Here is a 115343-nt window from a genome sequence, read left to right as displayed (position 1 = left end):
ATGGCGATTGTCGTGGGGTGACCTATGTCAACAAGAGAAGAGAGGACCACCATGCGCAAGCGTGCCGCAGCGCTCTTTAGTACGGTGGCGCTCATCGGTGCGGCTTTACCCGCCCTGATTGCGCCCCCCGCCTCGGCCTCTGGGGCGGGTAAAGCTAGTGCTCCGATGGCTTCACCTGCCTCTACCTCCGGGGCGGTCAGGTGCGAGCCTGTACGCGCCCACTATAGGACCAAGCACCAGGCGGGTGTTTTTAACGCACCTTCGAGGAAGGCGAAAATCACTGGCAGCCTCGGCGCAAAACAGCTCGTGAATTCCTTCTACGAGTGTGACACCGACACAATTTGGGAGTGTATCGACCCTACGTGCAAGGTTGATGACGGCCGTGACACGTGGTACGGCCGCTGGGTGCCCCTCGAGACCCTGAACAAGCTGCCATAACAGGCGGTATTGCCGCTGGGTGAGCCGTGACTACCTGGACAGGCTCTGATGTTGTGGGGTGCCGGCCGCTTCGGCGTGGTCGGCACGCCCTGTCGGCTTATTCGTTTGCTGGCGTTCCGTGCAGCCGGACTGTGCGGAGAATCTTCAGGACAGTCGCCTTGGATACTTCGCCCTTTACACCCGTGGCCCCGAAGAAGTTGAACGACACATAGTCCTGGGCTGCATTCTTGAAGCCGAACGTGAGTGCCTTGCCGTCGGTCACGCACTTGCCCTTGCGCGGCGTGTGGGTCGATTGGGCCCATGCGTAACTGCCTTTGACGCCTGAAGCGGACGTAAAGGGAGTGGCCTTCTTGTCCCACGAGATGCTTTTCTTGTCTGGCATGGTGTAGCCGCCGTAGACCCACCAAGGTGGTGTGTTGAGTGCGATCTCGTCTGTATCTTTGGCACCGCTCGCGCCTTTGGTACCCACGACCGCCAGTGAGGTATCTTCGGTTCGGCCGTCCTTGTCGTCATCCGACGTGCACCACGTGGGCTTGTACTCGCCAAGGCCCGACATTGTGATGCCCGTGTCCTTTTCGCCTTTGGGGAACGTGAAATTGACCGCAAGCTCAGGGGACCGCACGGACCAGTCGGCGGGCACGTCGTAGGCGATGCCCCACTTGGGGTTGACCACGACCTTCCAGCCCGCGATGGTCGGCTTCTCGGTGCTGACGCCGCGCGGATCGTCGGTCACCGACGAGGAGGGCGAGGGCTGTGCCGACGGCGAATGGCTCTGCCCACCGCCCTTGCCGGCCGTGTCGTCCTTGCCGCCGTCCTTGCCGAGGACCAGATATCCGGTCACACCGGCGGCGACCACCACCGCCGCCGCCGCGATGATCGCGATCAGTCTGGTACGGCCGCCACCGCCCTGCGGAGGCGGGGACATGGGCACGGTGGGCGGCTGAGGCTGCCCCCACTGCGGCTGCTGACCGTACGGGCCGGCCTGCGGATACTGCTGGTACCCGGGCTGCTGGTACGGATTCGGCTGCTGGTAACCCGGTTGCTGGTACGGGTTCTGCTGCGGATCCTGCTGCGGGTTTGGCGCGCCCCCTGGCGGCTGCTGATCTGGCCACATGGCCTGTAACCCTAGTGCGGTCATGGACACGATTCGGTCACCGGGCCTCGTCAGGGTCGTAGCGAAGTGGGACCGGTACGAATCCGTGCTGGTCAGTTTCTTCTACCCGTGAGTAACATGACGTCCATGAGCGCAGACCAGATGTCGATCGGCGAGATGCTCGCCGCCACCGTGCCCATGGCCCGGACGCTGAACCTGGAGTTCCTGGAGACGAGCCGGGACCGGGCCGTGGTGTCCCTGCCGGACCAGGGCGACTACCACAACCACGTGGGCGGGCCGCACGCCGGCGCGATGTTCACGCTCGGGGAGTCGGCGAGCGGGGCCATCGTGCTCGCCGCCTTCGGGGACCAGCTCTCGCGTGCGGTGCCGCTCGCCGTCCGTGCCGAGATCGCCTACAAGAAGCTGGCCATGGGCGCCGTCACCGCGACCGCGACCCTGGGCCGCCCGGCCGCCGAGGTCGTCGCCGAACTGGACGCGGGCGAGCGCCCCGAGTTCCCTGTGGCCATCGAGATCCGCCGCGCCGACGGCGCCGTCACCGGCGAGATGACCGTCGTGTGGACGCTGCGCCCGGGCGGCCAGGGCTGACACGGGAATGCGGGAGAGGGGCCCGCACCGGGCCCCTCCTGGCGTCGGTCCGGCGACTCAGGCGGCCCGGCGCTCCTCGTGGTCGGCGCCCACCCCGTCCGCCAGGCCGGCCACGAACTCCTTGAGCCAGCGGGAGAATTCGGGCCCCAGGTCCGGACGGTCACAGGCCAGGCGGACCACCGTGCGCAGATAGTCGGCCTTGTCGCCGGTGTCGTAGCGCAGGCCGTCGAAGACGACCCCGTGCACGGTGCCGCCCGCCGCGAGGTCCTGCAGGGCGTCGGTCAGCTGGATCTCACCGCCGCGGCCCGGCGGGGTGCGCTCGAGCACGTCGAACACGGCCGGGTCCAGGACATAGCGGCCGATGACCGCGTACCGGCTCGGCGCGGTGCCGGGCGCCGGCTTCTCCACCAGCCCGGCCACCCGTACGAGGCCGTCCTCACCCGTCGGCTCCACGGCCGCGCAGCCGTAGAGGTGGCTCTGCTCCGGATCCACCTCCATCAGCGCGACCACACTGCCCTCGTGGCGCTCGCGGACCTCGAGCATGCGGCTGAGCAGGGTCTCGCGCGGATCGATCAGATCGTCGCCGAGCAGGACCGCGAAGGGCTGGTCGCCCACGTGGTGGCGGGCGCACAGCACGGCGTGGCCGAGGCCGAGCGGATCGCCCTGGCGGATGTGGTGGATGTCGGCGAGCCGCGCGGGATCGCGTACGGCGTCCAGGCGCACGGTGTCGCCCCTGGCGGCCAGCGCCTGTTCCAGCTCGAAGGCGTTGTCGAAATGGTCCTCGATGGCCCGCTTGTGCCGGCCGGTGACCATCAGGATGTCGTCGAGACCGGCGGCGGCCGCCTCCTCGACCACGTACTGGATGGCCGGCTTGTCGACGACCGGCAGCATCTCCTTGGGCGTGGCCTTGGTCGCGGGCAGGAACCGGGTGCCGAGTCCGGCGGCCGGTACGACGGCCTTGCGGACGGCGCGGGGCGAGTCGGGGCTCGCTGTGGAGTGGGGGGCGATCATGCGGCTCATGCTGGGGCACGCGGATGAGAGTGCGCCCGGAGAAACATGGGAACCGGCTGTGGACTCCCGGGGCGCGGCTGCCGGCGCCCGAGAACCGGCCGAGGACGCGATACCGGCGGTAACTCTTGTGCAATTCGCCGACTTTGAAGTCGAGTCAATCGAGCTGCTTGTTTCCTGTGATGCGCGTGTGCGAAGGTGAGCCTCCCCGCGGGAGGGCAAAGGCAGGCGTCGAACGCCGAGGCCGGCCCTGGAGGTACGCACCGATCAGGCACTGTTTTCACTGCTTTCCGTCAGAGCGGCATTTCGCATGCGGTTCTGCGGCTGGAAAGGAAATGGTTCCGTGCAGTCCCCTTACCCCCCACGCCCGCCGTACCCGCCCCCGCCCGGTCCGAGCGGGGAGTCCGACCGGAATCTCGTCGCCCGGCTGGCAGGCCCGGACGCCGCCCGCCGGCACGCCGTCGCCATGCTGCTCGCCCGGCACTGGCGGGCCTCCCGCGACTACGCCGTAGTCTGCCTGGCCTCCTTCGGGCCCACCGCACCGCTTGTCGCCACCGCCGCCTTCCACGAGGTCCTCGGACGGATGGCGGGCGGCGCCGTCGGCGGCGCCCTGCGCCCGCAGTTGCTGGTCGCCGTCCGTGACACCGTCCGAGCCTGGGCGGCGGACGACGGAACCTGCGCGACCCTGCCGGAATTGCGCAAACCCACCGGCGGTCGCGGACTGCGCGCCGCCAAGTACCGAACGCCGGAAAGACGGCAACTCGCCGAACGCGCATTCCGGGCCCTTCCCGGCGCCTCGCAATGCCTTCTGTGGCACACCGAGGTGGAAGCGGAGCCGATAACCATACCCGCTGGTCTGCTGGGGGTGGAGCCGACCGTCGCGGCCACCGCTCTGGAACAGGCGCGCGAGCAATTCCGCACGGGTTGCGTACGCGCCCACAGGGAACTCGCGCCGACGAAGGAATGCCGCTTCTACAACCGGCTCCTCGACGTCCCGATGCGAGGCGGCGGCGTTCTGCTGCCTGATGTGCGACAGCATCTGACGGTCTGTCCGTACTGCCTGCACGCCGCCGACACCATCGGGCGGTTCGAGGGTGGTCTGGATCTCATGCTCGCCGAGACCGTGCTCGGCTGGGGTGCCCGCCGCTATCTCGACTCGCGCCCCGGGCGCGGCGCCGCCGACGACTGGCCGCTCGCCCCCGCACCGGACCCGGCGCGGGCAGGGGCCGGCGGCCGGCACCGCACCCGCCCGGGGAGCCGCCACCGCACGGTTGTGCTGGTCGGTGCCGGGCTGGCCGCGCTCGCGCTGCTCGCCACCGTACTCGTGGCCAGGAGCTGGTCCGATGACAACGGTGTCCCCGTGCCCGGCGCCACCTGGGGTGCCCCTGTCGGCCACACCACCCGCCCGGGTGGCACCGGTACGGCGCCCGGGACGTCGCCTTCGACGGCCTCGGCCGACTCTGCCGCGCCGGCTGCTTCGGCGGGCTCGGGCGGCTCGGTGGTGGGGGGTGGTCCGGGCGCCGGGGACGGTCCGGGCAGTCCGGTCGGCTCGGTGGGTTCGGGTGGCCCGGGCGGCTCGCCCGGATCGCTGGGCGAGCCCGTCGAGGTCGCGCGCGGGAGCCTGTGGGGCTTCGTCTCCGGGCGCTGCCTGGAGGTGCGCGGGGGCAGGGTGGAGGCGGGTGCGGGGGTCGGGCTCGCGCCGTGCTCCTCGGCCGCCGCCGCTCAGCTGTGGTCGTACCAGGACGACGGGTTGCTGCGCAGCGCGGCCTACCCGTCCCTGTGTCCGGCCGCAGACCCCGGGACGAAGAGCGTCGTGCCGGCCGGTTGCGTCGTGCACGACGGAGAGGTGGCCTACGACATCACCGTGCACGGCGAGATCCTGCTCCGTCGGCACGAGGGCCTCGCGCTCGCTCCCGGTGCCGACGGGGCGGACGCCGGAGTGGGGGTGGCGCGGCGGGACGGCTCACCGGGGCAGGTCTGGATCCTGGAGCCGGGCGAGGGCCGGGCGGGGCGGGCCGATGTGCCACGGGGCGCGCCGGGCCGGCCGGGTGAGCCGGATCCGGGGGGCGATCCGGATGCGGTGGCGGTGCAGGGTGAGCGGGGCGAAGTCGGTGCGCCGGGAGCGCCCGACCTCTGCCCCGGGCAGGCCGGAGGTCCGCAGGGCGACGACGCAGGACACGGACCGGGAGACCTGGGGGCGCCCGGGGTGCCGGGCGGGCCCGGGCTGTCGGGGGAGCCGTGGGAGCCGGGACGGGCGGGGCGCTCCGGGCGTGCGGGGCGGTCCGGGGACGGGAACGGGATCCGGATCGCCCAGGTCCGCGCCGGTCATGACCGGGGCCGTACGGGGTCCGGTTCCGCGTCCGGCGACGGTGCCGCGGTGCACGCGGTGAGCGGCGCGCTCCCGCCGGTCACGGGGGAGGCCGCCGCCGTACCGGCGGCCGTGGGGTCGCTGCTTCGCTGACGCCGGCGCCGGTGCCCGGAGCGGTTCCTCCGGGCACCGGCGAGTCGTTGAATCGTGTTCGAGCCAGGGGCGTGACGTCATGCGGAATTTACAGACTTCGCGTGACTGTCCCGGCGTGTTGCGCGCGGGTGAGTGTGTGGTGAAGCGGGTGGACGCTTTGCCGGGGTTGGGGTGGTGTGGCGTGCGGGCCCGGGCGATACCGGGCCCGCGTCCGTGACGGAATTCGCCGCGTATCTGGGCCCTTGCGGGGAATTCGATCGACTGGCCGAATCGGCGTCACCGGCCACAAAAAGGGTGCGTCGTCATTGACCCGTGAGTAACACCTCGCTAGGTTCCGGTGCCCTCGCACCAGAGAGTTCCGCCGCACACCCCCCACCGTGCAGTCTCGCCGACCGTGCCGGAGCATCATGACCTCCCCTGTGCGCGCCCACGACCTGATCCTGTGCCTCACCCCGTTCGGAGAGCCCGACGCCCGTCTCGCCGCGGCGGCCTGCGTCGCCGGCGGGCTCGGCGTCCTCGACCTCGGCACCGGGGACCGACGGTCCCGAGAGGAGCTGTCCCGGCTGAGACGAGCCGCGCCGGGCCCCTTCGGCATACGGGTGACCCGTCACTGTGCCCTGACCCCGGCCGACGTCCGGGACGGCCCCGACACCGTCGTCCTCACCCCGGACGCGGCCTGGACCGTGCCCGAACTTGCGCCCGGACAGCGGGTGTTGATGGAGGTCACCGACCTCGGGCAGGCCAGGGCGGCCATCCGCACCGGTGCCCGGGGGCTGATCGCCCGGGGCGGCGAGAGCGGTGGTCGGGTGGGTGAACTGAGCACCTACGTCCTGCTGCAACAGCTTCTGTCCGACGGGGAGTTGAGCGGGCTGCCGGTCTGGGCCTGCGGCGGCATCGGACCGCGAACGGCGGCAGCCGCCGTGGCCGGCGGGGCGGCCGGTGTGGTCCTCGACAGTCAGCTCGCCCTGCTGGCCGAGTCGGGACTGCCCGAACCGGTCCGGGCGGCCCTGCGGTCACTCGACGGTTCGGAGACCGTGGTCCTGGGCGGCCACCGCGTCCTGCGCCGCCGCGGCCCCGAGTCCCCGCAACCGCCCTCCGACGACCCCGAGACGGTCGCCTCCCTGCTGGGCGTGGGTGATCCGCACACCCACCTGCTCCCGGTGGGCCAGGACGGCTTCCTCGCCGCCCGGTTCGCCGAACGGTGGGGGGACGTAGGGCGGGTGATACGGGAGGTGTCGGCGGCGATCCACGGGGTGACGCACGCCGGTCCGCCGTCACCGCACGGGCCGTCCGCCGCCGGGCCGTCCGCCGCCGGGGCGGAGGCCGGTGGTGCGGAGGCCGGTGGTGCGGAGGCCGGTGGTGCCGCGGTGGATGCGGGTCCGGTGGTGACCCCCGCGGAGGATCCAGGTGCGGCGGTCGGCCGTGCCGCCGAGGAAGGTGCACGTCGTGCCGCGCAAGTCGGACATGGCGCCACTGAGGTTGGGCATCGCACCGCGTCGGTGGGCCGTAGTGCCAGGAAAGTCGACCGGGACACCGGTGAAGCCGGTCCGGCGGACGCCCTTCGGCCCGGATCGGCCATGTGCCGGGCGCTCGGGACGCGGCTTCCGGTGGCGCAGGGGCCGATGACCCGGGTCAGCGACAAGGCCGGGTTCGCGGCCGCCGTCGCCGCGGGCGGGGCGCTGCCGTTTCTGGCGCTGGCCCTGGCGGACGGCGAGCGGACCCGGGCGATGCTGACCGAGGCGCGGGGCGTGCTGGACGGGCGGCCCTGGGGGGTGGGTGTCCTCGGCTTCGCGCCGGAGGAGATCAGAAACGCCCAGCTGGACGCCGTACGGGAGCTGCGGCCCACGCACGCGGTCATCGCCGGCGGCCGGCCCGCCCAGGCCGAGACGCTGGAGCGGGCCGGGATCCGGACCTTTCTGCATGTGCCCTCGCCGGGGCTGCTGCGGCAGTTCTTGGAGGCGGGGGCGCGCAGGTTCGTGTTCGAGGGGTCCGAGTGCGGCGGGCACGTGGGGCCCCGGGCGTCCTTTGCGCTGTGGGAGGCTCAACTTGCCGTGATCGAGGACCACTTCGCCTCGGCCGGGGACGATGCGGTCCGGCAGCTGGAGGTCCTCTTCGCGGGCGGGGTCCATGACGAGCGGTCGGCGGCGATGGTCGCCGCCCTGGCCGCGCCGCTCACCGCCCGCGGCGCCGCTGTCGGCCTCCTCATGGGCACCGCCTACCTGTTCACGCAGGAAGCCGTCGCACACGGTGCCATCCGGCCCCTCTTCCAGCGGCAGGTCCTCGACGCCACCGCGACCGCGCTGCTCGAGACGGCACCGGGCCACGCGACCCGCTGCGTGCCGAGCCCCTTCACCGGTGACTACCGGGACCGGGAGGCCACCCTGCGGGCGCGCGGGCTGGCCGACCGGGAGGTCTGGGAGGGGCTGGAACGGCTCAACGTCGGCCGGCTGCGCATCGCCAGCAAGGGCGTCGAACGCGGCGCCGACGGTGAGCTGACGGACGTCGGCGAGGAACGGCAGCTCGCCGACGGGATGTTCATGGCGGGCCAGGTCGCCGTCCTGCGCTCGACGACCACCACCGTGGCGGACCTGCACCGCGCGGTGACCGACGGCGCCGCCGACTTCCTGACCCGCCGGGCCCTGCGCCCGGCCCTGCGAGCCCCGGATGAGCCGCCGGCGCCCGCACCGCTCGACATCGCGATCGTCGGTATGTCCTGCATGTTCCCCGACGCCCCCGACCTCGCCGCCTTCTGGGCCAACGTCGTCGCCGGGCGCGACGCCGTCACCGAGGTCCCGCCGGACCGCTGGGACCCCGCGGTGCACCACGCGTCCGGCAGCACGGCGTCGAAGTGGGGCGGCTTCCTGCCCCGCATCCCCTTCGACCCGCTGCGCTACGGCATTCCGCCTGCCTCCCTCGGCAGCATCGAACCCGTCCAGCTCCTCTCCCTGGAGGCGGCCCGCCGGGCACTGGAGGACGCCGGATACGGCGAGCAGGGACGGACGTTCGACCGCGCGCGGGCCTCCGTCGTCTTCGGCGCCGAGGCCGGCAGCGACCTGTCCAACGCCGTCACCCTGCGCGCCGTCCTCCCCGCCTACTACGGCAAGGTCCCCGACGGGATCGAGGCACAGCTGCCCCGGCTGACCGAGGACTCCTTCCCCGGCATGCTCGCCAACGTCGTCTCCGGCCGGATCGCCAACCGACTGGACCTCGGCGGCGCCAACTTCACCGTCGACGCCGCCTGCGCCTCCTCGCTCGCCGCCCTCGACGTGGCCTGCAAGGAACTCGTCTCGGGCACCAGCGACCTGGTGCTGTGCGGCGGTGCCGACCTGCACAACGGCATCAACGACTACGTCCTGTTCTCCGCCGTCCACGCGCTCTCCCCGACCGGCCGCTCCCGCGCGTTCGACTCCCGCGCCGACGGCATCGCCCTCGGCGAGGGCGTGGCCTGCCTGGTCCTCAAACGGCTCACGGACGCCGAACGCGACGGCGACCGGATCTACGGCGTGGTCAAGGGCCTCGGCTCCGCCAGCGACGGCCGCTCCCTCGGCCTGACCGCACCCCGCCCCGAGGGGCAGCGGGCCGCGCTGGAGCGGGCGTACCGCAACGCCGCTGTCTCACCGGCGGACGTCGGCCTCGTCGAGGCGCACGGCACCGGTACCGTCGTGGGCGACCGCACCGAACTCGCCGTCCTGAGCGCGGTGTTCGCCGAAGCCGGTGCCAGCACGGGCGGATGCGCCCTCGGCTCGGTCAAGTCGCAGATCGGGCACACCAAATGTGCCGCCGGGCTCGCCGGGCTGATCAAGACCGCCCTCGCCCTGTACACCGGGGTCACCCCGCCCACCCTGCACCTGGAGCGGCCCAACCCGGCCTGGACCGAGGACGACAGCCCGTTCGCCTTCCACACCCGAGCCCGGCCCTGGACCGCACCGGCCGCCCAGCGCTTCGCCGGAGTCAGCGCGTTCGGCTTCGGCGGCACCAACTTCCATGCGGTGCTGGCCGCGCACGCCGGAGCCGTACCACCCGCGCAGGCCCTGGACGCCTGGCCGTGCGAGCTGTTCCTGTTCCGGGGCCGGGACACGGCCGCGGCCCACCGGACCGTCGAGGAGGTCCTACGGGCCGCCGAGGCCGAAGGGCGGCCCTGGCGGCTGCGGGACCTCGCCCTCGCCGCCGCCCGGCGCGCCGACACCACGCGCGAACCGGTGCAGGCCGCGATCGTCGCCCGTGACCTCGAGGAACTGACCGGACAGCTGCGGCGGATCCTCGCCGGGGAGCGCGATCCGGCCGCCGGGATCCACGGAGCCGACCCGGTGGCGGGCGGGACCGCCTTCCTCTTCCCCGGCCAGGGCAGCCAGCGCACCGGCATGCTCGCCGACCTCCTGGTCACCCTGCCCGAGCTGCGGCACTTCCTGCACCTCGGCCGCGCCCACGCCGACGTCGTCCATCCGCCGGCCGCCTTCGACGACACCGCCCGCGAAGCCCGCAGGGCCGCGCTCACCGACACCCGGGCCGCGCAGCCCGCCCTCGGAATCGCGGGCCTCGCCGCCCACGCCTTCCTCACCTCCGCGGGCGTCCGCCCCGACCAGGCCGCCGGCCACAGCTACGGCGAACTCGTCGCACTCGCCGCGGCGGGCGCCCTCGACCCCGAGACCCTGCTGGAGCTGAGCGGCGAACGCGCCGGAGCGATCCTGGCGGCGGCCGGCGACGACCCCGGCACCATGGCCGCCGTCGGTGCCCCCGCCGAGACCGTCACCGAGGTACTGCGCACGGCCGAAGCGCCGACGTCGGTCGTCCTCGCCAACCTCAACTCGCCCGAACAGACGGTGATCTCGGGACCGACGGCGGACGTCGAGACGGCCGTACGGCTGCTGCGCGCGACGGGACTCGGTGCGAAACGCATCCCCGTGGCCTGTGCCTTCCACAGTCCGCTCGTGGCCACGGCGGGCGAGCGGTTCGCCAAGGCCCTCGCGGACAGGACCGTGCGGGCGCCCGAGTTCCCCGTCTGGGCCAACCGCACCGCCGCGCCCTACCTCCCGGACCCCGACGCGGTGCGCACCGAACTCGCCGCCCAGATCGGCTCCCCGGTCGCCTTCGCCGCCCAGATCGAGGCCATGTACGAGGCAGGCGCGCGGCTCTTCGTCGAGGCGGGCCCGGGCACGGTGCTCACCCGGCTCGTGGGCCAGATCCTCGGTGACCGCCCGCACCGTACGGTCGCCTGCGAACCGGCGGCCGGCAGCGGCCTGCGCGGCTGGCTCGACGCACTCGCCCGGCTCGCCGTCGCCGGACGGCCGGTGCGCACCGCCTGGCTGCTGCGGGGCCGCGACGCCGTGGACGCGCTGCGCACCCCGGCGCCCAGGCGGCCCGGCTGGACGGTCGACGGACACCTCGTGCGCACTGCCGACGGAGAACTCCTGCCCGGTGCCCTCGCACCGGCCCGACGAGTCGTGGAGACGACCGTGACCACCGACCAGCCGAACGGCGTCCCCACCGACCGGGACGCGCTGATCTCCGAGTTCCTGCGCACCAGCCGGGAGATGATCGCCGCCCAGCGCGATGTGCTGCTCACCTACTTCGGGGCGGCTGCGACAGCCACCCCACCGGCGCCCGTACCACCGTCCGTGCAGCTCGCGGCCCCTGAACTCCCCGCTGTGGAACCTCGGTCGACGGTCACCGGCAGCACCGAACCGGCCGACGACGTGGACCGCGTCGTCCTGGAGATCATCAGCGAACGCACCGGGTACCCCGTCGACATGATCGAACCCGACCTCGATCTGGAGGCAGACCTGAGCATCGACTCCATCAAGCGGGCCGAGATAGCGGGCGAACTCGCCAAGCGCCTGGGCATCGCGGACGGCGCCGAGGTCCTGGACGACGCCGAACTGGAGGAGCTGGCCAAGGCGCGCACGGCGGCGGCGGTGACGCAATGGCTGACGGCGCGGATCGGGGCGGGAGTCCCGGGCGGGGGCGAGCCGGCCGAGGAGCAGACGGAGGCGTCGTACACCGGGACGCAGCCCCAGGAACACTCCTCGGTCCCCGGTGTGTCCCCCCGGCGCTGCGCGCTGCGTCCGGTGCCCCTGCCGGAGCCGGGCCCGGCCGACCTCGACCTGTCCGGCCGACGGTTCGCCCTCCTCGGTGGTGGCGAGGGCGTGGCGGCAGCGGTGGCGGCACGGCTCGCCGGGCACGGCGCCGACGCCGTGATCCTCGACCGGGGCCACCTGCTCACCGCGGCCGACGGCCCGGTCGACGCCGTGGTGTACCTGGGCGCGCTGCCCGGCCCCGACCTTCCGGTGCTGCCGGACGCCTTCCCGGTGCTCCGGGCGGCGCTGGCGTGCGGCCCCCGCACCCTGCTCGCGGTGCGGGCCGCCGACCGTGAGCCGGCGCTGCGGGCGGCCGGTCTGGACGGCCTGTTCCGCTCCGTCGGACACGAGTACCCCGGCCTCCTCGCCCGGGTCGCCGCCGTACCGGACACCGGCCCGGCAGCCGTGGCCGAGGCCGTGCTCGCCGAGCTGCGCGCCCCGGAACCGGCGGCGCCCGTCGTCCTGCGGACGGCCGCCGGTGCCCGCCAGGGTCTCGAGCTGGTGCCCGCGCCCCTCGGCCCGCTCGGCACCACCGGCGCCGGACCCGCCGCCGACGGCGCCGCCGAAGCCGCCGCACTCGGCCTCGACCGGGACTCCGTCGTGCTGCTGGCCGGCGGCGCCCGGGGCATCACCGCACGGTTCGCGGCCACGCTGGCCCGCGCCTGCCGGTGCCGCATCGAACTGCTGGGCCGCACCCCCGCGCCCGCCGCCCCCGAGGACCCGCGCACCACGGCCGCCCGCACCCCCACCGAACTACGGGCGGCGCTCGCCGCCGACCCGGAGACGCCCACGCCCGCCGAGATCAACCGGGCCGCCGAACGCATCCTCGCCCAGCGGGAGATCGCCACCACGCTCGCCGAACTCGGCGCGCTCGGCAGCGAAGCCCGCTACCGCGCGGTCGACTTCCGGGAGCGGGACGCCGTCCTGCAGGCGGTCAAGGAGATCCACGCCGAACACGGCAGGCTGGACGGCGTCGTCTTCGCCGCCGGTGTCATCGAGGACCGGCTGATCGCCGACAAGACCCCCGAGTCCTTCCAGCGGGTCTACGGCACGAAGACGGCCGGGGCCGCCGCGCTGTTCGCCGCCCTGGACGACCTGCCCGACGCGCCCGCGTTCACCGTGCTGTTCGGCAGCATCGCCGCGGTCCTCGGCAATCGCGGCCAGGCCGACTACGCCGCCGCCAACGACGCCCTGGAAGCGCTCGGCGCGGACTGGGCCGCCCGCACCGGACACCGCGCGCTGACCGTGCACTGGGGACCGTGGGCGCCGTCCGGCCCGCACTCCGGCATGGTCGGCGCCGAACTCGGCCGCGCGTACGCCCGGCGCGGGGTCGGGCTGATCGACCCGGACGAGGGCACCGCGGCCCTGCTCCGGGAACTAGCCTGGGGCGATCCGGCGGACCGTGCCGTGGTCCACACCGCGTCGGGCTGGTGAGATGACACAGCCTCAGACACCCGTCGCCATCGTCGGGATGGCGGTGCTGCTGCCGGGCGCCGCCGGCCTGGACACCTACTGGCACAATCTGCGCGACGGCGTCGACGCGATCCGTGAAGTCCCGGCCGACCGCTGGGACGCCGTCTACTACCGGCCCGGTACGGCCGCCGGGCCCGCCGTCGCCGACCAGGTGTACTGCCGGCGCGGCGGGTTCGTGGACGGCCTGGCCGAGGTGGAGGTCACGCGCTACGGCATCATGCCCGCCTCGGTGCCAGGCACCGAGCCCGACCAGCTGATCGCCCTCGAGGTGGCCGCCGCCGCGCTCGCCGACGCGGGCGGCCCGGACCGGCTGCCCGAACGGCACCGGATCGGCGTGACCCTGGGCCGCGGCGGCTATCTCACCCCCGGCCTGGTCCGGCTCGACCAGCGGGTGCGGACGGCCGGTCAACTCGTGCGCACTCTGCGTGAGTTGATGCCCGCTCTCGACTCGGCCCAACTCGACCGGATCCGGCAGGCGTTCACCGACCGGCTCGGCCCCGACAGCCCGGAGTCCGCGATCGGCCTGGTCCCCAACCTCGCCGCGTCCCGCATCGCCAACCGGCTCGACCTGCGCGGCCCCGCCTACACCGTGGACGCGGCCTGCGCCTCCTCCCTGGTCGCCGTGGACCAGGCCGTCGGCGAACTCGCCACCGGCCGGTGCGACATGATGCTGGCCGGGGGAGTGCACCACTGCCACGACATCACCCTCTGGAGCGTCTTCTCCCAGCTGCGCGCCCTGTCCCCGACCGAGCGCATCCGCCCCTTCCACCGTGACGCGGACGGCATCCTCATCGGCGAGGGCACGGGCGTGGTGGTGCTGAAACGGCTCGCGGACGCCGAGCGTGCAGGCGACCGTGTGTACGCGGTGATCCGGGGCACCGGCGTGGCCAGTGACGGCCGTACGGCGGGTCTCGTCACCCCCGACCCCGGCGGACAGGCCCGTGCCGTACGACAGGCCTGGCAGGCGGCCGGGCTCGACCCGACCGCCCCGGACGTCCTAGGACTGCTGGAGGCGCACGGCACCGCCACACCCGCCGGTGACGCGGCCGAACTCGCCACTCTGGCCGAGGTGTTCGGACCCGCACAGGGCAGCGGTGCTCGCCCGGTCCTCGGCTCGGTGAAGTCGATGATCGGCCACACCATGCCGGCCGCCGGAGTCGCCGGCCTGGTCAAGGCCGCCCTCGCGGTCCACCACCGCACCCTGCTGCCCACCCTCCACTGCGAGGACCCCCATCCCGCCCTCGCCGCCACCCGGTTCCACACCCTGGACCGGGCCCGGCCCTGGGAGACCGGCGCCCGGCAGCCGGTCCGCAGGGCCGCCGTGAACGCCTTCGGTTTCGGCGGGATCAACGCCCATGTGGTGCTGGAGGAGGCGCCCGGCGGCCGTCCGGCTCCCCGGGCGTACCCCGGGCCCGCCCCCGCCGCCCAGGTCGCCGAGCCCGAACCGGTCCTGCTCCTTGCCGCCGACAGCCCGGCGCGCCTCGCAGCACTCCTCGACGCCGACGACCCGGCCGTACGCGCCGCAGGACTCGACCCCGCCCGGCCGCAGCCCGACGCCGGTCCCGCCCGGCTCGGTGTCGTCGCGCCGAACCCCAAACGGCTCGCCCTGGCCCGCCGTGCGGTCGCCAAGGGGCGCGCCTGGCAGGGGCGCGGCGACGTGTGGTTCCGGCCGGGCCCGCTGCTCGGCCGCGCCGGCGGCAGGCTGGCGTTCGTCTTCCCCGGCCTGGAGGGTGACTTCGCGCCCCGCACCGACGACATAGCCGCCCACTTCGGCCTGCCCCCGCTGTCCGGCACCAAGGTCCGGGTCGGTGACGTCGCACGGCACGGCTTCGGGGTCGTCGGCGTGGGCCGCCTGCTGGACCGGGCGCTGCGCCGGATGGGCGTCGTACCGGACGCGGTCGCCGGGCACAGCGTGGGCGAGTGGACGGCCATGGCGGCGGCCGGACTCTACTCGGCGGCCCAAGTGGACGCGTTCATGGCCCGGTTCGACCCGGACGCGCTCACCGTCCCCGGCCTCGCCTTCGCAGCCCTCGGCACCTCGGCCGAGCACGTCCGCACCGCGCTCGCCGAGGACCGGCCGGACTCCGGGATCGTCCTCTCCCACGACAACGCCCCCCGCCAGTCCATGGTCTGCGGACCCGGCGCGGCGGTCGAGTCGTTCGTACGGTCCCTGCGCGCCCAGGGCGTGATCTGCCAGGTGCTGCCCTTCCGTTCCGGCTTCCACACCCCGATGCTCGAGCCGTACCTCGCCCCCATCAAGGAGGCCGCCGAGCGCTTCCGGCTCCATCCGCCGACCGTGCCCGTGTGGTCGGGGACGACCGCGGCACCCTTCCCGGCGGCCGAGGCGGAGGTGCGCGCCCTGTTCGTACGGCACCTGCTGGAGCCCGTCCGCTTCCGGGAGCTGACCGAGGCCCTGTACACCGCCGGGCACCGCGTCTTCGTCCAGACCGGGCCCGGCCGGCTCACCTCCCTGATCGACGACACCCTCGGCGACCGCGACCACCTGGCCGTCGCCGCCAACGCGCCCCAGCACGGCGGCATGGCGCAACTGCGGCGCGTGGCCACGGCGTTGTGGACGGCGGGGGCGCCCGTGGCACCGGCGCTCCCACCCCGCGCCGCCGCGGCCGTACCCGTGCGCCGGCCCGTCCGCCTCGACCTCTCCGGCGCCCTCGTCTCACTGGACGGGCCGGAACTCGGCGCCCTCCGCGCCGGCCTGAGCCCCGCCACCCGACCGGCTCCTGCCCGCTTGGCCGACCTGGACGACCTCGCCCCGGGCTTCCCGGCCGCCGCCGAGCTGACCGCCCTCCTGCGGGACACCGCGCACACGGCGGCCGAGGTGATCACCGCGGGCCGTCACCGCGCCCCGGCCGCCGCCCTGCCCACCCTCGCCAGGCCCGCCGCGGCCACCACGACCGTCCACGTCTCCCCGCACGCCATGCCCCACCTCCTGGACCACTGCTTCTTCCCGCAACGCGCCAACTGGCCTGCCGTGGAAGACCGTTGGCCGGTGGTGCCCGCCACCACGATCGTGCGGCACATGACGGACGCGGCCGAGGCCGCGGCCCCCGGGCTACGGGCGGTCGCCGTGCACGGGGCCCGCTTCGAGCGCTGGCTCACCGCCACACCCCCCGTCGACGTCCAGGTCACCGTCACCCCGGCCCCGGGGCACCCGGACCGCGTCACCGTGGCCTTCGGCCCCACGGCCCGCGCCGTCGTCGAACTCGCCCCGCGGTACCCCGCACCGCCGGGGCCCGGCCCCCTCCCGGACGCCCCGGAACGCCGCCCCGAGCACACCGCCGCCCAGCTCTACCGGGAGCGCTGGATGTTCCACGGACCCGGCTTCCAGGGCCTCACCGACCTCACCGCGATCGGCGAACGGCACATCCGCGGAGTGCTCAGCACGCCCGCCGCGCCCGGCGCCCTGCTGGACAACGTGGGCCAGCTCCTCGGCTACTGGATCATGGCGACCCGCACCGAGCGCACGGTCGTCTTCCCCGTCCACATGCGGGAGTTGAGATTCCACGGCCCGCACCCGGCCCCCGGTACCGAGGTCGCCTGTCTGCTGCGGATCACGACCCTCACGGACACGACCCTGGAGGCGGACGCGGAGCTGACGGCCGGCGGCCGGGTGTGGGCCAGGATCACCGGCTGGCAGGACCGCCGCTTCGACAACGACCCGACGACCCGGCCCGTCGAACGCTTCCCCGAGCGCCACACCCTGTCCATGGCCCAGGCCGGCGGCTGGGCGCTGGTGCACGAGCGCTGGCCGGACCTCGCCTCCCGCGAGCTGATCATGCGCAACTCGCTGGGCGGCGCCGAGCGTGCCACGTACGCCGACCGTCCGCCACGCGGCCGCCGCCAGTGGCTGCTCGGCCGGATCGCGGTCAAGGACGCCGTACGGCAGTGGCTCTGGCAGCACGGCGAAGGCCCCGTCTTCCCGGCCGAACTCCAAGTCGACAACGACGAGTTGGGCCGACCCTGCGTCACCGGAGTGCACGGCCGCACGCTGCCCCCGCTGGATGTCTCGCTCGCCCACCGGGCCGAGGCGGGCGTGGCGATCGTACGGCCGCACACCCCGCAGCCCGGCCCCGGCATCGACATCGAAGAGGTCGCCGAGCGCGATCCGGCGACCCTCGCCACCGCCCTCGGCCCGGCCGAACTGCGGCTGCTGCACGGCCTGTCGGCGGACGGCCCCGACCCGCAGGCACTGTGGTTCACCCGCTTCTGGGCCGCCAAGGAGGCGGTCGCCAAGGCCGAGGGCGTCGGATTCGACGGCCGGCCACGCGACTTCACCGTGCTGGAGACCGCCCCGGACGGCAGCCGGCTGCTGGTCTGCGGTCGCCTGGAGCGTGCCTACACCGTGCACTGCGCGCCGGTGACCAATCCACCCGCTCTGCCCGAGCGCTCCTACGTGGTGGCCTGGACGACCGGGCCCGGCGCCGACCACGACGCACCACCCGACGATCACGCTGCAGCCGAGGAGTGCCCCCGATGAATCCCCCCACCCAGCCGGCTCCGACGAACCCCGCCCAGCCGGCTCCGACGAACCCCGCCCGGACCGCCGCGGCGCAGTCCACCGCCGACTCCGTGCTCGCCGACGTCACCGGCATGCTCCGTACGGTGCTCGCCGAGTACGGCGACGACGACGTGGTGATCGGCATGTCCACCACCTTCAACCGCGACCTCGAGCTGGAGAGCATCGACCTCGTCACCCTGGCCGGCCTGCTCGAGGGGCGGTACGGGCAGCGGGTCAACCTCGCCGAGTTCCTGGCCGGCATGGAGTTCGACGAGATCATCGAGCTGACCGTGGGCCGCCTGGTGGAGTACGTGGTGTGGAGCCTGAAGACCACGCAGGCGGGCTGAGCCGTGGCCATGGTCGACGCCGGCGGGATCCGGCTGCACGTCCAGCGCACGGGGCCCGCCGACGGCCGGGTCCCGCACGCCACGGTCGTCCTCGTGCACGGTCTGCTCACCGACAGCCTGGCCAGCTACTACTTCACCGTCGCCCCCGCCTTCGCCGCGGCCGGACTGGACGTGGTCATGTACGACCTGCGCGGACACGGCCGCAGTGCCCGCCCGCCACGGGGCTACACCCTCGACCACAACATCGACGACCTGGAGGCCCTCCTCGACCGGCTGGCCGTCACCGGACCGCTCCACCTCGTCGGCAACTCCTACGGCGGCACCATCGCCTTCGGCTACGCGGCCCGGCACCCGGAGCGCGCCCTCAGCCTGACGCTGATCGAGTCCGAGCCCGCGACGCCGGCCTGGGCGGCGAAACTCGGCCGCATCCTCGACCGGGTCGTCACCGAACTCGCCCACAACGAGCCCGACGCGATCGCCTGGATCACCGCGAACCGCAGCCAGAACACCGCCCGCCTGGCCAAGGGCGCCGCCCGCCTCGCCCGCGAGACCACCCTCGGCCGGGACATCCCCGCCAGCCGCGTCCTCACCGAGACCGAGATCAGATCCGTGCGCTGCCCGATTCTCGGCGTGTACGGCGGCGATTCGGACCTCGCCGACCTGGTGCCGCTCAAGCGGGAGCTGCTGGCGGACTTCCGGTCGGTCGTGCTGCCGGGGCACGAGCACTCGGTGCTGGTCGAAGCGCCCGCGACCGTCGGCGGGCACATCCTGGACCTGATCCACGCCGGGTCGGGCGTCCGGTGAGCGCCTACCTGTTCGTGGTGCCGCCGCTGACGGGCCACATCAACCCGGCCGTCGGCGTTGCCACCCGACTGGCCGCGCGCGGGCACCGGGTCGCCTGGGCGTGCGCCGATCCGGCGCTGGTGCGCCGGCTCGCGGGCACGGACGCCGAGGTGCACGCATGCGCAGGCCCGGTGCCGGGTGCGCAGGGCGTCGCACGGCCGCCCGACCTGCGGGGCGCGGAGGCGCTGAAGTTCCTGTGGGAGTGGTACCTGCTACCGCTCGCCGACGCCATGGCCCCGGGGGTACGAGCGGCGGCCGACGCGTTTCGCCCGGACGTGGTCGTGGCCGACCAACAGGCCTTCGCCGGTGCCCTGGTGGCCGAGCGCCTGGGGCTGCCCTGGGCCACCTCCGCCACCACCTCGGCGGAGTTCACCGGCGCCTACGACGGCCTGCCCAAGATCGCCGAGTGGCTGGAGCGGAGCCTGGCCGGACTGCGGGACCGCATCGGTGCCCCGTCCGGCACCGCCGACCCGCGCTTCTCGCCCCACCTGCTGCTGATCTTCAGCACCCCCGAACTCATCGGCCCCCAGGCGCCGTTGGCCCCCCACATCCACTACGTCGGTCCCTCGCTCGCCGGGCGCCCGGCCGGGCCCGGCTTTCCCTGGGAGTGGCTCGACCAGGGTCGGGCGAAGGTCCTGGTGACCCTCGGCACGGCGAACGCGGACGCCGGAGCCCGGTTCCTCGCCGAGTGCCTCACCGCACTGCGCGACCGCGGCGACCGGGTGCAAGGGGTGATCGCCGACCCTGGCCGCGTCCTTCCGGTGCCGCCCGGCGACAAGGACGTCCTGGTCCTGCCGTCGGTGCCCCAACTCGCTCTGCTGGAGCGGATGGACGCCGTCGTCTGTCATGCGGGCCACAACACGGTGTGCGAGGCCCTGTGGCACGGCGCACCCCTCGTCGTCGCGCCCATCCGCGACGACCAGCCGGTGGTGGCCGGCCAGGTCGTGGACGCGGGCGCCGGCGTCCGCGTCCGCTTCGGCCGGGTCCGCGCGGCCCAGCTCGGCGCGGCCCTCGACACCGTCCTCACCGATCGCACCCATCGGGCCGCCGCCGCCCGGATCCGCACCGCGTTCCGTGCGGCGGGCGGCGCCAGGGCCGCGGCGACCCACCTCGAACACCTCGCACACCTCGCAGCGGAGAGCCGATGACCGAGCACGACGACAAGAGCCACGTGAGCGACAAGAAGGCGCGCATCGCCGCCCTGCGCCCCGCCTACCAGCGGGACCTGGCCGCGGGCACCGACCGCTTCTTCGCCCCCCGGCGCACCGACTGCCCCTGGTGCGGCTCCGGGCGTCTCGCCACCCGTCTGCGCACCACCGACCTGCTCCAGCACAAGCCCGGCCGCTTCACCCTCGACCGCTGCGCCGACTGCGGCCACACCTTCCAGAACCCCCAACTGACCGAACAGGGACTGGAGTTCTACTACCGCGACTTCTACGACGGCCTCGGTGAGCAGCGCATGAGCGGTACCTTCGGAGGCCGGACCGCCATGTACCGGGGCCGCGCCGAGGCGATGCTGCCGCACGACCCGGCCCCCAAGACCTGGCTGGACGTCGGCACCGGCCACGGCCACTTCTGCGGCGCCGCCCGTACCGTCCTGCCCGGCACCTCCTTCGACGGGCTCGACTTCACCGACGGGGTCGAACTCGCCGCCCGCGAGGGCCGCGTGGACCACGCCTACCGCGGCGCCTTCCCCGCGCTCGCCCCCGAACTCGCCGCCCGTTACGACGTGGTGAGCATGTTCCACTACCTGGAGCACAGCACCGACCCCGACCGCGAACTGCGCGCCGCCCACGAGGCCGTACGCCCCGGCGGTCATCTCCTCGTCGAGGTACCGGACCCGCAGAGCCGCTACGCCCGGCTGCTCGGCCGCTGGTGGCTGCCCTGGCTCCAGCCGCAGCACCTGCACTTCATGCCGGTGGCCAACCTCCGGCGGCGGCTGACCGACCTGGGCTTCACTGTGGTCGCGGAGCAGCACGCCGAGCCGCACGACCCGGTCGATCTGCTGGCGGCGGTCTGGCTGGCCCTCGACCACACCGCCCCGCGCGAGGACGCACCCTGGCTGCCCGGACCGCCCGGCGCCCTGAGCCGCGCCGCCCGCACCACGCTCCTGCTCACCGGTGTGCCCGTGCTCGTCACGGCGACGCTCCTGGACCGGTTCGCGGTACGGGCCGTGTCCCACCGCCTCGGTCTGGCCAACGCCTACCGTCTGGTGGCCCGCCGCGACTGACCCGTACGCACGGTAACCCGCCGTTCACAGGATCTTGGCGCGGATCAGCGCCGACAGCGTCACTGCGCCCGGTACCAGCGGCACCCAGTCGGTCAGCACCCGGTAGCCGATGACGGTCGCGGTGGCCACGGCGGGCGTGGCGCCGAAGGTGACGAGGGTCCACACCAGCGCCGCGTCGACCGCGAACCCGCCGGGCGCCGGAACCGCCCCGACGGCGGTGCCGGCCGCGAGGTAGGCGAGTACCACGTGCTCCCACGGCAGCTGAAGGCCGAGCGAGGCCCCGACACAGACGAGGGTGGCCCCCTGGAGCAGGGGCATCGCGACGGCCCCGCCCCACAGGGCGGCCACCCGGCACGGCCGTGTGTGCACCTCCCGGGCGTCGGCGAGGGCGCTGCGCAGCATTCCGGTCACCGGCCGCCGCAACGGCCGTACGACCGTCAGCAGCACCCCCACGACCGTGAGGGCACCGCCCGCGATCGCGGCGAGCGGGACCAGCAGCCGTCCGTCCGGGACCAGCTCGCCCAGCCGTCGCCAGGCCGGCGACGCGGCCAGGAACACGATCAGCACCGCGGTCTTGGCCGAGGACTTCGCCAGCGAGTACAGCCCGACCGACGCGGTCGCCCGGTCCAGCGGCACCCCGCGCGCCCGTAGAAAGCGCACGGTGATCGCGTGGGCGCCGAGCCCGCCGGGGAGCACGTGGTTGGCGGCGCCCGCCGCGAACTGCGAGGCCAGCAACTGCCCCGCCGGGACCCGGTCCGGCAGCGCGCCCTGCCGGACGCAGGAGGCCGCCACCCAGTTCAAGCAGGTGAAACCGCCGCCGGCCAGGAGCCACCAGGGATCGGCCGCGACGAGCCGGCGGACCCCTTCGTACACCGTGGGCCGGTTGGTCACCGCCCAGCCGCCGGCGAACAGCAGCGGAGCCAGGCACAGAACCAGTCGTACGGGCCGGCCCGCCATGAACGATGCGGGACGGCGGGAATCCGTTCCCGGCGGCGTTCCCCGGGCGAGCGAGGAGGCCGGGGACAGGGGCAGAGGGGAGAGCGAGGACGGAGACGGTGCGGACACGGGGACGTCGTCCTTCCGCGGCGGGCCCCGCGGACGGGACCTGGGGGAGGCGGGTCGGGCGATACCGCGGGGAGCCTTCCCCTCCCGCATGACACGGAGGTGTCCGAAAACGCAAGGACCGGGGGCGGGACGGTGCCACCGGGGAGCCGGCGGGGAGGCGCTGCCCTTAACCGCCGCTCACCCGCGACCGGGTAGCCTTCATTTGGGACGCTCTTTGCATGCGGCGTCCGGCAGGCATGACCGTGGCAGCAGGCAGTGACAGTGACAGGGGAGGCACCTGCAGTGCACGTCCAGGAATGGCTCGACTCGGTGCCCGCGGTCGCCGTCTACGCCGTGGTGGCCCTGGTCATCGGCGTGGAGAGCCTGGGCATTCCGCTTCCGGGTGAGATCGTCCTGGTCTCGGCGGCGCTGATGTCCTCCCAGCACTCGGGCATCAACCCGATCGTCCTCGGCGCGTGCGCCACCGCCGGTGCCGTGATCGGCGACTCCATCGGCTACGCGATCGGCCGCAAGGGCGGCCGCCCGCTGCTGGCCTGGCTGGGCGGGAAGTTCCCGAGACACTTCAGCGAGGGCCATGTGGCCACCGCCGAGCGGTCCTTCGAGAAGTGGGGCATGTGGGCCGTCTTCGTCGGCCGTTTCATCGCCCTCCTGCGCATCTTCGCCGGCCCCCTCGCGGGTGTCCTGCACATGCCGTACTGGAAGTTCCTGATCGCCAACGTCCTCGGCGGCATCTGCTGGGCGGGCGGCACGACGGCCGTCATCTACTACGTCGGTGTGGTCGCCGAGGGCTGGCTGAAGAAGTTCTCCTACGTCGGCCTCGCGGCAGCGGTCCTGGTCGGGCTCGCCTCCATGCTCCTCGTCCGGCGCAAGGCGAAGAAGGCCCAGCTGCAGCACGACCGGGAAGCGGAACCTGTAGGCGCCGGCGAGTGAGGCGCCCCGAACGGAGCGCTCGCGAACGCGCCTACTGATGCACATCCTTGTGCGTCTTCGCCAACTCCGCGTAGAGGGTGCCGTTGAGGGTGACCCCCTGCTGCTCCTCCTCGGAGAGGAGCCGCCGGACCTTCGCCGGCACCCCCGCCACGAGCGACCCCGGCGGCACCACCATCCCCTGCGGCACCAACGCCTGCGCGGCGACGAGCGACCCGGCCCCGATGACGGCCCCGTTCAGCACGGTCGCGCCCATGCCGATCAGGCAGTCGTCCTCGACGGTCGCCCCGTGCACCACCGCGTTGTGCCCGATGGAGACCCGCTCGCCCACGCTGACCGGAAATCCGGGATCCGCATGCAGCGTCACGTTGTCCTGCACGTTGGCGCTCGCCCCCACGGTGATCTTCTCGACATCACCACGTACGACCGCCCCGTACCAGATACTGGCCCCGGCGTGCAGCGTGACGTCCCCGATCACGGATGCCGTAGGAGCCACGAACGCCTCGGGATCGACCTGGGGCTCCTTGCCGCCGATGCCCACGATCAGCGCCTGCTGTGCCATCACCGTTCTCCTCGCGTCGTAGTACCCGGCGTACCCGGCACCGTACGACACGGGCTGGGGCAAAGATCACAGCAGGTGGCCCTCTCGCCGAAAGCGCCCGCTTAGTAACGTAACCCCGTGCCCCAGCGGAAGAACACGTTCTCATTCCGGCGACGCCGCGCAGCTCAACGCGTCGTCCACAAGGCCTGGGCCTGGATCCAGCGCACGGGCTCCGTCACGGCCGAGCACCCGGCAGGATTCAGGTTCGGCTCGATCGGCGAAGCCACCCGGCTCGCCTTCCCGCTCGGCACCGTCTTCGGCGAGCCCTGGATCCACCTCGGCTCCCACTGCATCATCGCCGAGCAGGTCACCCTGACCGCCGGCCTGATGCCGGACCTGGACCTCGGCCCCGACCCGATCCTGCGCGTCGGTGACGGAGTGGTCCTCGGCCGGGGCAGTCATGTCATAGCGGACACGACGGTCACCATCGGCCGCGACTGCTATTTCGGGCCGTACGTCTACGTCACCTCCACCAACCACTCCTACGACGACCCGCACGAGCCGATCGGCAGGCAGTGGCCGCGGATGGAGCCGGTGGAGATCGGTCCGGGCTGCTGGATCGGCACCGGGGCGGTGATCCTGCCGGGCGCGCGGATCGGCCGGAACGTGGTCGTCGCGGCCGGTGCCGTGGTGCGTGGCGTGGTGCCCGATCACGCCGTGGTGGCCGGTGCGCCGGCCCGGGTCGTACGGCGCTGGACGCCCGACGACGGCTGGCAGCCCCCGCTCAGGACCCCGGCTCCGGTCCCGATACCGCAGGGCACGACGCCGGAGCAGCTGCGGGCACTGGCGGAGCTGGACGCGGACGGCGTGGCGCGGCTTGCGGAGCTGGAGGCCGAGGGGTGAGTCAGCCGGTTGCGAGCAGCAGTGTGCCGAGCAGGGCCAGGCCTGCACCGGCCGCCTGGATGGCGCGTAGCCGCTCGCTGAGGAATCCGCGGGCGGCCAGTGCGGTCACCACCGGGTACAGCGAGGCGAGGACGGCCGCCACGGTGACCGGGCCGTGCTGGGCGGCCAGCGCGTAGCAGCCGTTGGCCGCGACGTCGGCGATCCCGACGAAGGCGAGCGCGGGCAGCGAGGCCCAGGGGAAGCCGTCGTCCGCTGCGGCGTGGCTGCCGCGCCGGACGGAGACGGCGAGTGCGCTCCCGCCGACCGCGACGTTCGTCACCCGCTGCACGAACAGGGCGAGGAACAGCCCGGTGACCGTGGTCGAGGCCTCGGTGATCAGGGCGAAGACCGCGCCGAAGCCGAGCGCCGCGATGAGCGTCAGCAGGACGGTGCGCCGCTGTACGGGCGCGCCGCGCAGCTGGGGGCCGCCCGCGAGGACGACGCCGGTGACGGCGACCGCGATGCCCGCGACCTGCAGCAGTCCCGGGCGCTCGCCGAGGACCAGGCCCACGCCGACCGGGACGGCCACGCTGAGGGTGGCGAGCGGCGATACGACTCCCATCGGGCCGAGCGCCAGGGCCTTGTAGAAGGAGAGCAGGGCGACCGGGCCGGCCAGCCCCGCGGCGACCGCGAACCACAGCCGGGGCCCGGCCTCGCTCCAGCCGCCGGTCGCGACGACGATCGTGCCCAGCACGGCCGCCGCGATGGCCTGCGAGACCACCACGACCGTCAGCGCGGGGCTGCGCCGGGTCAGCAGCCCGCCGCCGAAGTCCGCCAGCCCCCACAGGAGACTGGTGGTGAGGGCGAAGATGGCGGTCACTGTGCCTCGCAGTACAGTTTGTTGAACAACGTGTGCGCTTCACCGTAGTTCACTGAGTTGAACTACGTCATCCAAAATAGTGAATGATCTCGAATAATGGACGGAACGTGTCGGACCTCGAACTGCTGACCCAGTCCTTGGCGCGCAACGTCAGGCACTGGCGCTCGGTGCGCGGCTTCACCCTGGACGTGCTCGCCGCCCGGGCCGGTGTCAGCCGTGGCATGCTCATCCAGATCGAGCAGGCACGCACCAACCCGAGCATCGGCACCGTGGTCAAGATCGGCGACGCGCTCGGCGTCAGCATCACGACCCTCCTCGACTACGAGCAGGGCCCGAAGGTGCGCATCGTCCCCGCCGAGCGGGCCGTACGGCTGTGGTCCACCGAGGCCGGGAGCTACAACCGGCTGCTGGCGGGCACGGAGGCCCCCGGTCCGCTGGAGATGTGGGACTGGCGGCTGATGCCCGGCGAGCAGAGCCCGTCGGAGCCGCACCCGGCCGGCACTGTCGAGCTGGTCCATGTGACCGCGGGTGAACTGACCCTCACCGTCGACGGCGAGGACCATATGATCCCGGTCGGCGCGAGCGCCTCCTTCGAGGCGAACCTCCCGCATGTGTACGGCAATCGCGGTGACGTCCCGATGGAGATGACGATGGCCGTGTCCGTTCCGCCCGTGCAGTGAGACACCCCGGCGCGGGCGGTCGCGCCTTGTTAGCGTGCGGCCATGCGCGCACCCATCGGAGACTTCGACACCGCCACCCCGGTCCCGGACTGCCTGGACGAACTGACCGCCCCCGTCGCCGACGCCGTACGCGGGTGGCAGGGCACGGTCCCGGCCGACCGGATCCTCTACGTCGACACCGACCCGCGCTGGGCCGACACCGCCGTCTTCGTGGAGCACTACGGCCGCGACCTGCTGGAGCAGTCGGCGAACTGCGTGGTGGTCGCGGGCAGGCGCGGCGGCGGGACCACCCTCGCCGCGTGCCTGGTGCTGTCCACCACCCGGGCCGACGTCAACGGCGTCGTGCGCCGCCATCTCGGCGCCCGCAAGGCCTCGTTCGCCTCGATGGACACGGCGACCGGCGAGACCGGCATGGAGTACGGCGGCATCACCCCGGTCGGCCTGCCCGCCGGCTGGCCGGTGCTCGTGGACTCGGCCGTCGCCGACCTGCCCTACGTCCTCGTCGGCAGCGGACGCCGGCGCGGCAAGCTGCTGGTGCCCGGCAAGGCACTGGCCGAACTGCCCGGCGCCGTGGTGCTGGAGGGGCTCGGGGTCGCCTGAGCCCGAGGTCAGGCCGTGAGGTGGTGGGCCAGCGCCAGATGCGGGTCGCTCTCGCCCGGCGCCGGTGCCGGGTCGGCGTGCACCAGGGCGGCCGTCAGCCGCGGTACGGCGTGCAGCAGCGCGTGTTCGGCCTCGACGGCGATCGCATGCGCCTGCCGTACCGTCGCCTCGCCGTCCACCACCACCGCGAGTTCGGCCCGCAGCCGGTGCCCGATCCAGCGCAGCCGCAGCTCGCCCACCGCGCGCACGCCCGCTACCGCCGACACCGCCCGCTCGGCCCGGTCCACCAGTGCCGGGTCGACGGCGTCGAGCACCCGACGGAACACCTCGCGCGCCGCGTCCCGCAGCACCAGCGCGATCGCCGCGGTGATCGCCAACCCCACGACCGGATCGGCCAGTCGGAAGCCGAGCGCGGAGCCGCCGGCGCCCACCAGGACGGCCAGCGAGGCGAAGCCGTCGGTGCGGGCGTGCAGGCCGTCGGCGACGAGCGCCGCCGAACCGATCTCGCGGCCCACCCGGATCCGGTACCGGGCCACCCACTCGTTGCCGGCGAATCCGACGAGCGCGGCCACCGCGACGGCGGGGAGGTGGGTGACCGGGCGCGGATCGAGCAGCCGGCCGACGGCCGTCCATGCGGCGAAGGCTGCCGAGGCGGCGATGGTCAGCACGATCACCAGCCCCGCGAGGTCCTCGGCCCGGCCGTAGCCGTACGTGAACCGGCGGGTCGCCGCCCGCCGTCCCAGCACGAACGCGATGCCGAGGGGTACGGCGGTCAGGGCGTCGGCCGCGTTGTGCACGCTGTCGCCGAGCAGCGCCACCGAGCCGGAGACGGCCACCACGGCCGCCTGTGTCAGCGCCGTCGCCCCGAGCACGGTCAGCGACACCCACAGCGCCCGCATCCCGCGCGCCGAGGCCTCGAGAGCGGAGTCCAGCTTGTCCGCGGTCTCGTGGGAGTGCGGAGTGAGCAGGTGGCCGAGGCGGTGCCGCAGGCCGGCCGCGCGCGTGCGGGGCCGGGCGTGGTGGTCGTGTGCATGCCCGTGCCCGGACCCGTGCGCCTGCTCGTGCCCGGACGGGTGCTCCTGCTCGTGAACGTGCCCGGACCGGTGCGCGTGGTCGTAGCCATGCACATGCCCATGCCCGCGATCGTGGCTGTGCCCGTGCTGATGAGGGCGCCGGTCGCTCACGTCGGTCCCCTTTCGGTGTGTGGGAGTGGACGCCGGGCGCCCACGGCCCCATTATGTGCGTATGAGCGCACGCATGCACCTATCACCTGCGCACCATGCGCATCCGCGCAGCCCGGGCGAGGAGCAGTTCACGCTCGCCGCCGAGCTGTTGTCCCTGCTCGGTGACCGCACCCGCCTCGCCCTGTTGCACGCGCTGACGGCGGGAGAGGCCGACGTCACCACGCTCACCGAGTCGTGCGGCGCCGCCCGCCCGGCCGTCAGCCAGCATCTGGCCCGGCTGCGGCTTGCGGGTCTGGTGAGGACCCGCAAGGAGGGCCGCCGGGTGGTCTACTCGCTCGCGCACGGGCACCTGCGCCGACTGGTGGACGAGGCGCTCAAGACCGCCGACCACCACCTTGCCGAGCGGGCTCAGTAGGACGCGGCCGTGCCCAGGTACTGCTCGGCGAAGGCCGCCGCGGCGGCGGGTGAGGAGAACAGCCGGCGCAGCCGGGCCAGCGTGGTGCCGGCGCGGAACGGATCACCCGACGCGACGCCGTGGTAGATGTCCGACAGCCACTGCGAGAACTCCTGGTAGTCCCACACCCGGCGCAGACTCGCGGCCGAGTAGCCGTCCAGGCCGCCCGCGTCGCCCCCGGTGACGTACGCGGCGAGCGCGTCGCCGAGCAGGAAGGCGTCGTGCAGGGCGAGGTTCATGCCCTTCGCGGCGATCGGTGCGACCAGGTGACCGGCGTCACCGGCCAGGAACAGCCGCCCGTGGGCCAGGGGTTCGACGACGTAGTGGTGCATGTCCAGCACCCGCTTCTCGATCAGCCGTCCCTCGGTGAGCGCGGGTGCGCCGGCGGCGGCGAGCCGTGCGCGCAGCTCGGCCCAGACCCGCTCGTGCGGCCAGTTCTCGGGGTCGTCGCCCGGCGGGCACTGGAGGTAGAACCGGGTCACCTCGGGACTGCGGGGCATCTGCCCGGCGAACCCGCGCGGATGGACGCCGAACAGGACGCAGTCCGTCGACGGCGGGACCTCGGCGAGCAGCGCCAGCCAGGCGATGCCGTCGTCCTGCCGTGCGGTCCGCCGCTGCTCCTCGGGTATCGCGTCCCGGGTCACCCCGCGCGCCCCGTCGCAGCCCGCGACGAAGTCGCAGTGCAGCAGGCGCCGTTCGCCTGTCCGCGGGCAGCGGTACGACACCGTGGGCCGGTCCGTGTCCAGGTCGTGCAGCCTGACGTCGCGCACGCCGAAACGGATGTCGCCGCCGCGTACGTCGGCGTACTCCCGTACCAGGTCCGTCACCAGCAACGGCTGTGGATAGACGTAGTGATGACGGTCCGTCAGCTCGGCGTAGGGGAAGCGGTACCGCTCGCCGGCGAAGCGGAACTCGCAGGTGCTGTGCAGCTCGGCCCGCTCCGGGAGCCGCCCGGCCAGGCCGCGGCGGGCGAGTTCGCGCACCGCCCATTCCTCGATGACGCCGGCCCGGGCCCGTGTCTCGATGAACTGCCTGCTCTCGGTCTCCAGGACGACACAGTCGACCGAGGCGGCCCGCAGGATGTTGCCGACGGTGAGCCCGGCGGGCCCGGCGCCCACGACGACGACCGTACGACGTTCCTCCGTACGGGCTTGTCCGGACGCGGAGTCGGGGCGGGGGGAGGGGGAGGGGGAAGGGGAGATCACCCCGGCATTATGACGGTGTCCCGTCAGCCACGGCTCTGCTGACGGGACACCGGGAGGGGTGGCTCAGTGCGCGGGCGCGTCCGTGACCACGACCTCCTCGATGCTGCGCTCGATCGCCTCGGGCGTGGACGCCGTGGCCTTGGCCCAGTAGTAGATGCCGAGCGAGAACACCGCGACGACCAGCATGTCCCACCACAGCGGCAGGTCACCGGTACCGCCGAAGGTGCTCAGGTAGGAGATCACGCCGATGCCCACCAGGTAGGGCGGCAGCCACTGCGCGGCCTTGAAGTCCAGCCGGGGAGCGTCGGGCAGGCCCTTGCGGAGCGCGTAGGCGGCGTACGAGCCGAGCAGCACGTAGCCGATCAGGATCGCGAAGCCCAGCCGCCACAGGGTGTCCCAGCCGGACCAGAAGATGATCAGGTTGGCGACCACGAACGACAGCGGCGAGATGACGTTGCCGAAGGGCAGCTTGTACGGACGGTCGTGGTTCGGCAGCCGGTCCTTGAAGACGCCGTAGGCCAGCGGAGCGCCCGCGTACATCAGCACGCTCGCGGAGGTGATGAAGCCGACCAGCGTCTGCCAGCTCGGGAACGGCAGGAAGCAGATCACACCGGTCACGAACGACATCGCCAGGCCGAACCACGGCACACCGCGCGAGTCGGTCTTGGCGAAGATCTTCGGCGCGTAGCCGTTCTTGGCCAGGCCGTAGGAGATACGGGACGTGGCGGTGGTGTAGATCAGGCCGGTGCCGCCGGGGGAGATGATCGCGTCGGCGTACAGGACCCAGGCCAGCCAGCCCAGGCCGACCAGCGAGGCGAGACCCGCCCAGGGGCCGCTGATGCCGGCGTAGGCCAGGTTCGCCCAGCCCTTGGCGAAGGAGGCGTGCGGCAGGGCGCCGATGAACACGATCTGGAGGAGCAGGTAGATCACGGAGCCGATGGCCACCGAGCCGAGCGTCGCGCGCGGGAGGTCACGCTTGGGGTTGCGGCTCTCGCCGGCCAGCTGGATCGCCTGCTCGAAGCCGAGCAGCGCGAAGATGATGCCGCTGGAGCTGATCGCGGTGAGGACGCCCTTGGCGCCGAACGGGGCGAAGCCCTCGGAGGTGAAGTTGGACGTGTGGAAGTTGCCGACGGCGATGATGAAGATCGCCGCGAGCGGGACCGCGATCTTCCACCAGGTGGCGGCGCTGTTGGTGTGGGCCAGGATGCGGACGCCGAGGAAGTTGACCGCGACGAACACCGCCATGAGGAGCACCGCGACGACGATGCCGCTGGTCGTGAGCGTGCCGTTGGCGTTCTGCAGGCCGTCGGCGAAGTGCCAGTGCTTGGCATAGCCGATCATGGCCTCGACCTCGATCGGCGCCACCGTCGCGGCCTGGAGCCAGGAGAACCAGCCGAAGGACATGCCGGCCAGACCGCCGAAGGCGTAGTGCGGGTAGCGGGCGGTGCCGCCGGCGACCGGGAACATGCCGCCGAGTTCGGCGTGCACAAGCGCGAGCAGCACGATCGCCACCGCACCGATCACCCACGAGATGATCGCCGCGGGGCCCGCCGCCACGACCGCCTTCTCGGCGCCGAACAGCCAGCCGGACCCGATGATGGATCCCACCGATGCCCACATCAGACCGATGAGTCCGACGTCGCGGCGCAGACCACCGGTGTCGCTTGTGGCTACCGGTGCAGCCTGGTCGACATTCGCCATGTGTTGTGGCCTCTCAGATCTATACGCAGCGTTAACGGGGAAGGAGGCCACAGGCTAGGGAGGCGTTCCCGGCGAGCAAAAGACTGTTAACCAAGTTTTGACCCGGGATCTTGGCTGTCTTGGGCACACGGTCGGTGACAGCCTTGTCACAGGTCAGACGCCCAGTACGAATGTCAATATTCAGCGATGCATTGTGAGAAGAAGGAAAGATTCGCTACTGCAGCAGGGGAATTTCGATCGCCGGGCAACGGTCCATCACCATCTCCAGTCCTGCCGCCCGGGTCCGCTCGTGGGCGGCCTCGTCCACGACTCCGAGCTGGAACCACACCGCCCGTGCGCCCTTCGCCACGGCCTCGTCGGCCACCGGGCCGGCCAGGTCGCTGTTGACGAAGACGTCGACCACGTCCACGGCGAAGGGGATCTCGGCAAGTGAGGCGTACCCCTTCTCGCCGTGCACCGTCTCCGCCTTGGGATGGACGGGCACGATCCGCTTGCCGAACCGCTGCAGGGTCTGTGCCACGCCGTAGGCGGCCCGGCTCCGGTTGGACGACAGGCCCACCACGGCCCACGTGTCACCCAGCTCGGTCAGGATCCTGCGGATCGTCGCTTCGTCTCCGTACGGGGCCGCCATGGCCGCCTCCTCGCGTTGCGGGAACTGTTCGCCACAGCAACATCACAAAGCGGTGTCCGGATTCCCGCCCTGGTACCCACCGCCATGCGTGGATTCCCGCCCCGGCACCCGCCGCCATGTCCGGATTCGGCGGAAGATGCCTGCGTACGGCCGTCCGCCCGCCTACGCTCGCCCCGTGCTGCACATCCTCGACGCCCGAACCGGTGAGCCCGTCCCCGCTGCCCCCGCCCTGCGCGGCCTGACCCGGATCGAGGCCGTTGCCTCCGGCCTCGATCCGACGGCCCTGCGGGTGCTGCTCACCGCCGACCTCCTGGTCCGCGCGCTCGAGCTGGGCGGCACTCCGGTCTGGACGACCCTGACCGCACCCGGGCAGCACGCCGAACTCCGCTCGGCAGCCGCCGCCCTGGCCGTCCGCCCCTTCGAGGACGGCCACGACCTGGCCGCGGGCCTGGGCGAGGCCCAGGCGATCCATGTGACGACGCAGCCGCCGGACACCTTCGGGGACGGGCCGGTGGTGCGGGTGGCGCCGGTGCGGTGGGAACAGTGGGAAGAAACCCCCGGAATCAGCCCCCACCCCGCACCGGCGGCCCTCCTGCGCGACCCCGAGGCCTTCCGGCTCGCCCTGCTCCGCGTGCCGCGCAGTGAAACCGTCCGGCTGGACTCCGCAGCGCTGGGCGAGGCGGCCGGGTGGCTCGCGCGGTGGCGGCGGGCCGTGGCCGGCTGGGCGCGGCAGCCGTCGCGGCCGGTGCCCGAGTCGGTGCGGGCGCGGCTGCGCTCCGCGTGGGAGGACGATCTCGACCTGCCCGGTGTCCTGCAGGTGCTGCGAGACGTGGAGAGCGCCCCGGATCTGCCCGACGGCGCCCGCTTCGAGACCTATGCCTACGCCGACCGCCTGCTGGCCCTCGACCTCGCCCGCGACCTCGGGAGCCTTGCGTGAGCGCGCGGGCGGGTGCGGCGGGCCCGCTGCGCCGGCTGGTGGTGCTGAGGCACGCCAAGTCCGACTGGCCCGAGGGCGTCGAGGACCACCGCAGGCCGCTCGGGCGGCGCGGCCTGCGCGACGCCCCGGCCGCCGGACGTACTCTCGCCGAGGCCGACTGCCTGCCCGACCTCGCCCTGTGCTCCACCGCCGTACGTGCCCGCCGCACCTGGGAGCTGGCCTCCGCCGAGTGGGGCACCCCGCCGCCCGTGCGTTACGACCGGCGGCTGTACGCGGCCGACGCGGCGGACCTGCTGGAGGTGGTCCGCGAGGTGCCCTCCGAGGTGGAGACCCTGCTGCTGGTCGGACACAACCCCGGACTGGAGGAACTCGTCCTCGAGCTGGCCGGGGACGGTCTCGACGACACACTGGAGCGGGTGCGGACCAAGTTCCCGACGGCCGCGGTCGCCGTCCTCACCTGGCACGGCACCGGCTGGTCGGCCCTCGTCCCGGGGGCGGCCCTGCTGACCTGGGTGACCGTGCCGCGCGGGAGCAAGGAGTGACGCGGGAGCCGAGGGAGAAAACGTGACACGGCAGCCGCGGGAACAAACAGGAGCGCTCCCGCGGGGGGCGGGCCGCAGCACGCGCGCGTGGCCACGCCGTGGCACCACGCGCGCGTGCGTGTGCCTGCTGCCGTGACCCGCACCTGCGCTCACCGCATAGGCTGACGGGATGCAGGACGAGTACCGCACAGTGGCCCGCGCGGGCGTGCACGAGACCGAGATCAACCGCTCCCGCTTCCTGTGCGCGCTCGCCTCGGCCGCCACCGAGCAGGAGGCGCAGGACTTCATCGCCTCCGTTCGCAAGGAGCACGCGGACGCCACCCACAACTGCTGGGCGTACGTCATCGGTGCCGACGCCTCCGTGCAGAAGGCCAGCGACGACGGCGAACCCGGCGGCACGGCCGGCGTCCCCATGCTCCAGATGCTCCTGCGCCGTGAGATGCGCTACGTCGTCGCGGTCGTCACCCGCTACTACGGCGGGGTCAAGCTCGGCGCCGGCGGGCTCATCCGCGCCTACGGGGGCGCCGTCGGCGAGGCCCTCGACGCGCTCGGCACCCTCACCCGGCGCCGCTTCCGGCTGGCCACCGTGACCGTCGACCACCAGCGCGCGGGCAAGGTCCAGAACGACCTGCACGCCACCGGCCGCGAGGTCCGTGACGTGCGCTACGGCGAGGCCGTCAGCATCGAGATCGGCCTGCCCGACGCCGACGTGGACGCCTTCCGCGGCTGGCTGGCGGATGCGACGGCGGGCACGGCGGAGTTCGAACTGGGAGGGGAAGCCTACGGAGATGCGTGACGCGAGGCACTGAATCGGTCATACCGCATCAAACGTGGGCGGGTTGTGGCGGGCGGATACGGGAGTATCCGCCCGTGATGTCAGACCCGGCCGTTAATCTCGGGGATCATGAGACTTCTGCACACGTCCGACTGGCATCTCGGCCGGGCCTTCCACCGGGTGAACATGCTCGGGGCCCAGGCCGAGTTCATCGGTCACCTCGTCACCACCGTGCGCGAGCACGCCGTGGACGCGGTGGTCGTGTCCGGTGACGTGTACGACCGCGCGGTGCCCCCGCTCGCCGCGGTCGAGCTGTTCGACGACGCGCTGCACCGTCTCGCCGACCTCGGCGTGCCCACGCTGATGATCTCCGGAAACCACGACTCGGCCCGCCGTCTCGGCGTCGGTGCCGGGCTCATCGAGCGCGCGGGCATCCATCTGCGCACCGACCCGGCCGCCGCCGGCACCCCGGTCGTACTGGCCGACGACCATGGCGATGTGGCCTTCTACGGTCTGCCGTATCTCGAACCAGCCCTGGTGAAGGACGAGTTCGCGGTGGACCGGGCCGGGCACGAGGCCGTGCTCGGCGCCGCGATGGACCGCGTCCGCGCCGACCTCGCCACACGCGCGCGGAGCACCCGGTCCGTCGTTCTCGCCCACGCCTTCGTCACCGGTGGCGAGTCCAGCGACAGCGAACGGGACATCACGGTCGGCGGCGTGGCGGCCGTACCGTCGGCCGTTTTCGGTGGCGTCGACTATGTGGCCCTCGGCCATCTGCACGGCTGCCAGACCATCACCGAGCGCGTGCGCTACTCCGGCTCCCCGCTCGCCTACTCCTTCTCCGAGGCGGGCCACCGCAAGAGCATGTGGCTGATCGACCTCGGCGCCGACGGCTCCGTCACCGCCGAGCGACTCGAGTGCCCGGTGCCGCGCCCCCTGGCCCGTATCAAGGGCACCCTGGACGACCTCCTCGCCGATCCTGCGCTCGCCCGCCACGAGGACGCCTGGGTCGAGGCCACGCTCACCGACCCGGTCCGCCCGGCCGACCCCATGGCCCGCCTCACCGAGCGCTACCCGCACACCCTCAGCCTCGTCTTCGCCCCCGAGCGATCCCCGGACGACGCCGGGGCGTCGTACGCCCGGCGCCTCGCGGGCCGCAGTGACCAGCAGGTCGCCCAGGACTTCGTCGCCCATGTGCGCGGCGCGGGGCCGGACGACGGGGAGCTGGACGTGCTGCGCGAGGCGTTCGACGCGGTACGCGCCGACGACGCCGTACGGGAGGTGGCCCGATGAGGCTGCACCGCCTCGACGTCACCGCCTTCGGGCCCTTCGGCGGCTCCCAGAGTGTCGACTTCGACGCCCTGTCCGCCGCCGGACTCTTCCTGCTGCACGGTCCCACCGGCGCAGGCAAGACCTCTGTCCTGGACGCCGTCTGCTATGCCCTGTACGGCTCCGTCCCCGGCGCCCGGCAGAGCGGAAGCGGCCAGGGCATGAACCTGCGCAGCGACCACGCGGAGCCCGGCACCCGCGCCGAGATCCGCCTCGACCTCACCGTCGCGGGACGTCGGCTGGAGGTCACCCGGCAGCCGGCCTGGGAGCGGCCCAAGCTGCGCGGCAAGGGCACCACGGTCGACAAGGCCCAGACCTGGCTGCGCGAGTACGACGGCGCGGCCGGCGCGTGGAAGGACCTCAGCCGCTCCCACCAGGAGATCGGCACCGAGTTCGAGCAGCTCCTCGGCATGAGCCGGGAGCAGTTCTGTCAGGTCGTGCTGCTGCCCCAGGGCGACTTCGCGCGTTTCCTGCGCGCCGACGCCGAAGCCCGCGGCCGGCTCCTCGGCCGGCTCTTCGACACCCAGCGCTTCGCCGAGGTGGAAAAGCGCCTCGCCGAGCGTCGCCGTGCCACCGAGGCGCGCGTGCGCGAGGGCGACGCGGCACTGCTCGCCGACGCCCACCGCATGCAGCAGGAGGCCGGCGACGCCATGGAGCTGCCCGAGCTGGCTCCCGGCGAACCGGGACTGGCCGAGGCGGTCCTCGGCGCCGCCGCCGTGGCCCGCGCGACCGCCCGCGAACGGCTCACCGTCGCCCACTGCCGCCTGCGCACCGCCGAGTCCGCACACGCCGAGACCCGCCGCGCCCTGGAGGACGTACGCGAACTCGCCCGGCTGCAGGCCAGGTTCGCGGAGGGCCGGCAGCGCGCCGAACGACTCCAGCAGCACTCCGCCGCCCACCGTGAGGCCCAGCAGCGCATGGAGCGGGCCCGCAAGGCCGAGGCGGTCGCGCCCGCACTGGAGCTGCGCGAGGCGGCCGAGGAGGAGCACCGCAGGGCCGCCGCGGCCGAGGCACGCGCGCGCGGGAGGCTCCACGACTCCTACGCCGGGGCCGGCGCGAGCGGACTTGCCGCGGCCGCCCGCCGGGCCGCCGGGGAACTGGGCGGGCTGGACGCGGCCCGCCGAGCCGAACAGCGGCTCGACCGGCTGGCCGAGGAACGCTCCGGACTCGACCGGCAGGAGCGCGCCGACGAGGACGTGCTGCGCGAGGCCGATGCCTGGCTCGACGGCTGGGACACCACCCGCGGTGCGCTCCAGGCGCGCGTCGACTCCGCCCAGGAGGCCGCCACCCGGGCCGAACAGCTCGCCGTCCAGCGGGAACCGATGAGCAAGCGGCTCACCGCGGCCCGCACCCGGGACGCGCTGGCCGCGGACCTGGAGGACGCCCGGCGCAGGGCGCTCGCCTCCGAGCAGCGCGCCCTCGGCGCCCGCGCCCACTGGCTCGACCTCAAGGAACAGCGCCTGAACGGCATCGCCGCCGAGCTGGCCACCCGCCTCACCGACGGTGAGCCCTGCGCCGTGTGCGGAGCCACCGAACATCCCGCTCCGGCCCGCAAGATCGCCGGACACGTCGACCGCGAGGCGGAGGAGCGGGCCCACCAGGCCTCCCAGCAGGCCGACCGGCAGCACACCGAGGACGCGCGGCAACTCGGCGCCGTCCGCGAGGCTCTGGCCGCCGCCACCGCCGAGGCCGGCGACACTCCCACCGCACAACTCGAAGCCCTGGAAAACGAGTTGGACGAGGAGTACACCCGGGCCCGCCGTGCGGCCTCCGCCCTGCACGGCGCCCACGAGGAGCTGCGGCGTGCCGAGCGCGAGCGCGAGCAGCGCCTCGCCGACCGCCAGCAGGCCGCCGTACGGGCCGCCTCCCGGCTCACCCGGCGCGAGACCCTGGAGCGGGAACAGACGGCGCTGGAAGCCGAGTTGACGCAGGCGCGCGGTGCCGCCGGCAGCGTGGCCGAGCGTGCCGCGCAGCTGGAGCGGCAGGTCGCGCTGCTCACCGAGGCCGCCGACGCCACGCGCACCGCCGAGGACACGGCCCAGCGCCTGAAGGACGCCGACGCCCGCCTCGCCGACGCCGCATACCGCGCCGGTTTCGACACCCCGCAGGCCGCGGCCGCCGCCCTCCTGGACGCCGCCGCCCACCGCGAGCTGCAACACCGCCTGGACGCATGGCAGTCGGAGGAAGCGGCCGTCCGGGCGGTGCTGGCCGAGGCCGACACCGTGGCCGCCGCCCAGCGGCCGCCCGCCGACCCGGCCGCGGCGGAGCGCACCGCGGCCGAGGCGGAGCGCGGCCTGCGCGCGGCGGCCTCCGCCCGCGACGCGGCCGACCGCTGTCGAACCGAGCTGGACCGGCTCTCCGCGCGGGCCGCAGCGGCGGTACGCCGACTCGCCCCGCTGCGCGAGGAGTACGAGCGGGTCGCCCGCCTCGCCGCCCTCACCGCGGGCACCTCCGCCGACAACGAACGCAAGATGCGTCTGGAGTCGTACGTGCTGGCGGCCCGCCTGGAGCAGGTCGCCGCCGCCGCGACCGCGCGGCTGCAGCGCATGTCCTCCGGGCGCTACACCCTGGTCCACTCCGACGACCGCACCGGACGCGGTCGCAGCGGGCTCGGGCTGCATGTGGTCGACGCCTGGACCGGGCGCGAGCGCGACACCGCCACCCTGTCCGGCGGCGAGACCTTCTTCGCCTCCCTCGCGCTCGCCCTCGGCCTCGCGGACGTCGTCACCGACGAGGCGGGCGGGGTCCGCCTCGACACCCTCTTCATCGACGAGGGCTTCGGCAGCCTCGACGACCAGACCCTCGACGAGGTCCTCGACGTCCTGGACTCCCTGCGCGAACGCGACCGCAGCGTCGGCATCGTCAGCCACGTCCCTGACCTGCGACGGCGGATCCACGCGCAGCTGGAGGTCGTCAAGGGAAGGACGGGGTCGGTGCTGCGGCAGCGGGGGGTCTGACGGCGATCAGACACTGCGAGGGCCGGTAGTACATCGTGGGCACTCAAGGAGGATTTGTCCGCCTCTTTCCGCCTCTTTCCTTGCTGGAGCCCCCGGAGGCGGAACTGGCGGAGGCGAGGCGGAGCTGGCCAAGCTGACGGCGGCGGCCGAGCAGGAGCGGGGGGAGTCAGCGGCGGCTTGCCATCCTTCGAAGTGCGGCTGGGCGCCCTGGCGGGGCCCAGCCGCTTTTTGCGTACTGGGCAAGGGGGATGTCCGTCGACAGAGAAGTCAGTCCCACCGAAGAGAGCTGGTCTGCGCGTGCCGACTTCGCCGGTAGAGCGGTCGCGTAGCGCCTGCCTTCAGCCCAGGTGCCACAGCGCATACACCGCGACGAGCAGGAGAAGTCCCGCACCTGCCATGACAGCGCCCAGGAACCGCAGATACCCGACAGACGCGAAAAGGTTCGGAGAGCCGCCGAGACGTCCCATCGCCCACGTTTCCTGGTTCCTGCGGTGAATCCGTTCGGCTCTGCGAGTGGTGATCCGCCGCACATCGAACGCCCAACTCAATCCGCACCACAGGGCAACCATGCCTCCCACAGCGAAGACGATGTCGATCACCGGGGACGGCCCGTGTGCCACAGCGGCGAGGTGCTGCATTGTCTGGCGTTCCTTTCGCGGTTCCGCTCACATACCCTGCATCTGGTTTCGCCGGTCATTGATGGATCACTGCACCGTCACGGTGACAAGGCCGGGGTCTGGCAGTTCCGTCGGTGCGGTGTCGCCGTACCACGAGAACTCGAGGGCTGAGAGCCTTCCACCGCTCACCCACACGAGCAGTTCGCCGAAGAGTTGGCCCGAGTCGTCTGTGACCGTTCCGGTGGCCGGGATGATGCCGTCCTCTATCTGTGCCGCAGGGATGTCGGCGGGCACTTCCAGGTCGACACTCGGAGACTCGGCCCCCCATTGTCCGGTGACACGGGTTTCTGGTAGTTGGTTCCTCAGCTCCTGCACGCCCGGGAAATCGCACGCGAGAAGTTGGGCGAGGGTGCGCCGTTCGAGAGGGGAGAGAGGTCTGGTGGCAGAGTGGTCTGTCATAGTGTCTTTCCTGGGAACTTATCCTGGATGAACGCGGTTCCAATTCGAGGTATCCCGTTGACCATCGCTCCGCGAATGGTGACCGTTTCCCCGTCAATTGTACGGTCGACGACGAAACCACCGGATTCCGGAAGGTCGTCGCCTTCTCCAAGACTGTTGAGGATACGGCGAAACGCTTCGGAGCGCCCTCCCGAATTCTTCACTATCCCCTCGAAGCCATGCTTCGGAGGATCGATGACATGTTCGAGCTTCCGCGGCGTATTGTCCATCTCGAAGGCTTTGTCAAGCGCCTCCTGAGTGCACTTCACCAATCCCGTCGGGTCGATCCACCGGAACGGGTTGACGATGTAGGCATGATGATTTGGCGCGGGATCGAGACCGAGCGGGTCGGGGGAGAGGTAGCCTGCGGTTTCCGGATCGTAGAAACGGAAGTAGTTGTAGTGCAGCCCGGTTTCGGCATCGTGGTACTGGCCGGGGAAGCGCAGCGGGCACTCGACCGAGTCGGCCTCTGTCCCGGGGGGCAAGGGGCTGCCCCACAGTGAGGTCCGTCGCTGCCAGGCCACGGCGCCGTCTGCTGTGACAAGTTCGGTCGGTGTGCCCGCCGCGTCAGTGATGACCGCGTGGAAGCGAGGCGCGCGATCGGTGGTCGTCTCTTCCGCCAAGCGGGCCAGGAAGGACGTCTCCGAGCTGCGGGCAGAGGGCCAGTGGTCGGTCTGGGCGATCGAGCGGTGCGTGCCGGGGGCGTACTCCCAAGTGGTTGTCTTGCCGTCGGGGGTGCTCTGCTCGGCCAGACAGGTGTCGTCCCAGGTGAACTCCACGTGCTCAACTGGAGAACCGTCGTCCGATATCCGGGACTTGGCGATGCGTCGGCCCAAAGGGTCGTAGGAGTAGCGCCAGCGACTGCCGTCCGGGGTGGCAACCGCTGTCAGGCGGTCCTCCGCGTTCCAGGTGTACGTCCAGGTGTGACGCTTCCCGTTCAGCAGCCTGCGGGTTTTGGTAACGAGCCGGCCCTGGCCGTCGTGCTCGTACGTGGTATTGCCCGCGCGACGGATGATCGTGCCCTCGAACTCCCGGTCCCCAGGCGCCTCGTGCGCAGGAGCGGCGGCGTGCGTCAGATTTCCCGCTGTGTCGTAGGCGTAGGTCTCGGTCCAGCCATGAGCGCGTACGCCAGTGACGCGGCCTGTCTCATCGAGGTCGAAGTTCCGGGCGCCAGCTGTGAGTTCCCGGATGCCGGAGAGGTAGCCGTCGGCGCGGTAGGCATATTCCCGGTACTGCAGAAGATGGTGGTTGGCCCCTCTCGCGACCGCCGCCGACGTCAGCGACTGGACAGTGAGGCGGCCGGCCGCGTCCCACCCCTGGGTGAGGGTCACGTCCTCGCCGAGACGGCGTTCCGTCTCTCGGCCGCCGGCATCGTAGGTGAAGGACAGGCTCCCCGCATCGGAGCCCAACTCGGTGAATCGCCCCGTCGGGTCGTACGTCCAATGCGACGTCAGCCCGGACGGAGTTGTACGGCGGATCCGCCGCCCCAGGGCGTCATAGGCGTGTGCCGTCGTCCGGCCGTTCACGGTCTCCGAAAGGACCCTGCCGAGCTCATCGCGCTCATAGACGATCTCAGCCTCCGGACCGCGGGCGCGCGCGAGCTGTCCGGTCGGGGCGTAGGCGTACGTCGTGACGTCACCCGTACTACTCCGTTGTTCCACGACCCGGCCGAGCGCGTCCCGGGTGAAGGTCAACGTCTCGCCCGCACCGTTGGTCCGTGACAGCAGGCCGCCAACGGGGTCATGCGCGTAGGCGAGGGTCCGCCCGTTGAAGTCCGTCTCGGCCACGAGGCGACCAGCCGCGTCATAGACGTACGACCAGGTCTGACCCATCGGATTGAGGACACGCGTCAGGCGGCGTTCCGTGTCATAGGTGAACTCGAAATGCGCCCCGCCCGGATCGGTCCTGGTGGCGGGTACGTCGAATTGGCCGGACGTGTGCTGCGTGGTGTTGCCGGCGGCGTCTGTGTGGGAGCTCAGGTTGCCCTCCGCGTCCCACGTCCAGGACTCACGGGTGTTGTCCGGGTGCTCGCGCCAGGCGGGCTTGCCCTCCGTGGTCCAGCCCAGCCGGGTTCGATTCCCCAGTGGGTCCGTCACCTGGATCACCCGGCCGAAGGAGTCCCGGCGGATGGCCGTCGTGTGGCCCAGTTCGTCAGTGAGAGAAAGGGGTAGGCCGGCGTCGTCGTAGGCGACGGTACGAGTACGGCCAAGCGCGTCGGTGATTGCCGTCGGCCGCCCCGCCGCGTCGTACACGTACCGTGTCTCTGCGCCGATCGGATCGAGCACCGTCTGCAGGTTGCCCCGCTCGTCGTACGTGTGCCGCCAGACCGCGCCTCCCGGCTCGACCACTTCCGTCGGCAGGCCGAGGGTGTTGTAAGCAGCCCGGGCCACCGAGCCGTCTGGCAGGGTGAGCTCGGTGAGGTTGCCGACGGCGTCGTAAACGTATCGGGTGACGTGCCCCAAGGCGTCTGTGACGGTCAGCGGCTTGTCGCCGTACTCGTCCCACTCTGTTCGGGTGACATGCCCGAGGGGATTCGTCTCCTCCACCACCATCCCTTCGGCGTTGTACCGGTGGACCGAGACGCGGCCCTGCGAGTCCGTGTACGTCGTCGTGCGGGCGGTGTCGTCGTAGGTCAGGGTGCCGGAGAGGATGCCGTCGATGCCCTCGGTCCGTACCACCCGGCCGCGGTCGTCGTAGACGTAGCCGAACCAGGTGCCGTTGCGGTCGGTCCAGCGGGTGACGCGGCCCTCGGTGTCGTAGGTGAAGCGGAGAGGCTCACCAGTGGAGTTGATGACCTCGGTCAGGTTGCCGACCGGGTCGTAGCTGTAGCGCATCACAACCGTGCCCTCGTCGGTCGCGGTGCCGGGGCGGTAGCGGGACGGCGGCTCGTCCAGGAGGCGCAGGGCTGTGATGCGCGGGCCCTGGGTGTCGACGGCGACGTAATAGCCGCCGGAGTGGCGGATGCCGAACGGGATGCCCTCGTCGTCGCGTTCGACGTCGATGCGGTTGCCGTTGCGGTCCGTCCAGGAGTCCAGCGCCAGGTGGAACACGCCGAAGGACGGGGAGGGGACAGGGGCGGCGAAGGTCCGCGTCACGCCCGTCGCTGGGTCGGTGACCGTCATCGCGCCGTCCGGCTTACCGTCCCACTCCAGCGGCCAGCGGGCGCCCTTGACCGGCATCGTGGGAACGCCGGGATCCGGAACCGGGTACACCAGACGCATGCCGTCCGCCGCAGCAAAGACGACGCCCTCGCCGTCGATCTGGAGGCACTCGTCGAGGGTGGAGATCCAGGTCGGGCCGAAGCAGACCCCGCCCCGGTAGGAGGAGAGGTGGGTGCGGGTGAACTGAAGGGGCAGGCTTCCGGGCAGTGTCAGGTCGGTCTGCGTCATGAGCATGGCGCCGGTGGCCACGTCGATCGGCTCGCCCACGCAGGGGGTGTCGTCGGCGTTGCGGGCCGCCGTGCCCAGATCGATCAGGTCGGGGCGGAGGGAGGGCGGGCGCAGGAGCAGTGGGGTGGTGTCGGCGAGGCCGCCTTCCATGCTCGCCTTCAGCAGGCCGCCGCCCCCTCCCAAGGCGCCGCCGAAGATCATGCCGTCCTTGGCGGCCTGGTTGACCTCGTCCAGGCTGAAGCCGTGCTGCAGACCGGCCATCATCTGCAGCGGCTGGGCCACGGCAGCGTCGATGGTGACCGACTCGACCCCGCCGAACGCGACGCCGACGAAGGCACCTGCGATGATGTCGGCCACCGCGCCGGTGACCCCGACGCCGATCGTGGCGCCGAACTCGATGACCGCGTCCGCCGCCGCTGCCGCCGCACCCGAGGCGATGCCCGCGGTGAGCACGGCCAGCGTGATTCCTCCCGCGATCACGACCGCGTCGATGGCTATTCGCGTCCAGAGCTTGTTGATCGCGTCGTCGATCGTGTGGGCGAACTTGTCCAAGGCGTTGGCCATGTCCCGCGAGGACTTCGCGAGGTCGCTCAGCCAGCCGCCGTCCTTGCCCTTGGCGTAGCGGTCCCAGAACTTGTGGAACGCCTCGATGGACTCACCCGTGTTGTTGTGGATGATCGAGGACGCGCTGCGGTTCACCGGGGCTCGGACGTCGTCCACGGAGTCGGCGAACGCACGCCACGCCTTCGCCGCGTCCCGCAGCTTGTCGGGATCGGCCTCCGGCCACCACAGGCCCATGTCGAGAAGGATGTGGCGGGCTTTGGACTCAACGCTCACCGGCACCGTCGCTCTGCTTGTCGGTCTTCACTTCCGTGAAGATGCCGGCGACGAGCTTGTCGTTGTCCACGTGCCCGTCCGCCATGTCCACCATGGCCTCGTGAATGCTCGTCAGACCGAGCACCAAGACGACCGCCGCGCTCTCGATCGACTTCTGGTGCGGCTTGTAGGCGCCGCCGAACTGATTGCCCTGGTCGTCGTGGCCCCAGGGCTCGCCGAGGCCGTCCAGGGTCTTGATCAGGGTGGTCAGGGCCTTGCTCAGATCGATGGCGCCCTTCTGGAAGGCCGGTGCCGCCGCCTTGATGTCAGCGGTCTTGATGTCCAGCACCTTGCCGGGGACCTTGCCGTCACCCATCGCTGTCGTCTCCCCCCGGTTCGCAACCGCGGCTTCTGACCCTAGGGGAGACGGGTCAAGGGAAGCTTATGGTGAGGACATGCAAAGGTAATCGACGGTGGGATTGTGCATCGATGCGGTCGAGTTCGTTCGTCTTCGACCCAACTGGACAACAGGCATCCGCTTCATGAATGTCATAGCCAGCGACATCGCTCAGCCGGCCAGTGGGCCATGCCCTCCACCATCGCGAGCGCGCTCGACGGCACCCCCACAACCCCGGCCTCCGCGTAGGCGGCCGCGGTCTGCGTGAACAGACGCTCCGGATGCGCCCATGTGCCAGCGTGGGCCGCCATGATCCGGCGGGCCGCTTAGGCCAGCGGCACACTGCGTCGCGCATACTGCGCAGCCTCCTCAGCAACGCGCGCGAGGCCGTCGCGGATATCTGCCACTCCACTGCGGTCGAGCAGCGTCCCGTGACCCGGCACGAACAACTCCGCGCCCGTGTCCAACAGCGTCTGGCACGCCCTGATGCAGCCGCTCAGCGAGCCCGACCACACGACCATGTGGGCTCCGGAAAACAGGGCATCCCCCGCGAACACCACGCCCTCCTCCGGCAGGTGCACGGCGACGTCGCCCGCGCTGTGCCCGGCCTCGAGGTCGATCAACTCCACCAGCACGGTGCCGACCTTGACCTCCTCGCGGCCCTGGATGGTGCGCGTCGGTGCCGTCACCGTGACGCCGGCGAAGTCGAAGTGCGCGAAGTGCCGGGCAACGTACGCGCCAGCCGCATCCGGCCCACCCGAGCGGGCCAGCATCGTCAACTGCTCAGGCCTCGTCTCGTGACACAAGCCGGCGGCGCCGGACGCCGACGTGATGATCTCTGCCCCGGCCAGAAGCTGGTTCCCTCAAGTGTGATCCCCGTTCTGGTGCGTGCACACCAGGAGACCGATCTCCTCCCGGAGGCACACCGGCTCCACCGCCGTGAGCAACCCCTCCGTCGCGTGCAAGGTGAACTGCGTGTCGACGAGCAGTGTCTGGCCCTCGGATGCGACGAGGCCGCTGTTGCTGTACCCCCAGTCCGTGCGGTCGTGCAGCCACGCCCAACTCACATCGGCCCCCCGCCGGTCCGCCTGCACGACCTGCGTCACTAACCCACCCCACGACGAAGAGGAAATGGAGCAAGAGGCGGCTACCGCCTCGGTCGAAGAAGTAACAGGCGACCGGCATTTGCGCGTCGTACGGCCCGACCCTCGGGACAAGGCGCTGGGCAGATGCGGCCTCTCCTCAGACGGTCCTGACGACGGTCCCGGCGTCCTCGAGTGCGGTGACCTCGTCGGCGGGTGCCGTGGGGTCGGTGACGAGTGTGTGCAGGAGCGTGGAGGGGCCGACGTAGGCGTAGGCGGTGCGGCCGAGCTTGCTGCCGTCCGTGGCGACGACGATGCGGCGTGCGGAGGCGATGCTCGCCTTCTTCACCGCCGCGTCGTCGAGGTCGTAGGCGGTCAGGCCCTCGGCCGCGCTGAGGCCGCAGCAGCCGACGATCGCGGTGTCGAAGCGCAGCGCCGCCAGGGAGGCGAGCGTGAGAGGGCCGGTCAGGGCCCCCTCGGCGGCACGGGGCCGTCCGCCGGGCACCATCAGCGTGGTCGGGCCCGGGGGATCGCTGAGGAGGTGGATGGCCTGCAAGGACAGGGGCATCACGGTGACCGGCCGCCGACGCAGCAGGCGGGCGACCTCCACGCAGGTGGTGCCGCTGTCGAGGAGGACGGTCTCGCCGTCGGTGATGAGCGAGGACACCTCCGCCGCGATCCTGCGTTTGGCGTCGACGGCCTCGCGGGAGCGTAGCGCGAAGGGGGGTTCCTCGCCCCTGAGCAGCAGGGTGCGTGCCCCGCCGCGGACGCGCTCGAGGACGCCCTGCGCGGCCAGTGCGTCGAGGTCGCGTCGGATGGTCATCTCCGAGGCGCCGGTCAGCTCGGCCAGCTCCTGGACCGTGACGGTGCCCGACTCCCTGACGGCCTGCGCGATCAGCCCGTGACGGTCTGCGTTGCTCATACCGCGATTGAACACCACCACGGAATGAACAATCAATCTGTTCGCTTGAGGGCCTTTCGAACATGAAGACTGTTCGTTACGGTGAGGGCATGGAACGCTCGCTTCGATCCGCCCGTGCGGCGACCTTCGTGTACTTCGTCCTGTGCGGCACCCTGATGGGCACGTGGGTGGTGCACATCCCCGCCATCGAGGAGCGCGTGGGCATCAGCCACGCGACGCTGGGGGCCCTGCTGGTCCTGCTCGGCTTCGGGGCCTTCGCCGGCATGCAGGTGGCGGGCCGGCTGTCGGACCGTCTCGGGGCGCGCGTCGTGCTCCCGGTCTCCGGCGTTGTGTCCAGTGCGACCCTGGTACTGCCCGGCCTGCCCCGGGATCCCTGGACTCTGGCCGGTGCCCTGGTGGTCTTCGGGTTCGGCAACGGCTGCCTCGACGTGAGCATGAATGCCCATGCCGTGCATGTGGAGAGGGCATACGACCGGCCGGTCATGTCGGCGTTCCATGCCACGTTCTCCGTCGGCGGTGTCATCGCCGCGCTCGTTGCCGCGGGCGCCGCGGGCGCCGGGACGAGTCCGGCCGCCACGCTCGGCGCCTCGGGGGCCGTGGGTGTCGTGATCGCGCTGGTGACGGCCCGCGGTCTGCTGCCGGCCACCCCCGCGCCCACGCCGACCGCCACCGTCGCGGAGGACGAGGCGGTGCGAGCCGCGAGGCGGCGCACAGCCCCCGGGCGTATCTGGATCCTCGCCGTTCTGGCGGCGATGGTCATGCTGGCCGAGGGGGCCGCCAACGACTGGAGCGCACTGCATCTGAAGAACATCCTCGGCGCGCCCGCGAGCGTCGCCGCCTTCGGGTACGGCACCTACGCGGCGGCGATGACCACCGGCCGGCTGCTCGCCGACCGTGTCTCCGGCCGGTTCGGGCCCATGGCCGTGCTGCGCTACGGCGCGATCACCGCTGCCGTCGGGATCACGGTCGCGGCCGTCTCGCCGTGGACGTGGGCCGCGTTCGTGGGCTGGGCACTGTTCGGCCTGGGGCTGTCCGGCTGCGTCCCTCAACTGTTCAGCGCGGCCGGGCGTGCGGATGCCTCGGCCGCCGGCGCCAACGTCTCCCGCGTCGCGGGGATCGGCTACCTCGGGATGCTCTCCGGCCCTGCCGTCATCGGCTGGATGACCCATCTCGTGCCGTTGAATCAGGCCTTCTTGCTGCTGACCCTGCTGTGTGCGATCGCCGCCGCGGCCGCCGGAGTCCTGCGCACCGGATCCGACCGCACGCGTGAGGTGGTGCGCAGCCGACACCGACCGCCTGTGCGGCACGACCCCTGACACCGTGCCGTACAGGCTCCCCGTCCGTGGGCACGCCGGTCGTGCACAGCCGGGTGCGGCGTCCGCTGGAACTGACAGCCACGATCCGGGAGCGGTTGTGCTCGGCGCACGGCCGGCCGGTGGCGTACCGGTACGACCAACTGCCGCCCGCGCTGCCGGACTTCGACACCCAGCAGTTCGAGTCGACCGGTCCCGCCGCCCGATGCGCTCGGAGGAACCTCACCATGTCCACCGACCGCCGCATCGTGTGCTGTTCGACCCCTTCGGCGTCATCGCCCTGCGACGCCCCGCAGGTCCAGCAACTGCCGCTCGGTCGGGATCGCCCGGGGGTGCGGCCGGCCCTGTGTACGCCGCCCGCTAGCATCCCTGGCCATGGTGAGACGGGGGTGGCGGCTCGGTGCCGTGGCGGGGATGACCGTGCTGGTGGCGTTCTGCGCCTCCGGCCCGGAACGTCCGGAGGCCGTGCGTACGGCGGCGGATGTCGGCCCCCTGCCGGCCGACCGCTACAACTACACGCCGCACGACTACCAGCGATCCCAGCGGGCATCAGCCGTGCTGATCAGGCAGTGCATGGCCGACCGCGGACACCCGGACTTCCCGCTCGACCCCCGGTACCCGAGCGACCCCCTCGTCGCCGTCGCGGTCGGCACCGACTACGGCGCACTCGATCTCGAGGCCGCCCACCGCTGGGGCTACGGCTGGGACCCCGCACAGCACCCGGTCTCCGTGCCGAGGGGCCGCCGCATGACCGACGCCGAGTATGCGGACTGGCCCGACTGCAACGCCGAGGCGAACCGGCGGCTGATGCACGGCATAGATCTCAAGCGGGACTGGCTCTATGCCGGCACACGGGCGATCGAGATCGACAAAGCGGTCAAGCGCGACCCGCGCCTGCGCGCGGCCTGGGATCAGTGGTCCCGCTGTGTGGCAGCACAGGGCTTCACCCGCTACCCCGACCCCGGCGCGGCGTTCGCGGACCACGCCTGGCAGCGGGACAGCAGCGGCAACACCCGGCATACGCGCAGGGAGCGGGCCACCGCCGTCGCCGACGTCATCTGCAAGCGCCGCCACCATACGGTCGAGGTCTGGCACGCCGTGCGGGCGCAGCAGCAGGCCGCCGACATCGCACGGCATCGCGACCGCTACACCGCCGGGCTCCAGGCGCTGCGGACGTACCGAGCCAACATCGCCGAAGTGCTGCGCAAGCTCGGCTAGCGGTGCGCCGACTCGGCACTGCGCACATCGTGCGGGCGCCGACGCACACGCTGCGGCGGTGCGGGGTCCGAGCGGGTCAGTGCCCCAGTGATCGCCGGGGCAGCGGTGACGAGTACACGACGCTGGTCGTCACCGAGCCCAGCGCGCCGATCTTCCCGGAGACCTGTTCCAGATGGGACATGGACCGTGCGGCGACCTTGATGACGAAACAGTCGTCGCCCGTCACATGGTGCGCCTCCAGGATCTCGGGCGTGGCGGCCACCAGATCGTGGAACGGCTTGTAGTTGCCGTTCGGGTAGCGCAGCCGCACGAAGGCGAGGATCGACAGGCCGAGCCGCTCGGGATCGACGACCGCCGCATATCCCTGGATCACGCCGGCCTCCTCCAGCCGGCGTACTCGCTCGGTGACGGCGCTCGGCGACATCGAGACGGCACGCGCCAGTTCGGCATAGCTGGCCCGTCCCTCGCGCTGGAGGACCTCGAGGATGCGCCAGTCGGTGGCGTCCGGGGAATACACGGTCATCCCGGATGGATAGCAGGGAAATCCCCGGTGCATCAAGAGGCGTCCCGTGGATCGGCCCTTCAGCGACGGGGCGTACGGCCGTAAATTTTCAGCCATGATCACCAAGACCTCGCAGCGCTCCGTGAACCCCGTCCTGCGCGTGGCCCCCGCGCCTCCGGCCGAGGCCGCCGCCCACTTCCGGGCGAGCCTGGCCTTCCACGCCGACGTCTCCGACGTGGCCGCCGCGCTCGCGGCAGGCGACGCCCCCGGTTTCGTCGTCGTGGACTCCCGCTCGACCGAGTCCTGGGACCAGGGTCACATCCCCGGCGCGATCCACCTGCCCACGGCGCTCATTCCCGAGGAGGCCGAGCGGCTCCTCGACAAGTCCGTGCCGGTGGTGACGTACTGCTGGGGACCCGGCTGCAACGGCGCCGCCCGCGCCGCCCTCGCCCTCGCCGAACTCGGCTACCAGGTGAAGGAGTTGCTCGGCGGCTTCGAGTACTGGGCGCGCGAGGCCCTGGCCTACGAGACCTGGCAGGGCCCGGCGCGCCGTGAGCCGGATCCGCTGACCGCGCCTGTCGAAGGCGGGTGCGGCTGCTGACGACGGCCCGTGTAGGTTCTTGGCCCATGGCTCGATACGCGGATCCAGGCGTGCTGGAGTGGGTGGAGTCGGCCGGCGGCCCCCTGATAGCCGTTCCCGAGACGGTACTGCCGTTCTGGGCCGGCGCCGACAGCGAGGACCTCGCCACGGACTACGACCGGGCGTGCGAGGTCGACGGACACGTCGGCCTGCTGCCCGTGGGCGACAGCGCGGCCCTGGTACTCGGCGACGACCCCGCCTCCACCTCCTACCTGCCGGAACACACCACCTTCGTACGGTGGTCCGCCGCGCACTCCGAGGCGGATCTGCTCGCCGGCGTCCCGGCCGCCCTCGCGACGGCGGCGTGGGGGAGCGAGGTCCGCTGGCGGGTGCCCGGCCCGGTCCTGCTGTTCGACTCGGCCTGGCCCGGCCGGGCCGCCGGGCGTGTCGAGCACCTCCGGGTGCCTCTGGAGGCCGGCACATACGCGGTACGCGCCGCGTACACCCAGCCGGGCCCGGAGACCTGGATCGGCCTGGTACGGCTCAGCAGGCTCGCGGACTGACCGGGCCCGGGCCCGGCCCGGACCCGGGCGCCTGGTCCGGCGTGCCCGGCGCTCCGGCCCGCCCGTTCACCGAGCCGCTCGGGCACCTGAACCGCCGCGCCCGCCGGCCCTCGCCCGCTGCCCCGGTGGTCAGTGCAGTCCGTCGAAGGCGATCTCCAGGTGGCGGGGGCCGCGCAGCACCGCGTTCTGGCGGTAGGGCGGCGGGTCCGCGACCAGACGGGGATTCTCCAGCCGCCGGGCCAGCTCGCGCAGGGCGATCTGGGTCTCCAGGCGGGCCAGCGGAGCGCCGAAGCAACTGTGGATGCCGCTGCCGAAGCCCAGGTGCTGGATGTCCCCGCGGTCCGGGTCGAAGCGCTCGGGGTCCTTGAACCGTTCCGGGTCACGGTTGCCCGCGGCCAGGACCAGCCAGAGGCGCGATCCCTTGGGGATGGTGACCCCGCGCACCTCGATGTCGGTGATACAGGTGCGCTGCGGCACGATCTGCACCGGTGGTTCGTAGCGCAGCAGCTCTTCCACGATGGTCACCGAAAGCTCCGGGTCCTGGCGCAGCCGCTGCAGGATGTCGGGGTGCCGCAGCAGGGTGAGCATGCCGTTCGTGATCAGGTTGACCGTCGTCTCGTGACCGGCGATCAGCAGCAGCACCGCGGTGCTGAGTACCTCCATCATCGTCATGGCACCCTCCGGACCGTGGCTGTTGACCAGGTCGGACAACAGGTCGTCCCGGGGCTCCTTGGCGCGCTCTTCGACCAGCCCGGCCAGGTACATCCCGAGTTGCATCCGCGCTTCCTGCGCCGCCTTCGAGAACTCGGTGTCCGCCCCCTGCCGCGTGTCCGGGTCGAGGCTGGCGACCAGCGGGTCGACCCAGGCCCGGAAGCGGGGCTCGTCCTCCCGCGGCACACCGAGCAGCCGGCAGATCACGGTCACCGGGAAGGGATAGGCGAACTGGTCGACCAGGTCGATCTGCCGAGCGTCCCCGAAGGCGTCGATCAGCTGCTCGACGATGGCCGTCATGCTGCCCCGCATGTTCTCGACCCGGCGCGGCCGGTGCGGCGGCCCGAAGGCACTGTTCGCGATCCGCCGGAGCCGGTCGTGCTCCGGCGGATCGAGTCGCAGGAAGGACGGCGGCAGCCCGCCCGTCTCCTCGACCCGGGCCAGCTCGTCGGTTCCGGCCGCGGCCAGGTTCGCGGCGTCGGAGCTGACCCGGGGATCGTGCAGCAGAGCCTTGATGTCGTAGTACGAGCTGAAGACGTAGGGGCCGCCCTCCTCCTCGTGCAGGACCGGGTTCTTGCGCAGCTCCTCGTACAGCGGGTACGGGTTGGCACGGTTGGCGAAGTCGGTGATCTGTCGGAACAACGGGGCTTGCGTCATGACAGGTCCTCGGAGCGTCGGGATGCGGCGGCGATCAGTGCCGTGCCGGGTGGAAGACGAGCTGCTGGTCGGCCGGTGAGTAGCCGGTGAGTGTCACGGTCGGGCCGTGGGTCGGCAGCGACGGGTCGGGGAAGTCCGCCGGCACCGGCTGGCGTCCTTCCGGACGCCGGTCCATCGTCGGGAACTCCACGGGGAACGGCTCGCCCTGTTCGATCTGCCGCGCGTAGAACTCCAGCCACCGGGTGTTGTCGAAACTCACCGCGGCGATGACACGGCCCTTGTAGCCGTACACGCCGACGAAGCGGCGCTCGGCCAGCGAACCCTGCGTGATCATGAGCTGTTCGCCCATGGGGGGCACGCCGACCGACTTGATGTTCACGCCGAACATCGACGACCAGAAGGCCGGCATCCACAGGTGCGGGCGCCGGTCGGCGCCGTGGCAGATCATGTTGTGCGCGGCCGTCTCCGCCTGTGCGACGGCGTTGCCCCAGTGCTCCAGCGAGAGGAACTGGTAGCCGAACAGCGCGTGCGGGGAGCGCGCGACGTCCCCCGCCACGAAGACGTCGTCCGTGACGATGCCCCGGAAGTCGAAGGCGCGACAGCCCGCGTCGCACGCGATGCCCCGGGGCCCGGCGCCCAGCCCCGACCCGGTCAGCCACTCGGTGTTGCGCTGCGAGCCCAGCGAGACCACGACCACGTCCGCCTCGACGACACTCTCGTCGGACAGATGGACGGCCCGTACCCGGCCCACGGGGTCACCCTCCAGGGAGGTCACCGTGACATGGGTGCGCAGGTCCACGCCGTTCTCGGTCTGGAGGTCGGCGGCGACCGCGCCGACCACTCCGCCGAGCGCACCCACCAGCGGCGCGCCCGCGCGCTCCGCCACGGTGACCGGGATGCCCATCCCGCGGCAGGCCGAGGCGACCTCCGAACCGGCGAACCCGGCGCCGATGACGAACACCCGGCGCGGTCCCGCCTTCAGCCGCTGGTACAGATCGGCCGCGTCCTCCCGCGTCCGCAGCAGGCAGACACCGCTGAGCCCGGCCTCGTCCTCCTTCGGCCAGGGCCGCGCGCGCACCCCGGTCGCGATGAGCAGCCGGTCGTACGGCACTTCGTCCCCGTCGGCCAGCTTCACCCGTTTCGCCGCCAGGTCCAGACCGGTCGCCGGGATGCCGAGCCGCCACTTGGCGTCGATCTCCCAGCGGTGCGGCAACTCGGTGTGGAGCGGGGACGCCATGCCCAGCAGGACGGACTTCGACAGCGGCGGCCGGTCGTAGGGCTCGTAGGGCTCGTCCCCGATCAGGGTCAGCTCGCCGGCGAAGCCCTCGGCGCGCAGCGTCTCCGCCGCCCGCAGGCCCGCGAGCGAGGCGCCGACGATCACGATCCGGCCCTCGCGCCTGAGCCGGTCCAAGTAGTCAGCGGCCATCGGACGCCTCCTGGGCGGATCCCGTGCCCTGCTCACCCACGAGGTCCTCCAGCCCGTCGGCCGTGATCGCCTGCACCGGGCAGGCGGCGACCGCACGGGCCAGTCGCTCCCGCTGTTCCTCGGGGGCGTGCGGGTTGTAGACCAGTGATTCCTCGCCATGCATGGCAAAGACGTCGGGAGCGAGGAACGCGCACTGGGCGTACCCCTGACATTTGTTGAGATCGACGACGAGCCTCATCGACGCTCCGCCCTTCCCGTGGCCAGGTCCGGTGCGCGGCCCGCGGTGCGTGCGGCGGCCCGGACGGTGGTCGTGTCCCGCTCGCCAGCATGAGAGCCCCATGGGAAGCCCGCTCGTCGGCGACCGCATCCGGGTCAACGGGCCGGCCCGCTCACCGTCAGGATGTAGCCGCTGAGCACCAGCGACCACGCGGGGAACACCAGCTCCGCCCAGGGCACGCTCGAGGAGACGAAGAGCAGCGTCAGGGCCGTGAGGAAGCCCAGGACGCTGAGCGGGTGGGGCAGTACGCCGAGACGGCGGCCGATCACCGACATGGAGCACACGAAGACGCCCGCCATCCGCATGGCGTACTCCGTCATCAGCAGGTACGCGAGGTGGCGGCCGAAGTCCCAGGAGGCGAGCGCCGGTGCGGCACCGCGGGGGTGGGCCACGGCGAGTACGGCACTGGCCGCCGCGCCGGCGCCGAACAGCATGGCGGTGAAGACGAGCCCGCTGCCGAGGAGGACGGTGGCGAGGAACTTGTCCTCGACCGCGCCGATGTGCGCTCGTAGGGCACCGATGAACCAGAGGAAGAAGACCCCGGCGAACGGCACCAGCGAGAGTGCCGCGCGCACCGCGTCGCGGCGGCCGATGTCCGTGAAGCCCCGGGCGGTGACCGCGTTGGCCCCTTCCGGGATACCCAGCCGCAGCAGGACCATCGTCGCCGCCAGCAGCAGGGCGAAGACGACTCCCGCCAGTCCGGCCGCGCGTGGTGTCCCCAGGGCTTGCCGTCCCGGCCGCCTCTCCCGCATCTCCCGCACGGCAGGCCCGCCTCCTTGACCCATCGGCCCCGGCACCAGCAAGCCGCGCCCGGCCCGGCCGCGCCACCGGGGCTCGGCCGTACGGCCGAGCCCCGGAGCCTTGTGGGGTTGAGGGTCGTGGGTCGTGGATCCTGGGTGGCCGGTGGCCGGTGGCCGGTGGCCGGTGGCCGGTGGCCGGTGGCCGGTGGCCGGTAGCCGGTAGCCGGTAGCGGTCGTGGCGGCGGCAAATGGGCGTGCGGCCCAGCTGCCGGATCCCGGGTGCCTGGCCTCAGGTGCGTGGCGCCTCGTGTCTGGCGCCTCATGCCTGGGTTCCACGTGCCCGGCTCCTCATGGCCGGCATCGCGGCGCCGGACGGTGCCGCCGCGGTCGAGGCCGCAGGGCTCCCGCCCGGCCGATCACCCGGGCCGCGCCCGCGGCCGGGGCAGCAGGACGGAGTGCAAGCCACTCGCGCCGCGGCCCCGGGGCCCGTGCCGGTCCCGGGGCCCGTGCCGGCTTCGGGAGGTCAGAGCTGCGACAGCTCGTCCACCAGGTCGTCCAGGCCGAGGGAACCCTGCGACAGGGCCGCCATGTGCCAGGCCTTCAGGTCGAAGGAGTCGCCGTGCCGCTCGCGTGCCTTCTCGCGGCCCAGCAGCCACGCCCGCTCACCGAGCTTGTAGCCGATGGCCTGGCCCGGAATCGTCAGATAACGGGTCACCTCGCTGTCCACGAAGTCCGCCGGCCGGCTGCTGTGCGAGCCGAAGAACTCCTGTGCCAGCTCCGGCGTCCAGCGCTCACCGGGGTGGAACGGCGAGTCCGCCGGGATCCGCAGCTCCAGGTGCATGCCGATGTCCACGATCACCCGGACCGCGCGCATCATCTGAGCGTCCAGGTAGCCGAGCCGCTCCTCCGGGCTCTTGAGATAGCCCAGCTCGTCCATCAGCCGCTCCGCGTACAGCGCCCAGCCCTCGGCGTTGGAGCTGACGATGCCGATCGTGGCCTGGTAGCGGGAGAGGTGTTCCGCCACGTGTGCCCACTGGGCGAGCTGGAGGTGATGCCCGGGCACACCCTCGTGGTACCAGGTCGACACCAGGTCGTAGACCGGGAACCGGGTCTGGCCCATGGTCGGCAGCCAGGTGCGGCCGGGACGCGAGAAGTCCTCCGACGGGGGCGTGTAGTACGGGGCCGCGGCACCGCCGGGCGGCGCGATGCGCGACTCCACCTTGCGTACCCGCTCGGCGAGTTCGAAGTGCGTGCCGTCCAGGTCCTCGATGGCCTGGTCCATCAGGCCCTGGAGCCACTCCCGGACCTCCTCCACGCCCTCGATGCTCCGGCCGTGCTCGTCGAGGTGGGCGAGCGCGACCCACGGCGTCTTCGCATCGGGCAGGATCTTCTCCGCCTCCTGCTTCATCTCGCCGAGCAGCCGGTGGAACTCGGACCAGCCGTACGCGTACGCCTCGTCCAGATCCAGGTCGGTACCGTTGAAGTAGCGGGACCAGCGGGCGTACCGCTCACGCCCCACCACGTTCGAGGAGCCCTCGGCCGCCGGGACGTACACGTCCCGCAGCCAGTCCCGCAGCTCCACCAGCGCGCCGGTCGCGGCGCGGGCCGCCTCGTCCAGCTCCGTGCGCAGCGCCTGCGGTCCGGCGGCGGCGAAGTCCTCGTACCAGCCGCGGCCCGAGCCGTCGGTGTCCGTCCACTCGGCGAGCTGCTCGATGAAGGTGGCGGTCGGCCGCGGCGCCGCGAACAGCTTGCGGTCCAGGCCGAGTTGCAGCGAGGCGCGGTAGCCCGCGAGCGCGCCGGGCACCGCACGCAGCCGCTCGGCGATCGCCGCCCAGTCCTCGTCCGTCGACTGCGGGGTGACGGTGAAGATGTCCCGCACCGAGTGGCCGGGCGTGCTCATGTTGCCGATCGCGCGCAGGTGTTCGCCCGCCTCGTCCACGGCCAGCTCGGCGGTCAGCCGCTCACGCAGCAGCCGTGCGCAGCGGCGCTCGGCGTCGCTGTCCGCGCCGGGCTGCCGCTCCGCCTCGTCGAGCCTGGCGAGCGTGGTCCGCGCCAGCCGGGCGAGGGACTCCTGGCCCGCGGGCGAGTAGTCGGGCAGCCGGCTCGAACTCTCCTGCACACCGAGGTAGGTGCCGGTGACCGGGTCGAGGGCGATGAGGTCGTCCACATACGCGTCGGCGACCTGCCGGGGCAGCGGGCTCTTGGTCTCAGACATGCAGCCCATCCTCATACGGCGGGGATCTCCGCGTCACCCACGTTCGGGGGGATTCAGCTCTGGGCGTGGCCGGGAGGCAGCAGGGGCCCGCACTCCCACTGCTGGAAGATCAAACGGGTCTCCACCCGGGCCACCTCGCGCCGCGCGGTGAACTCGTCCAGAACCAGCCGCTGCAGATCGGCCATGTCCGCGACGGCCACATGGACCAGATAGTCGTCCGGACCGGTCAGATGGAACACCGTCCGCGCCTCCGGCAGCACCCGGATCCGCTCCACGAACGGCCCGACCAGCTCCCGTCGGTGCGGCCGTACCTGCACCGACAGCAGCGCCTGGAGCCCGCGCCCCAGTTTGGCCGGATCCAGTCGCAGCTGATGCCCGAGGATGACGCCCGAGCGGCGCAGCCGGGTCACCCGGTCCAGACACGTCGAGGGCGCGACGCCCACCTGTTCGGCGAGGTCGCGGTAGGTGGTCCGGGCGTCGTTCTGCAGCAGCCGCAGCAGATGGAGGTCCACCGGATCCAGTACGACAGATTCGGCCATTGGCCGAACGTAGCACGGTGTCCGGCACCCGTGAACCGTTCGATGTTCACCCTTCCGCCATGGACACAGCGAGCACCGGTGCCTACGACGGCGTACGCACCGCATCGAGAGCCCTTGCCACCGAGGCCGTGCACGCCGGCCGCGACGATCTCGCCCGCCAGGGCCTGCACGCCCCGCCGATCGACCTGTCCACCACCTATCCGTCGTACGACAGCCGAGCCGAGGCCGCCCGTATCGACGCCTTCGCCGCCGACGGCGCCGACCCCGTCGGGCCGCCCGTCTACGGCCGCGTCGGCAATCCGACCGTGGCCCGCTTCGAGACCGCCCTGGCCCGCCTGGAGGGCACCGGGTCCGCGGTCGCCTTCGCCAGCGGGATGGCCGCGCTCAGCGCGGTGCTGCTCGCCCGCGCGGCGACGGGCCTGCGCCATGTCGTCGCCGTTCGGCCCCTGTACGGCTGCAGCGACCACCTGCTGACCGCCGGGCTGCTCGGTACGGAGGTCACCTGGACCGACCCGGCCGGGATCACCGACGCGCTGCGCCCTGACACCGGTCTCGTCCTGGTCGAGTCACCGGCCAACCCGACGCTCGCCGAACTCGACCTGCGGGCCGTCGCGCACGCCTGCGGCTCGGTCCCGCTGCTCGCCGACAACACCTTCGCCACGCCGGTCCTGCAACGGCCCGCGGAGCAGGGCGCCCGACTGGTGCTGCACAGTGCCACCAAGTACCTCGGCGGCCATGGGGATGTGCTGGCCGGAGTGGTCGCCTGTGACGAGGAGTTCGCGGGCAGGCTGCGGCAGATACGTTTCGCCACCGGCGGTGTCCTGCATCCGCTGGCGGGCTATCTGCTGCTGAGGGGACTGTCCACACTTCCGGTGCGGGTGCGGGCCGCCTCCGCCAGCGCCGCCGAACTGGCCCGCCGGCTCACCGCCGACCCGCGCGTGGCCCGCGTCCACTACCCACGGCTGGGCGGCGCGATGATCGCCTTCGAGGTGTACGACGACCCGCACGAGGTCATCTCCCGGGTCCGCCTCGTCACCCCGGCGGTGAGCCTGGGCAGCGTCGACACGCTCATCCAGCACCCCGCGTCCATCAGCCACCGCATCGTCGACGCGGGCGACCGGCGCGGGGCGGGGGTGAGCGACCAACTGCTGCGGCTGTCCGTGGGGCTGGAGGACGTGGACGACCTGTGGGCGGACCTGGACCAGGCGCTGGGTGTGCAGCGGGGCCGGCAGGCGGGGGTCCACGCGGAGTCGGGGACCGCCGCCTGCCGACCCGCGCTCTGAGCGCCGTCGCGGCGGATCCGGCCGGGCCGGGTGTCCGTCAGTCCCTGTGGCTCTTCTCGCCCAGCCGTGCGCCGTGGGGCACGGTCGGCGCCACGTCCAGCCGGGCCGTGATCACGAGCGTGCCCTCCTCGATCTGGTAGTCGAGGGGCAGTCCGAGGCCGCGCATCGCGGCGACCATGCCGGTGTTGGACGCCTGCGTCACGGCGTACACGCTCGCGCAGCCCGCGTCCACGGCCATCGCGACGAGCCGGCCGAGGAGTTCGGCGCCGATGCCGCGCTGCTGCCAGTCGTCCTCGATCAGCAGCGCGACCTCGGTCTCGTCGCCGTCCCACAGCAGATGCCCGAGGCCGACGATGCGGCCGGTGGCGGTCTGTGCGGCCAGCGTCCGGCCGAAGCGCGGGCTGAGCAGGTGGTTCAGATAGCGGCCCGCGTCGCCGACCGGGCCGTGGTAGCGCATGCCGAGGGTGCGTGGCGAGCACCGCTCGTGCATCGCCTTCGCCGCCGCCAGGTCGCCGGTGTCGACCCGGCGGACGGTGATGTCGTTGCCCTCGGGCAGCGTCAGCACGTCCTGGCCGCGCGGAATGCGCGGCCCGAGCCGGTTGTCCAGCTCCACCAGCGCCCTGGCCCGTGCGAACTCGGTCGGGGTGAACGGCAGGTACGGCCGCTCCACGACGAGCACCCCGTCCTCGGGTGCCCGCAGCCGCATCACGGTGTCCTCCAGGACGCCCTCGACCGGCACCGGCTGCGGTCCGCGGCCCCCGCCGGCCGGGGTCCCGGGCAGTGAACGGATCGTGCACCGGCCCAGCAACTTGCGCAGCGCCAGCGGCAGTTCGGCGGCGTCCAGGGCGGTACGCGTGGCGAGCCCGAGCACCCGGGTGGGGACGTCGACCAGGTCGTGCGCGTCGGCCCGCTCGATCCAGGTGGACACGCCCCCGGCCAGCGAGACGGCACGGGGGATCTCGGCTCCCGCGAGCCCGCCCGGCGCCCGCAGCAGGAACTCGTCCACGGTGCCGTCGGCCAGCGGGTGGGTCTGCAGGCTGAGGATGTCCACGCCCTGCCCGGCCAGGGCCACGCACAGCGCCGCCAGCGAACCGGGCTCGTCCTTCACCGTCGTGCGCATCCGCCACAGTGCGGCGGCGCCGGCCATGTCGTTCGTGGCGGTGCCGGGCTGCCCGGCGGGCCCGGCCGACCGCGTCTCGGCGGTCGGCCGGGCGCCGGTATCGTCCGCCGGTGGTGCGTGGCCGTGGCGCCGTGCCCACCAGGTGTGGAAACCGGCCGTCGCGGCGAGCGCGAGCGCCGAGATCATCAGCAGCGCGGGACCGTCGGGACCGTGCCCGACCAGGTTCGCCATGCCGTCGGCCACCGCGACGGCTGTGAACAGGGCCGCGAGTTCGACGAGGTCGCGCCGCCAGTGGTGTACGGGGCGTCCGTGCCTCGCCCGGGTCACATCGGACATCTCTGGAGTCATACAGCCACTGTGAAGGAAAGGTGTTGCGTGATCACGAACGCTTTGTGACCGATGGGTAAAGCATGCTCCGCCCCATTTGGCCCGTTTCTTGCGGCCCGCGCCCCATCCGGGCCTCGGTACTGCGGGACCTTGCCGCGCATCGGGGGATGACGCCGGTGCGCGGCCCGGTGTGAGAGGCAAGCGTACGGGATCGGCGGCCCGCCGCCGCCTACCGGCCGACCCGGCCCGGCCGGAGCGTCTCCACGATCATCCGGGCCGGCCGGTCCGAACGCACCCGCACCGGCCCGGAGTCGGTCACGTCGCCCGCCTGTACGACCCAGCCCGCCCGGGAGCGTGCCGAGCGGGCGAACGCCTGGGCCGGGCCGAGGCCCACGGGCAGCGTCGGGGCCACCGGCGCGGCGAGGGAGCCGCGCCGGCGGCTGCGGCGGCCGGGGAACGGACGGTGGGACATGGCTGCGCCTCCAGGAACGGGGATCCGGCAGGTGCGCGGAGCCGCACCTGCCGGGGCGCCGCGGCGCGCACCCGATCCCGGGGCGAACAACGGCCCGAGTGCCGCGGGTTCGTACCCGCCGGTCCGCCGGTCCCGGTCAGCGGCTGCCGTCCAGGATGACCCGCGCGACGAGCGCCGGGTCGTCGTTCATCGGGCAGTGGCCGCAGCCGGGCAGCCGCACCAGGCGGGCATGCGGTATCAGCTGCTTGGCGCGCACGCCCTGACGGCGTACGAGGATCCGGTCCCGGGTGCCCCAGCCCACCGTGACGGGCAGGCCCGCCAGTTCGTCCGTGAACCGGACGGACCGGCCCGCCCGCAGGGTCGCGTCGAAGCCGGTGGCCCCGACCAGCGCCAGCGTCTCGGCCACCACGGCCTCGGGCGCGCGGCGCGCGGGGCGGCCGTAGATCGTGCTCGTCAGCGCGGCACGCCCGGCCGCCGAGTGCGAGAGCCGCTCCACCACCGGCAGCGGGAGGCGCCGGGCGACGGCCCGCATAGTGAGCAGCACGGTGAAGGCGTAGCGGCGCTCGGCCTCGGTCCAGAACCCGGCGGGGGACAGGGTCGTGACGGACCGCACGAGCTTCTCGCGGCCCAGCTCCAGGGCGAGCAGGCCGCCCAGCGAGTTGCCCGCGATGTGCGGTCGGTCCAGCTCCAGCGCCTCGAACAGGGCGCCGAGCACGGAGTTGGTGGTGGGCAGGTCGTAGGCGAAGCCGTCCGGCAGGCCCGGCGACGCGCCGAAACCCGGCAGGTCGACGGTGATCACGTCCCGCTCGGTGGCGAGGATGTCCACGACCGGGTCCCAGGCCTGCCGGTGGTGGCCGATGCCGTGCAGCAGGACCAGGGGTTCACCGCGGCCCACGCGCGCGTAGGACACGGTCACGTCCTTCGGGCCGTGCGGACCGGGGACCGGGAAGGAGGCGGTGGCGGACATGGGGTGCTCCTCGTCTGGCTGCTGACGGACGGTCTGGGTGCTGACGAACGCCGTAGACAGCTTGTCAGCAATTGCTACCGCCGGGTAGCCCCCGGGGAGTGCCCTGGTGGACGGCGGTCAACCCGCCCGGCACACCTCGATGTTGAAGTCCGGGCTCCCGAACCTGCGGAACATGGTGAGCCACAGCCCCAGATACATCTCCACCGACCGCGCCGACCGGATCCCGCCCAGGTCCACCACCCGCTCCGCCGGCCAGCCGAACTCCCCGAGCATGGCCGTCACCTGCTCCTTGGCCCCGGCGTCGTCCCCGCTCACGAACACGTTGTGCGCGCCCGGCACCCGCCCCGGATCCACCATCACCCGACAGTTGACCGTGTTCAGCGTCTTCACCACGCGCGCGTGCGGGAAGGCCCGCTGGATCCGCTCGCCCACGCTGTCCGACTCCACCGGGTCCAGCCGCGCCTCGCCGTCCAGGAAGACCAGCGGATTGCAGACGTCCACCAGAACCTTGCCGTCAAGGTGCTCCGCACCGGCCGTACGCAGGGCGGCCAGCGCCACCGGGCCGCCCACGGCGTTGACCACCACCTCGCCCGCCGCGGCCGCCTCCGCGAACGTGCCCGCGCGAGCCCGGCCGGCCGCGGCCGTCGCCCACTGCGCCGCCACGGGATTGTCCCTGGTGCGCGACCCGAGAGTCACCTCCTGCCCCAGCTCCACCAGCCTGCCGGCCAGCGCGCGGCCCACCTCGCCCGTGCCCAGCACCCCGTACCGCATCGGCCACCTCCGGCTCACCCGGCCGCCGGCCCCCGGCGGTCCGCCGTCATTGTGGTCCGCGCCGGTACCGGACAGTCCGATTCCGAGTGGACACGCCCGCAGTGTGTCGGATGGGATGTGGCGGTGAGCGCAGACACCGCGACCGACGTCTTCGAAGAACACCGGGCCCTGCTCATGGGGGTCGCCTACCGGATGCTCGGCCGCGTGGCCGACGCCGAGGACGTGGTGCAGGACGCCTGGCTGCGCTGGGCCGGCGCCGACCGTGCCGAGGTCCGCGAACCGGCCGCCTATCTGGTGCGCGTCACCACGCGTCTGGCCATCGACAGGCTCCGCCAGGTGCAGGCGCGCGGCGAGGCCTACGTCGGGCCGTGGCTGCCGGAGCCCTACGTCACCGAGTTCGGCGACACCGCCCCGGACGCCGCCGAGCGCGTCATGCTCGCCGACAGCGTCTCCTTCGCCGTGCTGGTCGTCCTCGAGTCCCTGTCCCCGCTGGAGCGCGCCGTCTTCGTGCTCAGGGAGGCGTTCGGATACCCGTACGCCGAGATCGCCTCGCTGCTCGGCCGTGGCGAGGCGGCGGTACGGCAGCTCGCCGGACGGGCGCGCCGGCACGTCGAGGAACGGCGGCCACGCTACGAGGTCGACCCGGCCCAGCGGCGCGAGGTGACCGAACGGTTCCTCGCCGCGGCGGCGCAGGGCGACCTCGCCGGGCTCATGTCGCTGCTCGCCCCCGACGTCCGCCTGGTCGGCGACAGCGGCGGCAAGGTCAAGGCGCCGGTGCGGATCGTGCACACCGCCGACAAGGTCGGCCGCTTTCTGGCCGCCGTCGTGCCCGGGGCGCCCGCGGACACGACGTACCGCTTCGTGGAGGCCAACGGCGGTCCGGCGGTGCTGCTCCTGTCCGGTGACAGGCCCAACAGCCTGATCCAGCTGGACATCGCCGACGGCCGCGTGGCGACCGTGTACATCGTGCGCAACCCGGACAAGCTGCGCCACCTCGCCGCCCGCTGAGCAGCGGCGCCCTTTCCGTTCAGCCCGGAGGCCCCCGTCGTGCGAGGGGGGCTTTGCCGTCACGTCACACACGCGCGCGCGTACGAACGCCTCGTGAACGCTGTGCGGCAGCGCCGCCGTGCGTTCCGTAAGGGATCGAGGATTGGTCTTGACCAAGGGTGATGGCCGCCCTATGGTCGCAGAGAAGTGCAACAACCTTTAATAAACAAGGGCGCTAAAAACCGCCGGACCACGGCTCTTGCGGAGGACAGGGTGGGGACCACGCAGCTGGAATCGGTACCGGAACCTAAGTACTGGCATCTCAAGACAGTGCTCAGCGAGGCACTGGACTCCGAGTTCTCGGTCGGTGAGATCCTGCCCAACGAGCGTGACCTCGCCGCCCGCTTCGGCGTCGCCCGCGCCACGCTCCGCCAGGCACTCGAACAGCTCGAGCTGGAGGGCCGACTGCAGCGCCGCCGCGGTGTCGGTACGACCGTGGCGCCGCCGCGCGTGGGCGTGGCCGTAGGCACCGAACAGCACGCCTGGCCGGGCGCCGCCGGGGATGCCTGGCAGACCGTCGACTGCGAGGAGGCGGCGCCGCCCGCGGCTGTCGCCGCGTCCCTGGAGACCGCCGCGGACGAGCCCGTCCACACGGTGCGCCGCTCCCGCATGTCCCACGGCCAGCGCGTCGCCACCGAGCTGCTCTACATCCCGGCGGCCTCGGTGCCCGGCCTCACGGCGATCGACGCCCCGTCCGGCCCGGCACGCGCGCGTGCGGTCCTGCGCGAGGTGCAGCACCTGACCCTGGAGGGCCAGGACCGCTCCGTCGAACTGGGCTCCGCCCGCGCGGACGACGCCAGGGACCTCGACCGCCTCCCCGGCTCACCCGTCCTGGTGGTTACCACCCGCTTCACCGCCGAGGGCCGCACCGCCGCCCTGTCCGTCGCGACGTACCGCGCCGACACCTGCCGGCTGACCTTCGGCGACTCGGCGGGCGTGGAGATACACCACGACCCGGAGCGCCGGGCTTCCTGACCCTTCCCGCGTCTTGGGCGGCCCCGCAGCTGTGCTGCGGGGCCGCACTCGTCACGGCGCCGTGTTCACCGACGAGCCGTCACCGTTGCGTCGACAGCGAACAGCTGCTCCTCGACATGGTCCAGAGCCAGGCGCAGCGCCCCCGTGGCGACGGCCGCCTCGCCGAGCAACGACAGCGCCACCTGGGGCGGCCGCAGGCAGTAGCGGGCCAGTTCCTGGCGCAGCGGCTCCAGCACGCCGTCCAGACCGGCTGCCCAGCCGCCGACCACGACCAGCTCCGGATCGAGCGCCAGCACCAGCGCGGCCACGTCGTGCACGAGCCGCTGGATGAACCGCTCGACGGCCGCCCGCGCCCGCTGGTCGCCCTCGCGCGCCAGCGCGAACACCTCGGCGACCGCCTGCTCGTCCAGCGGGTGCAGCGGCTCGTCGGTCGTGGACAGCAGTGTCTCCGGTGTCGCCTCCCGGCCCAGCAGGTGCAGCGCGCCGATCTCCCCGGCCGCCCCGCCGTACCCCCGGTGCAGCCGTCCGCCGATCAGCGAACCCGCGCCCGGGCTCAGCCCCGCCAGTACGAAGACCATGTCGTCGGACTTGGTCGCCACACCCTTCCAGTGCTCGGCGACGGCTGCCGCGTTGGCGTCGTTCTCCACCAGCACCGGGCACTTGAAGGACCGGCTGAGCCGCTCGCCCAGCCGCAGACCGGTCCACTGCGGCAGCGCCGTGCCCAGCCGTACCGTGCCGTCGCCCTCCACGATGCCCGGCGTGCCCACGCCGACGGCCCGCAGCGAACCGCGCGCGACTCCGGCCCGGCGCAGCAGCTCGGCGACCACACCGCGCAGGCGGTCCAGGCGCTCGTCCGCCGGAGCCGTCTCGTCGACCTCCTTGGACTGTGTGCCCAGCACCCGTCCGTCCAGGTCGGACAGCAGCGCGGCGACCCGGTGCGGCCCGATCTCCAGGCCCAGCAGATGCCCCGCCTCGGCCCGGAACCGGAACCGGCGAGCGGGCCGGCCCTGACGGCGCGCGGTGCTCTCGTCGGCCGCCGTCTCCACCACCAGGCCGCCCTCGATGAGGCCTTCGACGACGCCTTCGACGGTCGGCCGGGACAGTCCCGTGACCCGGGTGATCTCGGTGAGCGTCGCGCAGTCCGTGGTGCGCAGCGCATGCAGCACCACCGCGGAGTTGATCCTTCGCAGCAGCGAGGGATCGCCGCCGGTCAGCTGCGTCACCGTCCGTCCTTCCAGCTCGCGGGGGTGTTGGGCGGATCGTACTCGGCCGGACGCATCCCCGGCGAGTGTCGCGTTCCGCATCCGAGGGGCACGGGCTCGGCCCGGCCCGGTGCCACCACCCCCGACGTGTGGGCCACGGCCGCCGCCCGGGCGCGGTCGGGTACGCGGAGCTTGGCGCCCACCGCGCCCACATGCGACTTCACCGTCTTCGTGCGCACCACCGGCCGGGCGGCGAACTCCGCGTTCGACGGCCCGCGCACCCTGATCCCAAGCGCCTCCGGCACGTCGTACCGGGCAGCAGCGGGCGCAGCGGCGGACCATGTGGCAAGGCCGCAACCGCCGTGTGCGGCAGGGCCGGTGCCGTGACCGGCATCGCAGACCTCCTCCCCGTGGGCGGCGCCAGCACTGCTCGCGGGCGCGTGGAGCCTGCGCCGCGTGGACGTCTGACGGCCCGCCAATTGTCAGTGCCGCCCGCTTTACTGGATCACATGGACATCGCGAAGTGCCTGAGCGTCATCGAGTCGCTGTGCGCGGGCGAGCTTCCCCCGGAGGGCGGGCGCTCTGGGCCGGGTGCGGCAGGAGCCGGTTACCGGACCGTGGAGTTAGAGACGAGCGACGGGACGCGGGCGGACCGCGTCCGGGCGCCGGAGCGCACAGCGGAGGACTTCCAGGCGTGTCGAGAGGCGATGGCGCAGCGGCTGGACCACCGCTGGGGCCTGCGGACCCCGTGGGGTCAGCTCACGGTACGGGTGCGCATGAGCCGGGGTGAGGAGATACCGGAGCCCTGGGCCACCCTCGGCCTGCTCACCGACGACCTGGACCTGTGGCAGGTGCCGGGGACCGGCCGCTGGGTCGCCCTCGGCGTCGCCGGCCGGGACGAAGCGGACGTACCACGGCTCCTGGCCACGGTCACGGAGATACCGCCTCCGTGACCGGCTACGCCTGTGCGGCGCCCCGCAGCCGGGCGAACTCCTGCGCCATCGTCTGCGCCGTCCAGTGCGCGTTCAGCCCGCTGGGATTGGGCAGCACCCACACCCGGGTGTTCCCGAACGTCCGCTCCTGCGGCCCCACCTGAGCCGCGCGCTCGCCGAAGGCAGCCCGGTACGCGGTCACCCCGACCACGGCCAGCCACCTCGGCCCGAGCCGCGCCACCTTCTCGGTGAGCAGCCGCCCGCCCTCGACGTACTCCTCGGCGGTCAGCTCGTCGGCCCGCGCGGTAGCCCGCGCCACGACATTCGTGATGCCCAGTCCGTAGGACAGCAGTTCCCGCTGCTCGGCCGGCTTCAGCAGCCTCGGCGTGAAGCCGGACAGGTGCAGCACCGGCCAGAAGCGGTTCCCGGGGCGGGCGAAGTGGTGACCGGTGGCCGCCGTCATCAGCCCCGGGTTGATACCGCAGAACAACACCCGCAGGCCGTCCGCGGCGACGTCCGGTACGAGACGGTCGCGGGCGGCCTCCAGGTCGGCCTTGGCCGGGCGGGTCAGAGGATCGCTCCGGGGGTGTATCCGGCCGCTTCCGGGTGCTGCTTGACGATCTCCTCGATGCGGCCGACGACGACACCGACCTGGTCGGCGGCGGCACCGGTGAAGGACAGCTTGTCGGCCATCAGCGCCGCCAGCTGCTCGCGGTCCAGCGGGAGGCGCTCGTCGACGGCGAGCTTGTCCAGCAGGTCGTTGCGCTCGGCGCCCTGCTCGCGCATCGCGAGCGCGGTGGCCACGGCGTTCTCCTTGATCGCCTCGTGCGCGACCTCACGGCCCACACCGGCCCGTACGGCGCCCATGAGCACCTTGGTGGTGGCGAGGAACGGCAGATAGCGGTCCAGCTCACGGGCGACGACCGCAGGGAAGGCGCCGAACTCGTCGAGGACCGTCAGGAAGGTCTCCAGCAGACCGTCGAGCGCGAAGAACGCGTCCGGCAGCGCGACCCGGCGCACCACCGAGCAGGACACGTCGCCCTCGTTCCACTGGTCGCCCGCCAGCTCGCCGGTCATCGAGGCGTAGCCGCGCAGGACGACCATCAGGCCGTTGACGCGCTCGCAGGAGCGGGTGTTCATCTTGTGCGGCATCGCCGAGGAGCCGACCTGGCCCGGCTTGAAGCCCTCGGTGACCAGCTCGTGCCCGGCCATCAGCCGGACCGTCTTGGCCAGCGAGGACGGTGCCGCCGCCAGCTGCACCAGCGCGGTGACGACCTCGTAGTCCAGCGAGCGCGGGTAGACCTGGCCGACGGAGGTGAAGGCCTGCGCGAAGCCCAGGTGCCCGGCGATCCGGTTCTCCAGCTCGGCGAGCTTCGCCGCGTCGCCGCCGAGGAGGTCCAGCATGTCCTGCGCGGTGCCGACCGGGCCCTTGATGCCGCGCAGCGGGTAGCGGCCGAGCAGCTCCTCGACGCGGCCGTGGGCGACGAGCAGTTCGTCGGCGGCGGTGGCGAAGCGCTTGCCGAGGGTGGTGGCCTGTGCGGCCACGTTGTGCGAGCGGCCGGCCATGACCAGCTCGGCGTACTCGCCGGCCAGCTTGCCGAGCCGCGCGAGGACGGCCACCGTACGGTCGCGCATCAGCTCCAGCGAGAGCCGGATCTGCAGCTGCTCCACGTTCTCGGTGAGATCCCGGGAGGTCATGCCCTTGTGCACGTGCTCGTGCCCGGCGAGGTCGTTGAACTCCTCGATCCGCGCCTTCACGTCGTGCCGGGTGACCTTCTCGCGCTCGGCGATCGAGGCCAGGTCGACGGTGTCGAGGACACGCTCGTAGTCGGCGATCGCCTCGTCCGGCACCTCGATGCCGAGGTCCTTCTGGGCCCGCAGCACGGCGAGCCAGAGCTGCCGCTCGAGCTTCACCTTCTGCTCGGGAGACCAGAGCGTGGCCAGCTCGGCGGAGGCGTAGCGTCCGGCGAGGACGTTCGGGATGCGGGGCTTGACGGGCGCAGCAGAAGTCACGTGTCCAGAGTTTACCGTCCGTCCATACAGGGTCCGTCCCGTCCAGGGGATGTAGGAATCCACAGGTCGGCGATCCATCCCGTGGGCGTGCGGGGCGGCTGTCCGTGACACGGATGTGAGACGGGGCCCGACGGGACCGACCGTCAGCCGAACGGGGGCCTCACGGACACGCCTGACTCCGGCAGGCGATCCGCTGTCGGGCATCCTTCGCCCGGACGGGGCCGGCACTGCTCACCGGCGCCTCGGTCCTGCTCGCGGCGGCCACGGCGACCTTCGCCACCGGCCGGGCGGCCACCACGGTCTCCTGCAGCGACACCGTCGAGGGCGATGGGGCAACGCGGTGATCACCTGGCGCGGCACCCAGGTGCGGGGAGAGGCGCCTCGCACCACGGTTGTGGCGCGCGCCACAGATGCTGCGGCGCGATCCGCCGCACACGGCGGACGTGGCCGCCGTCGGCCACCTCGACGCGCGGCCGGTGCTGCTGGTGCCGGCCGGGGTGCCGATCGCCGCACCGGGCGCGGTGACACCGGCGCACGGCGGCCCGGCGGGCCTTCGCCCGGGTACCGCACACCGGGTGAGGGCCGTACCGCGTCGGACGGATGCGTCCGCCGGGCCTGTGACGGCACGCCGGCCGCCCGCCTCGCACGCACACGGCTGCCGTCAGGACAAGGACCCGCCGACGGCGGTCCACCGGCAGGCGGTCCCTCCCGTGCGACGCGGTGCCACGGGGCCTCGCCGTCGAGTGGTGGCCGGGCCGTCGGGCCGTGTGCGGCTCCCACCGGGAGTGCCCAGGTCGGTGCAGGTCAGTGGTGTGATCGGTGAGGTGCGTCGCCTGGCCCCCTTACCCCCTACAGGGGCCCCTGGGGGCCGTAGGGGTGTCTTGCGCCGGTGCCCGCTGCCTAGCCTCCGACGCGGAGGGGGAAGCGGACCGGAATCCGTCCGGAGGCTATCCGCACGGCCGAGGCCCTCACTTCGATCTCGATCGGATGGCGCGCTGGTGACTAACGAAGAGCAATTGCTCGACTATCTCAGGCGGACGACCGCGGACCTGCGCGAGGCGCGGCGACGGCTGCGCGAGAACGAGCAACGCGCACACGGCCCGATCGCCGTCGTCGGCATCGGCTGCCGCTACCCGGGCGGCGTCACCACCCCCGAGGAGCTGTGGGACCTGGTCGCCTCGGGTACCGACGCGGTGTCCGACTTCCCCGTCGAGCGAGGCTGGGACGTGGACGCCCTGTACGACCCCGACCCGGACGCCACCGGCAAGACCTACGCCCGCACCGGCGGATTCCTGCACGACGCGGCCGACTTCGACTACGACTTCTTCGGCATCAGTCCCCGCGAGGCCCTGGCCATGGACCCGCAGCAGCGGCTGCTGCTGGAGACCTCGCACGAGGCCTTCGAGCGGGCCGGCATCGTCCCGGCCTCCCTGCGAGGCAGCCGCACCGGCGTGTTCGCCGGCGTGATGTACAACGACTACGCCACCCGCCTCACCACCGTCCCCGACGACCTCGACGGCTACCTCGCCAACGGCAGCGCCGCCAGCATCGCCTCCGGACGCGTCGCCTACACCTTCGGCCTCGAAGGCCCGGTCGTCACCGTCGACACCGCCTGCTCCTCCTCGCTGGTCGCCCTGCACTGGGCGGTGCGGGCGCTGCAGTCGGGCGAGTGCTCGCTCGCCCTGGCCGGCGGGGTCACCGTGATGTCCACACCGGAGACGTTCATCGACTTCAGCCGGCAGCGTGGGCTGTCGGCGGACGGCCGCTGCAAGGCGTTCGCCGCCGCCGCCGACGGCACCGGCTGGGGCGAGGGCGCCGGCATGCTGCTGCTGGAACGGCTCTCCGACGCCCAGCGGGCCGGCCACCCGGTGCTCGCCGTCATCCGGGGCAGCGCGGTCAACTCCGACGGCGCCAGCAGCCGGCTGACCGCCCCCAACGGCCCATCCCAGCAGCGCGTCATCCGTCAGGCACTGGCCGGCGCCGGACTCACCGCCGCCGATGTCGACGTCGTCGAGGCACACGGCACCGGGACGGCCCTGGGCGACCCCATCGAGGCCCAGGCGCTGCTCGCGACGTACGGCAAGGAACACCCCGCCGAGCGGCCGCTGCTGCTCGGCTCGATCAAGTCCAACCTCGGGCACACCCAGGCCGCCGCGGGCGTCGCCGGGGTCATCAAGATGGTGCTCGCCATGCGGAACGGAGTGGTTCCGCCGACGCTCCACGTCGATGCCCCCACCGACCAGGTGGACTGGAGCGCGGGCGCCGTCGAACTGGCCCTGGAGCGGCGCCCGTGGCCCGACGCCGGCCGGCCCCGCCGCGCCGCCGTCTCCTCCTTCGGCATCAGCGGCACCAACGCGCACGTCGTGCTGGAACAGGCGCCCGACGAGCCGGAACCGGCCGAGGAGGGGGGCAACCCACCCGTACGTGAACGGGGTTGTGTCCCCTGGGTCGTCAGCGGGCGCAGCCGTCAGGCCCTCGCCGCACAGATCGGGCGGCTGCGCGACCACCTCGACGCGCACCCCGAGGCGCGCCCCGCCGACCTCGGACTGTCCCTGGCCGCGACCCGCGCATCCTTCGAGCACCGCGCCGTCGCCGTCGGCCGGGACACCGGCGAGCTGCTCGACCAGCTGGCCGCCGCGAACCCGCTCACCCCCGTCGGCGGCAGGACGGCCTTCCTGTTCACCGGCCAGGGTGCGCAGCGGATCGGCATGGGCCGGACCCTGCACCGGGCCTTCCCAGTGTACGCGGCGGCCTTCGACGCCGTGTGCGCGCTCGCCGACCGGAGCCTGGAACGGCCGCTCGCCGAGGTGATCGACACCGACAGCGACCTGCTGACCCGTACCGACTACGCGCAGATCGCCATCTTCGCCACCGAAGTCGCCCTGTACCGCCTGCTGGAGTCCTGGGGCGTGACCCCCGACCACCTGGCCGGGCACTCCGTCGGCGAACTGGCCGCCGCCCATGTCGCCGGCGTGCTCGGCCTGGAGGACGCCGTTCGGCTCGTCGTCGCGCGCGGCACCCTGATGGCGGCTCTCCCGGCGGGCGGCGCCATGGCCGCGCTGCGCGCCACCGAGGACGACGTCACCCCCTACCTCGACGAGCGAGTCGGCCTCGCCGCCGTCAACGGCCCCCGCTCCGTGGTGGTTTCGGGTGCCGAGGACGCCGTGGACGCCCTGGCGGCCCGCTTCGAGAAGAGCAAGCGGCTGAAGGTGTCGCACGCCTTCCACTCACCGCTGACGGAGCCCATGCTGGCCGGGTTCGCCGAGGCCGCCGCCGCCTGCTCCTTCGGGCCGCCGAAGATCCCGATCGTCTCCACGCTCACCGGCGCCCTCGCCGGCCCGGGCGAACTGTCCACGCCCGCGTACTGGGTGCGCCACGTCCGCGAGGCCGTGCGCTTCGCCCCCGCCCTGACCACCCTGCACGGGCTGGGCGTCCGGGTGTTCCTCGAAGTCGGCCCGGACGCGGCCCTCACCGCCCTGGCCGTGGACTGCGTGCCCGAGGACAGCGTGACCGTCGCCGCACTGCGCCGCGACGGCGACGAGGAACGCGACCTGGTCACGGCCGTGGCCCGGCTGCACGCGGCCGGCACCGCCGTCGACTGGACGGCGTTCTTCGCCCCGCACGGTGCCCGCCCGACCGGCCTGCCCACCTATGCCTTCCAGCGCGAACGCCTGTGGCTGGAGGGCGGCGCCGCGGGCAGCGGTGACGCCGACGGCCTCGGGCAGAGCGCCACCGGACATCCGCTGCTGAGTGCCGCGACCGAGCTGCCCGACACCAAAGGAGCGGTCCTCACGGGCCGGCTCTCCCGCAGGGCCCAGCCGTGGCTGGCCGACCACGCCGTCCACGGAACCGTGCTGCTGCCCGGCACCGCCTTCGTCGAGATGGCCCTGCAGGCCGCCGGGCGCACCGGCTGCGACACCGTCGACGAACTCACCCTGCACGCCCCGCTGATCCTGCCCGAGCAGGGCGCACTGGCCGTACAGGTCGCCGTCGGCGGGGAGCGCGACGGCCGACGGGAACTGACCGTGTGGTCCCGCCGCGCCGACGGCGAGGACACCCCCTGGACGCGCAACGCCGCCGGTGTTCTCACCTGCGCCCCCGCCGACGGAACGAGCCCGGCCGAACTGACCGCCTGGCCGCCCGCCGACGCCGAGCCGGTCGACCTGGACGGGCTCTACCCCGCGCTGGCCGGCATCGGCTACGGCTACGGCGAGGTCTTCCAGGGGCTGCGCGCCATGTGGCGCCGCGGCGACGAGCTGTTCGCCGAGGCGGCGCTGCCCGAGGGCGCCCGCGCCACCGCCGCCGCGTACGGCGTGCACCCGGCGCTGCTGGACGCCGTCCTGCACGTCAACCTGCTGGATCTGCCCGGCGGTCAGGCCGTGCTGCCGTTCGCCTGGGGCGGTGTCACCCTGCACGCGGCGGGCACCGACACCCTGCGTCTGCACCTCGCCCCGTCCGGCTCCGACGCCGTCACCCTCACCCTCGCCGACGCCGTCGGCGCACCCGTCGCGACCGTGCGCAGCCTCGTGGCCCGCCCGGTCTCCGCCGAGCAGCTCGCAGCGGACGGCGACGACCCGCTGTACCGGGTCGACCTCGTCCCGGCGCCCGGTCCGGCGGCCGTGGACCTGCCCGCCCTGGCCGTGTGCGGTGACGGCGACGCCGGTCTCGACGCGCCCCGGTACCCCGGCCCGGCCGCGCTCCTCGCCGCCGGCCCCGTGCCCGAGCTGGTCGTGCTCGCCGTACCGGCCGCACCCGATGCCGTGGCGGACCTGCCCGCCCTCGTGCGGGACCGGGTGAACGGCACCCTCGACACCCTGCGCACCTGGCTCGACGACGAGCGCTGCGCCGGCCGGCGGCTCGCCGTGCTCCTGCGCAGCGGCGACCTCGGACATGCCCCGCTGTACGGACTCGTCCGCGCGGCCCAGGCCGAGAACCCCGGCCGGTTCCTGCTGGTCGACAGCGACGGCAGCGCCGCCCCGGGGCCCGCCCTCGCCACCGCGCTCACCGCCGAGGAACCCGAAGTCGCGGTGCGGGACGGCGACGTGCGGGTCCCGCGGCTGGCCCGCGCCAAGGCCGGCGGCCCGCTCACCTGGGACCCGGACGGCACCGTCCTGATCACCGGCGGCACCGGCGGCCTCGGCGCTCTGATCGCCCGTCACCTGGTCACCGAGCACGGCGTACGGCACCTGCTGCTGGTCGGCCGGCGCGGCGCCGAGGCTCCCGGAGCTGTCGAACTCGACGAAGAACTGACCGAGTTGGGCGCGGAGGTGACCCTCGCCCGGTGCGACGCCGCCGACCGCGCCGCCCTGGCCGCGCTGCTCGACGAGCACGGGCACGCCGTACGGGCCGTGGTGCACGCCGCCGGCGTCGTCGACAACGGTGTGCTCGCCACCCTCGACGCGGACAAGGTCGACCGGGTGCTGCGCCCCAAGGTGGACGCCGCCTGGAACCTGCACGAACTGACCCGCGACAAGGACCTCACGGCCTTCGTCGTGCTGTCCTCGACCGCCGGTCTGCTGGTCGGCGGCGGCCAGGCCAACTACGCCGCCGCCAACACCTTCCTCGACGGCCTCGCCGCCCACCGCCGCGCACTCGGCCTGCCCGCCGTGTCCCTCGCCTACGGCCTGTGGTCCGGCTCCGGCGGCATGAGCGCCGACATCGACGCCGCCGACCTGGAACGGCTGCGCCGGCTCGGCCTCCCCCCGCTGACCCCCGCCCAGGGACTGCGCACCTTCGACGCCGGACTCGACGCCGAGGACGCCGTCCTGGTGCCCGTACGCCTGGACGCCGCCGCGCTGCGCGCCCGCCCGGACGGCGTACCCGCGCTGCTGCGCGGCCTGGTCCGGCCCGCCCGGCGGCGCGGTGCCGAGCCCGCTGCGGGCGTCCCCGCCGACTCCTGGCGGGAGCGGCTGGCGCCGCTCGCCGACGCCGAACGCGAACGCGCCCTGCTGGAGTTGGTCCGCACCCACGTCGCCGGCGTCCTCGGGCATCTCTCGCCCGAGTCCGTCGACCCGGGGCGTGCCTTCCAGGAGATGGGCTTCGACTCGCTCGCCGCCGTCGAACTGCGCAACCTCCTGTCCGGCGCCACCGGCCTGACCCTGCCCGCGACGCTGGTCTTCGACCAGCCCACCCCCCTCACCCTCGCCGAACACCTCAAGTCCGCGCTCGTGCCCGGCCCGGCCGACCTCACCCGGTCCGCGCTCGCCGAGCTGGACCGGCTCGAAGCCGCCCTGCACGACCTGCCCAACCAGGACGGCAGCCACGCCCGCGTCTCCGCGCGCCTCGAAGCGCTGCTGCGCGGCTGGCAGGACACCCACGGACGCCACAGCGCGCCCGGGGCTCCGGAGGACTTCCGGGAAGCCAGCGACGAGGAACTCTTCGCCAAGCTCGACAACGAACTGGGAGCCCTGTGATGGAAGACTCGGCCACGGCCGGCAAGCTCCGCGACTACCTCAAGCGGGCCACGACCGAGCTGGAGCGCAGCCGCCGCCGCGTACGGGAGCTGGAGGAGCAGGACCGCGAGCCCGTCGCCATCATCGGCATGGGCTGCCGCTACCCCGGCGGCGTGCGCACCCCGGAGGACCTGTGGCGCATCGTCGACGAGGGCATCGACGTCGTCACCGAGTTCCCCACCGACCGCGGCTGGGATGTCGAGGCGATCTACGACCCCGAGCCCGGCGCCCCCGGCAAGTCCTACGTCCGCCACGGCGGCTTCCTCCACGACGCCGCCGAGTGCGATCCCGCGTTCTTCGGCATCAGCCCCAAGGACGCGCCCGGCACCGACCCGCAGCAACGGCTGCTGCTCGAGGTCACCTGGGAGGCCTTCGAGCGCGCCGGCATCGACCCCACCGCGGTCAAGGGCTCCTCGACCGGCGTCTTCGTCGGCCTGATGCACCACGACTACATCGGCGGCACCATCTCCGGCAGCATCGTCTCCGGCCGTATCGCCTACACCCTGGGCCTGGAGGGCCCCGCGGTCACCATGGACACCGCGTGCTCCTCCTCCCTGGTGGCGCTGCACTCGGCGATCCAGTCGCTGCGCAAGGGGGAGTGCTCCCTCGCCCTCGCGGGCGGCGCCGCCGTCATGGCAAGCCCCGAGATGTTCATCGAGTTCAGCGAGCGCCGCGCGCTGTCCCCCGACGGCCGCTGCCACTCCTTCTCCGACGACGCCGCGGGCGCCGCCTGGGCCGAGGGCGCCGGCATGCTGCTCGTGGAGCGCCTGTCCGACGCCCTGCGCAACGGCCACGAAGTGCTCGCCGTCGTCCGCGGCAGCGCCGTCAACCAGGACGGCGCCTCCAACGGCCTGACCGCGCCCAGCGGCCCGGCGCAGATCCGCGTCATCCAGCAGGCCCTCGCCGACGCCCAGCTCGCCCCGCACCACATCGACGCCGTCGAGGCGCACGGCACCGGCACCACCCTCGGCGACCCCATCGAGGCCCAGGCCGTCATCGCCGCCTACGGACAGGACCGCCCGGAGGGCCGGCCGATCCGGCTCGGCTCGATCAAGTCCAACATGGGCCACCCGCAGGCCGCGGCCGGTGTCGGCGCCGTCATCAAGATGGTGATGGCGATGCGGCACGGCACCCTGCCGCGCACCCTGCACGTCGAGCGGCCCAGCACCGCCGTCGACTGGAGCGCGGGCGACATCCAGCTGCTCACCGAGCCTCAGCCGTGGGACACCCCCGACGGCCGCCCCCGGCGTGCCGGTGTGTCCTCCTTCGGCATCTCCGGTACCAACGCGCACACCATCCTGGAGGAGGCACCGGTCGTCGCGGCCGGGCAGCCCGCCCCGGAGCGCGCCGCGCTGCCCGTCGTCCCGTGGGTGCTGTCCGGCAAGGGCTCCGACGCAGTCCAGCGGCAGGCGGAACGGCTGCTCGCGGTCGCCGGTGACCTCGACCCGTACGACGTCGGCTTCTCGCTGGCCACCACCCGCACCCGGTTCACCCACCGGGCCGCCGTGACCGGCCGCGACCGGGACGAGTTGCTGGCCTCCCTGCGCGCCGTCGCCGACGGCAGCCAGGCGGCCGTGGTGACCCCCGAACCCGGCCGCCTCGGCTTCCTGTTCTCCGGCCAGGGCTCCCAGCGCCCCGGCATGGGCCGCACCCTGCACGCGGCGTTCCCGGCGTTCGCCGCCGCCTTCGACGAGATCTGCGCCGCCTTCGACGCCCACCTGGAGCGCCCGCTGCGCGAGGTGATGTTCGAGGAGGCCGCCGACCCCGCCGCGTCCCCGCTGAACCAGACCGCCTACACGCAGGCGGCCCTGTTCGCCTTCGAGACCGCCCTGTACCGGCTGCTGGAGCACTGGGGCATCAGTCCCGACCTGCTCGCCGGACACTCCATCGGCGAGGTCGTCGCCGCGCACGTCGCCGGTGTCCTGGACCTGACGGACGCGGTCGCCCTGGTCGCCGCCCGCGGCCGGCTGATGCAGGAGCTGCCGACGGGCGGCGCGATGGTGTCACTGCTGGCCTCCGAGGCCGAGGTCACCCCGCTGCTCACCGACGGCGTCGACGTCGCGGCCGTCAACGGCCCCCGCGCGGTGGTGATCTCGGGCGACGAGGACGCCGTGCTCTCCGTCGCCGCGCAAGTGGAGAAGACCACCCGGCTGAAGGTGTCCCACGCCTTCCACTCCCACCGCATGGACCCCATGCTGGACGCGTTCCGGGAGGTGCTGGCGGGCCTCACCTTCCACGAGCCCGCCCGGCCGGTCGTCTCCAACGTCACCGGGCGCATGGCCGACGAACTCACCTCGCCCGAGTACTGGGTGCGGCACGTCCGCGAGGCCGTACGCTTCCACGACGCAGTCACCACCCTCGCCGCCGAGGGCGCCACCCGCTTCCTGGAGGTCGGCCCCGACTCGGTCCTCACCAACATGGCGCAGGACGTGGTGCCCGACGTCATCGGCGCCCAGCGTCGCGACCGGGACGAGGACGCCGCCCTCGTCGCCGCCGTCAGCCGGCTGCAGCTGACCGGCACCGGCCCCGACTGGTCGGTCGTGTTCGCCGGCGGCCGCAAGGTCGACCTGCCCACCTACCCGTTCCGCCGCGACCGGCACTGGGAGGACGCGCCCATCCTGCAGGCCGAGCGCTCCGCGACGGCCCGCGCGGGCGGTGACGCGGGCGACCCGTTCTGGGAGCTGGTCCGGGACCAGGACGTGACCGCCGTCGCCGCCACCCTGGGCGTCGCCGACGAGACGTCCGTCGCCGCCGTCGTACCGGCGCTGGCCGCCTGGCACGAGCAGCGGCAGGCCAACGCCGCGGCCGACGGCTGGCGCTACCGCGTCGCCTGGGAGCCGCTGGCCCCCGCCGCCACCCCGGCGCTCGGCGGCCACTGGCTGGCCGTCGTCCCCGCCGTCGACGATCCCTGGACGACCGCGGTGCTGACCGGGCTGGCCGACCGGGGCCTCACCGTCGACACCCTCAGGGTGCCGGACGTGGCCGACCGCGCGGAGCTGGCCGGGCTGCTCGACGGCCGGGGAGGCGTGGACGGTGTCCTGTCCCTGCTGGCGCCGGTCACCGAACTGGCCACGACCGCCGCCCTCGTACAGGCACTCGGGGACGCCGGGATCGGTGCCCCGCTGTGGTGCGTCACCCGGGATGCCGTCGCCCACGGCCCGGCCGCCGAGGTCACCGGCTTCGCGCAGGCCCAGGAGTGGGGCCTCGGCCGGGTCGCCGCCCTCGAACACCCCGACCGCTGGGGCGGACTGGTCGACCTGCCCGCCGAGATCGGTCCGCAGACCGTGGCCCGGCTGGCCGCGCTCCTCGGCGACGCCGGCGGCGAGGACCAGGTCGTCATCCGCGAGTCCGGCGCCTACGGCCGGCGGCTGGAGCATGCCCCGGCCCGCCCCGGCGCCCCCTGGAAGCCGTCCGGAACGGTGCTGGTCACCGGTGCCACCGGCGCGGTCGGCGCGGCCGTCGCCCGGTGGCTCGCCGCCGAGGGTGCCGACCACCTGCTGCTGACCTCCCGCCGCGGGACGGACGCACCCGGTGCCGCCGACCTCGTCGCCGAACTCGGCGGCACCGGTGCCGAGGTGACCCTCGCCGCATGCGACGTGGCCGACCGCGAGGCACTGGCCGCGCTCCTGGACTCCGTACCCGAGGCACACCCGCTCACCGCGGTCGTGCACCTGGCCGGCGTCCTCGACGACGGCGTCCTGGACGCGCTCACCCCCGAGCGGTTCGCCGGCGTCCTCGCCGCCAAGGCCGACTCCGCCCGCCACCTGCACGAACTCACCACGGACCGCGAGCTGTCGGCGTTCGTCCTCTTCTCCTCCCTGACCGCCACCGTCGGTGGGGCCGGACAGGCCAACTACGCCGCCGCCAACGCCTACCTCGACGCCCTCGCCGAGCACCGGCGCGCGTCCGGGCTGCCCGGCACCTCGGTGGCCTGGGGACCATGGGGCGGTGACGGCATGGCCGCGCACGGCACCGTCCGCTCGGCCGCCCGCGCGATGGGCATGTCCCTCCTCGCCCCCGAGCGCGCCCTCACCGCCCTCGGCCGGGCCCTGGACGGCGGTGACACCACCGTGACCGTCGCCGACGTCGACTGGTCCGTGTTCGCGCCCGCGTTCACCTCCAGCCGGCCCAGCGCCCTGCTGTCCGCGCTGCCCGAGGCGCGGCGTGGCGCGGGCGGCGGCGCCGAGGCGGGCGCGGGCGACGGCTTCGCCGAGAAGCTCGCCGGACTCACCGGCGGCGAACGCGACCGTGCACTCCAGGAGTTGGTGTGCGGACAGGCCGCCGCGGTCCTCGGCTACCGCAGCGCCGACGCCGTCGAGGCAACCACCGCCTTCCGCGACCTCGGCTTCGACTCGCTCACCTCCGTCGACCTGCGCAACCGGATCAGCAGCGCCGCCGGGGTGCCGCTGCCGGCCACGCTCATCTTCGACTACGCCACCCCCGCCGCCCTCGCCAAGCACCTGGGCACCGAACTCGCGGGCGCCGACGCCTCCGTGGACTCGGTCGTGGCCGAATTCGACCGGGTCGCGGCCCGGCTCGGCGGCCTCACCGCCGAGGACATCGAGCAGAGCCGGATCACCACCCGTCTGCAGGCCCTGCTGGGCGACCTGAACAAGACCCTCGGCCAGGACGCCGACGCCGTCGCCGGACGGCTGGAGGACGCCTCGGCCGACGACGTCTTCGCCTTCATCGACAACGAACTCGGCTCGGCGTGACCGGTTCGGCCTGACCCCACCCTCCCGTTGACACCCCGGCCCCACCGCAGTCCACCTCTTCGCACAGGAGTGGCGACACCCGATGACCAACGACGAAAAGCTGCTCTCCTACCTCAAGCGGGTCTCCGCCGACCTGGCCCAGACCCGTCAGCGGCTGCGCGAGGTGGAGACCCAGGACCGGGAACCCATCGCCATCGTCGGGATGAGCTGCCGCTTCCCCGGCGGCGTCACCACCCCGGAGGAGTTCTGGCGGCTCGTCCACGACGGCACCGACGCCATCGGTGACTTCCCCGACGACCGGGGCTGGGACGTCGACGGGATCTACGACCCCGACCCGGACGCCACCGGCAAGACCTACGTCAAGCGCGGTGGTTTCCTGGCCGACGCGGCGGGCTTTGAACCGGACTTCTTCGGCATCAGCCCCCGCGAGGCGGTCGCGATGGACCCCCAGCAGCGGCTGCTGCTGGAGGTGTCGTGGGAGGCCCTGGAGCGGGCCCGGATCGCCCCCGACTCGGCGCACGGCGGCCGGATCGGGGTGTTCGCGGGCACCAACGGCCAGGACTACAAGGACCTGTTGGCGAGGATGCCGCAGGACAGCGAGGCGGCGCTCGGCACCGGTGTGCTGGCCGCCGTCATCTCCGGGCGCATCTCCTACACCCTGGGTCTGGAGGGCCCGGCCGTCACCATCGACACCGCCTGCTCCTCGGCACTCGTCGCGGTGCACCTGGCCGTCCAGGCGCTGCGCAACAGGGAATGCACGCTCGCCCTGGCGGGCGGCGCCACCGTGATGTCCACGCCGGGCAACTTCATCGCCTTCTCCCGGCAGCGCGGCCTCGCTGTCGACGGCCGCAGCAAGTCCTTCGCGGACACCGCCGACGGCACCAGCTGGAGCGAGGGCGCCGGCATGCTGGTGCTGGAGCGGCTCAGCGACGCCCGCCGCAACGGCCACGAGGTGCTGGCCGTCGTCCGTGGCTCCGCCGTCAACCAGGACGGCGCATCCAACGGCCTGACCGCACCCAACGGGCCGTCCCAGCAGCGCGTCATCCGGGCCGCGCTCACCGGCGCGCAGCTCGTCCCGGCCGACGTGGACCTCCTGGAGGCCCATGGCACCGGCACCACCCTCGGCGACCCGATCGAGGCGCAGGCCCTGCTGGCCACCTACGGCCAGGACCGGCCGGAGGGCACCCCGTTGTGGCTCGGTTCGGTCAAGTCCAACATCGGGCACACCCAGGCCGCCGCCGGCGTCGCCGGCATCATCAAGGCCGTCATGGCGATACGGCACCAGGTCCTGCCCAAGTCGCTGTTCGCCGACGAGCCGTCCACCAAGGTCGACTGGGACCAGGGCCAGGTCCGCCTGCTCACCGAGAACCGGCCCTGGACCGACCCCGGCCGCCCCCGCCGGGCCGCCGTCTCCTCCTTCGGTGCCAGCGGCACCAACGCGCACACCATCCTGGAGGAGGCCCCCGCCGAGGAGCCGGCGCAGGCCGAGCCGGAGCCGGGGCCGCGCACGGCACCACCCCTGGTCCCGTGGGTGCTCACCGGCCGCACCGAGCGCGCCCTGCGCGAGCAGGCGGCCCGTCTGGTGGCCGCCGTCGGCGAGTCGGCCCCGCAGGACGTGGCGCACTCCCTGGCCGCCACCCGCACCGCCCACCAGTACCGGGCCGTGGTCCTCGGCGCCGACCGCGACGCGCTGATCGAGGCGGCGACGCGCATCGCCGAGGGCGGTGGGGGCGCCGCCTTCGGCCGCGTCCGCAAGGGGCAGACCGCCTTCCTGTTCACCGGACAGGGCTCGCAGCGCGCCGGCATGGGCCGCGGACTCTACGCACACTTCCCGGTGTTCGCCCGCACCGTCGACGAGATCTGCGCGCTGTTCGACGACGACCTGCGCGAGGTGATGTTCGGCGACGACCCCGAGCCGCTGAACCGCACCGCCCGCACCCAGACCGCGCTGTTCGCCTTCGAGGTCGCGCTGTACCGGCTGGTCGAGTCCTGGGGCATGACCCCCGACTACCTGGCCGGACACTCCATCGGCGAGATCGCCGCCGCCCATGTCGCGGGCGTCCTGGACCTGCCGGACGCAGCCACCCTGGTGGCCGCGCGCGGCCGGCTGATGCAGGCGCTGCCCGAGGGCGGCGCCATGATCGCCGTACGCGCCACCGAGGACGAGGTCCGCCCGCTGCTCACCGAGCGGGTCGGCATCGCCGCCGTCAACGGCCCCGACTCCGTGGTGATCTCGGGCGACACCGCCGAGGCCGAGGCGGTGGCCGCCCGCTTCGAGAAGAGCCGGCGGCTCAAGGTCTCGCACGCCTTCCACTCGCCGCTCATGGAGCCGATGCTGGCCGACTTCCGGTCGGTCATCACGTCCCTGACCTTCCACCGGGCCACGATCCCGCTGGTCTCCAACGTCACCGGTTCCCTCGCCACCCAGGACCTCGCCACCCCCGAGTACTGGGTACGCCATGTACGCGAGGCCGTCCGCTTCCACGACGGGATACGCGCCCTCGCCGCCGAGGACGTCACCCGCTTCCTCGAACTCGGCCCCGACGCCGTGCTGACCGCCATGGCCCGCGAGTGCCTGGCCGCAGACGGCACGGAATCCGACGCCGTGCTCGCCGCCGCCACCCGCCGCGAGCACGACGAGACGCAGACTCTGCTCACCGCCGTCGCCCGCATGTACACCGGCGGGTCGGCCGTGGACTGGACCGCGCTGTTCACCGGCGCCCGCACCGTCGACCTGCCCACCACCGCCTTCCAGCGCGAGCGGTTCTGGCCCGAGACTGCCACCACCGTCGGCGACGTCGGCTCCGCCGGACTGGACTCCGCCGACCACCCCCTGCTCGGCGCGGCCACGATGCTGGCCGACTCCGACGGCGCCGTACTCACCGGCCGGCTCTCGGTGCGCACGCACGCCTGGATCGCCGACCACGTCGTCGGCGGCTCGGTCGTCGTCCCCGGCACCGCCATGGTCGAACTCGCCGTCCGGGCCGGCGACCAGGTCGGCTGCGGCCGCCTGGAGGAACTGGCCCTGGAAGTACCGCTGGTGCTGCCCGCGGACGACGGTGTGCGCGTCCAGGTCGCGGTCGGGGCACCGGACGCCTCCGGCGCCCGTACGGTACAGGTGTACGCCCGCGCCGAGAGCCTGCCCGCCGACGAGCCGTGGACGCTGCACGCCTCCGGCCTCCTCGCCGCCGGCACCGACACCCCCGGCACCCGCCTGGACGTCTGGCCCCCCGAGGACGCCGAACCCCTCGACACCACCGGCCTGTACGAGCGGCACGCCGCCGCCGGACTGGAGTACGGCCCCGGCTTCCGGGCCCTGACGGCCGCCTGGCGGCGCGGCGAGGAGGTGTTCGCCGAGGTACGACTGCCCGAGCGGCCCGCCGCCGACGCGCCCCGCTTCGGCCTGCACCCCGCCGCCTTCGACGCGGCCCTGCACTCCCTGGCACTGCTCGGCGACGGCTCCGCCGACGACACCGCCCGGCTGCCCTTCATGTTCGCGGGCGTCACCCTGCACGCCGTCGGCGCCTCCGTGCTGCGAGCGCGGCTGGTGCCCGCCGGACCGGACGCCTTCGCCGTCGACCTGGCCGACGCCACCGGCGCCCCGGTCGCCACGGTCACCTCGCTGGCCTCCCGCCCCCTCACCAACCTGCGTGCGGCCCGGGACACCACCGCGGACGCCCTGTTCACCCTCGAATGGCAGCCGCTGCCCCTGGGGATCGACGCCCCCGACACCGACCACCGGGTGCTGCACAGCACACCGGGCACCGACGCGGCCGCCGTACGGGAAACGCTGCACAGCGCGCTCGCGGCCCTCCAGGACGACGACCCGCGCCCGCTGGCCGTGGTCACCCATGGCGCGGTGAGTGTCGCGGGCGAGGACGTGTCCGACCTGGCCGGCGCGGCCGTGTGGGGCCTGGTGCGGTCCGCGCAGTCGGAGAACCCGGACCGGTACGTGCTGCTCGACCTCGCACCGGGCACGGATGCCGCGTCCGTCCTGCCCGCCGTCCTCGCCTCCGGCGAACCGCAGGTCGCACTGCGCTCCGGCGCCGCGTACGCGGCGCGTCTCGTACGCACCGAAATGCCGCAGGAACCAGCCGGGTTGGGTCTTGATCCCGAGGGCACGGTCCTCCTCACCGGCGCCACCGGCGGCCTCGGCCCGGTGCTCGCCCGGCACCTGGTCACCGCGTACGGCGTTCGTCACCTCGCGCTGCTCAGCCGTTCGGGCAACTCGAGCGACCTGATCGCCGAACTCGCCGGCCTCGGCGCCACCGCGACCGCCCACGCCTGCGACGTCGCCGACCGCGACGCCCTCGCCGCCGCGCTGGCCGGCATCCCGGCCGAGCACCCGCTCACCGCGGTCGTGCACGCCGCCGGCATCCTGGACGACGGCGTGGTCGCCTCGCTCACCCCCGAGCGGCTCGACAGGGTCCTTGCACCGAAGGCGCTCGGCGCCCTGCACCTGCACGAACTCACGGACGGGCTTTCGGCGTTCGTGCTGTTCTCGTCCGTCGCCGGCACCGTCGGCGCCCCGGGCCAGGGCAACTACGCCGCCGCCAACGCCCTCCTGGACGCCCTCGCCGCGCACCGTCGGGCCCAGGGGGCGCCCGCGCTGTCCCTGGCGTGGGGCCCGTGGGCCCCGTCCGGCGGCATGACCAGCTCCCTGGACGAGGCCGACCGCGCCCGGATGGCGCGTGGCGGCATGACCGCGCTGTCGGCCGAGGAGGGCACCGCCCTGTTCGACCTGGCCGTGCGCGTCGGCCGCCCCGCGGTGGCACCGGTGCGGCTCAGCCTGCCTGCGCTGCGCGCCCAGGGCAGCGGCCTCGCATCGGTCTTCCGTGCGCTCGCGGGCCGCTCGGTGCGCCGGGCAGCCGCCGCCGAGGGGGCCGACACCGGCTTCGCCGAGCGGATGGCCGGCCTCGGGGACGAGGAGCGCGCCGAGGCGTTGCTGCACACCGTCCGCACCCACGTGGCCGCCGTGCTCGGCCACGCCGACCCCGGCGGCGTGGAGAGCGATCGGGCCTTCAAGGACCTCGGCTTCGACTCGCTCGCCGCCATCGAGCTGCGCAACTCCCTCTCCGCCGAGCTGGACCAGCGGCTGAGCGCCACCCTCGTCTTCGACCACCCGTCCCCCGAGGCGCTCGCCGCCCACCTCGGCACCCTGGTCGGCGGCGCCCGCGCCGGAACCCGCCGGGCCCGTCGTACCGTGACGGCCCGCGCGGACGAGCCGCTTGCCATCGTGGGTCTGGCGTGCCGCTACCCGGGCGACGTCCGCAGTCCCGAGGACCTGTGGCGGCTGGTCGCCGACGGCACCGACGCCATCACCCCCTTCCCCGCCAACCGGGGCTGGGACGTGGACCGCATCGTCGACGCCGGCCGGCAGCGGCCCGACACCTCCTACGTCGGCGAGGGCGGATTCCTGCACGACGCGGGCGAGTTCGACGCCCCGTTCTTCGGCATCAGCCCCAAGGAAGCCCTCGTCATGGACCCACAGCAGCGGCTGCTGCTGGAGGTGTCCTGGGACGCGCTGGAAAGCGCGGGCATCGACCCGCACACCCTCAAGGGCAGCCGCACCGGTGTGTTCGCCGGTGTCCAGTACCACGACTACTTCGGCAGCTTCGGCTCCGGCAGCATCATCTCCGGGCGCATCGCCTACACCCTGGGCCTGGAGGGTCCGTCGCTCTCCGTCGACACGGCCTGCTCCTCCTCGCTGGTGGCGCTGCACCTGGCCGCGCAGTCGCTGCGGCAGGGCGAGTCCAGCCTCGCGCTGGTCGGCGGTGTCGCCGTGATGGCCACCCCGGAGACGTTCATCGAGTTCAGCCGGCAGGGCGCGCTCGCCCCGGACGCCCGCACCCGCGCCTTCGCCGACGCGGCGGGCGGCACCGTGTGGGGCGAGGGCGTCGGCGTCATGGTGGTGGAGCGGCTGTCCGACGCCCGCCGCAACGGGCACGAGGTGCTCGCCGTGGTCCGTGGTACCGCCGTCAACCAGGACGGTGCCTCCAACGGCCTGACCGCCCCCAACGGCCCCTCCCAGGAACGCGTCATCCTCGAAGCCCTGGAGAACGCCCGCCTCACCACCGCCGACGTGGACATCGTGGAGGCCCACGGTACCGGTACGACGCTGGGCGACCCGATCGAGGCGCAGGCGCTGCTGGCCACCTACGGCCGGGAACGCCCCGAGGACACCCCGCTGTGGCTCGGCTCGGTCAAGTCCAACATCGGGCACACCCAGGCCGCCGCCGGTGTCGCCGGCGTCATCAAGATGGTGATGGCCATGCGGCACGGGATCCTGCCGCAGACCCTGCACGTCGACCGGCCGTCCACGAAGGTCGACTGGGACGCCGGTCAGGTGCGGCTGCTGACCGAGCAGCAGGACTGGCCCCAGCACGGGCGGCCGCGCCGGGCCGGTGTGTCCTCCTTCGGCATCTCCGGCACCAACGCGCACGTCATCCTCGAACAGGCACCGCCCGCCCCCGCCGAGCCCCCGCACGGCGGACCCGAGGGTCTCGCCGTCCCGTGGCTGCTCACCGCCAAGACGCCCGCCGCGCTCTCCGGCCAGGCCGCGGCCCTGCTCGGCCACCTCGACACCCACTGCGAGCCGTCCCCCTCCGACATCGGCTGGTCGCTCGCCACCGCCCGCGCCCGCTTCCCGCACCGGGCCGCGATCACCGGCGCCGACCCGGCCGAACTGCGCGAAGCCCTGGCCGCGCTGGCCGACGGCACCACCGCCCGCACCCTCGTCCAGGGCACCGCCGCCGGCCGCGCCCGGCCCGTGTTCGTCTTCCCCGGCCAGGGCTCCCAGTGGTCCGGCATGGCCACCCGACTGCTCGACGAATCCCCGGTGTTCGCTGCCCGCATGGCCGAGTGCGCCGCCGCCCTCGCGCCGTACACCGACTGGGACTTCCACACCGAGCTGCGCGGCGACCTCGACCGCGTCGACGTCGTCCAGCCGCTGCTGTGGGCGGTGATGGTGTCCCTGGCGCACACCTGGAGCGCGTACGGCGTCACCCCGGCCGCCGTCATCGGACACTCCCAGGGCGAGATCGCCGCCGCCTGCGCGGTCGGCGCCCTGTCCCTCCAGGACGGCGCCCGGGTCGTCGCCCTGCGCTCGCAGGCCATCGCCGAACTGCTCTCCGGCTCCGGCGGCATGATGTCCGTGGCCGAGGGCGCCGACGCGGTCCGCGCCCGGCTCACCGCCTGGGACGGCCGGCTGTCCGTCGCCGCCGTCAACGGCGCCGCCTCCACGGTGGTGTCCGGCGACCCCGACGCCCTCGACGAACTCCTCGGCCGGCTGCGGGAGGAGAAGGTCCGCGCCAAGCGTCTGCCCGTGGACTACGCCTCCCACAGTGCCCACGTCGAGACCCTGCGCGAGCGCCTCGCCGACGTCCTCGACGGCATCGAGCCACGCGCCACCCAGGTGCCGTTCTACTCGACCGTCACCGGCGGCCCGGTCGACACCACGGAACTCGGCGCCGGGTACTGGTACACCAACCTGCGCGGAACCGTGCTCTTCGAGGACGCCGTGCGCGCCGCCGTCACCGACGGCCACCAGCTGTTCATCGAGTCCAGCCCGCACCCCGTGCTGACCGTCGGCATCCAGGAGACCGACGACGCCGTGGCCGCCGTGGGCTCCCTGCGCCGTGACGAAGGCGGCCGCGACCGGATGCTGATCGCCCTCGGCGAGGCGTTCACCCACGGCGCCGACGTCGACTGGGCCGCCGTCGCCGAGGGCCGCCGCCCGCGCCGCGTCCCGCTGCCCGGGTATGCCTTCCAGCGCGAGTGGTACTGGCTCGACTCCACCGCGACCGGCGCCGACGTCACCTCCGCCGGACTCGCCCCCACCGACCACGCCCTGCTCGGCGCCGCGATGGTACGGGCCGACAGCGAGGGCGCCGTCCTCACCGGACGCCTCTCACCCGGCACCCAGCCCTGGCTGGCGGACCACCGGGTCGGCGGCCGGCTGCTCTTCCCCGGCACCGGGCACCTCGAACTCGCCCTGCGCGCCGGTGACCAGGTCGGCTGCGGCGACATCGCCGAACTCACCCTGCACGCCCCGCTGGTCCTGCCCGACCACGGCGCCGTCCAGCTCCAGGTCGCCGTCGGCGCACCCGAGGGGGACACCCGCCCGGTCACCATCTGGTCCCGTCCGGAGAGCCCGGACGAGGAACTCCCCTGGACCCGGCACGCCGACGGCCTCCTCGCCCCGACCGGCACCCTCCCGGCCGACTCCGACCCGCTCACCGCATGGCCCCCGCAGGGCGCCGAGGCCGTGAGCCTCGACGGCCTGTACGACGAACTCGCCGCCCTCGGCCTCGGCTACGGCCCGCTCTTCCAGGGCCTGCGCGCCGCCTGGCGCACCGTGGACGGCCTGTACGCGGAGGTCGCCACCGACGCCGCACCCGACGGCTTCGGGCTGCACCCGGCCCTGTCGGACGCCGCCCTGCACACCGTCGGCCTCACCGACGCGGCGGGCGAACAGGCACTGCTGCCGTTCGCCTGGTCCGGGGTGCGGCTGCATGCCACCGGCGCGAGTGCGCTGCGTGTCCGTGTCCGGCCCACCGGCGAGGGCACCGTCTCCCTCACCCTCGCCGACCCCACGGGCGTGCCCGTCGCCACCGTCGACTCGCTCACCCTGCGGCCCCTCAGGACCGAGGCGCTCGAGGCCGCGTCCGGCTCGGCCCGCGCGGGCGGGCTGTACCGGGTCGACTGGGTGCCGGCACCTTCGGCCACGCAGCCCGCCGAGGCGGCGGAGGTGGTGCGGGCCCCGGCCGGGGTCGGCGCCGCCGCGGTCCGGGCGGCCGTCGACACGGTCCTGGACGAGCTGCGCGCCCGGCTCGCCGGCGACGACCGCAACCTCGTGGTCGTCGCCGGCACCGACCCGGCGGGAGCCGCGGTCGGCGGACTGGTCCGCTCGGCCCAGTCGGAGAACCCCGGCCGGATCGTCCTCGTCGAGGCCGACGAGGAGGTGGACACCGCACGCCTCGCCGAGGCGGTCGCCATCGCCGAGCCGCACCTGGCCCTGCGCGAGGGAGCCTGGCTGGTGCCCCGGCTCACCCGCGTCACCGAGGGACCGGACGCGAGCGAGAGCCCCGGCCTGGGCACCGGCACCGTCCTGCTCACCGGCGCCACCGGCGCCCTCGGCGGGATCCTCGCCCGGCATCTGGTCGCCGTCCGGGACGTACGGCACCTGCTGCTGCTCAGCCGCAGCGGCAACACCGCCGGCCTCGTCGCCGAACTCACCGAGCTGGGCGCCGAGGTGACGTCCGTCGCCTGCGACGTCGCCGACCGGGCCGCGCTCGCCGCCGTCCTGGATGCCGTACCGGCCGACCGACCGCTGACCGCCGTGATCCACGCGGCCGGTGTCCTCGCCGACGGCGTGCTCACCTCGCTGACCCCGGAGCGGATCGACACCGTGTTCCGGCCGAAGGTCGACGCCGCCTGGAACCTGCACGAACTCACCGCGGACCTCGACCTGTCGGCGTTCGTGCTCTTCTCCTCGTCCGCCGCCACCCTCGGCTCGCCGGGCCAGGCCAACTACGCCGCCGCCAACGCCTACCTCGACGCGCTCGCCGTACACCGCCGGACCCTCGGACTGCCCGCGCACTCCCTGGCCTGGGGCCTGTGGGCACAGGCGGGCGGCATGACCGGCACCCTCGACGAGACGGACCTCACCCGCATCTCCCGCGGCGGTGTCGCCCCGCTGGAGACCGACGAGGGCGTCGCCCTCTTCGACGCCGCGGTGCGCGGCGCCGATCCGGCCGTGCTGCCGGTGAAGCTGGACCTGGCGGCCCTGCGCGCCCAGGGCGAGGGCCTGGCTCCGCTGCTGCGGGCCCTGGTGCCCGTGCGCCGGGCCGGTGCGGCCGGCGGGCAGAGCGGAGCCGGCGGCGCCGACGCCCTGCGGGAGCGGCTCGCCGGACTGCTGGAGGGGGAACGGGAGCCCTTCCTCACCGCACTCGTGCAGAACCACGTGGCGACCATCCTCGGCTACCGCTCCACGCAGGACGTCGGCCGCACCCTCGCCTTCAGGGAGCTGGGCTTCGACTCGCTGGCGGCCGTGGAACTGCGCAACCGGCTCTCGGCGGCGACCGGCCTGCGGCTGCCCGCCACCCTGGTGTTCGACCACCCCACCCCCGCCGAACTCGCCGCCCATCTGCTCGGTGAACTCACCGGTACGCTCGCCGAGGTGACGCGCAGCCCGGCGTCCCGCAGCGCTGCCGCCGCCGACGAACCGATCGCCGTCATCGGCATGGCCTGTCGCTTCCCCGGCAGCGTCGCCTCGCCGGAGGACCTGTGGCGGCTGGTGGCCGAAGGCCGCGACGCCGTCGGCGAGTTCCCGACCGACCGCGGCTGGGACGTCGAGAACCTCTACGACCCGACCCTGGACCGGCCCGGCACCAGCTACACCCGGCACGGCGCCTTCCTGTACGACGCCGCCGACTTCGACCCGGCGTTCTTCGCCATGGACGACGAGGAGGCGGAGGTCACCGACCCGCAGCAGCGGCTGCTGCTGGAGACCTCGTGGGAGGCGCTGGAGCGGGCCGCCATCGACCCCGCCACCCTGCGCGGCTCCGACACCGGTGTGTTCGCGGGCGTGATGTACCACGACTACTTCGGCAGCTTCGGCTCCGGCAGCGTGGTCTCCGGCCGGGTCGCCTACACCCTGGGCCTGGAGGGGCCGACCCTGTCGGTCGACACGGCCTGCTCCTCGTCGCTGGTGGCGCTGCACCTGGCCGCCCAGGCCCTGCGGCAGGGCGACTGCTCGCTGGCGCTGGCCGGCGGCGTGACCGTCATGGCCACCCCGGGCACCTTCGTCGAGTTCAGCCGGCACCGGGGCCTGGCCCGAGACGGCCGCTGCAGGCCGTTCGCGGACGCCGCCGACGGCACCGGGTTCGGCGAGGGCGCCGGCGTGCTGCTGCTGGAGCGCCTGTCCGACGCCCGCCGGCGCGGCCACAACATCCTCGCCGTACTGCGCGGCACCGCCGTCAACCAGGACGGTGCCTCCAACGGCATCAGTGCCCCGAACGGCCCCGCCCAGCAGCGCGTCATCCGCCGTGCACTGCAGGCGGCCGGGCTCCGGGCGGCCGACGTCGACGTGGTCGAGGCCCACGGCACCGGCACCACCCTCGGCGACCCCATCGAGGCGCAGGCGCTGATCGCCACCTACGGCGCCGAGCACACCGAGGACAGCCCGCTGTGGCTCGGCTCGGTCAAGTCCAACCTGGGCCACACCCAGGCCGCCGCCGGTGTCGCCGGGGTCATCAAGATGGTCGAGGCCATCCGCAACGAGACCCTGCCGGCCAGCCTCGGCGTCGACCGGCCGTCCCGGCACGTGGAGTGGGAGGGCGCGGGCGTCCGCCTGCTCACCGAGAACCGTTCCTGGCCCGACCCGGGGCGCCCGCGCCGCGCCGGCATCTCCTCCTTCGGCATCTCCGGCACCAACGCCCATGTGATCATCGAGGCCGCGCCCGAGCCGGAGCCGGTCCAGGAGCCCGCCACCCCGGCGACCGCCGCCGTGCCATGGCTGCTCTCCGGCCACACCCCGGACGCCCTGCGCGCCCAGGCCGCCCGGCTGCTGGAGCACCTGTCCGCCACCGCGGACACCGACCCGTACCGCCTCGCCGGTGCGCTGGCCCACGCCCGTACCCGGCTCGTCCACCGGGCCGCCGTCCTCGGTCGCACCCGCGACGAACTGACCGCCGGCGTACGGGCGTTGGCGCAGGGCCGTACCCCGCAGGCCGGAGTCCTCGGCACCGCCGCCGACGGACGGCTAGCCTTCCTCTTCTCCGGCCAGGGCTCGCAGCTGCCGGGCATGGGCACCCGCCTCGCGGCGGCGTTCCCCGCCTTCGCCGCCGCCTTCGACGAGGTCTGCGCTCACCTGAACCCGCTGCTGGACCGGCCGCTCGCCGAGGTCCTGGACTCCGCCGGGCTTCTGGAGCGCACCGAGTACACCCAGCCCGCGCTGTTCGCCGTCGAAGTGGCCCTGTACCGGCTGCTGGAGTCCTTCGGCGTCCGGCCCGACCTGCTCGCCGGGCACTCCGTCGGCGAGTTCGCCGCCGCCCATGTCGCGGGCGTGCTCGACCTGAAGGACGCCTGCACGCTCGTCGCCGCCCGGGGACGCCTCATGCAGGCCCTGCCCGAGGGCGGCGCGATGATCGCCGTCAACGCCACCGAGGACGAGGTCGCTGCGCTGCTGGGCGACGGGGTGGGCATCGCCGCCGTCAACGGGCCCACGTCGGTCGTCGTCTCCGGCCCCGCCGAAGCGGCCCGCGCCCTGGCCGCCCGCTTCGAACGCACCAAGGAACTGGCCGTCAGCCACGCCTTCCACTCGGCTCTGATGGAGCCGATGCTGCAGGAGTTCCGCGAGATCGCCGCCTCGCTGTCGTACGGCAGGCTGCGCATCCCGCTGGTGTCCACCCTCACCGGTGCCCCGGCCGACCCCGACGAGCTGTGCACGCCCGAGTACTGGGTACGGCACGCCCGTGAGGCCGTCCGCTTCGCCGATGCCGTCACCGCCCTGCACGACGCGGGTGTGCGGCACTTCGCCGAGGTCGGCCCGGGCAGCGCGCTGACCGCCGCCGCCGGCGAGTGCCTGCCCGACGGGGCGGCCGTCGTACCGCTGCTGCGCAAGGACCGCGAGGAGACCGAGGCCTTCGTCGCCGGGCTCGCCGCTCTTCACGTGCACGGTGCGGCCGTCGACTGGACGGCGCTGCTGCCGCACCGCGACGGCTCGGACCTGCCCACCTACGCCTTCCAGCGCAGCCGCCACTGGATGACGGGCGACCTCGGCCTGCCGCGCCCGGCCGCCGACCACCCTCTGCTCGGCACCGCCGTCGAACTCGCCGGCGCCGACGGCCTCCTGTACACCGGCCGCCTCTCCCTCGCCGAGCACCCGTGGCTGGCGGACCACAGCGTCGGTGGCGTGCCGCTGCTGCCGGGCACCGCCTTCGTCGAGATGGCCCTGGCCGCCGGCGGCCGCGTCGGCTGCGGCACGGTGGAGGACCTGACCGTCACCGAGCCGCTGGTGCTGCCCGAGGACGGCGCCGTCCGCCTGCAGTGCACGGTCGGCGAGCCCGACGCGTCCGGCGCGCGCGCCTTCCGCGTCCACGCTGCCGCGGCCGACGGCGACCCGTGGACCGCCCACGCCACCGGACTGCTGCGGCCCGCCGAGGAGCGAGCGGCCCACGACCTTGCCGCGTGGCCGCCGCCCGGCGCCGAACCGGTCGACCTGGACGGCGTCTATGACCGGCTCGCCGGGCTGGGCGCCGAGTACGGGCCCCGCTTCCAGGGCCTCGTCGCCGCCTGGCGGCGCGGTGACGAGACGTACGCCGAGGTCGCCGTCCCCACCGACGGCGCCGCATTCGGTCTGCACCCGGCGCTGTTCGACTCCGCCCTGCACGCCATCGGGCTGCGCGCCGGAGCCGAGGAGCGCATGACGCTGCCCTTCGCCTGGAACGGCGTCGAGCTGTACACGCGGGGCGTGAGCGCCCTCAGGGTGCGGATCGCCCCGGCAGGCACCGGCGCCGTGCGCATCGAGGCCGCCGACGAGAGCGGGCAGCCCGTGGCGCGCGTGGCGTCGCTGTCCCTGCGCGAGGTGGACCCGCAGCGGATCGCCGCGGCCGCCGCGGGCGGACACGACGACCTGTTCGCCCTCGACTGGGCGCCCCTCTCCGTGCCCGCGGCCCCGCAGGCCGGACGCTGGACCGTACTCGGCGCAGGCAGCACGGAGTTGGCCGGAGCACTGGCCGGGGAGGTCGCCGAGGTCGCCGTCGCCGCCGAGCTGACCGAGGCCGCGGAACAGGCCCCGGACACCGTGGTCCTCGTGCACACCGGCGGCGACACACCGGAGGCGATCCGGGCCGGTGTCCGCGAACTGCTCTCCCAGGTGCAGGAGTGGCTGGCCGACGACCGGTTCGCCGAGACCACCCTGGTGGTCGCCACCAGCGGCGCCGGAGGTCCCGAGGGCGTCACCGACCCGGGTGCCGCCGCCGCGTGGGGGCTGATCCGCTCCGCCCAGTCCGAGCACCCCGACCGGCTGGTCCTCGCCGACCTGGACGACACGGACGCCTCCCGGCGCCTGCTGCCCTCCGCCGTCGCCTCCGGCGAGCCCCAACTGGCGCTGCGAAACGGCATGTCGAACGTTCCCCGGCTGGTGCGGGCCCCGCGGGCGGCCGCAGCCGCCCCGGCCGACTGGTCCGGCGGCGTCCTCGTCACCGGCGGCACCGGCGCTCTCGGCCGGCTGGTCGCCCGGCACCTGGTCACCGCGCACGGCGCGGAGCGGCTGGTGCTGCTCAGCCGCAGCGGACCGGAGGGGCCCGGCGCGGCCGAACTGGGCGAGGAACTCACGGCGCTCGGCGCGCAGGTGACGATCGTCGCCTGCGACGCCGCCGACCGCACCGCCCTCGCCCGGGTCCTGGACGAACACCCGGTCCGCGCGGTCGTCCACACCGCGGGCGTCCTGGCCGACGCCGTCCTGACCTCGCTCACGCCCGAGCGGCTGGACACCGTCCTGCGGCCCAAGCTGGACGCCGCCTGGAACCTGCACGAGCTGACCCGGGAACGCCCGCTGACCGCGTTCGTGCTGTTCTCCTCCGCGGCCGGCCTGCTCGGCAGCCCCGGCCAGTCCGGCTACGCCGCCGGCAACACCTTCCTAGACGCCCTCGCCGTCCACCGCCGCTCGCTCGGCCTGCCCGCGGTCTCCCTCGCCTGGGGCGCCTGGGCGGGCAGCGGCGGCATGGCCGACCGGCTCGGCGACACCGACAGCCGCCGGATGGCCTCCGGCGGGGTGCTCGCCCTCGACGCGGAGGCGGGGCTCGCCCTGTTCGACACGGGCGTGGGCCGGGACGAGCCGGTCCTGCTGCCGGCCCGGCTCGATCTCGCCCCGCGCGAGGCCGCCCGGGTCGCCCCGCTGCTGCGCTCCCTGGTGCGGGCCCCGCGCCGTACCGGGTCCGGAGCGTCGGCCGCCGTGTCGGCACTCCGCCGCGAACTGGCCGGACTCGCACCGAAGGAGCGCACCGAACGGCTGCTGCGGCTGGTGCGGGACGAGGCCGGGGCAGTGCTCGGCATCGAGGAACTGGCGAACGAACTGCCCTTCAAGGACCTCGGCTTCGACTCGCTGACCGCCGTCGAGTTCCGCAACCGGCTCAACGAGGCCACCGGGCTGCGGCTGACCGCCACGCTCGTCTTCGACCACCCCACGCCGGCCGCGCTCACCGAGCACCTCGCCGCCGAACTGGCCCCCCGCCCCGCCGACGGCGAGCGCGACGAGGCGGATACCGTGCGGGCCGCGCTCGCCGCCATCCCGGTGGGCCGGCTCCGCGAAGCGGGCCTGCTGGACAGCCTGCTCGAACTCGCCGGGCTGCGGCCCGCGTCCCAGTCGGCGGCAGCCGGTGAACCCAGCCGCGCACCGATCGCCGCGATGGACGCCGAGAGCCTGATCAGCATGGCGCTGGACGATCTCGTCGAGGACGACGACGCCCTGTGACGGCGTCCGTGACAAGGAAGAGGACCATGGCCGAGTCCGAGAAGCCGGACACCAGGATGGTCGAGGCACTGCGTGCCTCGCTGGAGAAGATCGAGCGGCTGCAGGAACGCAACCGTGTACTGACCGCGGCGGCCCGGGAACCCATCGCGATCGTCGGCATGGCCTGCCGCTACCCGGGCGGCGTCCGGTCCCCCGAGGACCTGTGGCGCCTGGTCGCGGACGGCGCCGAGGGCATCACCGAATTCCCCGCCGACCGGGGCTGGGACCCGGAGCTGTACGACCCGACGCCAGGCACACCGGGCCGCTCCTACACCCGCGAGGGCGGATTCCTGCACGACGCGGGCGAGTTCGACGCCGCGTTCTTCGGGATCAGCCCGAACGAGGCCCTCGTCATGGACCCGCAGCAGCGCCTCCTGCTGGAGGGCTCCTGGGAGGCGCTGGAGAGCGCAGGCATCGATCCCGTGTCGCTGCGCGGCAGCCGCACCGGTGTGTTCGCGGGCGTGATGTACCACGACTACTTCGGCAGCTTCGGCTCCGGCAGCATCGTCTCCGGCCGGGTCGCCTACACCCTGGGCCTGGAGGGACCGACCCTGTCCGTCGACACGGCCTGCTCCTCGTCGCTCGTCACCGTGCACCTGGCCGCCCAGGCACTGCGGCAGGGCGAGTGCACGCTGGCGCTGGCCGGGGGAGTGACGGTGATGGCCTCGCCGGGCACCTACGTCGAGTTCAGCCGGCAGGGCGCCCTCTCCCCGGACGGGCGCTGCCGCTCCTTCGCCGACGACGCCTCCGGCACCGGGTTCTCCGAAGGCCTGGGAGTCCTCGTCCTGGAGCGGCTGTCGGACGCGCGGGCCAACGGGCATCCGGTGCTGGCTGTGGTTCGCGGTTCCGCCGTGAACCAGGACGGTGCGTCCAACGGGCTGACGGCGCCGAACGGTCCCTCGCAGCAGCGGGTGATCCGGCAGGCGCTGGCGGCGGCGCGGCTGTCGGCGGCCGACGTGGACGTGGTCGAGGCGCACGGCACGGGTACGACGCTGGGTGACCCGATCGAGGCGCAGGCGCTGCTGGCCACCTATGGTCAGGACCGGCCCGCCGGTGAGCCGTTGTGGCTGGGCTCGGTGAAGTCCAACATCGGGCACACGCAGGCCGCCGCCGGTGTCGCGGGCGTCATCAAGGTGGTGATGGCGATGCGCAACGGCGTGCTGCCGAGGACGCTGCACGTGGACGCGCCGTCCACCAAGGTCGACTGGGACACCGGACAGGTACGGCTGCTGACGCAGCAGCGGGACTGGCCCCGGGCAGACCGGCCGCGGCGCGCGGGCGTCTCCTCCTTCGGGATCAGCGGCACCAACGCCCACACGATCATCGAGGAGCCGTCCGCGCAGGACCGGCCGGTGACGGACGGTGAAGCGGCGGCCGTCGACGCCGAAGCCCCGGCTGTCGTATGGCCCCTGTCCGCCCGGTCCGCACAGGCTCTGCCGGCACAGGCCGAGCGGTTGCACGCGTTCGTGGCCGACCGGCCCGAGCTGTCCGCGGCGGCCGTCGCGCGGGCCCTCGGCACCCGGCGGGCCGTCTTCGACCACCGCGCGGCCGTCACGGGTACCGACCGGAACCAGCTCCTGGCCGCTCTGCACGCCCTCGCCACCGGGTCGCCCGCCCCTTCGGTGATCACCGGAAAGGCTCGGACAGGGACACGTACGGCGTTCCTGTTCACCGGTCAGGGCGCCCAACGCCTCGGCATGGGCCTCGAACTGCGCGCCCGGTACCCGGTGTTCGCGGAGTCCTTCGACGCGGTCGACGCCCGGTTCGGCCTGGACCTCGCCGGGTTGCTGGCGGGCGACGACGCCGAGGCCGTCCAGCGCACGCAGTACGCGCAGACGGCCCTGTTCGCCTTCGAAGTGGCTCTGTTCCGGCTGCTGGAGTCCTTCGGCGTGCGGCCCGACATCCTGGCCGGGCACTCCGTGGGGGAACTCGCCGCCGCCCATGTGGCGGGCGTCCTGGACCTGGACGACGCCTGCACGCTGGTCGCCGCCCGCGGTCGGCTCATGCAGGCGCTGCCGGAAGGCGGCGCGATGGTCGCCGTACAGGCCACCGAGGACGAGATACGGCCGCTGCTGGACGGCCGGGTCGGGCTCGCCGCGGTCAACGGGCCCTCCTCCGTGGTCCTTTCGGGCGAGGCGGAGGCGGTGCTGGCTGCCGCCGAGGGCTTCGCGAAGACCAAGCGGCTCTCCGTCTCGCACGCCTTCCACTCGCCGCTGATGGACGGCATGCTCGACGCATTCCGTTGCGTGGCCGAGAAGTTGACCTACCACGAGCCGCGCATCCCGCTGGTCTCCACCCTCACCGGCCGCCGCGCCGACAGCGCGCAGCTGCGCGACCCCGGCTACTGGGTACGGCATGTGCGCGAGACGGTCCGCTTCGCCGATGCCGTCGGCGCCCTCTCCGCCTCCGGCGCGGGCCGCTTCGTCGAACTCGGCCCCGACGCCGTCCTGACCGGGCTCGCCCGCGCGTGCGCGGAAGCCGACGGCGCCGTCTTCGTCGCCCTCGGGCGGCGCACCGGCAGCGAGCCCGTGGCGCTGATGTCCGGGCTCGCCCGCCTGTACACCGACGGCCTCGCCCCGCACTGGGCGGCACTCTTCCCCGGTACGGCCCACGCCGACCTGCCCACCTACGCCTTCCGGCACGAACGGTACTGGCTGAACGCGGACGTCGCCCTCACCGCCGGACCGCTCGCCGAGCCGGTGCCGCCCGCCGCGGACGCCGAGCCGACGGACACCGAGCCGTTGCGACGGCGGCTGGCCGGTGCGACCACGGTCGAGCAGGAGGCGTTGCTGACCGACGTGGTCCGGGCCCAGACCGCGGCGATCCTCGGCCATGCGGGAGCGGAGGCCGTCGAACCCGATGCCGTCTTCCTGGAGATCGGCATGGACTCCGTCTCCGCGGCCGAACTCCGCGGTGCCCTCGGCACCGCTCTGGGCATTGCCCTGCCCGCCGGCGCCGTCTTCGACCACCGCACGCCGGCCGCCCTCGCCGCGGTCCTGCGCGACCACCTCGCCGACGGCGGCCGGCCGGCCCCGGCCGACGGCGGACCGGACCTCGAATCGGTCGGCGGACTGGTGCGGCGCGCGGCGGCCGACGGGCGGATGGCGCAGGCCATCGACCTCTTGCGGACCGTCGCCGAGATCCTCCCGGGCTTCTCGTGCCTGGCCGAGTTCGGGCACGTCACCGATCCGGTGCGGCTGGCCACCGGTGGCGACGACACCGTGTCGCGTCTGGTCTGCCTGCCCTCGCCGATGGCACTGGGCGGCGCACACCAGTACGCCCGGTTCGCCCGCCACTTCCAGGGCCGCCGGGACGTCCTGGTGCCCGCGATGCCCGGCTTCGGCCCCGGCGATCCGCTGCCGCGTTCGGTGGACGCGGTGGTGGAGGTGGTCGTCGAGGGCATCCGCCGGGCCTGCCCGGACGAGCGGCCGTACGTCCTCGTCGGCTACTCCTCCGGCGGCCAGTTCGCCCATGCGGCGGCCGAGATCATGGAGAAGGCCGGCCGGCCCGCCTCCGGGGTGGTGCTGCTCGACACCTATCTGCCCGGGGACGACGGCAAGGACGACCTGTGGCGGCAGATGTTCGACGGGATGCTGGACCGCGAGTCGTCCCTCGGCGGCTTCGGCACCGCCCGCCTCGCCGCCATGAGCCGCTACAGCGACCTGATCCAGCGCTGCATGCCGGGTGCCCTGACGGCGCCGGTGCTGTTCGCGCGGCCCGAGGAGTCCTTCGCGACCGGCACCGGCACCGACGACTGGCGGGCAGCCTGGCCCGCGGACCACGAACCGGTCGACGTACCCGGCACTCACTTCACCATCCTGGAGGACTTCGCCGCGGCCACCGCCGAGGCCGTCGAGCGATGGCTGACGGCCGTACGGGCCACGGGCACCCCCTGACGACGAGCGATGTCCGCCCCCTGGCGAAGAGCAGGAGACACACATGGTGGGGCGAGGCGACCGAAAGGACGCCGCGCCCCACCATTTCTTCACTCGCCGGCTTCGCGGAAATGCGCCAGCCACGCGTGGATATCACAACGGATACTGTCCGGATCCACCCCTAATTGCAGCGAGATTTCATCGGCGGCCAATTCCGGCTGCCAGCCGCTGCGCTGGAGCGCCAGCCACATCGTGGTGCCACGTGGTCCGCACCGATGCCGCTTCCCTGTGCGCCGGGAGGAAAGTTCCAGATATCCGTCTGGCCGCACCTGCGCGGTCAGTTCGTGGTCAGGCCTCCTGGCCATGGGACTTCCTATCTTCCGTGGTTTCTGCCGACGGGTTCGAAGGTACCCGCACAAACGCCCGGAGACACGGGTGTCAACCAGCCCATTCGAAAGGGAAGCAAATGTGCGGACAAGGGTGACGTCAACGCGGCACAAAGCCCGCAGGCCGACCTCCGGAACCTGGCGGGCCGAGGTAGAGAAACCTCTACCTCGAACCGGCCTGAGAATGCCAATGTGCCGCAGCCGCAGCGTTCCTAATCTGGACGCAGACACCGCGTGAGAAGCGCGATATCTCATAGGGGAGCCCGCAGTGCACACTTCACAGGACCTTCGCATGGCGGAGGCGGTACGGCTGGACGCCGTGTCGAAGACCTACGGCCGAGGAGACAGCCAGGTGGCCGCGCTGCGCGGGCTCTCCATGAGCTTCGCCGGCGGCACCTTCACCGCCGTGATGGGTCCCTCCGGATCAGGCAAGAGTACCTTCCTGCACTGCGCGGCCGGACTGGTGCAGCCCACCTCCGGCAAGGTCACCGTCGGCGGCACCGAACTCGCCGGCCTGGACGACACCCAGCTGACCAAGCTGCGCAGGGACCGGATCGGCTTCATCTTCCAGTCCTTCAACCTGCTGCCCGCGCTGACCGTGATGCAGAACATCACGCTCCCGCTGCAACTGGCCGGACAGCGGCCCGACAAGGCCCTGATCCGCAACGTCGTACAGCGGGTGGGCCTGAACGAGCGGCTCGGCCATCTGCCCGCCCAGCTGTCCGGCGGCCAGCAGCAGCGCGTCGCCATCGCCCGCGCTCTGGTGACCCGGCCCGCCGTCGTCTTCGCCGACGAACCCACCGGCGCCCTCGACACCCGCACCGCCGCGTCCGTGCTGGCCCTGCTGCGCGAGTCCGTCGACACCGCCGGGCAGACCCTGGTCATGGTCACCCACGACCCGGTCGCCGCCTCCTACGCGGACCGCGTGGTCTTCCTCGCCGACGGCGCCTTCGCCGGCGAACTGCACCGGCCGACGGCCGACGCCGTGGCCGCCCGGATGACCAGGCTCGGCGCCTGGGAGGACGACACCCAGCGGCAGAACTCGCAGATGCCCACCGGGGGGCGTTACTGATGTGGCAACTGGCACTGCGCACCCTCAAGTTCCGCAGGACGAGCTTCGTCGCGACCTTCCTCGCCATGTTCCTCGGCGCCGCCATCGTCATCGGCTGCGGCGGCCTGATGGAGACGGGCGCCCGGATGGCGGCCGACCCGCAGCGCCTCGCCGGCGCCCCGGTCGTCGTCACCGGTGAACAGACCCATGGCACAACCGCCCTGACCGAGCGTCACCGCATCGACCCCGATCTCGTCGCCGCGGTGGCCAAGACCGACGGCGTGCGCACGGCCGTCGGCGACGTGTCGGTCCCGGCCACCGTCCTCAAGGACGGCAAGCCGCTGACCGCCAAGTCCGACTCGTACGGCCATGGCTGGGCCAGTGCCCGGCTCACCCCCTATACCCTCGCCGTCGGTGGATCCCCCGCCGCCGGCGGCGAGGTCGTCCTCGACTCGGGACTGGCGCAGCGCGCCGGCGCCCGTCCCGGGTCCACGGTCGACATCGTCGTACAGGGCACCACCCGGCAGTTCCGCGTCAGCGGCATCGCCGCGCAGCAGGGCGGCCACAACCCGCACGCCGCGGTCTTCTTCACGGACGACGAGGCCCGCGCCTTCGCCGGTGGCCGGATCGACTCCATCGGCGTCCTGCCCGCACCCGGCAGGAGCGATGCCGCCGTCGCCGACGCCGTGCGCTCGGCCGTCGGCGACCGCGCCGAGGTGCTCACCGGCGAGCAGCGGGGCCTGGCCGAACTGCCCGGCACCCTGCCCAGCAAGCGCACCGTCGTCATCCTCGCCGCGGTCTTCGGCTCCTCGGTCGTCCTGATCGTCATGTTCGGCGTCGCCTCCACTCTCGGCCTCTCCCTGCAGCAGCGCGCCCGCGAGATGGCCCTGCTGCGCGCCGTCGGCTCCACCCCGAGCCAGCTGCGCCGGATGATCCTCACCGAGACGGCCGTCCTGTCGGTCGGATCCGTGCTGCTCGCCCTGCTGCCCGGCTGGGCCATCGGCCGGATGCTGTACGGGGTTCTGACCTCCAGCGGCGTGGTGTCCTCGGAGATCGTCTACCACTGCGGCTGGATCCCGATGGCTGTCGGAGCGGTCGTCACCGTCCTCGCCGCGGCAGGCGCCACCCGCTTCGCCGGCCGCAAGGCCGCCCGCACCGAACCGGTCGCCGCCCTGGCCGAAGCCACCGCCGGCACCAGCTGGTTCAGCGTGCCCCGGCTGCTGCTCGCGCTGTTCTTCCTCGCCAACGGCATCGGCCTGGCGATCGCCACCACCACGATGGAGGACAGCCCCACCCTCGCCAGCACCGCCGGACCGGCCTCCGTGCTGTTCTGTATCGGGCTCGCCCTGCTCGCCCCCGGCATCACCAAGGCCATGGTGGCGGTGCTGCGGCTCCCGGTGCGCGCCTTCTCCGGCCTGTCCGGCCAGCTCGCGCTGCGCAACGCGGCGACCGCCAACGTCCGCATGGCGGGCGCCGTCGCGCCGATCGTCCTGCTCATCGGCATCGCCACCGGCACCCTGTACATGCAGTCCACCGAGGACCACGTCTCGCGGGCCTCGTACGACAAGAACATCCTCGCCCAGTACGTCCTCGACTCCACCACCGGCGGCTTCGCCCCCGGCGTCGTCGAGAAGGTGCGCGCCACGCCCGGTGTGACGGCGGCCTCCGAACTCGTGGTCACCCGCGGCTTCGTGGACCGGTCCGGCGGCCTGGCCGACGCCGACCTGCGCGGTGTGTCCGCCGAGGGCGTGCGGCAGAGCCTCGACCTGCCGGTGGTCTCCGGCTCGCTCGCCGCTCTGAGCGGCGACACCGTGGCCCTTTCGGACAAGAAGGCCCGTGAGTACGGAGTGAAGGTCGGCGACCGGCTGCCGATGCACTTCGGTGACGGCACCGCGGCACGCCCCACCGTCGTCGCCCTCTACGCCGACAACCCCAAGCAGGAGTACCTGACGCTGCCCGCGGCGACCCTCGCCCCGCACACAGGTGACGGGCTGCCGCACCAGATCCTGGTCCGCACCGCGTCCGGCAGCGGCACCGAGGTCCACGACCGTCTCGCCGCGCTCGCCGCCCGGGTGCCCGGCACCGAACTGGACGTCAGCTCCTCGCTGGCCGGCCGTAACAACCAGATCCAGCAGATCCTGGTGTCCGCCAACTACACCATCGTCGCCATGATCGTGGGGTACGCCGCCATCACCGTGGTCAACACCCTGGTGTCGGTCACTCGCAAGCGCAGCGCGGAGTTCGGCCTGCAGCGGCTCACCGGTGCCACCCGCGCCCAGGTGATCGCGATGCTGAGCGTCGAGGGTGTGCTGATCGCGGTCATCGCCACCGTCCTCGGCACCATCGCCTCGGCGACGACCATCGTCCCCTACAGCCTCGTCAAGAGTGACTCGTACCTGCCCTCAGGATCCATCGGCATCTACCTGGCCATCGTCGGCGGGTCGCTGCTGCTGGTGTTCGGCGCCACCCTGCTGCCCTCCTGGCGCGGCATGCGCAACCCCGCAGTGGACACGGTGAAGGCCGCGTGAGCCACCTTCTGACCGGGCCGTCCCCGCTGCCCCCGGGCGGGGGCGGCCCCGCCGTGACCGGCGCCGAGGGATGGGAACATGAGGGCATGAAGACTGTGCCGGTCACCTGGCGCGGCCGACTCGGGCGCGCCGCCCTGGACACCCTGGTCGGCACGGCGATCGCCGTGGGGGCCCTGCTCTCGATCGTCCTCTTCGTCACCACCACCTACTTCGTCGTCATCTCCGTGATCGGCATCGGCTTCCTCGCGCTGCCCTACTGCACCCGTGCGGTGCGCTGGCTGGCCGACCTCAACCGGCGCGCGGCCGCGCGCTCCGGCGTCCCGGTGGGGCGGCCCTACCGGGACGAGCCGCAGGAGATCGAGAAGGACATCGTCGGCTGGATGCGCCGCTGCAAGTGGATCCTCACCGACCCCGCGACCTGGCGGGATCTGCTGTGGCTGCTGCTCAACTGCCTCGTCGGACTCGTCGGCTTCGTACCGGCCGCCCTGCTCTACTACGCGGGGGAGGGCCTGTTCCTGGCCTGCGGCCTGTGGCAGCCCATCGCGCAGGGCGGACAGGGCCGCTGGTACGCCTCCGTCACCGTCGACAGCTGGCCGGCCGCGTTTGCCGCGGGGCTGCTGGCGCTCGTCGTCCTCACCGGCTGGATCTTCCTCAGCCCGCTGGTCCTCAAGGGGTACGCGTACTTCGTCCAGTTCCTGCTCGGTCCGACCCGGCAGTCCGAACTCGCCTTCCGGGTGCAGCACCTGGCGGAAACCCGCTCCGGCGCCCTCGACTTCCAGGCCGCCGAACTGCGCCGCATCGAACGCGACCTGCACGACGGCGCCCAGGCACGCCTCGTCAGCCTGGGCCTCCAACTGGGGGCCGTCGACCGGAAGATGGCCCAGGACCCGGAGGAGGCGCGACGTCTGCTGCGGCAGGCGCGCACCTCGTCCGTGCAGGCCCTGAGCGAACTGCGCGACCTGGTGCGGGGCATCCATCCTCCCGTCCTCGCGGAGCGCGGCCTGGCCGACGCCCTGCGCGCCCTGGGCCTGGCCAGCCCGCTGCAGGTCACCGTGGTGGCGGACCTGCACGACCGGCTGCCCGACCCGGTCGAGTCAGCCGTCTACTTCGCCGTGTCGGAACTGCTCACCAACGCCCTCAAGCACGCCGAGGCCACGCGTGTGGAGATACTGGCCTGGTGCGAGGAGGACATCCTGCACGCCCGGGTCACCGACGACGGCCGCGGTGGCGCCGACGTATCGGCCGGGACCGGTCTGGAGGGCATCCGGCGCAGGCTGGCATCCTTTGACGGGACGCTGAAGATCGACAGCCCTCCGGGCGGTCCGACCGTGATGAAGCTGGAGCTACCGTGCGCGTTGTCCTCGCCGAAGACCTCTTCCTCCTGAGGCAGGGGATCATCCAGCTGCTGGAGGCGTACGACTTCGAAGTGGCCGCCGCCGTCGACAACGGCACCGACCTCGCCGCCGCGATCGCCGAGCACCGCCCCGACGTGGCCATCGTCGACGTACGGTTGCCCCCCACCTTCACCACCGAGGGCCTCCAGGCGGCCCTGCGTTCCCGCCGGGAGCAGCCCGGCCTGCCGATCCTCGTCCTCTCCCAGCACGTCGAGCAGATGTACGCCCGCGAACTGCTGGCCGACGGCACCGGCGGCATCGGCTATCTGCTGAAGGACAGCGTCCTGGACGACGAGCAGTTCATCGACGCCGTACGACGCGTCGCGGCCGGCGGGACGGCCATGGACCCTGCGGTCGTGGCCCAGCTGATGACCAGCCACTCCCGGGACGAGCCGCTGGCCGCGCTCACCGGCCGCGAACGCGAGGTGCTGGAACTCATGGCCGAGGGCTGCTCGAACACCGCGATCGCCCAACGGCTCACCGTCACCGAGGGCGCGGCCGCGAAGCACATCTCCAACATCTTCACCAAGCTGATGCTCCCTCCGTCGAGCGACAGCAACCGCCGGGTGCTCGCGGTGCTCGCCTACCTCAACGCCTGAGCCGCACACCGTGGTTGGGGCGGATAGGGGTGTCCGGGCCGTCCGGCGCGCGTGAGACTGCCGGTGCGCGCTCCGTGCGCCGCGCCGCAGTCACCGCCAGGAAGGACACACCCGCCCCATGACCACGCTCGCCGAACACGACCGTCTCTGGATACGCCGTTACCATCCCCGGCCGGACGCGGCGGCCAGGCTGGTGTGCCTGCCCCACGCGGGCGGTTCGGCGACCTTCTACCACCCGGTCTCGGCGGGTCTGCCGGAGTCCGTGGACGTGCTCGCAGTGCAGTACCCGGGTCGCCAGGACCGGCGGGGCGAGCCGTGCGCCGCGAGCATCCAGGAGCTGGCCGACGCGGTCACCTCCGTCCTGCTGCCGTGGACCGACCGTCCGCTCGTCCTCTTCGGGCACAGCATGGGCGCCACCCTCGGCTTCGAGGTCGCCCGCCGGCTGGAGCACGACCACGGTGTCGTCCCGCGGGCACTGGTCGCCTCCGCCCGCCGGGCCCCCTCCTGCCCGCGCGAGGAGTCCGTCCATCTGCGCGACGACGACGGACTGGTCGAGGAGATGCGGCAGCTCAGCGGCACGGACTCGGCGATCCTCGACGACGAGGAACTGATCCGTATGGCGCTGCCCGCGATCCGCGCGGACTACCGGGTCGCCGAGACGTATGTCTACGAGCCGGGCCCGGACCTGCGGTGTCCGATCGTGGGTCTGGTCGGCGACAACGATCCCAAGGTCACCGTGGAGGAGGCACGCGCCTGGTCGCGGCACACCGCCACGTCGTTCGACTTCCATGTGTTCCAGGGCGGCCACTTCTATCTGACGTCGCATCAGAAGGAAGTCCTGGACCTGCTGGCGCGGCAGGCGGTGCGGTCGTGACCGCCGTCCTCGTCACCGGGTGCAGCAGCGGCATCGGCCTGGAGACGGCGCTGGCCTTCGCGCGCCGCGGCGACCGGGTGCACGCCTGTGTGCGCCGTGCCGACAGCGCGGAGGAACTGCTCCGGCGGGCCCACGCCGAGGGCCTCACCCTCGACGTCCCGTTGCTGGACGTCACCGACGACGCCTCGGTCACCGCCGCCGTCACCGCGCTGCAGGACCGGCACGGACCGGTCGACGCCCTGGTCAACAACGCCGGCATCGACCGCACGGGCCCGGCGGAGACCATGCCGCTCGACCAGGCGCGGCTGCTGATGGAGACCAACTTCTGGGGCCCGCTGCGCATGTCCCGCGCCGTGCTGCCGGCGATGCGCGCCCGGGGGAGTGGCGTCATCGTCAACGTGTCCTCCCTCGCGGGCCGTACGTTCGCCGTGCCGCACGGCGGTTTCTACGCCGCGAGCAAGGCCGCCGTGGGCGCGCTCAGCGAGGCCCTGTCCGCGGAGGTCCGGCCCTTGGGCATCCGTGTAGTGTGCCTCGAGCCGGGCAGCTTCGCCTCCGCCGTCCGGCGCGGGTCCGCCGCCGGGGACGCCGCACAGCAGGACGGGACCGGCCCGTACGCCGCCGACCACGTCTGGCTGACCCGGTTCCTGGCGCGCGTGGCGCAGGGCGCCGCCGACTGCGCCGAGGCGGCCGCGGCGGTCGTCGCGTCCGTCGACGACGCCTGCACCCCGCTGCACACGCCGGTCGGCAAGGACGCGGAAGCGGCACTGCGGCTGCTGGCGGGCGTCTCCCACGAGGAGTGGCTGCCCCGCTTCGTCGCGCAGGCACAGTCCCTCGTGGGCCCGCGGCCGACTCCACCGCTGCCCGGGTAACTCCCGCTGTTCCTGGGGTGGTTCAGGCGGCGCTCGGGCCGGCGAGTGCCGCCCGCCACGGCGTCCGGGCGGCTACCAGGGCCCGCCAGCCGCGCAGCATCCGGGGCGGCAATCCCGCCGCGAGGACGCCGGTGATCCGGTCGCCGGTGCGGTAGACGACCAGCAGCCGGCGCCGGGCGGGATCGCTGTCGAGGACACGGGCCTCGTCGTGACCGCGCAGCCGGCCGTGGGCCTGCACCCTGGTGTCGTACTGGTCGGACCAGAAGTACGGCACCGGAGCGAACGGCCGCCGCTCGCCGGTGCCGGCGAGTTCGCGGGCGACGGCCGTGGCCTGTTCCCCGGCATGGGTGCGATGCTCGACGCGCATCTCCGCGGCGAACAGCGGGTTGTACCAGCGGGCCACGTCCCCGACGCCGTACACACCGGGTGCGGCTGCGCAGTACTCGTCGCACACCAGGCCGTCCCGCACGGTGAGGCCGCTGTCCGCCAGCCACTCGGTGTTGGGTGTGCAGCCGATGGCCACGAGCACGACGTCGGCCGCTACGACGTCCGAACCGGCGCCGTCGGCCAGCCGGACACCGCTCACCCTGCCCCCGGCATGGAGGACTTCGGTGACCGTGGCGCCCGTGCGCAGTTCGACGCCGTGCTCCTGGTGCAGGCCGGTCAGGAACCGCCCGGCCTGTTCCCCGACGGCCGCGGCCAGCGGCACCGGGGCCGGCTCGACGAGGGTCACCCGGACACCGAGGCCGCGGGCGGCGGCGGCGACCTCCGTGCCGAGGAAACCGGCGCCGACCACGACCAGCCGCATCCCGGGACCCAGCCGTGCCCGCAGCGCCAGCGCGTCCCGCAGTGTGCGCAGTGTGTGCACCCCGACGATGCCGGCCGTGCCCGGCAGCCGCCGGGGCCGGGCGCCGGTCGCGACGACCAGCGCGTCGTACTCGATCTCGCGGCCGTCGGCCAGCAGGACCGACCGGGCCTGCTGATCCAGCCCGGTCGCCGGCACGCCGAGACGTAAGTCCAGTTCCAGAGCGCCCAGTTCGGCGCTACTGCGCAGGGCGAGCCGGTCCGCGTCCCAGTGGCCGCCGAGCAGTTGCTTGGACAGCGGCGGGCGGTCGTAGGGCGGCTCCGGCTCCTCGCCGACGAGCGCGATCGGACCCTCGTGCCCGGCCCGGCGCAGCGCCTCGGCGGTGCTCAGGCCACCCGCCGACGCTCCGACGATGACGACCCGGTTCACGACTCGGCCTCCCGCGGGGTTCGGGGACGGTGCGGGGGAGCGAAGCCTCTGCGGCACGGCCCGTCAGCCCTCGACGTGCAGGGACCGCGACGGGCACAGGTCGACCGCCTGCAGCACCCCCGCGCGCAGGTCCTCGCCGGGCTCCTGCTGCAGGACGACCACGAGACCGGCGTCGTCCTGGTCGAACACCTCCGGGCTGAGCATGGCGCACTGGCCGGAACCCACGCACCGGTCCTGCTCGGTGGTGACACGCATGAGGGGGACTCCGATCGGGTCGGCCGTCACCAGGTGACGGGGAGTTCGTAGACGCCGTAGACCATGGCGTCGTCCTTGAAGCGCAGTTCGTCCTGCCCGGCCGCGAGGCGCAGGCCCGGGATTCGGCGCAGCAGCGTGCCGTAGACGGTCTCCAGCTCCACCCGGGCCAGGTTGGCGCCGATGCACTGGTGGACCCCGTAGCCGAAGGCGAGGTGGCTGCGGGCCTCCTTGCGGTGGATGTCCAGCCTGCCCGGTTCGGGGAAGACGGACTCGTCGTGGTCGGCCGCGTTGTTCAGGGCGAGGATGCCCTCGCCGGCGCGGATGGTGACCCCGCCGACCTCGATGTCCTCCAGTGCGACGCGCGCCGTGCCGGAGTCCGAGATGGAGAAGACGCGCAGCAACTCCTCGATGGCGCCCGGCAGTAGCCCGGGGTCGGCCTGCAACGCGGCCATCTGCTCCGGGTGCTGCAGCAGGGCCAGCACCCCGAGTGCGATCATGTTGGCGGTCGTCTCGTGGCCGCCGACCAGCATCAGCCGCGCCATCGTCACCACGTCGACATGGTCGGCAACCTGCTCGGTGCGGTTCTTCTCCAGGAAGCGGCTGATCAGGTCGTCGCCCGGCTCGTCCTCCTTGAGGGTGACGAGCTTGTCGAGGTACATGTCCAGGGCCTGCACCGCGGCGCCGTACTCGGCCGGGCTCAGGTCGTGGTTCATCATCGCCGCCGACCACTGCTCGAACTGGGCGTGGTCCTCGTACGGCACCCCGAGCAGCTCGCAGATCACCAGTGAGGGCACCGGCAGCGCAAGGGCGGTGACCAGGTCCACCGGGCCACCGGCGGCCAGCATCGCGTCGACGCGCTCGTCCACGATCTCCTGGATACGCGGACGCATCTCCTTGATCCGGCGGGCGGTGAACTCCGGGATGAGCATGCGCCGCTGGGCGGTGTGCTCCGGCGCGTCCATGTTCAGCATCATCAGCCGGACCTGCGCCAGCATCTCCTCGGGGATGTGGAACTGGTGCGGGTAGCCCGGCAGTTTCAGGTTGGAGCTGACCCGGCTGTCGCCCAGCACCTGCCGGACGTGCTCGTGCCGGGTGACCAGCCAGGCGGGCTTGCCGTTCACCTTCAGCGCGGCGCGCGAGACCGGGTCGTTCGCACGCATCTCGGCGTACTCACGGGGCTCGCTGAACGGACAGGTGCGGCGCATCGGGAACTGCGGAAGCGACGCCCCCGTCTCGGGCGTGGCGTCGGCGGACTGGGTCATGGCTGCCTTTCGGTGACGGAACGGACGGACAGGGGGAGGTTCGTCACCAGGTGACGGGCAGCTCGTACAGGCCGTAGACCATGGCGTCGTCCTTGAACCGCAGCTCCTCGAGCGCAGTGGCCAGGCGGAGCGTCGGGATGCGCCGCAGCAGCGTCGAGTAGACGACGTCCAACTCCATGCGGGCCAGGTTCTGCCCGATGCACTGGTGGACGCCGTAGCCGAACGCGAGGTGGCTGCGGGCCTCGCGGCGCACGTCGAGACGGTCGGGGTCCGGGAAGACCTGACCGTCGTGGTTGGCGGCGTTGTTCAGCGGCAGGATGCCCTCGCCGGCCCGGATGGTCACGTCGCCCAGCTCGATGTCCTCCATGGCCACGCGTGCGGTGCCCGCGTCGGAGATGGAGAAGAAGCGCAGCAGCTCCTCCACCGCCTTGGGCATCAGCTCGGGCTCCTCGCGCACGGCATCCAGCTGCTCCGGGTGCTCCAGCAGCGCCAGGGTGCCGAGGGCGATCATGTTGGCGGTGGTCTCGTGCCCGGTGACCAGCATCAGCTTGGACATGCTGACGATGTCGGAGTGCTCCACCGCGGGCGTCTGCCGGTTGAACTCGATCAGCCGGCTGATCATGTCGTCGCCCGGTTCGGTCTCCTTGGCGGTGACCAGCCCGTCCACGTAGGCGTCCAGCTCGTAGTGGGCGCGGCCCCGGTCCTCGTCGCTGATGTCGTGGTTCATGATCGCCCAGGCCCACTCCTCGAACCGGCCGTGGTCCTCGTAGGGGACCCCGAGCAGTTCGCAGATGACGAAGGAGGGCACCGGCAGCGCGAGCGCGGTCACCAGGTCGACCGGGGCGTCCGCGCCCTTGGCGAGCATCTGGTCGATCAGCTGGTCCACGATCTGCTGCACCCGCTCACGCAGCTCGCGCATCCGCCGCACGCTGAACTCCGGGGCCAGCATGCGGCGCTGGACCGTGTGGTCCGGCGGGTCCATGGACAGAAAGGTCAGCGGCACCGACTGGAGAGTCTCCTCCGGTACCGGCACCTGCAGCGGATATCCGGGCAGCTTCAGGTTCGCGCTGACCCGCGCGTCACCCAGCAGCTTCTTGTACAGGTCGTGCCGGGTGATCAGCCACGTGGGCTTGCCGTTCACCTTCAGCTGCGCCCGGGAGACCGGCTCGGTCTCGCGCAGTTCTGCGTAGGCGGCCGGCGGGCTGAAGGGACAGGCCCGCCGCATCGGGAACTCCGGCAGCGCGGCCCCGTCGGCCGGTTCGGCAGGTGCAGTCATCATGTCCTCTTCGCACGGGAGGGAACGGGAGGCGCCGAAAGCGGAGCGGGTCCGGTCTCGGCGCCGGTGCGGCGCTGTCGGCCGTCTCCCGCACGCTAGGCAGCCACCGCCCGAAGCCCCAACCCCTAGGCGCCCCTAGGCCCTGTCGTCACATTCCCGTCTGCCTCGCGACGCCTGGCACGCCCTCTCGCGGGCGAAAGCCCATGTACGTCCAGTACGAGGACTTCCGTCCGGCACGCCGGGAGCACGCACCGGACACCACGAGGCCGCCCTTCGGGCGACGACGGGAATGTGACGACGGGACCTAGGGGGCAGGAGACATCCGGACGACATCCGACGGGCACCGCGGTCCACCGTATGTGCGCCCTGCGCCGCAGGTGGCACGGGGCGGCGAGACCCGCGGGAGACAGCGAGCGGGGAGCGGCGGGGCGCGCCCCGTGTGTTCGGTCACCCGGACACCGCCTAGGGGCGATTAGGGGTCTGGTGGCGGCGCGGTGGCCGTTAGCGTCGGCAGCGGACCACGACAGAGGCATGGACGGCGAAGGCACGGATCGCCCACCGTGCCGGCTCTCCCGGTCCCGGCCGGCGGCCCCGCCCCGGCCGTCGCCGTGTCCCGCAGCCGAGCAGAGGTGATTCAGCGTGTCCCCGGATCCCAGTGCGAAGGGCACCCTTCCCTTCGGGGAGTACCGGACCTGGTACCGGGTGACCGGTGAACTCGGTGCGGGCCGGCCGGCGGTCGTCGCCGTGCACGGCGGCCCCGGCAGCACCCATGACTACCTGCTGCCGCTCGCGAGGCTCGCCGAGGACGGCTGGCCCGTGGTCCACTACGACCAGCTGGGCAACGGCGGCTCGACCCATCTGCCCGACAAGGAGGCCGCGTTCTGGACGGTCGAGCTGTTCGAGCGTGAACTGGTCAATTTGGTCCAGCAGTTGGGCATCGCCGACGACTACGTACTGTTCGGCCAGTCCTGGGGCGGCCCGCTGTGCGCCCGGCACGCCATGACGAACCCGGTCGGCCTGCGCGGACTGGTCGTCGCCAACGCGCCCGCCTCGTACCCGATCTGGCTCCAGGAGATGGCACGGCTGCGCGCCGAACTGCCACCGGAGGCCGAGCAGACACTGCGGCGGCACGAGGCGGACGGCACCTTCGACAGTCCGGACTACCTGGCCGCGATGCGGGTCTTCTACGACCGTCATGTCTGCCGTGTGTCTCCCTGGCCGCGCGACTTCCTGTCCTCCTTCATGGAGATCTACAACGACCCGACCGTCTACTACGCGATGAACGGGCCCAACGAGTTCCACGTCATCGGTTCCCTGAAGAACTGGTCGATCGTCGACGAACTGCACCGGATCGGCACTCCGACCCTGGTCATCAGCGGCCGCCACGACGAGGCCACCCCGGCGGTCGTGCAGCCGTTCCACGACCACATCCCCGGGGCGCGCTGGGAGATCTTCGAGGAGTCGAGCCATCTGCCGCACCTGGAGGAGCCGGAACGGTTCTTCGAGGTGATGACCGACTTCCTCAAGAGCCTGTGACGCTCACGAACCCGTGAAAGGGGGCGGGGATCCCGCCATGGCACACGACACCGCTCTCGTCTTCCCCGGCATGGGACCCGTCCCGTTCACCGAGGTGGGCAGGTTCATGGTGGCCAACCCCTTCGCCCGGGACCTGGTCGCCGTCGCCGACGAGGCGCTCGGCTACTCGCTGGTGGACGCCTTCCGCACCTCCCCGGGCGACTACTCCGAGGCCGCCCAGGTCGCCTTCTTCATCAACTGCCTGGCCTGCGCCGACTGGGCCCGCGACCACCTCGGTGTCGAACCCGACATCGTCGCCGGACCCAGCTTCGGCGAGAAGGCGGCCCTCGCCTACACCGGCGCCCTCGAACTGCCCGACGCGGTGCGCCTGACCGCCGAGATCGCCCGCTGCCTGGAGGAGTACTTCGCCGAGGAGCACCGGGACATCGTCACCCTGTCCTTCGTCCGCGCCCCGCGGGACGGCCTCGACGCCATCCTCACCGAGCTGGACGAGGCGGGGGAGTGGCACGAGATCTCCTGCCACATCGACGACGGCTTCTACATGATCTCCCTGTCCGAGCACCGCGTGGCATGGCTGGAGGAGCGGTTGCGCTCCGTCGGCAGCCTGCCGCTGTACACCATGCGCCCGCCCATGCACGCCTCGGCGTTCCGCCCGCTGCGGGAGAGGGCCGAACGCGACGTGGTGTCCCGCTACACCTTCGCCGACCCCAAGCTGCCCGTCGTCGCCGACCAGGACGGCCGACTGCTGCACACCGGCGAGGAACTGCGCACCATGCTGCTCGACGGCTTCGACCACCCGATGAACTGGCCCGGCGTCACCACGGCCCTCAAGGAAGCCGGCGTCACCCGGCTGTGCGTGGCCGGGCCCGACAGCCTCTTCGGCCGGGTGCCCTGCGCGACCCGGAACTTCGACGTCGTCGCCGCACCGCCGCGGCTGGCGATGACCCCCCGGCGCCGCTCGCGCGCCGCCTGATCCCGACCGACTCGTAGGAGGCTCCCATGTGGGACGACCAGTTCGAACAGATACTCCGCCCCTTCGTGCCGTTCCTCGGCCCGCAGGAGGAGCTGACCCCGGACGCCGAGCTGAAGGACCTCGGCCTGGACTCGCTCGCCACCGTCCAGCTGCTCGGCACGCTGGAGGAGGCCTATCAAGTCCGCTTCCGCGACAGCGCGCTGACCATGGACACCTTCCGCACCGCCGGCGTGCTGTGGGACACCGTGCAGAGCATGCTGCACACCGCCGCGAGCTGACGGGACGGCCCTTCGTGGATCCCACCATGGACGGCACGCTCGCCGGCCGGTTCCTGCGCGGGCTGGCGCTCGCCCCGGACCGGCCCGCGCTGCGCGTCGACGGCGTCGACACCAGCTACCGCGCACTGCACGAACGCGCCCTGGTCCTGGCCGGTTCGCTGCGCGCCGGTCTGCCCGGCCGGCCGCCCGCCGTGGGCGTGCTGGCCGGCAAGGGACCCACCGCGTACGCCGCCCTGCTGGCAGGCCTGTACAGCGGCGTCACCGTCGTCCCGCTGCAGCCGGCCTTCCCGGCCGCCCGCACCCGGCAGATGATCGAGGCCGCCGGGGCCGGCGCGCTGCTCGCCGACGACGACGCGCTGCCCGCCCTGACCGCCCTGCACGCCGAGGGCGTGCGCCTGCCGACGCTGTTCGCCCCCGGCGGGCAGCCGATGCCGGCGCTCGTCGTCGACCCGGACAGCGCCCTGAAGGCGCCGATGCCCGCCCGGCCCTCCGACACCGCCTACGTGCTGTTCACCTCAGGCTCCACCGGCCGGCCCAAGGGCGTGCCCGTCACCCACGCCAACACCGCGCACTACTTCGGCCTGCTGGACGAGCGCTACGACTTCGGTCCGCACGACGTCTTCTCGCAGACCTTCGACCTCAACTTCGACTGCGCGATGTTCGACCTGTTCTGCGCGTGGGGCGCCGGCGCCGCCGTCGTACCGATCCCGCCGCAGGCGTACGCGCATCTGCCGGAGTTCCTGGCCGAGCAGGGCATGACCGTGTGGTTCTCCACGCCCAGCGCGATCACCCTGGTGCGTCGCACCGGCGGGCTGGAGCCGGGCGCGCTGGCGTCGCTGCGCTGGAGCTTCTTCGCGGGGGAGGCGCTCAGCTGCAAGGACGCCGAGGACTGGGCCGTCGCCGCCCCCGGAGCGACACTCGAGAACCTGTACGGCCCGACGGAACTGACCATCACCATCACCGCCCAGCGCTTCACGCCGGGCCGGTACCTCAACGACATGGTGCCCATCGGTGCCGTACACCCGGGCCACGAGGCGCTGCTGCTGGGCGCCGACGGCGCCCCGGCCGACGGCGACGAAGGTGAACTGTGCATCATGGGGCCCCAGTTGACGCCCGGCTACCTCGACCCGGCCGATGACACCGGACGGTTCCTGGAGCACGGCGGCCACCGCTTCTACCGCACCGGCGACCGCGTCCGGCGCGCCGAGGACGGCGGCTGGCTCTACCTGGGCCGCCAGGACGCGCAGGTCCAGGTGCACGGGGTGCGGATGGAACTGGCCGAGGTGGACGCCGCGGCACGCACCTGCCCGGGCGTCGAGGACGCCGTGACCGTGGCGGTGCCCGTCGACGGCACGGTCGAACTGGCCGTCTTCCACACCGGCGAACCGGTGCCGCCCGCACAGCTCGCCCGTCATCTGCGCCGGCTGCTGCCGGCCGCGGTCGTCCCGCGCGCCTACCACCACCTGGACGCGCTCCCGCTCAACTCCAACCGCAAGACCGATCGCAGGAAGCTCGCCTCCCGGGCCACGGCCATGCGGCAGTCCGCCGGGACGGCACGCACTCATGAAAGGCGGCAGGAGTCGCAGTGAACGGTCAACCGACAGCGCAGGCCCGCACCGACGCCCGGGTGCACGACCTGCTCGACGAGGCCACCGCCGAGCGCCCCGACGCCCCGGCCGTCGCCGACGGCGCGGGCCGCTGGACGTACCGCGAACTCGCCGCCCACAGCCACGCCGTCGACGCCTGGCTTCAGGAGCACGGCATCGGCCACGGCGACCGGGTCCTCGTCCAGCTGCCCAGCACCCGCGAACTGGTCGCGCTGATGTACGGCACCGCCCGCCGCGGCGCCGTCCTCGTCCCCGTCAACACCGGCATGAAGGACTTCCACCTGCGGGCGGTCGTGGAGAACTCCGAGCCCGCACTGGTCGTCGTCACCGACCCCGCCGTGCGGCGGATCGCCGGGCTCGCCGCGGGCGTGCCGGTCCTCGGGCTCGGCGAGGCGTGGCAGGAGATCACCGCGCTGCGGGTGCAGGGGGCCCGGTCCGCCGGCGCCGAGGTCGGCCCCGAGGACCTCGCGGTCCTCGTCTACACCTCGGGCTCGACCGCCGCCCCGAAGGCCGTCATCTGCCCGCACGGCCGGATGGTCTTCGCCACCGAGGCCATCAACCTGGAACTCGGCTACCGCCCCGACGACGTGGTGTTCTGCCGCTTCCCGATCTCCTGGGACTACGGCCTGTACAAGGTGCTGCTCACCGCCGCCGGACGCAGCGAACTGGTGCTCGCCGACGGCGAGTCGGACCTGGTGCTGCTGCGCCGCAT

At 73.1% G+C, this 115343-nt stretch carries 76 protein-coding genes and 1 pseudogene (1 of these 77 cut by a window edge); 41 read left to right on the top strand and 36 right to left on the bottom strand.

Annotated elements, in window-relative coordinates; all coding sequences use genetic code 11:
- Window positions 1-535 precede the first annotated feature (535 nt).
- The gene (locus GQF42_RS09130; protein ID WP_158929959.1) at window positions 536-1552 is read right to left on the bottom strand and encodes a hypothetical protein; all 1017 of its coding nucleotides are present in this window, start codon (window positions 1550-1552) and stop codon (window positions 536-538) included.
- A 126-nt stretch (window positions 1553-1678) separates the two neighbouring features.
- Between GQF42_RS09130 and GQF42_RS09125 the strand changes: the two genes are divergently transcribed.
- Window positions 1679-2137, top strand: a complete 459-nt coding sequence (locus tag GQF42_RS09125; protein WP_199272619.1) for a DUF4442 domain-containing protein — start codon at window positions 1679-1681, stop codon at window positions 2135-2137.
- Window positions 2138-2194: 57 nt separating this feature from the next.
- Here the strand turns inward: GQF42_RS09125 and galU are convergent, their stop codons facing one another.
- Window positions 2195-3148, bottom strand: coding sequence for a UTP--glucose-1-phosphate uridylyltransferase GalU (gene galU / locus GQF42_RS09120; protein ID WP_158919142.1), 954 nt, complete (start codon window positions 3146-3148; stop codon window positions 2195-2197).
- 340 nt (window positions 3149-3488) lie between these two features.
- Here galU and GQF42_RS09115 point away from each other — a divergent pair, with 340 nt between their 5' ends.
- The 7 genes from GQF42_RS09115 (at window position 3489) to GQF42_RS09085 (ending at window position 21089) form a co-directional block, all read left to right on the top strand.
- Window positions 3489-5606, top strand: a complete 2118-nt coding sequence (locus GQF42_RS09115; protein ID WP_158919141.1) for a ricin-type beta-trefoil lectin domain protein — start codon at window positions 3489-3491, stop codon at window positions 5604-5606.
- A 407-nt stretch (window positions 5607-6013) separates the two neighbouring features.
- Complete coding sequence (locus tag GQF42_RS09110) at window positions 6014-13114, top strand: type I polyketide synthase (protein ID WP_158919140.1); 7101 nt, start codon at window positions 6014-6016, stop codon at window positions 13112-13114.
- A gap of 1 nt (window position 13115) precedes the next feature.
- Window positions 13116-17648 carry a type I polyketide synthase gene (locus GQF42_RS09105; RefSeq protein WP_158919139.1) on the top strand — a complete coding sequence of 1511 codons (4533 nt, stop codon included), beginning with the start codon at window positions 13116-13118 and terminating at the stop codon, window positions 17646-17648.
- A 113-nt stretch (window positions 17649-17761) separates the two neighbouring features.
- Window positions 17762-18016: an acyl carrier protein gene (locus tag GQF42_RS09100; protein ID WP_158929955.1), complete on the top strand. Its 255-nt coding sequence runs from the start codon at window positions 17762-17764 to the stop codon at window positions 18014-18016.
- A 9-nt stretch (window positions 18017-18025) separates the two neighbouring features.
- Window positions 18026-18820, top strand: coding sequence for an alpha/beta fold hydrolase (locus GQF42_RS09095; RefSeq protein WP_158929953.1), 795 nt, complete (start codon window positions 18026-18028; stop codon window positions 18818-18820).
- Complete coding sequence (locus GQF42_RS09090; RefSeq protein ID WP_158919138.1) at window positions 18817-20007, top strand: glycosyltransferase; 1191 nt, start codon at window positions 18817-18819, stop codon at window positions 20005-20007. The genes GQF42_RS09095 and GQF42_RS09090 overlap by 4 nt, the downstream gene beginning before the upstream one ends.
- Window positions 20004-21089 (top strand): class I SAM-dependent methyltransferase, encoded by a 1086-nt coding sequence (locus GQF42_RS09085; protein WP_158919137.1) that lies wholly within the window; start codon window positions 20004-20006, stop codon window positions 21087-21089. Before GQF42_RS09090 ends, GQF42_RS09085 begins: the two co-directional genes overlap by 4 nt.
- A 24-nt stretch (window positions 21090-21113) precedes the next feature.
- On the opposite strand, the gene GQF42_RS09080 is transcribed toward GQF42_RS09085, so the two are convergent.
- Window positions 21114-22154 (bottom strand): lysylphosphatidylglycerol synthase transmembrane domain-containing protein, encoded by a 1041-nt coding sequence (locus GQF42_RS09080; RefSeq protein ID WP_233273306.1) that lies wholly within the window; start codon window positions 22152-22154, stop codon window positions 21114-21116.
- Between the two features lie 282 nt (window positions 22155-22436).
- Between GQF42_RS09080 and GQF42_RS09075 the strand changes: the two genes are divergently transcribed.
- A complete protein-coding gene (locus GQF42_RS09075) occupies window positions 22437-23084 on the top strand; it encodes a DedA family protein (protein ID WP_158919135.1) in 648 nt (215 codons plus the stop codon).
- Window positions 23085-23115: 31 nt separating this feature from the next.
- On the opposite strand, the gene GQF42_RS09070 is transcribed toward GQF42_RS09075, so the two are convergent.
- The gene (locus GQF42_RS09070; protein ID WP_158919134.1) at window positions 23116-23643 is read right to left on the bottom strand and encodes a gamma carbonic anhydrase family protein; all 528 of its coding nucleotides are present in this window, start codon (window positions 23641-23643) and stop codon (window positions 23116-23118) included.
- A gap of 117 nt (window positions 23644-23760) precedes the next feature.
- Here GQF42_RS09070 and GQF42_RS09065 point away from each other — a divergent pair, with 117 nt between their 5' ends.
- Window positions 23761-24525, top strand: coding sequence for an acyltransferase (locus tag GQF42_RS09065; protein WP_158919133.1), 765 nt, complete (start codon window positions 23761-23763; stop codon window positions 24523-24525).
- A gap of 1 nt (window position 24526) precedes the next feature.
- Here the strand turns inward: GQF42_RS09065 and GQF42_RS09060 are convergent, their stop codons facing one another.
- Window positions 24527-25384 carry an EamA family transporter gene (locus GQF42_RS09060; RefSeq protein WP_158919132.1) on the bottom strand — a complete coding sequence of 286 codons (858 nt, stop codon included), beginning with the start codon at window positions 25382-25384 and terminating at the stop codon, window positions 24527-24529.
- A gap of 107 nt (window positions 25385-25491) precedes the next feature.
- On the opposite strand from GQF42_RS09060, the gene GQF42_RS09055 reads away from it, so the two are divergent.
- The gene (locus GQF42_RS09055; protein WP_158919131.1) at window positions 25492-26064 is read left to right on the top strand and encodes an XRE family transcriptional regulator; all 573 of its coding nucleotides are present in this window, start codon (window positions 25492-25494) and stop codon (window positions 26062-26064) included.
- 42 nt (window positions 26065-26106) lie between these two features.
- Window positions 26107-26664 carry a YbaK/EbsC family protein gene (locus GQF42_RS09050; RefSeq protein ID WP_158919130.1) on the top strand — a complete coding sequence of 186 codons (558 nt, stop codon included), beginning with the start codon at window positions 26107-26109 and terminating at the stop codon, window positions 26662-26664.
- Between the two features lie 8 nt (window positions 26665-26672).
- On the opposite strand, the gene GQF42_RS09045 is transcribed toward GQF42_RS09050, so the two are convergent.
- Window positions 26673-27848, bottom strand: a complete 1176-nt coding sequence (locus GQF42_RS09045) for a cation diffusion facilitator family transporter (protein WP_158919129.1) — start codon at window positions 27846-27848, stop codon at window positions 26673-26675.
- Between the two features lie 73 nt (window positions 27849-27921).
- Between GQF42_RS09045 and GQF42_RS09040 the strand changes: the two genes are divergently transcribed.
- On the top strand, window positions 27922-28263 hold the full coding sequence (locus GQF42_RS09040) for an ArsR/SmtB family transcription factor (protein ID WP_158919128.1): 342 nt from the start codon (window positions 27922-27924) through the stop codon (window positions 28261-28263).
- On the opposite strand, the gene GQF42_RS09035 is transcribed toward GQF42_RS09040, so the two are convergent.
- The 3 genes from GQF42_RS09035 to GQF42_RS09025 all read right to left on the bottom strand — a co-directional run bounded on the left by GQF42_RS09035 (window position 28257) and on the right by GQF42_RS09025 (window position 31839).
- Window positions 28257-29507: a 4-hydroxybenzoate 3-monooxygenase gene (locus tag GQF42_RS09035; protein ID WP_407699485.1), complete on the bottom strand. Its 1251-nt coding sequence runs from the start codon at window positions 29505-29507 to the stop codon at window positions 28257-28259. The two genes, GQF42_RS09040 and GQF42_RS09035, sit on opposite strands and share 7 nt — an antisense overlap.
- A 63-nt stretch (window positions 29508-29570) precedes the next feature.
- On the bottom strand, window positions 29571-31208 hold the full coding sequence (locus GQF42_RS09030; protein WP_158919127.1) for an APC family permease: 1638 nt from the start codon (window positions 31206-31208) through the stop codon (window positions 29571-29573).
- A gap of 214 nt (window positions 31209-31422) precedes the next feature.
- Window positions 31423-31839 carry a CoA-binding protein gene (locus GQF42_RS09025; protein ID WP_158919126.1) on the bottom strand — a complete coding sequence of 139 codons (417 nt, stop codon included), beginning with the start codon at window positions 31837-31839 and terminating at the stop codon, window positions 31423-31425.
- A gap of 136 nt (window positions 31840-31975) precedes the next feature.
- Here GQF42_RS09025 and GQF42_RS09020 point away from each other — a divergent pair, with 136 nt between their 5' ends.
- From GQF42_RS09020 to GQF42_RS09000, 5 genes are all read left to right on the top strand, one after another.
- Window positions 31976-32776 carry a hypothetical protein gene (locus tag GQF42_RS09020; protein ID WP_199272617.1) on the top strand — a complete coding sequence of 267 codons (801 nt, stop codon included), beginning with the start codon at window positions 31976-31978 and terminating at the stop codon, window positions 32774-32776.
- Complete coding sequence (locus tag GQF42_RS09015) at window positions 32773-33318, top strand: SixA phosphatase family protein (RefSeq protein ID WP_158919124.1); 546 nt, start codon at window positions 32773-32775, stop codon at window positions 33316-33318. The genes GQF42_RS09020 and GQF42_RS09015 overlap by 4 nt, the downstream gene beginning before the upstream one ends.
- Before the next feature lie 169 nt (window positions 33319-33487).
- On the top strand, window positions 33488-34114 hold the full coding sequence (locus tag GQF42_RS09010; protein ID WP_158919123.1) for a YigZ family protein: 627 nt from the start codon (window positions 33488-33490) through the stop codon (window positions 34112-34114).
- A 108-nt stretch (window positions 34115-34222) separates the two neighbouring features.
- Window positions 34223-35386 (top strand): exonuclease SbcCD subunit D, encoded by a 1164-nt coding sequence (locus GQF42_RS09005; protein ID WP_158919122.1) that lies wholly within the window; start codon window positions 34223-34225, stop codon window positions 35384-35386.
- Window positions 35383-38379 (top strand): AAA family ATPase, encoded by a 2997-nt coding sequence (locus tag GQF42_RS09000; protein ID WP_158919121.1) that lies wholly within the window; start codon window positions 35383-35385, stop codon window positions 38377-38379. The genes GQF42_RS09005 and GQF42_RS09000 overlap by 4 nt, the downstream gene beginning before the upstream one ends.
- Window positions 38380-38717: 338 nt before the next feature.
- Here GQF42_RS09000 and GQF42_RS08995 read toward each other — a convergent pair whose 3' ends face one another.
- The 7 genes from GQF42_RS08995 to GQF42_RS08965 form a co-directional block, all read right to left on the bottom strand.
- On the bottom strand, window positions 38718-39017 hold the full coding sequence (locus GQF42_RS08995; protein WP_233273305.1) for a hypothetical protein: 300 nt from the start codon (window positions 39015-39017) through the stop codon (window positions 38718-38720).
- A 66-nt stretch (window positions 39018-39083) separates the two neighbouring features.
- On the bottom strand, window positions 39084-39290 hold the full coding sequence (locus GQF42_RS44850) for a hypothetical protein (protein ID WP_199272616.1): 207 nt from the start codon (window positions 39288-39290) through the stop codon (window positions 39084-39086).
- 161 nt (window positions 39291-39451) lie between these two features.
- Window positions 39452-43720 carry a DUF6531 domain-containing protein gene (locus tag GQF42_RS08985; RefSeq protein ID WP_267906135.1) on the bottom strand — a complete coding sequence of 1423 codons (4269 nt, stop codon included), beginning with the start codon at window positions 43718-43720 and terminating at the stop codon, window positions 39452-39454.
- Window positions 43710-44075, bottom strand: coding sequence for a hypothetical protein (locus tag GQF42_RS08980; protein WP_158919119.1), 366 nt, complete (start codon window positions 44073-44075; stop codon window positions 43710-43712). The genes GQF42_RS08985 and GQF42_RS08980 overlap by 11 nt, the downstream gene beginning before the upstream one ends.
- A 347-nt stretch (window positions 44076-44422) precedes the next feature.
- Window positions 44423-44929 (bottom strand): MBL fold metallo-hydrolase, encoded by a 507-nt coding sequence (locus tag GQF42_RS08975; RefSeq protein WP_267906177.1) that lies wholly within the window; start codon window positions 44927-44929, stop codon window positions 44423-44425.
- A 30-nt stretch (window positions 44930-44959) separates the two neighbouring features.
- The gene (locus GQF42_RS08970) at window positions 44960-45202 is read right to left on the bottom strand and encodes an MBL fold metallo-hydrolase (protein WP_158919117.1); all 243 of its coding nucleotides are present in this window, start codon (window positions 45200-45202) and stop codon (window positions 44960-44962) included.
- Between the two features lie 136 nt (window positions 45203-45338).
- The gene (locus GQF42_RS08965) at window positions 45339-46100 is read right to left on the bottom strand and encodes a DeoR/GlpR family DNA-binding transcription regulator (RefSeq protein ID WP_158919116.1); all 762 of its coding nucleotides are present in this window, start codon (window positions 46098-46100) and stop codon (window positions 45339-45341) included.
- A gap of 89 nt (window positions 46101-46189) precedes the next feature.
- Here GQF42_RS08965 and GQF42_RS08960 point away from each other — a divergent pair, with 89 nt between their 5' ends.
- The gene (locus GQF42_RS08960) at window positions 46190-47416 is read left to right on the top strand and encodes an MFS transporter (RefSeq protein WP_158919115.1); all 1227 of its coding nucleotides are present in this window, start codon (window positions 46190-46192) and stop codon (window positions 47414-47416) included.
- A 372-nt stretch (window positions 47417-47788) separates the two neighbouring features.
- Complete coding sequence (locus GQF42_RS08955) at window positions 47789-48631, top strand: hypothetical protein (protein ID WP_233273304.1); 843 nt, start codon at window positions 47789-47791, stop codon at window positions 48629-48631.
- A 76-nt stretch (window positions 48632-48707) separates the two neighbouring features.
- Here GQF42_RS08955 and GQF42_RS08950 read toward each other — a convergent pair whose 3' ends face one another.
- Window positions 48708-49154: an Lrp/AsnC family transcriptional regulator gene (locus GQF42_RS08950; protein ID WP_158919114.1), complete on the bottom strand. Its 447-nt coding sequence runs from the start codon at window positions 49152-49154 to the stop codon at window positions 48708-48710.
- A gap of 94 nt (window positions 49155-49248) precedes the next feature.
- On the opposite strand from GQF42_RS08950, the gene GQF42_RS08945 reads away from it, so the two are divergent.
- Both GQF42_RS08945 and GQF42_RS08940 read left to right on the top strand, forming a co-directional pair.
- Window positions 49249-49734 (top strand): rhodanese-like domain-containing protein, encoded by a 486-nt coding sequence (locus tag GQF42_RS08945; protein ID WP_158919113.1) that lies wholly within the window; start codon window positions 49249-49251, stop codon window positions 49732-49734.
- Between the two features lie 26 nt (window positions 49735-49760).
- Window positions 49761-50276: an immunity 21 family protein gene (locus GQF42_RS08940; RefSeq protein ID WP_158919112.1), complete on the top strand. Its 516-nt coding sequence runs from the start codon at window positions 49761-49763 to the stop codon at window positions 50274-50276.
- 129 nt (window positions 50277-50405) lie between these two features.
- On the opposite strand, the gene GQF42_RS08935 is transcribed toward GQF42_RS08940, so the two are convergent.
- The 6 genes from GQF42_RS08935 to GQF42_RS08910 form a co-directional block, all read right to left on the bottom strand.
- On the bottom strand, window positions 50406-51644 hold the full coding sequence (locus GQF42_RS08935) for a cytochrome P450 (RefSeq protein WP_158919111.1): 1239 nt from the start codon (window positions 51642-51644) through the stop codon (window positions 50406-50408).
- A 34-nt stretch (window positions 51645-51678) separates the two neighbouring features.
- The gene (locus tag GQF42_RS08930) at window positions 51679-53070 is read right to left on the bottom strand and encodes an NAD(P)/FAD-dependent oxidoreductase (RefSeq protein ID WP_158919110.1); all 1392 of its coding nucleotides are present in this window, start codon (window positions 53068-53070) and stop codon (window positions 51679-51681) included.
- The gene (locus GQF42_RS08925; RefSeq protein ID WP_158919109.1) at window positions 53060-53308 is read right to left on the bottom strand and encodes a ferredoxin; all 249 of its coding nucleotides are present in this window, start codon (window positions 53306-53308) and stop codon (window positions 53060-53062) included. Before GQF42_RS08925 ends, GQF42_RS08930 begins: the two co-directional genes overlap by 11 nt.
- A gap of 134 nt (window positions 53309-53442) precedes the next feature.
- Window positions 53443-54099, bottom strand: a complete 657-nt coding sequence (locus GQF42_RS08920; RefSeq protein WP_158929943.1) for a hypothetical protein — start codon at window positions 54097-54099, stop codon at window positions 53443-53445.
- 511 nt (window positions 54100-54610) lie between these two features.
- Complete coding sequence (locus GQF42_RS08915; protein WP_158919108.1) at window positions 54611-56302, bottom strand: DUF885 domain-containing protein; 1692 nt, start codon at window positions 56300-56302, stop codon at window positions 54611-54613.
- Between the two features lie 53 nt (window positions 56303-56355).
- A complete protein-coding gene (locus GQF42_RS08910; RefSeq protein WP_158919107.1) occupies window positions 56356-56841 on the bottom strand; it encodes an Lrp/AsnC family transcriptional regulator in 486 nt (161 codons plus the stop codon).
- A 59-nt stretch (window positions 56842-56900) separates the two neighbouring features.
- On the opposite strand from GQF42_RS08910, the gene GQF42_RS08905 reads away from it, so the two are divergent.
- Window positions 56901-58124: a trans-sulfuration enzyme family protein gene (locus tag GQF42_RS08905; protein ID WP_233273303.1), complete on the top strand. Its 1224-nt coding sequence runs from the start codon at window positions 56901-56903 to the stop codon at window positions 58122-58124.
- Between the two features lie 37 nt (window positions 58125-58161).
- Here the strand turns inward: GQF42_RS08905 and GQF42_RS08900 are convergent, their stop codons facing one another.
- The 4 genes and pseudogenes from GQF42_RS08900 to GQF42_RS08885 all read right to left on the bottom strand — a co-directional run bounded on the left by GQF42_RS08900 (window position 58162) and on the right by GQF42_RS08885 (window position 61781).
- Window positions 58162-59580, bottom strand: coding sequence for a GNAT family N-acetyltransferase (locus GQF42_RS08900; RefSeq protein WP_233273302.1), 1419 nt, complete (start codon window positions 59578-59580; stop codon window positions 58162-58164).
- Between the two features lie 247 nt (window positions 59581-59827).
- Window positions 59828-60043, bottom strand: a pseudogene (locus GQF42_RS08895) (alkaline phosphatase D family protein); the annotation flags it as partial.
- A gap of 136 nt (window positions 60044-60179) precedes the next feature.
- Entirely contained in the window at window positions 60180-61010 is an 831-nt protein-coding gene (locus GQF42_RS08890; protein ID WP_158919105.1) for an alpha/beta fold hydrolase, read from the bottom strand.
- A gap of 117 nt (window positions 61011-61127) precedes the next feature.
- Complete coding sequence (locus GQF42_RS08885) at window positions 61128-61781, bottom strand: NADPH-dependent F420 reductase (RefSeq protein ID WP_158919104.1); 654 nt, start codon at window positions 61779-61781, stop codon at window positions 61128-61130.
- Window positions 61782-61904: 123 nt separating this feature from the next.
- On the opposite strand from GQF42_RS08885, the gene sigJ reads away from it, so the two are divergent.
- Window positions 61905-62789, top strand: a complete 885-nt coding sequence (gene sigJ, locus GQF42_RS08880) for an RNA polymerase sigma factor SigJ (RefSeq protein WP_158919103.1) — start codon at window positions 61905-61907, stop codon at window positions 62787-62789.
- Between the two features lie 252 nt (window positions 62790-63041).
- Complete coding sequence (locus tag GQF42_RS08875) at window positions 63042-63803, top strand: GntR family transcriptional regulator (protein WP_158919102.1); 762 nt, start codon at window positions 63042-63044, stop codon at window positions 63801-63803.
- A gap of 65 nt (window positions 63804-63868) precedes the next feature.
- Here GQF42_RS08875 and GQF42_RS08870 read toward each other — a convergent pair whose 3' ends face one another.
- Window positions 63869-65026, bottom strand: coding sequence for an ROK family transcriptional regulator (locus GQF42_RS08870; RefSeq protein ID WP_158919101.1), 1158 nt, complete (start codon window positions 65024-65026; stop codon window positions 63869-63871).
- Window positions 65023-65310 (bottom strand): helix-turn-helix domain-containing protein, encoded by a 288-nt coding sequence (locus tag GQF42_RS47655; protein WP_158919100.1) that lies wholly within the window; start codon window positions 65308-65310, stop codon window positions 65023-65025. The genes GQF42_RS08870 and GQF42_RS47655 overlap by 4 nt, the downstream gene beginning before the upstream one ends.
- A gap of 204 nt (window positions 65311-65514) precedes the next feature.
- Between GQF42_RS47655 and GQF42_RS08860 the strand changes: the two genes are divergently transcribed.
- A complete protein-coding gene (locus GQF42_RS08860; protein ID WP_158919099.1) occupies window positions 65515-65958 on the top strand; it encodes a hypothetical protein in 444 nt (147 codons plus the stop codon).
- A 4-nt stretch (window positions 65959-65962) separates the two neighbouring features.
- On the opposite strand, the gene mug is transcribed toward GQF42_RS08860, so the two are convergent.
- Both mug and purB read right to left on the bottom strand, forming a co-directional pair.
- Window positions 65963-66508 carry a G/U mismatch-specific DNA glycosylase gene (gene mug / locus GQF42_RS08855; protein WP_158929941.1) on the bottom strand — a complete coding sequence of 182 codons (546 nt, stop codon included), beginning with the start codon at window positions 66506-66508 and terminating at the stop codon, window positions 65963-65965.
- Window positions 66505-67950, bottom strand: a complete 1446-nt coding sequence (gene purB / locus GQF42_RS08850) for an adenylosuccinate lyase (RefSeq protein ID WP_158919098.1) — start codon at window positions 67948-67950, stop codon at window positions 66505-66507. Before purB ends, mug begins: the two co-directional genes overlap by 4 nt.
- 998 nt (window positions 67951-68948) lie before the next feature.
- Here purB and GQF42_RS08845 point away from each other — a divergent pair.
- The 4 genes from GQF42_RS08845 (at window position 68949) to GQF42_RS08830 (ending at window position 98530) form a co-directional block, all read left to right on the top strand.
- Window positions 68949-74363: a type I polyketide synthase gene (locus GQF42_RS08845; RefSeq protein ID WP_158919097.1), complete on the top strand. Its 5415-nt coding sequence runs from the start codon at window positions 68949-68951 to the stop codon at window positions 74361-74363.
- Entirely contained in the window at window positions 74363-79117 is a 4755-nt protein-coding gene (locus GQF42_RS08840; protein WP_158919096.1) for a type I polyketide synthase, read from the top strand. Before GQF42_RS08845 ends, GQF42_RS08840 begins: the two co-directional genes overlap by 1 nt.
- A gap of 82 nt (window positions 79118-79199) precedes the next feature.
- Window positions 79200-94595, top strand: a complete 15396-nt coding sequence (locus tag GQF42_RS08835; RefSeq protein WP_158919095.1) for a type I polyketide synthase — start codon at window positions 79200-79202, stop codon at window positions 94593-94595.
- A 26-nt stretch (window positions 94596-94621) separates the two neighbouring features.
- A complete protein-coding gene (locus GQF42_RS08830) occupies window positions 94622-98530 on the top strand; it encodes a type I polyketide synthase (protein ID WP_158919094.1) in 3909 nt (1302 codons plus the stop codon).
- 89 nt (window positions 98531-98619) lie between these two features.
- Here GQF42_RS08830 and GQF42_RS08825 read toward each other — a convergent pair whose 3' ends face one another.
- Window positions 98620-98874: a hypothetical protein gene (locus GQF42_RS08825; RefSeq protein ID WP_158919093.1), complete on the bottom strand. Its 255-nt coding sequence runs from the start codon at window positions 98872-98874 to the stop codon at window positions 98620-98622.
- Window positions 98875-99163: 289 nt separating this feature from the next.
- Between GQF42_RS08825 and GQF42_RS08820 the strand changes: the two genes are divergently transcribed.
- From GQF42_RS08820 to GQF42_RS08795, 6 genes are all read left to right on the top strand, one after another.
- Window positions 99164-99967: an ABC transporter ATP-binding protein gene (locus tag GQF42_RS08820; protein ID WP_158919092.1), complete on the top strand. Its 804-nt coding sequence runs from the start codon at window positions 99164-99166 to the stop codon at window positions 99965-99967.
- Window positions 99967-102474 carry an FtsX-like permease family protein gene (locus GQF42_RS46915; protein WP_158919091.1) on the top strand — a complete coding sequence of 836 codons (2508 nt, stop codon included), beginning with the start codon at window positions 99967-99969 and terminating at the stop codon, window positions 102472-102474. The genes GQF42_RS08820 and GQF42_RS46915 overlap by 1 nt, the downstream gene beginning before the upstream one ends.
- A gap of 86 nt (window positions 102475-102560) precedes the next feature.
- On the top strand, window positions 102561-103859 hold the full coding sequence (locus GQF42_RS08810; RefSeq protein WP_199272614.1) for a sensor histidine kinase: 1299 nt from the start codon (window positions 102561-102563) through the stop codon (window positions 103857-103859).
- Window positions 103823-104467, top strand: coding sequence for a response regulator (locus tag GQF42_RS08805; protein ID WP_158919090.1), 645 nt, complete (start codon window positions 103823-103825; stop codon window positions 104465-104467). The genes GQF42_RS08810 and GQF42_RS08805 overlap by 37 nt, the downstream gene beginning before the upstream one ends.
- A gap of 118 nt (window positions 104468-104585) precedes the next feature.
- The gene (locus GQF42_RS08800; RefSeq protein ID WP_158919089.1) at window positions 104586-105341 is read left to right on the top strand and encodes a thioesterase II family protein; all 756 of its coding nucleotides are present in this window, start codon (window positions 104586-104588) and stop codon (window positions 105339-105341) included.
- A complete protein-coding gene (locus GQF42_RS08795) occupies window positions 105338-106210 on the top strand; it encodes an SDR family oxidoreductase (RefSeq protein WP_158919088.1) in 873 nt (290 codons plus the stop codon). Before GQF42_RS08800 ends, GQF42_RS08795 begins: the two co-directional genes overlap by 4 nt.
- A 22-nt stretch (window positions 106211-106232) precedes the next feature.
- On the opposite strand, the gene GQF42_RS08790 is transcribed toward GQF42_RS08795, so the two are convergent.
- From GQF42_RS08790 to GQF42_RS08775, 4 genes are all read right to left on the bottom strand, one after another.
- Window positions 106233-107444: an NAD(P)/FAD-dependent oxidoreductase gene (locus GQF42_RS08790; RefSeq protein ID WP_158919087.1), complete on the bottom strand. Its 1212-nt coding sequence runs from the start codon at window positions 107442-107444 to the stop codon at window positions 106233-106235.
- A 63-nt stretch (window positions 107445-107507) separates the two neighbouring features.
- On the bottom strand, window positions 107508-107699 hold the full coding sequence (locus GQF42_RS08785; protein WP_158919086.1) for a ferredoxin: 192 nt from the start codon (window positions 107697-107699) through the stop codon (window positions 107508-107510).
- 26 nt (window positions 107700-107725) lie between these two features.
- Complete coding sequence (locus tag GQF42_RS08780) at window positions 107726-108961, bottom strand: cytochrome P450 (protein ID WP_158919085.1); 1236 nt, start codon at window positions 108959-108961, stop codon at window positions 107726-107728.
- A gap of 43 nt (window positions 108962-109004) precedes the next feature.
- The gene (locus GQF42_RS08775) at window positions 109005-110237 is read right to left on the bottom strand and encodes a cytochrome P450 (protein WP_199273038.1); all 1233 of its coding nucleotides are present in this window, start codon (window positions 110235-110237) and stop codon (window positions 109005-109007) included.
- Window positions 110238-110876: 639 nt separating this feature from the next.
- On the opposite strand from GQF42_RS08775, the gene GQF42_RS08770 reads away from it, so the two are divergent.
- The 5 genes in view from GQF42_RS08770 to GQF42_RS08750 are tightly spaced (at most 37 nt apart) and all read left to right on the top strand, a layout consistent with a single transcriptional unit that may run on beyond the window.
- Window positions 110877-111773, top strand: a complete 897-nt coding sequence (locus GQF42_RS08770) for a proline iminopeptidase-family hydrolase (RefSeq protein ID WP_158919083.1) — start codon at window positions 110877-110879, stop codon at window positions 111771-111773.
- Between the two features lie 37 nt (window positions 111774-111810).
- Complete coding sequence (locus GQF42_RS08765; protein ID WP_158919082.1) at window positions 111811-112746, top strand: ACP S-malonyltransferase; 936 nt, start codon at window positions 111811-111813, stop codon at window positions 112744-112746.
- A 26-nt stretch (window positions 112747-112772) separates the two neighbouring features.
- Entirely contained in the window at window positions 112773-113024 is a 252-nt protein-coding gene (locus GQF42_RS08760) for a phosphopantetheine-binding protein (RefSeq protein WP_067117876.1), read from the top strand.
- 26 nt (window positions 113025-113050) lie between these two features.
- Window positions 113051-114613 (top strand): AMP-binding protein, encoded by a 1563-nt coding sequence (locus GQF42_RS08755; protein WP_158929937.1) that lies wholly within the window; start codon window positions 113051-113053, stop codon window positions 114611-114613.
- Window positions 114610-115343, top strand: partial view of an AMP-binding protein gene (locus tag GQF42_RS08750; protein WP_158919081.1) — the start only. It continues 793 nt past the right edge of the window; 734 of the gene's 1527 nt are visible here — the first part of the coding sequence; its start codon is at window positions 114610-114612; its stop codon lies off the right edge, out of view. Before GQF42_RS08755 ends, GQF42_RS08750 begins: the two co-directional genes overlap by 4 nt.

The organism is Streptomyces broussonetiae (assembly GCF_009796285.1).
Taxonomy (GTDB): Bacteria; Actinomycetota; Actinomycetes; order Streptomycetales; family Streptomycetaceae; genus Streptomyces; species Streptomyces broussonetiae.
This window is presented reverse-complemented; position numbering and strand designations above follow the sequence as displayed.

What these genes read in the sequence shown, in the direction of transcription:
- GQF42_RS08785 (WP_158919086.1), bottom strand. Translation starts at nt 107,699, where the DNA reads ATGCGTGTCACCACCGAGCAGGACCGGTGCGTGGGTTCCGGCCAGTGC.
- GQF42_RS08860 (WP_158919099.1), top strand. Translation starts at nt 65,515, where the DNA reads ATGGACATCGCGAAGTGCCTGAGCGTCATCGAGTCGCTGTGCGCGGGC.
- GQF42_RS08955 (WP_233273304.1), top strand. Translation starts at nt 47,789, where the DNA reads ATGGTGAGACGGGGGTGGCGGCTCGGTGCCGTGGCGGGGATGACCGTG.
- GQF42_RS08780 (WP_158919085.1), bottom strand. Translation starts at nt 108,961, where the DNA reads ATGACCCAGTCCGCCGACGCCACGCCCGAGACGGGGGCGTCGCTTCCG.
- GQF42_RS09020 (WP_199272617.1), top strand. Translation starts at nt 31,976, where the DNA reads ATGCCTGCGTACGGCCGTCCGCCCGCCTACGCTCGCCCCGTGCTGCAC.
- GQF42_RS09005 (WP_158919122.1), top strand. Translation starts at nt 34,223, where the DNA reads ATGAGACTTCTGCACACGTCCGACTGGCATCTCGGCCGGGCCTTCCAC.
- GQF42_RS08830 (WP_158919094.1), top strand. Translation starts at nt 94,622, where the DNA reads ATGGCCGAGTCCGAGAAGCCGGACACCAGGATGGTCGAGGCACTGCGT.
- GQF42_RS09100 (WP_158929955.1), top strand. Translation starts at nt 17,762, where the DNA reads ATGCTCCGTACGGTGCTCGCCGAGTACGGCGACGACGACGTGGTGATC.
- GQF42_RS08835 (WP_158919095.1), top strand. Translation starts at nt 79,200, where the DNA reads ATGACCAACGACGAAAAGCTGCTCTCCTACCTCAAGCGGGTCTCCGCC.
- GQF42_RS08915 (WP_158919108.1), bottom strand. Translation starts at nt 56,302, where the DNA reads ATGTCTGAGACCAAGAGCCCGCTGCCCCGGCAGGTCGCCGACGCGTAT.
- GQF42_RS08765 (WP_158919082.1), top strand. Translation starts at nt 111,811, where the DNA reads ATGGCACACGACACCGCTCTCGTCTTCCCCGGCATGGGACCCGTCCCG.
- GQF42_RS09130 (WP_158929959.1), bottom strand. Translation starts at nt 1,552, where the DNA reads ATGTGGCCAGATCAGCAGCCGCCAGGGGGCGCGCCAAACCCGCAGCAG.
- GQF42_RS08965 (WP_158919116.1), bottom strand. Translation starts at nt 46,100, where the DNA reads ATGAGCAACGCAGACCGTCACGGGCTGATCGCGCAGGCCGTCAGGGAG.
- galU (WP_158919142.1), bottom strand. Translation starts at nt 3,148, where the DNA reads ATGATCGCCCCCCACTCCACAGCGAGCCCCGACTCGCCCCGCGCCGTC.
- GQF42_RS08925 (WP_158919109.1), bottom strand. Translation starts at nt 53,308, where the DNA reads ATGAGGCTCGTCGTCGATCTCAACAAATGTCAGGGGTACGCCCAGTGC.
- GQF42_RS09010 (WP_158919123.1), top strand. Translation starts at nt 33,488, where the DNA reads ATGCAGGACGAGTACCGCACAGTGGCCCGCGCGGGCGTGCACGAGACC.
- GQF42_RS08840 (WP_158919096.1), top strand. Translation starts at nt 74,363, where the DNA reads ATGGAAGACTCGGCCACGGCCGGCAAGCTCCGCGACTACCTCAAGCGG.
- GQF42_RS09000 (WP_158919121.1), top strand. Translation starts at nt 35,383, where the DNA reads ATGAGGCTGCACCGCCTCGACGTCACCGCCTTCGGGCCCTTCGGCGGC.
- GQF42_RS08905 (WP_233273303.1), top strand. Translation starts at nt 56,901, where the DNA reads ATGGACACAGCGAGCACCGGTGCCTACGACGGCGTACGCACCGCATCG.
- GQF42_RS08800 (WP_158919089.1), top strand. Translation starts at nt 104,586, where the DNA reads ATGACCACGCTCGCCGAACACGACCGTCTCTGGATACGCCGTTACCAT.
- GQF42_RS09125 (WP_199272619.1), top strand. Translation starts at nt 1,679, where the DNA reads ATGAGCGCAGACCAGATGTCGATCGGCGAGATGCTCGCCGCCACCGTG.
- GQF42_RS08980 (WP_158919119.1), bottom strand. Translation starts at nt 44,075, where the DNA reads ATGGGTGACGGCAAGGTCCCCGGCAAGGTGCTGGACATCAAGACCGCT.
- GQF42_RS08910 (WP_158919107.1), bottom strand. Translation starts at nt 56,841, where the DNA reads ATGGCCGAATCTGTCGTACTGGATCCGGTGGACCTCCATCTGCTGCGG.
- GQF42_RS08885 (WP_158919104.1), bottom strand. Translation starts at nt 61,781, where the DNA reads ATGCGGTACGGGGTGCTGGGCACGGGCGAGGTGGGCCGCGCGCTGGCC.
- GQF42_RS08950 (WP_158919114.1), bottom strand. Translation starts at nt 49,154, where the DNA reads ATGACCGTGTATTCCCCGGACGCCACCGACTGGCGCATCCTCGAGGTC.
- GQF42_RS09040 (WP_158919128.1), top strand. Translation starts at nt 27,922, where the DNA reads ATGCACCTATCACCTGCGCACCATGCGCATCCGCGCAGCCCGGGCGAG.
- GQF42_RS08810 (WP_199272614.1), top strand. Translation starts at nt 102,561, where the DNA reads ATGAAGACTGTGCCGGTCACCTGGCGCGGCCGACTCGGGCGCGCCGCC.
- GQF42_RS09085 (WP_158919137.1), top strand. Translation starts at nt 20,004, where the DNA reads ATGACCGAGCACGACGACAAGAGCCACGTGAGCGACAAGAAGGCGCGC.
- GQF42_RS08775 (WP_199273038.1), bottom strand. Translation starts at nt 110,237, where the DNA reads ATGACTGCACCTGCCGAACCGGCCGACGGGGCCGCGCTGCCGGAGTTC.
- GQF42_RS08930 (WP_158919110.1), bottom strand. Translation starts at nt 53,070, where the DNA reads ATGGCCGCTGACTACTTGGACCGGCTCAGGCGCGAGGGCCGGATCGTG.
- GQF42_RS08760 (WP_067117876.1), top strand. Translation starts at nt 112,773, where the DNA reads ATGTGGGACGACCAGTTCGAACAGATACTCCGCCCCTTCGTGCCGTTC.
- GQF42_RS08900 (WP_233273302.1), bottom strand. Translation starts at nt 59,580, where the DNA reads ATGTCCGATGTGACCCGGGCGAGGCACGGACGCCCCGTACACCACTGG.
- GQF42_RS09105 (WP_158919139.1), top strand. Translation starts at nt 13,116, where the DNA reads ATGACACAGCCTCAGACACCCGTCGCCATCGTCGGGATGGCGGTGCTG.
- GQF42_RS08995 (WP_233273305.1), bottom strand. Translation starts at nt 39,017, where the DNA reads ATGCAGCACCTCGCCGCTGTGGCACACGGGCCGTCCCCGGTGATCGAC.
- GQF42_RS09110 (WP_158919140.1), top strand. Translation starts at nt 6,014, where the DNA reads ATGACCTCCCCTGTGCGCGCCCACGACCTGATCCTGTGCCTCACCCCG.
- GQF42_RS09025 (WP_158919126.1), bottom strand. Translation starts at nt 31,839, where the DNA reads ATGGCGGCCCCGTACGGAGACGAAGCGACGATCCGCAGGATCCTGACC.
- GQF42_RS08755 (WP_158929937.1), top strand. Translation starts at nt 113,051, where the DNA reads ATGGACGGCACGCTCGCCGGCCGGTTCCTGCGCGGGCTGGCGCTCGCC.
- GQF42_RS09030 (WP_158919127.1), bottom strand. Translation starts at nt 31,208, where the DNA reads ATGGCGAATGTCGACCAGGCTGCACCGGTAGCCACAAGCGACACCGGT.
- GQF42_RS09070 (WP_158919134.1), bottom strand. Translation starts at nt 23,643, where the DNA reads ATGGCACAGCAGGCGCTGATCGTGGGCATCGGCGGCAAGGAGCCCCAG.
- GQF42_RS46915 (WP_158919091.1), top strand. Translation starts at nt 99,967, where the DNA reads ATGTGGCAACTGGCACTGCGCACCCTCAAGTTCCGCAGGACGAGCTTC.
- GQF42_RS08935 (WP_158919111.1), bottom strand. Translation starts at nt 51,644, where the DNA reads ATGACGCAAGCCCCGTTGTTCCGACAGATCACCGACTTCGCCAACCGT.
- GQF42_RS08825 (WP_158919093.1), bottom strand. Translation starts at nt 98,874, where the DNA reads ATGGCCAGGAGGCCTGACCACGAACTGACCGCGCAGGTGCGGCCAGAC.
- GQF42_RS08920 (WP_158929943.1), bottom strand. Translation starts at nt 54,099, where the DNA reads ATGCGGGAGAGGCGGCCGGGACGGCAAGCCCTGGGGACACCACGCGCG.
- GQF42_RS08960 (WP_158919115.1), top strand. Translation starts at nt 46,190, where the DNA reads ATGGAACGCTCGCTTCGATCCGCCCGTGCGGCGACCTTCGTGTACTTC.
- GQF42_RS09050 (WP_158919130.1), top strand. Translation starts at nt 26,107, where the DNA reads ATGCGCGCACCCATCGGAGACTTCGACACCGCCACCCCGGTCCCGGAC.
- GQF42_RS09095 (WP_158929953.1), top strand. Translation starts at nt 18,026, where the DNA reads ATGGTCGACGCCGGCGGGATCCGGCTGCACGTCCAGCGCACGGGGCCC.
- GQF42_RS08945 (WP_158919113.1), top strand. Translation starts at nt 49,249, where the DNA reads ATGATCACCAAGACCTCGCAGCGCTCCGTGAACCCCGTCCTGCGCGTG.
- GQF42_RS08940 (WP_158919112.1), top strand. Translation starts at nt 49,761, where the DNA reads ATGGCTCGATACGCGGATCCAGGCGTGCTGGAGTGGGTGGAGTCGGCC.
- GQF42_RS08890 (WP_158919105.1), bottom strand. Translation starts at nt 61,010, where the DNA reads ATGTCCGCCACCGCCTCCTTCCCGGTCCCCGGTCCGCACGGCCCGAAG.